The 112,903-nt window shown below is 67.4% G+C and carries 106 protein-coding genes and 1 pseudogene (2 of these 107 running past the window's edge); 46 read left to right on the top strand and 61 right to left on the bottom strand.

Annotated features, from left to right (window positions below; genetic code table 11):
- A protein-coding gene (locus KR541_RS20895) for an IclR family transcriptional regulator (RefSeq protein WP_050013340.1) crosses the window boundary here: on the bottom strand, positions 1–383 show its 5' portion. It extends 382 nt beyond the left edge of the window; the window shows 383 of its 765 coding nt (coding positions 1–383); its start codon is at positions 381–383; the stop codon falls past the left edge of the window.
- Between the two features lie 134 nt (positions 384–517).
- On the opposite strand from KR541_RS20895, the gene KR541_RS20890 reads away from it, so the two are divergent.
- The 7 genes from KR541_RS20890 (at position 518) to KR541_RS20860 (ending at position 8,031) form a co-directional block, all read left to right on the top strand.
- The gene (locus KR541_RS20890) at positions 518–1,300 is read left to right on the top strand and encodes a crotonase/enoyl-CoA hydratase family protein (protein ID WP_050013341.1); all 783 of its coding nucleotides are present in this window, start codon (positions 518–520) and stop codon (positions 1,298–1,300) included.
- An 80-nt stretch (positions 1,301–1,380) separates the two neighbouring features.
- Positions 1,381–2,601, top strand: coding sequence for a CaiB/BaiF CoA transferase family protein (locus KR541_RS20885; protein ID WP_050013342.1), 1,221 nt, complete (start codon positions 1,381–1,383; stop codon positions 2,599–2,601).
- Complete coding sequence (locus tag KR541_RS20880; RefSeq protein WP_080334222.1) at positions 2,598–3,395, top strand: enoyl-CoA hydratase/isomerase family protein; 798 nt, start codon at positions 2,598–2,600, stop codon at positions 3,393–3,395. Before KR541_RS20885 ends, KR541_RS20880 begins: the two co-directional genes overlap by 4 nt.
- An 81-nt stretch (positions 3,396–3,476) precedes the next feature.
- Positions 3,477–4,529, top strand: coding sequence for a porin (locus KR541_RS20875; RefSeq protein WP_050013343.1), 1,053 nt, complete (start codon positions 3,477–3,479; stop codon positions 4,527–4,529).
- Between the two features lie 10 nt (positions 4,530–4,539).
- Complete coding sequence (locus KR541_RS20870; RefSeq protein WP_216089760.1) at positions 4,540–5,862, top strand: MFS transporter; 1,323 nt, start codon at positions 4,540–4,542, stop codon at positions 5,860–5,862.
- A gap of 37 nt (positions 5,863–5,899) precedes the next feature.
- A complete protein-coding gene (locus KR541_RS20865; protein WP_050013345.1) occupies positions 5,900–7,054 on the top strand; it encodes an acyl-CoA dehydrogenase family protein in 1,155 nt (384 codons plus the stop codon).
- Between the two features lie 38 nt (positions 7,055–7,092).
- Complete coding sequence (locus tag KR541_RS20860) at positions 7,093–8,031, top strand: alpha/beta hydrolase (protein WP_209934301.1); 939 nt, start codon at positions 7,093–7,095, stop codon at positions 8,029–8,031.
- 58 nt (positions 8,032–8,089) lie between these two features.
- Here KR541_RS20860 and prpF read toward each other — a convergent pair whose 3' ends face one another.
- The 4 genes from prpF to prpB form a co-directional block, all read right to left on the bottom strand.
- Positions 8,090–9,280 (bottom strand): 2-methylaconitate cis-trans isomerase PrpF, encoded by a 1,191-nt coding sequence (gene prpF, locus KR541_RS20855; protein ID WP_216089759.1) that lies wholly within the window; start codon positions 9,278–9,280, stop codon positions 8,090–8,092.
- Between the two features lie 26 nt (positions 9,281–9,306).
- A complete protein-coding gene (gene acnD / locus KR541_RS20850; protein WP_216089758.1) occupies positions 9,307–11,901 on the bottom strand; it encodes a Fe/S-dependent 2-methylisocitrate dehydratase AcnD in 2,595 nt (864 codons plus the stop codon).
- Positions 11,902–11,982: 81 nt separating this feature from the next.
- Positions 11,983–13,155 carry a bifunctional 2-methylcitrate synthase/citrate synthase gene (prpC, locus tag KR541_RS20845; protein ID WP_006480321.1) on the bottom strand — a complete coding sequence of 391 codons (1,173 nt, stop codon included), beginning with the start codon at positions 13,153–13,155 and terminating at the stop codon, positions 11,983–11,985.
- A gap of 41 nt (positions 13,156–13,196) precedes the next feature.
- Positions 13,197–14,090 carry a methylisocitrate lyase gene (gene prpB, locus KR541_RS20840; protein WP_006480320.1) on the bottom strand — a complete coding sequence of 298 codons (894 nt, stop codon included), beginning with the start codon at positions 14,088–14,090 and terminating at the stop codon, positions 13,197–13,199.
- A gap of 170 nt (positions 14,091–14,260) precedes the next feature.
- On the opposite strand from prpB, the gene prpR reads away from it, so the two are divergent.
- Complete coding sequence (prpR, locus tag KR541_RS20835) at positions 14,261–16,249, top strand: propionate catabolism operon regulatory protein PrpR (RefSeq protein WP_216089757.1); 1,989 nt, start codon at positions 14,261–14,263, stop codon at positions 16,247–16,249.
- Positions 16,250–16,264: 15 nt separating this feature from the next.
- On the opposite strand, the gene KR541_RS20830 is transcribed toward prpR, so the two are convergent.
- A complete protein-coding gene (locus KR541_RS20830) occupies positions 16,265–16,894 on the bottom strand; it encodes a CGNR zinc finger domain-containing protein (protein WP_235356190.1) in 630 nt (209 codons plus the stop codon).
- Between the two features lie 275 nt (positions 16,895–17,169).
- Between KR541_RS20830 and KR541_RS20825 the strand changes: the two genes are divergently transcribed.
- Complete coding sequence (locus tag KR541_RS20825) at positions 17,170–17,553, top strand: VOC family protein (RefSeq protein WP_213346159.1); 384 nt, start codon at positions 17,170–17,172, stop codon at positions 17,551–17,553.
- A 139-nt stretch (positions 17,554–17,692) separates the two neighbouring features.
- On the opposite strand, the gene KR541_RS20820 is transcribed toward KR541_RS20825, so the two are convergent.
- Complete coding sequence (locus KR541_RS20820) at positions 17,693–18,541, bottom strand: ureidoglycolate lyase (protein WP_089489882.1); 849 nt, start codon at positions 18,539–18,541, stop codon at positions 17,693–17,695.
- Between the two features lie 654 nt (positions 18,542–19,195).
- Here KR541_RS20820 and KR541_RS20815 point away from each other — a divergent pair.
- Together KR541_RS20815 and KR541_RS20810 are read left to right on the top strand one after the other, a co-directional pair.
- Positions 19,196–20,017, top strand: coding sequence for an IclR family transcriptional regulator (locus KR541_RS20815; protein WP_050013354.1), 822 nt, complete (start codon positions 19,196–19,198; stop codon positions 20,015–20,017).
- A gap of 205 nt (positions 20,018–20,222) precedes the next feature.
- Positions 20,223–20,774, top strand: coding sequence for a hypothetical protein (locus tag KR541_RS20810; protein WP_050013355.1), 552 nt, complete (start codon positions 20,223–20,225; stop codon positions 20,772–20,774).
- Between the two features lie 652 nt (positions 20,775–21,426).
- On the opposite strand, the gene KR541_RS20805 is transcribed toward KR541_RS20810, so the two are convergent.
- From KR541_RS20805 to KR541_RS20785, 5 genes are all read right to left on the bottom strand, one after another.
- The gene (locus KR541_RS20805; protein WP_050013356.1) at positions 21,427–23,784 is read right to left on the bottom strand and encodes a GNAT family N-acetyltransferase; all 2,358 of its coding nucleotides are present in this window, start codon (positions 23,782–23,784) and stop codon (positions 21,427–21,429) included.
- Positions 23,785–24,365: 581 nt separating this feature from the next.
- Positions 24,366–24,671 carry an H-NS histone family protein gene (locus KR541_RS20800; protein WP_124555229.1) on the bottom strand — a complete coding sequence of 102 codons (306 nt, stop codon included), beginning with the start codon at positions 24,669–24,671 and terminating at the stop codon, positions 24,366–24,368.
- A 102-nt stretch (positions 24,672–24,773) separates the two neighbouring features.
- Positions 24,774–25,046: a hypothetical protein gene (locus KR541_RS20795; protein ID WP_012493616.1), complete on the bottom strand. Its 273-nt coding sequence runs from the start codon at positions 25,044–25,046 to the stop codon at positions 24,774–24,776.
- Positions 25,047–25,107: 61 nt separating this feature from the next.
- On the bottom strand, positions 25,108–25,635 hold the full coding sequence (locus tag KR541_RS20790) for a BON domain-containing protein (protein ID WP_050013358.1): 528 nt from the start codon (positions 25,633–25,635) through the stop codon (positions 25,108–25,110).
- Positions 25,636–25,689: 54 nt separating this feature from the next.
- A complete protein-coding gene (locus tag KR541_RS20785) occupies positions 25,690–27,177 on the bottom strand; it encodes a sigma-54 interaction domain-containing protein (RefSeq protein ID WP_124555228.1) in 1,488 nt (495 codons plus the stop codon).
- A 326-nt stretch (positions 27,178–27,503) separates the two neighbouring features.
- Between KR541_RS20785 and KR541_RS20780 the strand changes: the two genes are divergently transcribed.
- Positions 27,504–28,907: a GntP family permease gene (locus KR541_RS20780; protein WP_050013360.1), complete on the top strand. Its 1,404-nt coding sequence runs from the start codon at positions 27,504–27,506 to the stop codon at positions 28,905–28,907.
- Between the two features lie 117 nt (positions 28,908–29,024).
- On the opposite strand, the gene KR541_RS20775 is transcribed toward KR541_RS20780, so the two are convergent.
- A complete protein-coding gene (locus tag KR541_RS20775) occupies positions 29,025–29,537 on the bottom strand; it encodes a 3D domain-containing protein (RefSeq protein ID WP_060733347.1) in 513 nt (170 codons plus the stop codon).
- Positions 29,538–29,568: 31 nt separating this feature from the next.
- A complete protein-coding gene (locus tag KR541_RS20770) occupies positions 29,569–30,858 on the bottom strand; it encodes a hypothetical protein (protein ID WP_124631352.1) in 1,290 nt (429 codons plus the stop codon).
- Positions 30,859–31,207: 349 nt separating this feature from the next.
- Here KR541_RS20770 and KR541_RS20765 point away from each other — a divergent pair, with 349 nt between their 5' ends.
- A complete protein-coding gene (locus tag KR541_RS20765) occupies positions 31,208–32,518 on the top strand; it encodes an alpha/beta hydrolase (RefSeq protein ID WP_080334224.1) in 1,311 nt (436 codons plus the stop codon).
- 284 nt (positions 32,519–32,802) lie between these two features.
- Complete coding sequence (locus KR541_RS20760; protein ID WP_011694888.1) at positions 32,803–33,054, top strand: DUF4148 domain-containing protein; 252 nt, start codon at positions 32,803–32,805, stop codon at positions 33,052–33,054.
- 39 nt (positions 33,055–33,093) lie between these two features.
- Here the strand turns inward: KR541_RS20760 and KR541_RS20755 are convergent, their stop codons facing one another.
- The 3 genes from KR541_RS20755 to KR541_RS20745 form a co-directional block, all read right to left on the bottom strand.
- Entirely contained in the window at positions 33,094–34,689 is a 1,596-nt protein-coding gene (locus tag KR541_RS20755) for a thioredoxin family protein (RefSeq protein WP_050013364.1), read from the bottom strand.
- 251 nt (positions 34,690–34,940) lie between these two features.
- Entirely contained in the window at positions 34,941–35,441 is a 501-nt protein-coding gene (locus tag KR541_RS20750) for a GNAT family N-acetyltransferase (protein WP_124639682.1), read from the bottom strand.
- 99 nt (positions 35,442–35,540) lie between these two features.
- Positions 35,541–35,687, bottom strand: coding sequence for a hypothetical protein (locus KR541_RS20745; protein WP_235356191.1), 147 nt, complete (start codon positions 35,685–35,687; stop codon positions 35,541–35,543).
- Positions 35,688–36,036: 349 nt separating this feature from the next.
- On the opposite strand from KR541_RS20745, the gene KR541_RS20740 reads away from it, so the two are divergent.
- The 3 genes from KR541_RS20740 to KR541_RS20730 all read left to right on the top strand — a co-directional run bounded on the left by KR541_RS20740 (position 36,037) and on the right by KR541_RS20730 (position 40,057).
- Positions 36,037–38,370, top strand: a complete 2,334-nt coding sequence (locus KR541_RS20740; protein ID WP_050013366.1) for a phosphocholine-specific phospholipase C — start codon at positions 36,037–36,039, stop codon at positions 38,368–38,370.
- A 269-nt stretch (positions 38,371–38,639) separates the two neighbouring features.
- A complete protein-coding gene (locus KR541_RS20735) occupies positions 38,640–38,909 on the top strand; it encodes a hypothetical protein (RefSeq protein WP_050013367.1) in 270 nt (89 codons plus the stop codon).
- A gap of 155 nt (positions 38,910–39,064) precedes the next feature.
- Positions 39,065–40,057, top strand: coding sequence for a DedA family protein/thiosulfate sulfurtransferase GlpE (locus tag KR541_RS20730; RefSeq protein WP_050013368.1), 993 nt, complete (start codon positions 39,065–39,067; stop codon positions 40,055–40,057).
- Between the two features lie 55 nt (positions 40,058–40,112).
- Here KR541_RS20730 and KR541_RS20725 read toward each other — a convergent pair whose 3' ends face one another.
- The 7 genes from KR541_RS20725 to KR541_RS20695 all read right to left on the bottom strand — a co-directional run bounded on the left by KR541_RS20725 (position 40,113) and on the right by KR541_RS20695 (position 47,994).
- Positions 40,113–41,579, bottom strand: coding sequence for an OprD family outer membrane porin (locus KR541_RS20725; RefSeq protein WP_050013492.1), 1,467 nt, complete (start codon positions 41,577–41,579; stop codon positions 40,113–40,115).
- A gap of 168 nt (positions 41,580–41,747) precedes the next feature.
- Positions 41,748–42,767: an ABC transporter ATP-binding protein gene (locus KR541_RS20720; protein ID WP_050013369.1), complete on the bottom strand. Its 1,020-nt coding sequence runs from the start codon at positions 42,765–42,767 to the stop codon at positions 41,748–41,750.
- Positions 42,764–43,756 (bottom strand): ABC transporter ATP-binding protein, encoded by a 993-nt coding sequence (locus KR541_RS20715; protein WP_089489888.1) that lies wholly within the window; start codon positions 43,754–43,756, stop codon positions 42,764–42,766. Before KR541_RS20715 ends, KR541_RS20720 begins: the two co-directional genes overlap by 4 nt.
- A gap of 2 nt (positions 43,757–43,758) precedes the next feature.
- Positions 43,759–44,661 carry an ABC transporter permease gene (locus KR541_RS20710; protein ID WP_050013371.1) on the bottom strand — a complete coding sequence of 301 codons (903 nt, stop codon included), beginning with the start codon at positions 44,659–44,661 and terminating at the stop codon, positions 43,759–43,761.
- Between the two features lie 13 nt (positions 44,662–44,674).
- Positions 44,675–45,613, bottom strand: a complete 939-nt coding sequence (locus tag KR541_RS20705; RefSeq protein WP_050013372.1) for an ABC transporter permease subunit — start codon at positions 45,611–45,613, stop codon at positions 44,675–44,677.
- A 10-nt stretch (positions 45,614–45,623) separates the two neighbouring features.
- Positions 45,624–47,237, bottom strand: a complete 1,614-nt coding sequence (locus tag KR541_RS20700; RefSeq protein WP_050013373.1) for a peptide ABC transporter substrate-binding protein — start codon at positions 47,235–47,237, stop codon at positions 45,624–45,626.
- Between the two features lie 178 nt (positions 47,238–47,415).
- Positions 47,416–47,994, bottom strand: a complete 579-nt coding sequence (locus KR541_RS20695; RefSeq protein ID WP_011548888.1) for a cupin domain-containing protein — start codon at positions 47,992–47,994, stop codon at positions 47,416–47,418.
- A 496-nt stretch (positions 47,995–48,490) separates the two neighbouring features.
- Between KR541_RS20695 and KR541_RS20690 the strand changes: the two genes are divergently transcribed.
- Complete coding sequence (locus tag KR541_RS20690; protein ID WP_124653313.1) at positions 48,491–50,008, top strand: peptide MFS transporter; 1,518 nt, start codon at positions 48,491–48,493, stop codon at positions 50,006–50,008.
- A 120-nt stretch (positions 50,009–50,128) separates the two neighbouring features.
- Entirely contained in the window at positions 50,129–50,335 is a 207-nt protein-coding gene (locus KR541_RS20685) for a hypothetical protein (protein WP_050013375.1), read from the top strand.
- Positions 50,336–50,375: 40 nt separating this feature from the next.
- Here the strand turns inward: KR541_RS20685 and KR541_RS20680 are convergent, their stop codons facing one another.
- The 3 genes from KR541_RS20680 to KR541_RS20670 all read right to left on the bottom strand — a co-directional run bounded on the left by KR541_RS20680 (position 50,376) and on the right by KR541_RS20670 (position 53,142).
- Positions 50,376–51,500 carry an OpgC domain-containing protein gene (locus tag KR541_RS20680; protein ID WP_050013376.1) on the bottom strand — a complete coding sequence of 375 codons (1,125 nt, stop codon included), beginning with the start codon at positions 51,498–51,500 and terminating at the stop codon, positions 50,376–50,378.
- A gap of 418 nt (positions 51,501–51,918) precedes the next feature.
- A complete protein-coding gene (rarD, locus tag KR541_RS20675) occupies positions 51,919–52,818 on the bottom strand; it encodes an EamA family transporter RarD (RefSeq protein WP_050013377.1) in 900 nt (299 codons plus the stop codon).
- A gap of 27 nt (positions 52,819–52,845) precedes the next feature.
- Positions 52,846–53,142 carry an acylphosphatase gene (locus KR541_RS20670; RefSeq protein ID WP_050013378.1) on the bottom strand — a complete coding sequence of 99 codons (297 nt, stop codon included), beginning with the start codon at positions 53,140–53,142 and terminating at the stop codon, positions 52,846–52,848.
- Positions 53,143–53,294: 152 nt separating this feature from the next.
- On the opposite strand from KR541_RS20670, the gene hpnA reads away from it, so the two are divergent.
- Both hpnA and KR541_RS20660 read left to right on the top strand, forming a co-directional pair.
- The gene (gene hpnA / locus KR541_RS20665) at positions 53,295–54,302 is read left to right on the top strand and encodes a hopanoid-associated sugar epimerase (RefSeq protein ID WP_011353724.1); all 1,008 of its coding nucleotides are present in this window, start codon (positions 53,295–53,297) and stop codon (positions 54,300–54,302) included.
- 108 nt (positions 54,303–54,410) lie between these two features.
- Complete coding sequence (locus KR541_RS20660) at positions 54,411–55,808, top strand: phage tail protein (RefSeq protein WP_089489890.1); 1,398 nt, start codon at positions 54,411–54,413, stop codon at positions 55,806–55,808.
- Positions 55,809–55,928: 120 nt separating this feature from the next.
- On the opposite strand, the gene KR541_RS20655 is transcribed toward KR541_RS20660, so the two are convergent.
- Positions 55,929–57,116, bottom strand: coding sequence for a glycosyltransferase (locus KR541_RS20655; protein WP_050013380.1), 1,188 nt, complete (start codon positions 57,114–57,116; stop codon positions 55,929–55,931).
- A gap of 403 nt (positions 57,117–57,519) precedes the next feature.
- Between KR541_RS20655 and ispH the strand changes: the two genes are divergently transcribed.
- Together ispH and hpnH are read left to right on the top strand one after the other, a co-directional pair.
- Positions 57,520–58,461 (top strand): 4-hydroxy-3-methylbut-2-enyl diphosphate reductase, encoded by a 942-nt coding sequence (gene ispH, locus KR541_RS20650; RefSeq protein ID WP_050013381.1) that lies wholly within the window; start codon positions 57,520–57,522, stop codon positions 58,459–58,461.
- 12 nt (positions 58,462–58,473) lie between these two features.
- Complete coding sequence (gene hpnH, locus KR541_RS20645) at positions 58,474–59,634, top strand: adenosyl-hopene transferase HpnH (protein WP_012339213.1); 1,161 nt, start codon at positions 58,474–58,476, stop codon at positions 59,632–59,634.
- Between the two features lie 154 nt (positions 59,635–59,788).
- Here hpnH and KR541_RS20640 read toward each other — a convergent pair whose 3' ends face one another.
- The 3 genes from KR541_RS20640 to KR541_RS20630 form a co-directional block, all read right to left on the bottom strand.
- Entirely contained in the window at positions 59,789–60,049 is a 261-nt protein-coding gene (locus KR541_RS20640) for a hypothetical protein (protein ID WP_050013382.1), read from the bottom strand.
- Between the two features lie 169 nt (positions 60,050–60,218).
- Complete coding sequence (locus KR541_RS20635; protein ID WP_050013383.1) at positions 60,219–60,698, bottom strand: hypothetical protein; 480 nt, start codon at positions 60,696–60,698, stop codon at positions 60,219–60,221.
- Positions 60,699–60,921: 223 nt separating this feature from the next.
- Positions 60,922–61,299 carry a hypothetical protein gene (locus KR541_RS20630; protein WP_216089756.1) on the bottom strand — a complete coding sequence of 126 codons (378 nt, stop codon included), beginning with the start codon at positions 61,297–61,299 and terminating at the stop codon, positions 60,922–60,924.
- A 489-nt stretch (positions 61,300–61,788) separates the two neighbouring features.
- Between KR541_RS20630 and KR541_RS20625 the strand changes: the two genes are divergently transcribed.
- Both KR541_RS20625 and KR541_RS20620 read left to right on the top strand, forming a co-directional pair.
- A complete protein-coding gene (locus KR541_RS20625) occupies positions 61,789–62,142 on the top strand; it encodes a DOPA 4,5-dioxygenase family protein (protein WP_050013385.1) in 354 nt (117 codons plus the stop codon).
- 118 nt (positions 62,143–62,260) lie between these two features.
- On the top strand, positions 62,261–62,686 hold the full coding sequence (locus tag KR541_RS20620) for a nuclear transport factor 2 family protein (protein ID WP_050013386.1): 426 nt from the start codon (positions 62,261–62,263) through the stop codon (positions 62,684–62,686).
- 59 nt (positions 62,687–62,745) lie between these two features.
- Here the strand turns inward: KR541_RS20620 and trhA are convergent, their stop codons facing one another.
- The 3 genes from trhA to KR541_RS20605 form a co-directional block, all read right to left on the bottom strand.
- Positions 62,746–63,366: a PAQR family membrane homeostasis protein TrhA gene (gene trhA / locus KR541_RS20615; protein WP_050013387.1), complete on the bottom strand. Its 621-nt coding sequence runs from the start codon at positions 63,364–63,366 to the stop codon at positions 62,746–62,748.
- Between the two features lie 208 nt (positions 63,367–63,574).
- On the bottom strand, positions 63,575–63,781 hold the full coding sequence (locus tag KR541_RS20610; protein WP_050013388.1) for a YbdD/YjiX family protein: 207 nt from the start codon (positions 63,779–63,781) through the stop codon (positions 63,575–63,577).
- Positions 63,782–63,793: 12 nt separating this feature from the next.
- Entirely contained in the window at positions 63,794–65,872 is a 2,079-nt protein-coding gene (locus tag KR541_RS20605; protein ID WP_050013389.1) for a carbon starvation CstA family protein, read from the bottom strand.
- 269 nt (positions 65,873–66,141) lie between these two features.
- Here KR541_RS20605 and dapF point away from each other — a divergent pair, with 269 nt between their 5' ends.
- The 8 genes from dapF to KR541_RS20565 all read left to right on the top strand — a co-directional run bounded on the left by dapF (position 66,142) and on the right by KR541_RS20565 (position 72,411).
- Positions 66,142–66,954, top strand: a complete 813-nt coding sequence (dapF, locus tag KR541_RS20600; RefSeq protein ID WP_050013390.1) for a diaminopimelate epimerase — start codon at positions 66,142–66,144, stop codon at positions 66,952–66,954.
- Positions 66,951–67,835, top strand: coding sequence for an RNA polymerase sigma-70 factor (locus tag KR541_RS20595; RefSeq protein WP_050013391.1), 885 nt, complete (start codon positions 66,951–66,953; stop codon positions 67,833–67,835). Before dapF ends, KR541_RS20595 begins: the two co-directional genes overlap by 4 nt.
- 209 nt (positions 67,836–68,044) lie before the next feature.
- Positions 68,045–68,524: a carboxymuconolactone decarboxylase family protein gene (locus tag KR541_RS20590; RefSeq protein ID WP_050013392.1), complete on the top strand. Its 480-nt coding sequence runs from the start codon at positions 68,045–68,047 to the stop codon at positions 68,522–68,524.
- Positions 68,525–68,599: 75 nt separating this feature from the next.
- Positions 68,600–69,001, top strand: coding sequence for a cupin domain-containing protein (locus KR541_RS20585; protein ID WP_050013393.1), 402 nt, complete (start codon positions 68,600–68,602; stop codon positions 68,999–69,001).
- Positions 69,002–69,111: 110 nt separating this feature from the next.
- A complete protein-coding gene (locus KR541_RS20580) occupies positions 69,112–70,116 on the top strand; it encodes a LysR family transcriptional regulator (RefSeq protein WP_050013394.1) in 1,005 nt (334 codons plus the stop codon).
- A 205-nt stretch (positions 70,117–70,321) separates the two neighbouring features.
- Positions 70,322–71,077: an SDR family oxidoreductase gene (locus KR541_RS20575; protein WP_050013395.1), complete on the top strand. Its 756-nt coding sequence runs from the start codon at positions 70,322–70,324 to the stop codon at positions 71,075–71,077.
- Positions 71,078–71,102: 25 nt separating this feature from the next.
- Positions 71,103–71,618, top strand: a complete 516-nt coding sequence (locus KR541_RS20570; protein WP_050013396.1) for an Ohr family peroxiredoxin — start codon at positions 71,103–71,105, stop codon at positions 71,616–71,618.
- Between the two features lie 40 nt (positions 71,619–71,658).
- Positions 71,659–72,411, top strand: coding sequence for an SDR family NAD(P)-dependent oxidoreductase (locus tag KR541_RS20565; RefSeq protein WP_204383941.1), 753 nt, complete (start codon positions 71,659–71,661; stop codon positions 72,409–72,411).
- Positions 72,412–72,467: 56 nt separating this feature from the next.
- On the opposite strand, the gene KR541_RS20560 is transcribed toward KR541_RS20565, so the two are convergent.
- Positions 72,468–72,896: a PRC-barrel domain-containing protein gene (locus KR541_RS20560; protein WP_050013398.1), complete on the bottom strand. Its 429-nt coding sequence runs from the start codon at positions 72,894–72,896 to the stop codon at positions 72,468–72,470.
- 423 nt (positions 72,897–73,319) lie between these two features.
- The gene (locus tag KR541_RS20555) at positions 73,320–74,450 is read right to left on the bottom strand and encodes a 3-deoxy-7-phosphoheptulonate synthase (RefSeq protein WP_252996671.1); all 1,131 of its coding nucleotides are present in this window, start codon (positions 74,448–74,450) and stop codon (positions 73,320–73,322) included.
- Between the two features lie 283 nt (positions 74,451–74,733).
- On the opposite strand from KR541_RS20555, the gene KR541_RS20550 reads away from it, so the two are divergent.
- Positions 74,734–75,288: a hypothetical protein gene (locus tag KR541_RS20550; RefSeq protein WP_124594819.1), complete on the top strand. Its 555-nt coding sequence runs from the start codon at positions 74,734–74,736 to the stop codon at positions 75,286–75,288.
- A 28-nt stretch (positions 75,289–75,316) separates the two neighbouring features.
- Positions 75,317–75,739 carry a hypothetical protein gene (locus KR541_RS20545; protein ID WP_050013401.1) on the top strand — a complete coding sequence of 141 codons (423 nt, stop codon included), beginning with the start codon at positions 75,317–75,319 and terminating at the stop codon, positions 75,737–75,739.
- 99 nt (positions 75,740–75,838) lie between these two features.
- Here the strand turns inward: KR541_RS20545 and KR541_RS20540 are convergent, their stop codons facing one another.
- On the bottom strand, positions 75,839–76,549 hold the full coding sequence (locus KR541_RS20540) for a YceH family protein (RefSeq protein ID WP_216089755.1): 711 nt from the start codon (positions 76,547–76,549) through the stop codon (positions 75,839–75,841).
- Positions 76,550–76,957: 408 nt separating this feature from the next.
- Between KR541_RS20540 and KR541_RS20535 the strand changes: the two genes are divergently transcribed.
- Positions 76,958–77,719: an SDR family oxidoreductase gene (locus tag KR541_RS20535; RefSeq protein WP_124556552.1), complete on the top strand. Its 762-nt coding sequence runs from the start codon at positions 76,958–76,960 to the stop codon at positions 77,717–77,719.
- Between the two features lie 17 nt (positions 77,720–77,736).
- Here the strand turns inward: KR541_RS20535 and KR541_RS20530 are convergent, their stop codons facing one another.
- The 3 genes from KR541_RS20530 to KR541_RS20520 are packed head-to-tail and all read right to left on the bottom strand — an operon-like array spanning position 77,737 to position 80,167.
- Positions 77,737–78,441, bottom strand: a complete 705-nt coding sequence (locus tag KR541_RS20530; protein WP_176016307.1) for an MOSC domain-containing protein — start codon at positions 78,439–78,441, stop codon at positions 77,737–77,739.
- Positions 78,438–79,334, bottom strand: coding sequence for a dihydrodipicolinate synthase family protein (locus KR541_RS20525; RefSeq protein WP_204383943.1), 897 nt, complete (start codon positions 79,332–79,334; stop codon positions 78,438–78,440). Before KR541_RS20525 ends, KR541_RS20530 begins: the two co-directional genes overlap by 4 nt.
- A 50-nt stretch (positions 79,335–79,384) precedes the next feature.
- Positions 79,385–80,167 (bottom strand): aldolase, encoded by a 783-nt coding sequence (locus KR541_RS20520; RefSeq protein ID WP_050013405.1) that lies wholly within the window; start codon positions 80,165–80,167, stop codon positions 79,385–79,387.
- Positions 80,168–80,302: 135 nt separating this feature from the next.
- Between KR541_RS20520 and KR541_RS20515 the strand changes: the two genes are divergently transcribed.
- Both KR541_RS20515 and hutC read left to right on the top strand, forming a co-directional pair.
- A complete protein-coding gene (locus KR541_RS20515) occupies positions 80,303–80,845 on the top strand; it encodes a helix-turn-helix domain-containing protein (RefSeq protein WP_050013406.1) in 543 nt (180 codons plus the stop codon).
- Positions 80,846–80,876: 31 nt separating this feature from the next.
- Entirely contained in the window at positions 80,877–81,614 is a 738-nt protein-coding gene (gene hutC, locus KR541_RS20510; RefSeq protein WP_050013407.1) for a histidine utilization transcriptional repressor HutC, read from the top strand.
- Between the two features lie 82 nt (positions 81,615–81,696).
- Here the strand turns inward: hutC and KR541_RS20505 are convergent, their stop codons facing one another.
- Both KR541_RS20505 and KR541_RS20500 read right to left on the bottom strand, forming a co-directional pair.
- On the bottom strand, positions 81,697–82,545 hold the full coding sequence (locus tag KR541_RS20505) for a phytanoyl-CoA dioxygenase family protein (RefSeq protein ID WP_050013408.1): 849 nt from the start codon (positions 82,543–82,545) through the stop codon (positions 81,697–81,699).
- A 31-nt stretch (positions 82,546–82,576) separates the two neighbouring features.
- On the bottom strand, positions 82,577–83,380 hold the full coding sequence (locus KR541_RS20500) for an ABC transporter substrate-binding protein (RefSeq protein ID WP_089489903.1): 804 nt from the start codon (positions 83,378–83,380) through the stop codon (positions 82,577–82,579).
- A 520-nt stretch (positions 83,381–83,900) separates the two neighbouring features.
- Between KR541_RS20500 and KR541_RS20495 the strand changes: the two genes are divergently transcribed.
- Positions 83,901–84,236, top strand: coding sequence for a nucleotidyl transferase AbiEii/AbiGii toxin family protein (locus tag KR541_RS20495; RefSeq protein ID WP_235356192.1), 336 nt, complete (start codon positions 83,901–83,903; stop codon positions 84,234–84,236).
- Positions 84,237–84,406: 170 nt separating this feature from the next.
- Entirely contained in the window at positions 84,407–85,270 is an 864-nt protein-coding gene (locus KR541_RS20490; RefSeq protein ID WP_089489904.1) for a LysR family transcriptional regulator, read from the top strand.
- A 56-nt stretch (positions 85,271–85,326) separates the two neighbouring features.
- Here the strand turns inward: KR541_RS20490 and KR541_RS20485 are convergent, their stop codons facing one another.
- From KR541_RS20485 to KR541_RS20475, 3 genes are read right to left on the bottom strand one after another with little or no spacing between them, the layout of a single operon-like run.
- Positions 85,327–85,803 carry a nuclear transport factor 2 family protein gene (locus KR541_RS20485; protein ID WP_050013411.1) on the bottom strand — a complete coding sequence of 159 codons (477 nt, stop codon included), beginning with the start codon at positions 85,801–85,803 and terminating at the stop codon, positions 85,327–85,329.
- Positions 85,804–85,857: 54 nt separating this feature from the next.
- Positions 85,858–87,042: an amidohydrolase family protein gene (locus KR541_RS20480; protein ID WP_050013412.1), complete on the bottom strand. Its 1,185-nt coding sequence runs from the start codon at positions 87,040–87,042 to the stop codon at positions 85,858–85,860.
- A 49-nt stretch (positions 87,043–87,091) separates the two neighbouring features.
- Positions 87,092–88,291, bottom strand: a complete 1,200-nt coding sequence (locus tag KR541_RS20475; protein WP_089489906.1) for an amidohydrolase family protein — start codon at positions 88,289–88,291, stop codon at positions 87,092–87,094.
- Between the two features lie 459 nt (positions 88,292–88,750).
- Here KR541_RS20475 and KR541_RS20470 point away from each other — a divergent pair, with 459 nt between their 5' ends.
- Entirely contained in the window at positions 88,751–89,413 is a 663-nt protein-coding gene (locus KR541_RS20470; protein WP_124556560.1) for an outer membrane lipoprotein, read from the top strand.
- A 287-nt stretch (positions 89,414–89,700) separates the two neighbouring features.
- Entirely contained in the window at positions 89,701–90,210 is a 510-nt protein-coding gene (locus KR541_RS20465) for a GNAT family N-acetyltransferase (protein ID WP_050013494.1), read from the top strand.
- Positions 90,211–90,281: 71 nt separating this feature from the next.
- On the opposite strand, the pseudogene KR541_RS37055 reads toward KR541_RS20465, so the two are convergent.
- Positions 90,282–90,392, bottom strand: a pseudogene (locus tag KR541_RS37055) (glycoside hydrolase family 28); the annotation flags it as partial.
- 509 nt (positions 90,393–90,901) lie between these two features.
- Here KR541_RS37055 and KR541_RS20455 point away from each other — a divergent pair.
- Positions 90,902–92,263, top strand: a complete 1,362-nt coding sequence (locus tag KR541_RS20455; RefSeq protein ID WP_124631362.1) for an aspartate aminotransferase family protein — start codon at positions 90,902–90,904, stop codon at positions 92,261–92,263.
- Between the two features lie 123 nt (positions 92,264–92,386).
- Here the strand turns inward: KR541_RS20455 and KR541_RS20450 are convergent, their stop codons facing one another.
- Positions 92,387–93,571 carry a M20 aminoacylase family protein gene (locus KR541_RS20450; protein WP_124631363.1) on the bottom strand — a complete coding sequence of 395 codons (1,185 nt, stop codon included), beginning with the start codon at positions 93,569–93,571 and terminating at the stop codon, positions 92,387–92,389.
- A 29-nt stretch (positions 93,572–93,600) separates the two neighbouring features.
- Complete coding sequence (locus KR541_RS20445) at positions 93,601–94,833, bottom strand: diaminopropionate ammonia-lyase (RefSeq protein ID WP_089489909.1); 1,233 nt, start codon at positions 94,831–94,833, stop codon at positions 93,601–93,603.
- A 176-nt stretch (positions 94,834–95,009) separates the two neighbouring features.
- Between KR541_RS20445 and KR541_RS20440 the strand changes: the two genes are divergently transcribed.
- Positions 95,010–95,486, top strand: a complete 477-nt coding sequence (locus KR541_RS20440; protein WP_089489910.1) for an Lrp/AsnC family transcriptional regulator — start codon at positions 95,010–95,012, stop codon at positions 95,484–95,486.
- 63 nt (positions 95,487–95,549) lie between these two features.
- Here the strand turns inward: KR541_RS20440 and KR541_RS20435 are convergent, their stop codons facing one another.
- The 7 genes from KR541_RS20435 to KR541_RS20405 all read right to left on the bottom strand — a co-directional run bounded on the left by KR541_RS20435 (position 95,550) and on the right by KR541_RS20405 (position 104,932).
- Positions 95,550–97,274: a tannase/feruloyl esterase family alpha/beta hydrolase gene (locus tag KR541_RS20435; protein WP_089489911.1), complete on the bottom strand. Its 1,725-nt coding sequence runs from the start codon at positions 97,272–97,274 to the stop codon at positions 95,550–95,552.
- Between the two features lie 33 nt (positions 97,275–97,307).
- Complete coding sequence (locus tag KR541_RS20430; protein WP_050013420.1) at positions 97,308–98,456, bottom strand: porin; 1,149 nt, start codon at positions 98,454–98,456, stop codon at positions 97,308–97,310.
- Positions 98,457–98,522: 66 nt separating this feature from the next.
- Positions 98,523–99,728, bottom strand: coding sequence for a 3-(3-hydroxy-phenyl)propionate transporter MhpT (gene mhpT / locus KR541_RS20425; RefSeq protein ID WP_050013421.1), 1,206 nt, complete (start codon positions 99,726–99,728; stop codon positions 98,523–98,525).
- A 211-nt stretch (positions 99,729–99,939) separates the two neighbouring features.
- A complete protein-coding gene (locus KR541_RS20420) occupies positions 99,940–101,847 on the bottom strand; it encodes a feruloyl-CoA synthase (protein WP_425542627.1) in 1,908 nt (635 codons plus the stop codon).
- Positions 101,844–103,292 (bottom strand): aldehyde dehydrogenase, encoded by a 1,449-nt coding sequence (locus tag KR541_RS20415; RefSeq protein ID WP_050013423.1) that lies wholly within the window; start codon positions 103,290–103,292, stop codon positions 101,844–101,846. Before KR541_RS20415 ends, KR541_RS20420 begins: the two co-directional genes overlap by 4 nt.
- A gap of 71 nt (positions 103,293–103,363) precedes the next feature.
- Positions 103,364–104,194: a p-hydroxycinnamoyl CoA hydratase/lyase gene (locus KR541_RS20410; protein ID WP_050013424.1), complete on the bottom strand. Its 831-nt coding sequence runs from the start codon at positions 104,192–104,194 to the stop codon at positions 103,364–103,366.
- Between the two features lie 234 nt (positions 104,195–104,428).
- Complete coding sequence (locus KR541_RS20405) at positions 104,429–104,932, bottom strand: MarR family winged helix-turn-helix transcriptional regulator (protein ID WP_050013425.1); 504 nt, start codon at positions 104,930–104,932, stop codon at positions 104,429–104,431.
- Positions 104,933–105,215: 283 nt separating this feature from the next.
- On the opposite strand from KR541_RS20405, the gene KR541_RS20400 reads away from it, so the two are divergent.
- Positions 105,216–106,436, top strand: a complete 1,221-nt coding sequence (locus tag KR541_RS20400) for a DUF6402 family protein (RefSeq protein ID WP_179233185.1) — start codon at positions 105,216–105,218, stop codon at positions 106,434–106,436.
- 113 nt (positions 106,437–106,549) lie between these two features.
- Positions 106,550–106,807 (top strand): hypothetical protein, encoded by a 258-nt coding sequence (locus tag KR541_RS20395; protein ID WP_143328922.1) that lies wholly within the window; start codon positions 106,550–106,552, stop codon positions 106,805–106,807.
- A gap of 115 nt (positions 106,808–106,922) precedes the next feature.
- On the opposite strand, the gene KR541_RS20390 is transcribed toward KR541_RS20395, so the two are convergent.
- From KR541_RS20390 to KR541_RS20365, 6 genes are all read right to left on the bottom strand, one after another.
- On the bottom strand, positions 106,923–107,825 hold the full coding sequence (locus KR541_RS20390) for an SMP-30/gluconolactonase/LRE family protein (RefSeq protein WP_216089753.1): 903 nt from the start codon (positions 107,823–107,825) through the stop codon (positions 106,923–106,925).
- A 50-nt stretch (positions 107,826–107,875) separates the two neighbouring features.
- Entirely contained in the window at positions 107,876–108,895 is a 1,020-nt protein-coding gene (gene araH, locus KR541_RS20385; RefSeq protein ID WP_050013427.1) for an L-arabinose ABC transporter permease AraH, read from the bottom strand.
- Between the two features lie 31 nt (positions 108,896–108,926).
- Positions 108,927–110,474 carry an L-arabinose ABC transporter ATP-binding protein AraG gene (araG, locus tag KR541_RS20380; protein WP_089489916.1) on the bottom strand — a complete coding sequence of 516 codons (1,548 nt, stop codon included), beginning with the start codon at positions 110,472–110,474 and terminating at the stop codon, positions 108,927–108,929.
- 21 nt (positions 110,475–110,495) lie between these two features.
- Positions 110,496–111,509, bottom strand: coding sequence for an arabinose ABC transporter substrate-binding protein (locus tag KR541_RS20375; RefSeq protein ID WP_050013429.1), 1,014 nt, complete (start codon positions 111,507–111,509; stop codon positions 110,496–110,498).
- A gap of 96 nt (positions 111,510–111,605) precedes the next feature.
- Entirely contained in the window at positions 111,606–112,535 is a 930-nt protein-coding gene (locus tag KR541_RS20370) for a Gfo/Idh/MocA family protein (protein ID WP_050013430.1), read from the bottom strand.
- 25 nt (positions 112,536–112,560) lie between these two features.
- Positions 112,561–112,903, bottom strand: partial view of a dihydrodipicolinate synthase family protein gene (locus tag KR541_RS20365; protein WP_050013431.1) — the final stretch only. It continues 587 nt past the right edge of the window; only the last 343 of its 930 coding nucleotides appear in the window; its start codon lies off the right edge, out of view; its stop codon occupies positions 112,561–112,563.

The raw sequence follows: 112,903 nt of genomic DNA, 5'->3' as shown, positions 1-112,903 counted from the left end.
TGCACCGGAATCGAATGCGAGCCTTCGACCGCATCGATGTACTGCACGTACAGGTCGCTCTGCACCGCGACCACGACCGCCTCGTGCGTGCGCGCCGCCAGCCGCTTCGCGACGGCATGCCAGTGCCGACGGCTGCCGGCCGCCGAATCGACCAGCGCTTCGCCGAGATTGACGAGCCGCGCGGTGGGCGCATACGCGTGGGTCGAGTCGTCGTATGCGAGGTAGCCGAGCGTCTTCATGCTGGTCAGCAGCGCCGCCGCGCTCGATCCCGGATACCCGCACCGCGTGGCGATCTCGCGCACGCTCAGCGGCCGCTGCAAGGTGCTGAAGAGTTCCAGCACCTCGAACACGCGCGCTGCGCTCTTGACCACGTTTCCGCTCATCCCGCCTTCTCCGCAGAGACCGGCACGGGCCTTCCACGTATGTGGAACGGAATTTCCCGCCGCCGACCGTCGTGACGATACTAGGCTTCGGGCCGCGGCGTGAAGTCCCGCGGCACCGAATACACGGAGACACCATGGCAGCTTTTTTGAACCGTGAACGGCAGGGCGCGATCCTGACCGTCACGATGAACCGTCCCGACACCCGCAACGCCATTTCGGACACCGATGCGATCGACGCGCTGACCGAATGCTGCGACGAAGCGAACCGCGACGAATCGATCCGCGTGCTGGTCCTGACCGGCGCCGGCACGACGTTCTCGTCGGGCGGCAACGTGAAGACGATGCGCACGTTCATGGAATCGGGCCCGCACGACCCTGCCGCGATCCGGACCGGCTATCGGCGCGGCATCCAGCGGCTCGCGCACGCGTTCCTGCATCTCGAAGTGCCGGCCATCGCGGCAGTCAACGGCCCTGCCATCGGCGCCGGCACCGACCTCGCGTGCATGTGCGACATCCGCATCGCCGCCGACAGCGCGCGCTTCGCGGAGAGTTTCATCGCGCTCGGCCTCGTGCCGGGCGACGGCGGCGCGTGGTTCCTGCCGCAGATCGTCGGCGCCGCGGTCGCCGCGGAAATGTCGTTCACCGGCGATGCGCTGGACGCGCAGGCCGCGCTGCGCTGCGGGCTCGTGTCGCGCGTCGTGCCCGACGGTGACCTCCTCGCGCATGCGCAGGAACTGGCCGGCCGCATCGCCCGTCATTCGGGCACCGCGTTGCGCCTGACCAAGCGGCTGCTGCGCGAAGGCCGCCACGCGAGCCTCGACACGCTGCTCGACCTGTCGGCGTCGTACCAGGCGTTCGCGCACGCCAGCCCCGAGCATCGCGCGGCGGTCACCGCGCTGTTCGCCTCGCGCGGCTGAACCCGCGACGCATCGCGGCCGTGCAGCCGACGCATGCCGGCCTGCCGGCCCGTCGAATCCACATCGAAGGAGACATCGTCATGACCAGCAGCAACGAAGGCGCACTTGCAGGCGTGCGCGTGGTGGACCTGAGCCGCGTCTACGCGGGGCCGTTCTGCGCGCAGACGCTCGCCGACCATGGCGCGGACGTCATCAAGATCGAACCGCCGCAGGGCGACGAAACGCGCGACTGGGGGCCCGCGATGCCGAACGGCATCTCCAGCTACTACTGGGGGCTCAACCGCAACAAGCGCAATCTCGCGCTCGACCTGTCGCATCCCGACGGACGCGACGTGCTGTTGCGCGTGCTCGAAACGGCCGACGTGTTGATCGACAACTTCAAGCAGGGCACGCTCGAACGCTGGGGCATCGACTACGAACACTGCCTGCGCGCACGCTTTCCGCGCCTCGTCCACTGCTCGATTTCCGGCTACGGCACCGACGGCCCGCTCGCGCGGTTTCCGGGCTACGACGCGGTCGCGCAGGGCCTCGCCGGCTTCATGTCGATCAACGGCGAGCCGGGCGGCATGCCGCTCAAGGTGCCGTTTCCGGTCGTCGATCATGCGGCCGGCCTGAGCGCCGTCTCCACCATCCTGGTCGCGCTGGTCGAGCGGACGCGCTCCGGCCTCGGACAGCACGTCGACATCGACCTGTTCAGCACCGCGCTGTCGATGCTGCATCCGGTCAGCACGAGCTGGATGGCGACCGGCGACGTGCCCGTCGCGACCGGCAACGTGTACGGCGCGATCGCGCCGTACGGCGTCTATCCGTGCAAGGACAAGCCGGTCGCGACCGGCGCCGGCAACAACCGCACGTTCGCGCGGCTCGTCGAGGCGCTCGGCGTGCCCGAACTGGCGCGCGATCCGCGCTTCGCGACCAATGCGCAGCGCGTCGCGCATCGCGAAGCGCTCGACACGCTGCTCGGCCAGCTGACCGCCGAACTGCAGGCGGACGAGGTCGTCGAGCGGCTGATGCACGCCGGCGTCGCGACGGGGCCGGTGAACACTGTGGCCGATGCGTTCGGCCATCCGCAGGCGGCGCGCAACGCGATGTTCGTCGATACCGATACGTACACCGGCGCGGGCATTCCCGCCAAACTGTCCCGCACGCCCGGCTCGATACGCCGGCCGCCCCAACCGTTTGCCGCCGACACCGACGCCGTGCTCGACGCGTTCGGGATCGACGCGGCGCGCCGCGACGCGCTGCGGCAGGCCGGCGTGCTGCACGACACGCGGGCGGACGTGGCCGGGAGCGCGTCATGACCACCCAGCGCTTTTCTTCACCGGCGGGCGACGATGCCCCGTCTATCCTGCGCGACGACGCCGACGGCATCGCGTGGCTGACGATCCATCGCCCACACGTCGCCAATGCGCTGTCCGCCGACGCGATCCGCCGCCTGTGCGACGCGCTCGTCACGCTCGACGACAACCCGTCGATTCGCGTCGTCGTGATCCGCGGCGCGGGCGAACGCGCATTCAGCGCGGGCGTCGATCTCGGCGACCCCGAGATCCGCGGAATGCAGCCGATGCGTGGGCTCGCACGCAACGTGCACGAGCTGATCCTGGAGCTGCGCAAGCCGACCATCGCGGCCATCAACGGCTACGCGATCGGCGGCGGCTGCGAAATCGCGCTCGCGTGCGACCTGCGGATCGCCGCCGCTCACGCGACCTTCGCGCTGCCCGAAGCGCGGGTCGGCATGGGCGCGAACTTCGCGAGCGTGCTGCTGCCGCGCATGTTGCCGCGCGCGATCGCGATGGAGCTGCTGTTCACGGGCCGCCGCTTCGACGCAGACGAAGCGCAACGCGCCGGCCTGCTGAACCGCGTCGTGCCCGGCGCCGCACTCGACGACACCGTGCGCGAGCTGGCACAGACGATCGCCGCGAACGCACCGCTCACGATCCGCCGCATCAAGGAAACCGCGACGCGCAGCCAGGGGCTGCCGGTGGCCGCCGCGCTGCGGCTGGACGTCGGCCCCGACGTCTACGCGAGCGAGGACCGGATCGAGGGCGCCCGCGCGTTTCTCGAGAAGCGCAAGCCGGTGTTCAAGGGCCGCTGAGCCCGGCGCCGCACCGCAGCATCCGCGCGCACCGCTCCCAGAACGCGGGCGCGCCCAAAAAACATGGACGGAGACACCTTCATGCAACGGAAAGCATTCCTGGTCGGCGCGTGCGTGCTGTGCGCCACGCCGGCGCACGCGTCGTCGGTCACGCTGTACGGGATCGTCGACAGCTACGTCGAATTCGATCGCATCGGCAGTCTGTCGACCCTGCGGCAAAGCGGCGGCGGCGCGTCGACGAGCCGCTTCGGCCTGACGGGCGTCGAGGATCTCGGCGGCGGCACATCGACGAAATTCGTGCTGGAAAGCGGTTTCTCGCCAGCCGACGGATCGTTCCAGGGCGGCACGCTGTTCTACCGACAGGCCTATGTATCGCTGCAGAACACGCGCTACGGCGACCTGCGGCTCGGCCGGCAATACACGCCCGCGTTCTACGTCGTGTACGACGGCGATCCGTTCGGACTCAACGAGCGGATGTCGCCGCTCGCGCTGCTCGCAACGTCGACCGACACGATCACGAGCAACACGACCCCGCCGATTCCGCGCTTCAACCAGGCGGCGTCGTATCTGAGTCCCGACTGGAACGGCCTGCGCGTGATGGCCACGTACGGCTTTCCGACGCCGAACGCACTCTCGACTCAAGCCGGACGCAACTACGGCGCCGGGCTTCAGTACCGGATCGGCGGGCTCTACGTCGGCGCCGGCTTCCAGGGCGATACGTCGGCCGGCAACCTGGCGCCCGTCGTTTCCCCGTCGACGACCCGCCACTACGTGTTCGCGGCCAACTACGCGTTCGCGCGCGTCAAGCTGTACGCCGCGTTCCTGTATGGCGTCGGCACGGCGGCGCGCCTGCCCGCGTTCTCGACCGCCAGCGTCGGTGCGTCGATCAACGTCGGCGCGCTCGATCGCGTGCTCGTGTCGGTGGTGCGCCGCGACGTGAAGGGTTCGGCGAACGATGCGACCGCGCTCGGCGTCGGCTACGACCATCCGCTGTCGAAGCGGACATCGCTCTACGCACGCTATCTCTGCATGAAGAACGGCGGCGACGCCCGCAATACCGTCGTCGCCGGTCTGCCACCGCAACCGGGCGGCACCGAGCAGGTGTTTGCGCTCGGCGTCACTCACCGCTTCTGACGGAGTGCCCATGACCCCGACCCTTTCGATCCACCCGGCCGCCGTCGACGATGGCTCGACACAGGCACTCTACCGCCGAATCTCGCGCCGGCTGCTGCCGTTCCTGATCCTCTGCTACACGCTGTCGTTCATCGACCGGATCAACATCGGCTTCGCGCACGCACAGATGGCCGCCGAACTGCACTTCTCCGACGCCGTCTACGGGCTCGGCGCGGGCATTTTCTTCATCGGCTACATGGCGTTCGAGATTCCGAGCAACGCGTGGCTCGCGCGGATCGGCGCGCGCCGGACGATCGCCCGGATCATGGTGCTGTGGGGCCTCGGCTCGGCCGCGACGATGTTCGTCGCGACGCCCGCGCAGTTCTACGCGTGCCGCTTTCTGCTCGGCGTGTTCGAGGCCGGCTTCTTCCCCGGCATCCTGTTCTATCTCGGCGCGTGGTATCCGCCGCGGCAGCGCGCCAAGGCGTTCGCGCTGTTCATGACCGCGCTGTACCTCGCGGGGCTGATCGCCGGCCCCGTGTCGGGCGCGATCCTGTCGTACTTCGACGGCGTGGCCGGCCTGAGCGGCTGGCAATGGCTGTTCGTCGTCGAAGGGCTGCCGAGCAGCGCGCTCGGCCTCGTCGCGCTGCGCTTTCTCGACGACCGGCCGGACGACGCACGCTGGCTGTCTGACGCCGACAAGGCCGCGCTGCGCGCCGCGCACGCGCAGGCCGAAGCCGGTACGCCGGCCGCGAACGCAGCGCGACCGCTACTCGCACATCGCGATTTCTGGCTGCTGTGCGCGGCCAATTTCGCAATCGCGGCCGCCGGCTACGCGCTCGTGTTCTGGATGCCCGTGATCCTGCATCGCGGCGGCCTGCATGGCGCGATGCAGATCGGGCTGCTGTCCGCGCTGCCGTACCTGTGCGGCATCGTCGGCATGCTCGCGATGGGCTGGCGCACCGAGCGCCGGCGCGAATGGCGCAAGCACGGCGCCGTCGCGATGCTCGCGTGCGCGGCGGCCCTCGCCGGCCTCGCGAGCAGCGCCGGCACGTCGCACCTGATGATCGCGCTGTGCATCGCGGTCGCCACGCACGCCGCGGCGCTGCCCGCGTTCTGGGTGCTGCCGGGGCTCGCGCTGCCGAAGCGCTCGATGGCGGTCGCGATCGCGGCGATCACGATGACCGGCGCGATCGGCGGATTCGCGAGCCCGTTCCTGATGGGCGTGCTCAACACGGCCACCGGGTCGATGCGCGGCGGCCTCTATTTCAATGCCGCGCTGCTGGCGGCCGGCGCGTTCGCGTTGCTCGGCACGCTGCGCGCCCGCGCGGCGGCGCGCGCGAACGTCGGCTGACGGCACGCCTTCTTCCCCCCTGTACGGACCCACCCTCATGAATTTCGACCTCGAACTCGAACACCGGATGATCCGGGACCTCGTCGCACGTTTCGTGAAGGACGAACTGATTCCGCTCGAAGCGGCGGTGATGGCGCGCGAGGCCGACGGCCAGCGTTTCGGGCTGCTCGCCGACGAGCGCGCGCACCTCGACGAGCGCTCGCGGCAACTCGGCCTGTGGGGACTCGACGCGCCGCTCGACGTGGGCGGCTCGGACCTGCCGGCCGTCGCGATGGTCGGCGTGAACGAAGCGATCGGCACGACCGTGACCCCGTACATCCTGCCGCCCGACTCGCCGAACCTGCGGATGCTGTGCGATGCGGCCGATGCGGCGCAACGTGCGCGCTATCTCGACCCGTACGCACGCGGCGCCACGCGCGCGGCAATGGCGATCTCCGAGCCGGGCGCCGGCTCCGATCCGGGTGCGCTGTCGACGATGGCCGTGCGCGATGGCGACACCTGGGTGCTGAACGGCCGGAAGATCTGGATCAGCCACGCGGCCGAAGCCGACTGGACGATCGTGATGGCGCTGACCGATCGCAGCAAGGGCAAGCGCGGCGGCATGTCGGCGTTCATCGTCGAGCGCGACACGCCGGGCTTCGTCATCGAGCGCCGGATCCCGATGATCGGCGGCCTGTCGACCTACGAAATCGTGCTGGAAGACTGCCGCATTCCCGCCGCGCAATTGCTGGGCCGGGAAGGCGCCGGCTTCGCGCCGATGCAGGCCCGGCTCGCGAACCGGCGGCTGGAGATGGCCGCATGGTGCATCGGCCGCGCCGAGCGCGCGGTCGCGCTGCTGTGCGACCATGCGAAACAGCGCACGACCTTCGGCGTGCCGCTCGCGGAGCGCCAGGCGGTCCAGTGGTGGGTCGCCGACGCGCTCACGCAGATCCATGCGTGCCGCCTGATGACCTACGAAGCGGCCGCGCGCGTGGATGCCGGGCAGGATGCACGCACGCAGATCTCGATGGTCAAGGTGTTCGCGACCGAAATGGCGTCGACCGTCATCGATCATGCGATGCAGACGCTCGGCGCGATGGGCATGACGAAGGAAATGCCGTTGCAGCAGATGGCCAGCGAAGCGCGGCTGATGCGCATCTTCGAAGGCCCGACCGAGGTGCACCGTTGGGTCGTCGCGCGCAGCGTGCTCTGACCGCGGCGCACCGCCCACTTCCACGATGGAGCCCTGCGTTGAACACCCTGCCTCTCGTCGATCCCGAAATCCGCCCGCTGCTCGAGACCTGGCCGACCGTCACGCTCAGCGCCGACAACCTCGCACAGTCGCGCCAGCGCGTGCTGCCGCTGCCGCCGCCCGACCCGGCCGGCAGCACGCTCGAACGCCGCACGGTACCCGGTCCTGCCGGCGCGCCGGACGTCCCGGTCCTCGTCTATTTGCCCGACGGCCATGCGCGCCCGCTGCCGGCGGTCGTCCACCTGCACGGCGGCGGCTACGTGCGCGGCGCGGCGAAGGAGCTCGAAGCGGTGCACCGGTCGCTCGTGACGCAGCTCGGCTGCGCGCTGATCTCGGTCGACTACCGTCTCGCGCCGGAAACCGTGTTTCCCGGTGCGATCGAGGACTGCTACGCGGCGCTCGGCTGGGTGTTCCGTCACGCCGACACGCTCGGCATCGACGCCGCGCGGATCGGCGCGGCGGGCGAAAGCGCGGGCGGCGGGCTCGCCGCCGCGCTGGCGCTGCTGGCCCGCGACCGCGGCGAATTCCCGCTCGCGTTCCAGCACCTGATCTATCCGATGCTCGACGATCGCACCTGCACGCGCACGCCGCATCCGCATGCCGGCGAATTTATCTGGCATGCGGCCAACAACCGGTTCGGCTGGACCGCGTTGCTCGGTCACGCGCCGGGCATCGACGGCGTGTCGCCGTACGCGGCCGCCGCGCGCGCCACGCGGCTCGACGGCCTGCCGCCCACGTTCCTGTCGGTCGGCTCGCTCGACCTGTTCCTCGACGAAAATCTCGACTACGCGCAGCGCCTGCTGCGCGCGGGCGTGCCGACCGAGCTGCACGTGCTGCCCGGCGGCGTACACGGATTCGACCTCGTACCCGGCGCGCGGGTCTCGGAAACGGCGCGCCGCCTGAGCCACGACGCGCTGCGCCGTTTCCTGCACGGCTGACCAAAACGACGCGGGCGGCCGAAGCCGCCCGCATCCGCGTCGATCCCGACGACGACGCTCAGAACGCGTCGCCCGGCACCCGCACCCAGCCTTCCATCAGCACGCGCGCGCTGCGGCTCATGATCGCCTTCGTGACGGCCCATTCGCCGTTTTCGCGCCGCGCTTGCGCGCCGACGCGCAGCGTGCCCGACGGATGCCCGAAGCGCACCGCATTGCGTTCGCCGCCGCCCGCCGCGAGATTGACGAGCGTGCCCGGGATCGCCGCGGCCGTGCCGATCGCGACCGCCGCCGTGCCCATCATCGCGTGGTGCAGCTTGCCCATCGACATCGCGCGCACCAGCAGGTCGACGTCGCCCGCGTTCACGCGCTTGCCGCTCGACGCGACGTAGTCGGCCGGCTTCGCGACGAACGCGATCTTCGGCGTGTGCTGCCGCGTCGCGATTTCGTCGAGCGTGTCGATCAGGCCCATCCGCAACGCGCCGTGCGCGCGGATCGTCTCGAATTTCTCGAGCGCCTTCGCATCGCCGTTGATCGCGTCCTGCAGCTCGGTGCCCGTATAGCCGATCGCTTCCGCGTCGACGAAGATGGTCGGGATGCCCGCGTTGATCATCGTCGCCTTCAGCGTGCCGATGCCCGGCACCGCAAGATCATCGACGAGGTTGCCGGTCGGGAACATCGAGCCGCCCGCGCCTTCTTCCTCGGCGGCCGGGTCCATGAATTCGAGCTGCACTTCGGCGGCCGGGAACGTGACGCCGTCCAGTTCGAAGTCGCCCGTCTCCTGCACCGCGCCGTTCACGATCGGCACGTGCGCGACGATCGTCTTGCCGATGTTCGCCTGCCAGATCCGCACGGTCGCGACGCCGTCGCGCGGCACGCGCGCCGGATCGACGAGCCCGCCGCCGATCGCGAACGGGCCAACCGCCGCCGACAGGTTGCCGCAGTTGCCCGTCCAGTCGACGAACGCCTTGTCGATCGCGACCTGGCCGAACAGGTAGTCGACGTCATGACCGGGCCGCGTGCTCTTCGACACGATCACCGTCTTGCTGGTGGACGACGTCGCGCCGCCCATCCCGTCGATCTGCTTGCCGTACGGATCGGGGCTGCCGATCACGCGCAGCAGCAGCGCGTCGCGCGCGGCGCCCGGCGTCTGCGCGGCATCCGGCAGGTCCTGCAGCCGGAAGAACACGCCCTTGCTGGTGCCGCCGCGCAGGTAGGTCGCGGGAATCCTGATTTGAGGAGTGTGAGCCATGTGTGCGTTATCCCTGTGTGACGCGATCAAGCCGCCTGCGACGATTCGAGGAAGTCCTGCGCGAAGCGCTGCAGCACGCCGCCCGCTTCGTAGATCGACACTTCCTCGGCCGTATCGAGCCGGCACGTCATCGGCACCTCGACGCGCTCGCCGTTCCTGCGGTGAATCACGAGCGTCAGGTCGGCGCGCGGGTTGCGCTCGCCGATCACGTCGAAGGTCTCGGTGCCGTCGATGCCGAGCGTCGTCCGGTTCGTGCCCGGCTTGAACTCGAGCGGCAGCACGCCCATCCCGATCAGGTTCGTGCGGTGAATCCGCTCGAAACCTTCGGCGGCGATCGCCTCGACGCCCGCGAGCCGCACGCCCTTCGCGGCCCAGTCGCGCGACGAACCCTGGCCGTAGTCGGCGCCGGCCACGACGATCAGCGGCTGCTTGCGATTCATGTACGTCTCGATCGCTTCCCACATCCGCATGACCTCGCCTTCCGGCTCGACGCGCGCGAGCGAACCTTTCTTCACCGCGCCATCGACGACCGCCATCTCGTTGACGAGCGTCGGGTTCGCGAAGGTCGCGCGCTGCGCGGTCAGGTGGTCGCCGCGGTGCGTCGCGTACGAGTTGAAGTCTTCTTCCAGCAGGCCCATCTTCGCGAGGTATTCGCCGGCCGCGCTGTTCGGCAGAATCGCGTTCGACGGCGACAGGTGGTCGGTCGTGATGTTGTCGCCGAGCACCGCGAGCGGACGCATGCCCTTCAACGTGCGCTCGCCGGCCAGCGCGCCTTCCCAGTACGGCGGGCGGCGGATATACGTGCTCTGCGCACGCCAGTCGTACAGCGGCGCCGCGCGCTCGCCTGCGTCGGCGCTGCGCGCGAACATCGGCTCGTAGACCTTGCGGAACTGCTCGGGCTTCACGCTCGACGCGACGATCGCATCGATCTCCTCGTCGGTCGGCCAGATGTCCTTCAGCGTGACGGGCTTGCCGTCCTGATCGTGACCGAGCACGTCCTTCTCGATGTCGAAGCGGATCGTGCCGGCGATCGCGTAGGCGACCACGAGCGGCGGCGACGCGAGGAACGCCTGCTTCGCATACGGGTGAATGCGGCCGTCGAAGTTGCGGTTGCCGGACAGCACGGCGGTCGCGTACAGGTCACGCTCGACGATCTCCCGCTGGATCTTCGGATCGAGCGCGCCCGACATCCCGTTGCAGGTCGTGCATGCGAACGCGACGATGCCGAAGCCGAGCCTCTCGAGTTCAGGCAGCAGGTTCGCTTCTTCCAGATACAGCTCGACCGCCTTCGAGCCCGGCGCGAGCGAACTCTTGACCCATGGCTTGCGCGTCAGGCCCTTCGCGTTCGCGTTGCGGGCGAGCAAGGCGGCGGCAATCACGTTGCGCGGGTTGCTGGTGTTCGTGCAGCTCGTGATCGCGGCGATGATCACCGCGCCGTCGGGCATCTCGCCCGGCTTCTCTTCCCACTGACCGGCAATCCCGCGCGCGGCGAGATCGGACGTCGGCAGCCGCTTGTGCGGGTTCGACGGGCCGGCCATGTTGCGCACGACGCTCGACAGGTCGAACGTCAGCGTGCGCTCGTATTGCGCATTGGCGAGCGTATCGGCCCACAGGCCCGCCGCCTTCGCGTAGGTCTCGACCAGCTTCACCTGCTCGTCGCTGCGGCCGGTGAGGCGCAGATAGTCGGTCGTCTGGCCGTCGATGAAGAACATCGCGGCCGTCGCGCCGTATTCGGGCGCCATGTTCGAGATCGTCGCGCGATCGCCGAGCGTGAGGCTCGCCGCGCCAACGCCCCGGAACTCCAGGTACGCGCCGACCACCTTCTCCTTGCGCAGGAACTCGGTCAATGCGAGCACCACGTCGGTCGCGGTGATGCCGGGCTGGCGCTTGCCGGTCAACTCGACGCCGACGATGTCGGGCAGGCGCATCCACGACGCGCGGCCGAGCATCACGTTCTCGGCTTCGAGCCCGCCGACGCCGATCGCGATCACGCCGAGCGCATCGACGTGCGGCGTGTGGCTGTCGGTGCCGACGCAGGTGTCCGGGAACGCTACGCCATCCTGCACCTGGATCACCGGCGACATCTTCTCGAGGTTGATCTGGTGCATGATGCCGTTGCCCGGCGGGATCACGTCGACGTTCTCGAACGCCTTCTTCGTCCACTCGATGAAGTGGAAGCGATCCTCGTTGCGGCGATCCTCGATCGCGCGGTTCTTCGCGAATGCGTCCGGATCGAAGCCGCCGCATTCGACGGCGAGCGAGTGGTCGACGATCAGCTGGACGGGCACGACCGGGTTCACCTTCGCCGGGTCGCCGCCGCCGTCCGCGATCGCGTCGCGCAGGCCCGCGAGATCGACAAGCGCCGTCTGTCCGAGGATGTCGTGGCACACCACGCGCGCCGGGAACCACGGGAAATCGCGTTCGCGCTTGCGCTCGATGATCTGCTTCAGCGAATCGGCGAGGATCGCCGGATCGCAGCGGCGCACGAGGTTTTCGGCGAGCACGCGCGACGTGTACGGCAGCGTGTCGTACGCGCCGGGCGCGATCGCGTCGACCGCGGCACGCGCGTCGAAATAGTCCAGCGACGTGCCGGGCAGGGGTTTGCGGTTGGCGGTATTCATGATGTGGGGCGGAATTCGGGGTAAGACGTGCCGCGTGCGCCGGCCGCCCGCATCACGGGCGCCGGCGCATGCGGCGGACGATCAGCGCTTCTCGATCGGCACGAACTGCAGGTCTTCCGGACCGGTGTAGTTCGCGCTCGGGCGGATGATCTTGTTGTCGATGCGCTGCTCGATGATGTGCGCGCTCCAGCCCGACGTGCGCGAGATCACGAACAGCGGCGTGAACATCGCGGTCGGTACGCCCATCATGTGATACGACACCGCGCTGAACCAGTCGAGGTTCGGGAACATCTTCTTCGCGTCCCACATCACCGATTCCAGGCGCTCGGCGATGCTGTACAGCTTGGTGTCGCCCGCTTCCTTCGACAGCTTGTGCGCGACGCCCTTGATCACCTTGTTGCGCGGATCGGAGATCGTGTAGACCGGATGGCCGAAGCCGATCACGACTTCCTTGTTCTCGACGCGGCGGCGGATGTCGGCTTCGGCGTCGTCCGGCGAGCTGTAGCGGCTCTGGATCTCGTACGCGACTTCGTTCGCGCCGCCGTGCTTCGGCCCGCGCAGCGCGCCGATCGCGCCGGTGATCGCCGAGTAGATGTCCGAGCCCGTGCCCGCGATCACGCGACCGGTGAACGTCGACGCGTTGAATTCGTGCTCCGCGTACAGGATCAGCGACGTGTGCATCGCCTCGACCCACGACTTCGACGGCGTCTTGCCGTGCAACAGGTGCAGGAAGTGGCCGCCGATCGAGTCGTCGTCGGTTTCCGTCTCGATGCGCTTGCCGTTGTGCGAGAAGTGATACCAGTACAGCAGCATCGAACCGAGCGACGCCATCAGGCGGTCGGCGATGTCGCGCGCGCCCGGCAGGTTGTGGTCGTCCTTCTCCGGCAGCACGGTGCCGAGCACCGACACGCCGGTACGCATCACGTCCATCGGGTGAGCCGACGCCGGGATCTGTTCGAGCGCGGCCTTCAGCGCGCTCGGCAAGCCGCGCAGCGCGCGCAGCTTGGTCTTGTACGCGGCCAGTTCGGTCAGGTTCGGCAGCGTGCCGTGCACGAGCAGATGCGCGATTTCCTCGAATTCGCACGATTCGGCGACGTCGAGAATGTCGTAGCCGCGATAGTGGAGGTCGTTGCCGGTCTTGCCGACCGTGCACAGCGCCGTGTTGCCGGCCGTCACGCCCGACAGCGCCACCGACTTCTTCGGCTTGAATGCGCCTGCGGCGGCCGGTGCTGCTGCGTCTTTCGTCTCGCTCATGTTTTCCTTCTCCAATGGGTATCGGGGGGGTGCGGGCCGCGTTACTTCTTGCCCTGCGCGAACAGTTCGTCGAGCTTGCGCTCGTATTCGTGATAGCCGAGGAAGTCGTACAGCTCGGCGCGCGTCTGCATCGTCGGCACGGCCGCCTTCTGCGTGCCGTCGCGGCGCAGCGTCTCGTAGAAATTCAGCGCGGCCTTGTTCATCGCGCGATACGCGCCGCAGCAGTACAGCGCGATGTCGACGTTCGCCTCGCGCAGCTCGTCGACCGTGAACAGCGGCGTCGAGCCGAACTCGGTCAGGTTCGCGAGGATCGGCACCTTCACGGCGGCCTTGAAGCGGCGGTAGTCGTCGAGCGTCTTCATCGCTTCCGGGAAGATCATGTCCGCGCCGGCTTCGACGTACGCGACCGCGCGCTCGATCGCCGAATCGATCCCTTCCGCGGCGGCCGCGTCGGTGCGCGCCATGATCACGAACTGGTCGTCGGTGCGCGCGTCGACCGCGGCCTTCACGCGATCGACCATTTCGTCGATCGGCACGACTTCCTTGCCCGGACGGTGGCCGCAGCGCTTCTGGCCGACCTGGTCCTCGAGGTGCACGGCCGCGACGCCGGCGTTGATGAACGAGCGGACCGTGCGCGCGATGTTGAACGCGCCGCCCCAGCCCGTGTCGATGTCGACCAGCAGCGGCAGGTCGGTCGCGTTGGTGATCCGGGTCGCGTCGATCAGCACGTCCTCCATCGTGCTGATGCCGAGGTCGGGAATGCCGAGCGAGTTCGCGGCGACGCCGCCACCCGACAGGTACACGGCCTTGAAGCCGACGGCCTGCGCCATCTTGGCCGCGTACGCGGTGATCGCGCCGACCACCTGCAGCGGCTGCTCGGCCGCGACTGCCGCGCGGAACTTCGCGCCGGCGCTCTGAAGATGCGTATTGCTCATGAACGGCCTCCTGATGGAATGCCCGATAACAGCAAGGACCGGGCCAGCTTGCGGAACGTCGCTAACTCACTGATTCTTAAGCGACCGCCGTGGGTGCGGTACCGCCCGGCGATTTCAATTTAGCGATTTCGTGTTTCAAAAATGAAATCGCGCGCGCATAATCGGCCGTCATGGACCTCTCCTCGACCAAGCCCGTCGGCCCCGCCGACCGCACGGTGCGCCCGCGCATCTGGGCGATGGGCATCAGCCGGCTGCGCGAGCTGTTTCGCGAGATCGCCGGCGAATTCGACGAACGCGCGGACGTGCGCATCGTCACGCGCGCCTATGAAGATGCGCTGAGCGCGATCGCCGAGGCCGGCGCCGCGCGGCCCGACGTGATCGTCGCGGCCGGCTCGAACGGCGGCTTCCTGAAAACGCGCGCGCAGGTGCCGGTGGTGGTCGTGTCGCCGACCGGCTTCGACGTGATGCAGGCGCTCGCGCGCGCGCGGCGCGATGCGACGCGGATCGCGCTCGTCAGCGCCGGCGAGACGCCGCCCGAAGTGCGCCGCTTCGTCGCCGCGTACGGCCTCGACGTGCAGTTTGCGTCATATCAGTCCGCCCAGGAAGCGGAGGCCTGCGTGCACGACCTGCGCGATCGCGGCATCGAGACGATCGTCGGCCCGGGCCTCGTCACCGATCTCGCCGCCAGCGTCGGCATGGGCGCGGTGTTCCTGTATTCGCATGCGTCGGTGCGCAAGGCCGTCGAGACGGCGCTCGAAGTCGCGTATGCGACGCACGCCGAGGCATTCCGCCGCCAGCGGCTCGACACGCTGCTGCAGCACCTGCGCGACGGCGTGGTCGCGCTCGACGCGCACGGCCGCGTCGAAGCGATCAACGAACGGCTCGCATCGGCGTTCGGGGTCGAACCCGCGGCGGCCGTCGGTCGCGCGCTCGTCGACTTGCGGCCCGAGTTGCGCACGCTGCGCGGCGAGGACGGCGACGCGCTCGCGACCGTGCGCGGCGTGCGCTACGTCGTGCATCGCGGGCCGCTGGTCGATCGCGGCGTCACGTCGGGCAGCGTGCTGACGTTCCAGGAATCGCGCGCGGTAGAACGGCTCGATCGCGCGCTGCGTTCGCAGCCGACCACGCAGCAGTTCGCCGCCCGCTACGCGCTCGACGACGTGGTCGGCGCGTCGGCGCCGATGACGCGCGTGCGCGACCTCGTGCGCCGCTACGCGAAATCCGACGCGACCGTGCTCGTGCTCGGCGAAAGCGGCACCGGCAAGGAGATGATCGCGCAGAGCCTGCATGCGCTGTCCGCGCGGCGCAGCTATCCGTTCGTCGCGGTCAACTGCGGCGCGTTTCCGGAAGCGCTGCTCGAGAGCGAGCTGTTCGGTTATGAAGAAGGCGCGTTCACCGGCGCGCGGCGCGGCGGCAAGACCGGCCTGTTCGAGGCCGCGCACCGCGGCACGCTGTTTCTCGACGAAATCGGCGAGATGCCGCCGTCGCTGCAAAGCCGGCTGCTGCGTGTGCTGCAGGAGCGCGAGGTGATCCGCCTCGGCTCGACCGAGCCGATCCGCATCGACGTGCGCGTGATCGCCGCGACGCACCGGCCGCTGCTCGCGGCCGTCGAGGCCGGTACGTTCCGCGCGGATCTCTATTACCGGCTCAACATCCTGAACATCGGCCTGCCGCCGCTGCGCGAGCGCGCGGCCGACATCCCCGCGCTCGCGGCGACGCTGCTCGTGCAGGCCGCGCGGCGCGAGCCGCGTCTCGCCGACCGCGTGCGCGACGCCGACGACGCGCTGCGCGTGCTCGCCGCGACGCAAGCGACGCTCGCGCGCTACCGCTGGCCCGGCAACGTGCGCGAACTGCAGAACGTGGTCGAGCGGATCGCGGTGGAGCTGGCCGAGGAAGTCGACGAAAACGATCCGGCCGCCGCGTGCGCGGCGCTCGCCCCTGGCGCGCTGCGAGTGATCGCGCCCGAGCTGTTCGCCGCGCCGCCCGATGCGGCCGGCGCCGGCGGCGACGAGGCACGGACGCTCCACGCGCGGCGCCGTCGCGCGGAAGCCGACGAGATCCGCGCGGTGCTCGACGCGTGCGGCGGCGACCGCGATCGCGCGTGCGCGATGCTCGGCATCAGCAAGACGACGCTGTGGCGGAAGTTGTCGGCGAAATAGGTTCCGTCCGCGCCGTCATTCGGCCTTGTGATAGTGGCGATACGCCTTCGCGCGATTGCCGCACGACGACATCGAGCACCAGCGTCGGCTGCCGTTCTTGCTGTCGTCGATGAACAGCCACTGGCATGCGTCGTTCGCACAGCGCTTGACCTTCGCGAGCCGCGCGCCGCCGAGCAGGTCGATCGCCGACCAGAGCACCGGGCTCAATAGGCGCGCGAGCGTCGCGCCCGACGCGTCGATCCTCCACGCATAGCGGCCGTCGACGCGCACCAGCGCAACGCGCGGCGATGCTTCCACCAGGAAGCCGCCGAGCAGCGCGAGATCCTCGGCCTGCGGCTCGCGCTGCTCCGCCTGCGCGTGAAAGAGCCGGTATAGCGCCTCGCGCAACGCGAGCGCCTGCGCGAGCATCGCGGGTTCGTCATTCTTCTTCAGGTTCAGGTATTGCTCACGACACGCGTCGGCCAGCCCGGCCGGTACGCCCGCCTGCTCGCGGCACCACGCGAACAGGTCGTCCATCGTGCCGAAGGTTTCCGTCGGTGGGTCGCTGCCGCGCCAATACAGCGTGTTCGCGAAATCGAGGCTCAACGTTTCGGGCGGCGCCGGGATCAGGCAGTCCGTTGTGACGGAAGGTTGCGTTTTGCTCATGACGCGATCGTATCTAACCACCATGCCGGTTGACAAGCGTCCGAGCGATTTCTAACATAACCGGCATGGTGGTTAAAAACTGGTTGGCCGCACCGATGCCGGTTCAATCCAAGGAGACACAGATGATCGATCGCTTTTCGTTCAGCGTTATCCACACCTCCACTGGCCGCAGGTACGACGACAGCACGCTCGGCGCGCTGCGCTACAAGCGGCTGGCATGGTGCCTGTAAGCAGGTTTGCCGCACTGACGTCCCCCTCAGTTCAAGGAGCCACAGATGATCGACCACCTTTCGTTCGGCGTTGCCCACATCGATCGCAGCCGCACCTTCTACGACAGCGCGCTCGGCGCACTCGGCTACAAGCGCCTGTATAGCGACGACGGCGCGCTCGGCTACGGCACGACCGAGCCCGAGCTGTGGTTGCAGCACGCGGCCCGGCCTGTCGTCGCCGATCCCGATTCCGGGCTGCACCTGTCGTTCAAGGCCGCGTCGCCGGTCGAGGTCGACGCGTTCTACCGCGCCGCGCTCGAGCACGGCGGCAAGGACAACGGCGGGCCCGGCAAGCGCGAGCACTACGGCCCCGGCTATTACGCGGCGTTCGTCGTCGACCCCGACGGCTATCGGCTCGAAGCGCACTGCGCACTCGACAACGTCGTGTGATCCGCTTCGTCCGGACGCGCACGAGCGACAAGGGCCCGATTCCGCCTCGCGCGGAATCGGGCCCCTGGTTTTTGGCTACGTCGCCGTTCGCTGCGCGCGGGTAGCTGCATCCTCCGGCCGGTCCGCGCCGCGCACGCGCTTATTGTGCGTGGCGTGTGCTCTGCAACTGCTCGCCGAGTCCTTCGATCCCGAGGCGCACCGTTTGGCCGGCCTTCAGGTATATCGGCGATGGCTTGCTCCCCATCCCGACGCCCGGCGGCGTACCGGTCGTGATCACGTCGCCCGGCTGCAGCGTCATGCAGGTCGACAGATACGCGATCAGCTGCGCGACGGTGAACACCATCGTGCGCGTATTGCCGTTCTGATAACGATGGCCGTCGACGTCGAGCCACAGGTCGAGACGCTGCGGATCGGGCACTTCGTCGCGCGTGACGAGCCACGGGCCGATCGGGCCGAACGTGTCGAAGCCCTTGCCCTTGTCCCACTGGCCGCCGCGCTCGATCTGCCATTCGCGCTCGGATACGTCGTTGACGACGCAGTAGCCCGCGACGTAATCGAGCGCGCGCGCTTCGTCGACGTCCTTGCACTTCGCGCCGATCACGACACCCAGTTCCACTTCCCAGTCGGTCTTGACCGAACCCTTCGGGATGTCGATGCCGTCGTTCGGGCCGCAGATCGAACTCGTCCACTTGCCGAACACGACCGGCTCCTTCGGCACCGGCATGCCGGCTTCGGCCGCGTGATCGGCATAGTTCAGGCCGATGCCGATGAACTTGCCGACCTGGCCGACGCATGCACCGATGCGCGGCTCGCCGGACACGAGCGGCAGCGTGGCCGGATCGATCGCGCGCAGCCGCGCGAGACCCGCGTCGGACAGCACATCGCCGGCAAGATCCGGCACCTGCGCGGACAGGTCGCGAATGCGGCCGGCCGCGTCGAGGATGCCGGGCTTTTCCTGGCCGGACGGGCCGTAGCGAAGCAGTTTCATCGTGCTTAACCTCTGTTGTCGAGTGGGACAGGATACCGGCCGACGCGGCCTTTCGCAGCCACGCGCCGGACTGGTCGTCGATCGTCGATCGTCAATTGCACGCGTCGGCGCCGCGTGCGGCATGCCGTCGACGCGCGAGCGTCGCGCGGGCGCAGCGATCGTGGCGCCGTACTGCAGTACGGCACGCATCGAACGGGCGGCCGCCGGTCTGCGCATCGGCGACGACGGCCCGGCATCCGCGACGCGTGCCGGCCCATGCCGGCCGGCTGCACGCGCGGCCGCGCCGTCGCTGGCCCGCAAGCCTTTGTACCACCGGTCGCGCGCCGTGAAATGACACGCGACGGATACCGACTATTGGTGCGACTGCCGAAGCTGCTTCGCAACACGCGCCGCGCCCACGTCGATCGACCGGCCGTCATGCGCAGGCGCGCCTGCCATCGAGGCATGAATACTGGCTATTCGGGGTGCCCCTGTCATCGAAAACGTTTGCCCATCCGTTCTTGTCGGGTAATGATCGGTAAAAAGACGCTGCATTGCACACTGTATGTTTATTGCTAAGCTCGTACGGACGGCTTTCATTGCCATACGCGGAGCAGAACCGGCCAGCGTGCGTCGCCCACCGATCGACGGTAATCCCCCAACTTCACATCGACAATGCAGACAACCAACGACCCGCTTCCCGGCTGCGACGCACGGGAATCGATGGCCGCTCTTGATCGCTATCGCGCACCCGCGCTCGACAAGGGCCTCGACATTCTCGAACTCCTGTCCGAGCAGAAGGAAGGACTCACCCGCACCGAAATCACGAAGGAACTCGGCCGCAATGCGAGCGAAATCTACCGGATGCTCGAACGCCTCGTCGCGCGCCGCTACGTGATGCGTTCGACCGGCGGCGATCGCTACACGCTCAGCCTCAAGCTGTTCGCGCTTGCGCACCGGCATCCGCCGATGAACCGGCTGATCGCCGAGGCGCTGCCGCCGATGCAGCGCTTCGCCGATGCCGCCGAGCAGTCGTGCCACCTGTCCGTCTACGATCGCGGCAACCTGCTCGTGATCGCGCAAGTGGACGGGCCCGGCCCGTGGGGCGTGTCGGTCCGGCTCGGCTCGCGCGTCGGCCTCGCCGACACGGCGTCGGGGCGCATGATGCTGGCGTTCCAGAGCGCCGAGCAACGCGCGCACATGCTGGCCGAGCATCGCAAGGTGAAGGGCGAAGCGCCGCTGAACGAGCAGGAACTCGCGAACGCGTGCCAGTCGATCCGGCAGTCCGGCTATCTGCGCCAGGACAGCCGCCAGGCGTACGGCGTGACCGACCTGACCGTGCCGATCCTCGGGCCGGCCGGCCATGCGATCGCGGTGCTGACGTGCCCGTACATGCGCCGGATCGATGCGCACCTCGCGCCGTCCGTCGACGTGGTCGTCGACGCACTGCGCGGCACGGCCGCCCGTCTGTCGATGTGCCGCACGGAGACCTGCTGACACGCGCGGGTTCCAGGCAACGCGCACAGGCCGCGGCGCAGCGGCGCCGGTCCCGGCCCCGGCCCCGGCCCCGGCCCCGGCCCCGCATCCACGATGCCCGTGCGACGCCCGATGCGCGATGCCGCATCGGGCGCCCGCGGCGCTACGCTAGAATAGCGGCCCTCTCAAAAACTACGGCGGCCGGTTGTCGCGGCCGTCGTGTCCGATGGATGTCATGGCCAAACTTCTGAACGATCAAGAATTCCAGCGTTTCTCCGAACTTCAGCAGAAGCAGGCAAGCTTCACGATCACGCCCGAGGAAGCGGACGAGCTGCGCGATATCGTCGCGCGCGCGCAGAAGAAGCGCGACGATCGTGCCGCCGCGATGCAGGCGATCGAGAACTACATCGAGCAGTTCGGCATCACGCCTGACGAACTCTTCTCGCCCGAGCAGATCGGCGACGCGGCGCGCACCTACGGGCTCATCACGGCGACCAAGAAGGAACGCACGCTGCCGCCGTCGATCACGTTCAACGGCAAGCCGTACCAGTGGACCAAGACGCTTCCGGACGACGTGCGCGGCGCACTGTTCGACGCGTTCACGGCCGGCGAGTCGGTCAAGCGCTTCATCGCGATGCCGAAAGACACCGCGCGCTGTGCGCTGACGATCGCCCGCCTCGAGCGCGAAACCGGCGCGGTCTACGCCGATCCGCACCTCGAGGAACTCGCGATTTCGCGCGACCAGGTGAACGACGCGGCGTCGAAACTCGCTGCGTGAACGTGACCGCGGGCACGGTTCCTGCGTGCCCGCACCCGCGTGTCGCGCCGGCATGGGCCGGCGCCACGCCCACGGGAGCCGTGCGTTCGCATGCTCCCGTAAAAGCTCACCTCGGCATCCCGCAAGCACTCACCGCGGCCTCCCGAAAAGTCTCACCCAAGGCCCCCTGAGACGCTCGCTGACGTCTCCCGAACGCCCTCACCGATCGCTCCCGCAAGGGCTCACCGACATATCCCGAAAAGGCTCACCGGCCTCTCCCGCAGGTGCTCACCGGCCGTTCCCGGGAAGGCTCACCGAACGCTCCCGTATCGGCTCACCACGCTGTCCCGGAAAAGCTCACTCGCTGCTCCCGAAAAGTCTCACCTTGCTGATGGCCTTGAATTGGCGAGGCCGGAATACGGCCACGAACATGTACATGCACATCGCTCGAAACGGCTGCGGAAGGTGGCCATCGCAGCCCACTGCATGCGTCTCCGGACACCCTGCGTGCGGCGCGATATCGCCGCGATCGACAGATCCGACATGTTGGCAGACGTTTCACCGCAGAGATTGATTTGGAGTTATTTGCATTCCTGATTGAATTCGCAGCATGGCGGCACATTTCAGCATCGGCGCCATGCGCTGCCCTCGGCGTCGAACCACGGACCGACGCCTACGGCTGTAACTTCATCCTGAAACCCACGACGCCGGGCTCCTCGGTCGTCGACACCGCAAACCCGCACGCTTTCGCGAGCGAGATCATCGCCGAATTCTCGCGCAGCGCCTCGCCGACCATCCACGCGGTGCCGCGCGAGCGTGCGTAATCGATGATGCGAGTCATCAACAACCGGCCGAGCCCCTTGCCCTTTTGATCGGGTCGCACCGCGATCGCGAACTCCGCCGTCTCGTTGTCCGGATCGGCGACCGCACGCACCACCGCGAGCGTGTGGTCGCGCCCGGACACATCGGTGAACGACACGATGAACGCCATTTCGCGGTCGTAGTCGATCTGCGTCATGCGCGCCACCTGCGAATGATCGAAGCTGCGCACCGCGCCGAAGAAACGCATCCGCAGATCTTCCGGCGTCATCGCACCGAGCAGTTCGTTGTGGGCGGCCTCGTCCTCCGGACGGATCGGACGGATCGTCACCGTCTCGCCACGCCACTCGAGCGTCTGCTCGAGGTGTCGCGGATACGGCATGATCGCGAGCCGGCTGCGCCCCGAGGCAAGCGTGATGCGCGGCGCGATCACCCAGGCGCGGTCGGACAGCACGCGCAGCGTGACCGACATCGCGACGACTTCGCGCACGTCGCAGACGACCTGCGACAGGGCCGTCAGCGCGTCGAGCGTCGGCTCGACACGCGTGCTGCGCGCATACGGCGAGCGCTCCATCACCGCGCGGGCGAGCACCGTGTTCAGCGGCGGCAGGCCGTAGACGACAAACGGTGCCGATACGCCATCGGCCGGTGGCACGGCATAGCGAAACACCGGACCGAAGTTCGAATCGTCGTACATGTCGACCGCGATATCGACGACCTTCTTGCCGGCCGGTTCGTCGGGCTGCTCGCCCTGCAGACCGAAACGGGACAGCCAATGCAGCGCGCCCTCGCCGGCCAGTTCATGCTGACCGGCTTCGACCAGCCGGCGCGCATCGGCCTGGGCGGACGCCACGCACTCGGCCGGCTGCAGCGGCGTGCCCTCCGGCGTCTGCATCAGCAACTGGCGCCCGAGGTTGTAGTCGACGAGACGCGCATACGCGCGTGCGAGCCGCTGCGGCGTCGTGTGCACCGGAATGCCGTTCGCGTGCAGCGCATCGCGCGTCGCCGCGTCGACCGCGCCGAAGAAACACGCGAGGATGCCGCGATGCGCGTACTGCCGCGAATCGATCAGCGTGCGCGCGACCGACTCGGCCGGCGCGCTGTGCGAAGTGGAATGAACGACGAACAGCGTGCCCGTCTGCGGAAACGGGGCGAGCGCCTTGATCGCCGCGGCAAAGTGCTCGGGGCGCGCATCGTCGCCCAGCGCGAGCGGATTGCCGGGCGCCGCGAGATGCGGCAGCGCGGCCGCGACGGCCGACGTTGCCGCGGGCGACCAGTCGGTCAGCACGTCGCGCACGTCGGCCACCGCATCGACCGCCAGTTTCGCCACGCCCGCATCGCTCGTCACGAGCGTCGCCGCGCCCCGCGCGGTGACGCGGCCGACGCCGAGCGTCTCGATTTCGTCGAGCAGATCGTCGAGCGCATCGACGCGCACCATGCCCGCGCGCTGGAATGCCGCCGTGTACAGCGCGTCGCCGGGATCGGCACGGCCGGTGCGCAACGCGAGTACCGGCTTGTTGCGTGCGGCCGCCCGCGCCGCCGACATGAACTTGCGCGCCGCGCGCACGGTATCGAGTTCGAGCAGGATCGCGCGCGTGCCGGGATCGCTTGCCAGATAGTCGAGGACGTCGCCCGCATCGACATCGGCTTCACTACCGAGCGCGACGACGTGCGAAAAGCCGAGGCCGCGCGCATCGGCCCAGCCGAGCACCGCGTTCGTCAGCGCGTTCGATTGCGACACCCACGCGACGCCGCCCGATCGCGCCGTATAGGCAGGCGCGCCGAAATGCGCATGCCGCGCAGGCGACAACACGCCGAGGCTGCCGGGCCCGACGATACGGAGCACGAACGGCTTCGCCGCCTTCAGCGTGCGATCGACCGCGACGCGATCGGCATCGGTGCGCGCGTCGCCGACGATCACCGCGACGCGCGTGCCGAGTTCGCCGAGCTTGCGCACGATGCCGGCCCAGGTCGCGGGCGGCGTGCAGATCACGGCAACCGACGGCGGCGTGGGCAGCCGGTCGACATCGGAGACGACCGCATGCCCGTCGAGCTCGCGATATTTCGGATTGACCGGCCACACAGGCCCCTGGAACGCGCCGTCGAGCACACGCGACCACACCATCGCGCCGATACTGCCGGCGCGTGACGACGCGCCGACGACCGCAACGGACTTGGGCTGGAACAACGCATCGAGATGGCGAACGGTCACATCGGCTCCCTGCGGTGACGAAAGACGACACGATCGGCATGCGGCCGGGCAGGCCGTGCGCCGATCGACGCGAACCCCAAGCATAGGCGAACCGCTTGCGACTGCCTATATGCCGAACGGCCGACTATTCGACGGGTGTCAACGCCCGCACCATGGACCTGCAACACATACGGCCCGGCATCGTAGCGCCGCATGCACGAGGCACGCCACGCGGCACGACGCTGCAGCCGTTTTCTCAAAGGTGAGGATTTACAGGAGCCATGGTGAGTATCTTCGGGAATCGCACGACACACCGCATCCGCATGCGAAAGGTGATGAAAATCCGCGTGATGCATGCACCGCGAAAATCGCACATGCCAATGCGCATACATTGCGCCATTACGCGGTTGTTTACGGGAATTACCGGCAACATGCAGCCGGATCGCGGCGAATTCGCATAACGGGATCTGTTAATTGCGCGGCATTGCACTTCAATTCGTCGGGGAAAATCGCGTGACGATTGCGCGAAAACAAAACGGTGCGAAGGCCGCATGGCCGTTCGCACCGTCAGTCGGCACACGAAAGGTGAGGATTTCCGGGAGTCAGTCCTTGATCAGGAAACGTCCGCGGTTCTTGCCGAGCCATGCCGGCGCCCGCCCGCGGCCACTCCACGTTTCGCCCGTCTTCGGGTTCAGGTACTTCGGCGGCAAGGTGCGCTTGGGCTTCGCGGCGGCATTGGCGGCGGCCGATCCTGCCGGGCGAAAACCGAGCTCTTCGGGCGTAATGTCGTATTCGTCGATTTTCGCGCGGATATGCGCAATCGCGTCGGCAATCGCCTTTTCACGTTCCTTGTCGATCTTTTGCTGAAGCCGCTCGAGCTGCGCGCTCAGTTGCCTGTAGGTCGCCATATGGATGGGACTCCATGAGTGTTATTCGTGAAAAACAAGTGACTCAAAGCAAACGGAAAAGCGCTTTGCCCGATCGTGTATCCTCAGCCGGTCATTTCGGGATCAATAACCGCTTTTCTTCTTGCATGCGAAGAGAAGGTTTCGCACGGCGTCATCCGTGGATTGCTGGATCACGTCGAAATCCCCGTTGCACATGGCCCGGGCATTGTCCGTGCAATTGCTCCAGTCGCTGCCGGTGCATTGCACCTGAGTGGTCGGGCGCCCATCCGACGTGAACAGCGGAGCACCGCCGCCGCACCCGCCGAGCCCTGCAACCAGAGCCAACATCACGGCCGCCCGAGGCCACCGACAGACCGACGCAAGCATGTGTTTCATTATTCTTCCCGTCAACCTTTTTTTGAATGTCGCGAGTATGCCATGGGCTGCCCTTCGGCCGTCAGTCCGGCGCGCGGTCGGGTTGGCCGCGCGCCTTGTACGGCAAGCGCTTGCGCGGATCATCGGTGATGCGAACGAAAACCTGCTCGACGTCCGGAAGCGCCTCGAATTCGCGTTGCAGCGCGTGGCGATCGAGCGTCGTATCCGCGCATCCTTCGACGTAGATGAAACGTCGCTGCACGGTGATCCACAGGCTCGTGCCGCGCAGGCGATCGGAGCCGGCGAAGTGCGCCTTCGCCGCATCGGCGATCGACGCGTCATACATATACGAGTTCGGCTTCGTGCAGCGATGGGCGAGCCAGCAGGTCGTGCCGCGCTCGGCGCGGTAGTGCGCATCGTCCGTCATCTCGGCGCGCGTCATCCACGGGCCGAGCGGCAACGGGCATTCGGCGACGTCCTGCGACAGCGCGACGAACGGATCGTTGTACCAGTTGCGCCGCGCGTCGGGCGCGTCGGCATCGCCCGACTGCGCGAGCGCGGCACTCGCCAGCAACAGGGTCAACCACCCTGCGAAGCCGATCCGCTTCATCGTGACCTCCTATTCGATGCGTTACATCGGGCCGCATCGGCGTCGCCGAACGGCCTAACGGCCAATACCGAGCGCGGCCAGTTTCTTGTACAGCGTCGCGCGGCCGATGCCGATGCGCGCGGCCGCTTCAATGACCTTGCCGTCACAAGCCGCCAGCGCATCGCTCAGGAACTGGCGCTCCCACGCCGCCAGTGCATCGGCATACGAAGCGGCCGGCGCCCCGGAGGCCGTCGACGCATCGCCCGCACGCTGCTCGGCCGGCACCGCGGCAACCCGCTGCGCCGGCGCCGCGCCGTCCGCCGAGATGCGCACCGGCCCGAGAAACGGCGCGAGCGCGCGCGCATCGATCACCGAACGGTCGGACAGCATCAGCGCGCGCTCGAGCGTATTGCGCAACTCGCGCACGTTGCCGGGCCACGGATACGCGCACAGCATCCGCAGCGCATCGTCGGTCAGCTCGCAGTGGGCGGCGCGCCCGTGCTGCGCGGCCAGTTCCTCGAGCGTCGCGTAGACGAGCGCCGCGATGTCGGATGCGCGTTCGCGCAGCGGCGGCGCATGGATCGTCAGCACGTTCAGCCGGTAATAGAGATCCGCGCGAAAACGTCCGGCCGCCACCAGCGCCGGCAGGTCGGCCGACGTGGCGGCGATGATGCGCACGTCCGCGCGCACGATCCGGTTCGAGCCGACCGGCTCGAACTCCTTGTCCTGCAGCACGCGCAGCAGCTTGCCCTGCAACGGCAGCGGCATGTCGCCGATCTCGTCGAGAAACAGCGTGCCGCGATCGGCCAGCTCGAACTTGCCGACGCGGCCCTTGCGATCGGCGCCGGTGTACGCGCCGGGCGCCGCGCCGAAGAATTCGGTTTCGAGCAGCGTGTCGGGGATCGCGGCGACGTTGACGGTCACGAGCGGCTGGAGCGCACGTGCCGACGCCGCGTGAATCGCGTGGGCGAGCAGTTCCTTGCCGGTGCCCGTCTCGCCAAGCAGCAGCACCGGCGAATCGACCTGCGCCGCGCGGCGCGCCTGGCGCTTGGTCTCGAGGCTCGCGGCACTCGTGCCGACGAAGCTCGCGAACGTGTATTTCGCGCGGCGCGCCTGCGCGAGCGAGCGCTGCGTCGCGATCAGTTGCTGCTGAAGCTGCGCATAGCGGGAAAAAATCGGCGTGAGCGTCTTCAACTGATCGAACAGCGCGAAGCCGATCGCGCCGACCGTCTCGCCGGCCTCGTTCTTCAACGGCAGGCGCGTGACGACGAGCGGCTCGCGGCCCGTCTCCATGATGTCGAGCAGGATCGGCTGGCCGGTCGATACGACCTCGCGCATCAGGCTGTTCGGGATCACGGCCTCGCAGTCGAGGCCGACGGCCTGCTGCGGATCGGCGAAACCGAAGCGCGCCGCGTAACGCTCGTTCATCCACACGACACGCGCGTCGCGATCGACGACCACCGTGCCCGCACTCGAATCCTCGAAGGTCCGGAACAGCGACTCGGCGGCGCGCCGCAGCACGTCGCCGTAGTTGACGGGCAGGCGGGCCCAGTCGTTCATCATCGTGTCGTCGTCTCCGTATATCGTCGGCCGGATGTCTCCGGAACGGGACGGATTATCTCACTCCGGAGACACACCGCAACGCATTGTCCGGGAAAGCCCTGCACGATGTCGAGGGTTGGCCGGATGGCCGAAACGTCTCCAGATGGAGACGTTTTATGTAGAATCGTCAGACTTGGACCGGCGCGGGCCCGCCGGCCGCCGGCGGACCCATGTCCGGCGGCGCAATCCGGCCGATGGCACGAAACCTGCACGAACCTGAGTTGGTCCGCGGCGCATCGCGCGATCGAACAACAACCAAAGCCATTCCAAGCTTTTAGGAGACTCCCTTGTCTTTCGTGATCGTCCTCGCCGCGCTGGCGTTCCTGATGTTCGCCGCGTATCGCGGCTACAGCGTGATCCTGTTCGCGCCGATCGCCGCGCTCGGCGCGGTGCTCCTGACCGAACCCGCCGCCGTCGCACCGGTCTTCTCCGGCATCTTCATGGAGAAGATGGTCGGCTTCGTCAAACTGTATTTCCCTGTCTTCATGCTCGGCGCCGTGTTCGGCAAGGTGATCGAACTGTCCGGGTTCTCCGAGTCGATCGTCCACGCGGCGATCCGCTACATCGGCCGCTCGCGCGCGAATGCGGTGATCGTCGCGGTGTGCGCGCTGCTCACCTATGGCGGCGTCTCGCTGTTCGTCGTGGTGTTCGCGGTCTATCCGTTCGCGGCCGAACTCTATCGCCAGAGCAACATCCCGAAACGGCTGATGCCCGGCGCGATCGCGCTCGGCGCGTTCTCGTTCACGATGGATTCGCTGCCCGGCACGCCGCAGATCCAGAACATCATCCCGACCACGTTCTTCAAGACGACCGCGTGGGCCGCGCCCGCGCTGGGCACGATCGGCTCGCTGTTCATCATCGTCGTCGGTCTCACCTATCTCGAATGGCGCCGCCGTTCGGCGATGGCAAAGGGCGAAGGCTACGGCACGTCGCTCGTCAACGAGCCTGAGCGCGTCGAGGCGAAGGCGCTGCCGCATCCCGCGCTGGCGATCCTGCCGCTGATCCTCGTCGGCGTGTCGAACTTCGCGTTCACGAAGCTGATCCCGCAGTGGTACGGCGCCGCGTCGTACACGGTCGCGCCGGAAGTGCTGCCGGGCGTGCACGCGCCGGTCACCACGTCGATCAAGACGGTCGTCGCGATCTGGTCGGTCGAGGCCGCGCTGCTGCTCGGTATCGTGCTGGTCGTGCTGACCGCGTTCAAGCGCGTCAGCGGCCGTTTCGCGGCCGGCTCGAAGGCCGCCGTCGCCGGCGCGCTGCTCGCCGCAATGAACACCGCGTCGGAATACGGCTTCGGCGGCGTGATCGCCGCGCTGCCGGGCTTCCTCGTCGTCAGCGACGCGCTGAAGAGCATCCCGAACCCGCTCGTCAACGCAGCCGTGTCGGTCAGCTCGCTCGCGGGTATCACGGGCTCGGCATCGGGCGGCATGAGCATCGCGCTCGCCGCGATGTCGGACCTGTTCATCAAGGGCGCGCAGGCGGCCAACATCCCGATGGACGTGCTGCACCGGGTCGTCGCGATGGCGAGCGGCGGCATGGACACGCTGCCGCACAACGGCGCGGTCATCACGCTGCTCGCGGTCACGGGCCTCACGCACCGCGAGTCGTATCGCGACATTTTCGCGGTCACTATCATCAAGACGCTCGCGGTGTTCTTCGTGATCGCCGTGTACTACGCGACGGGGCTCGTGTAACACGGGGAGCCGACCGCCGACACAAACGCCCACACGCGTCGGCCTCAAGCTCGGCCCTGCCCGGCCCGCTCGTGCCGTCGCACCACGGGGCCGGCATCATCGACGCCCTTCTGCCTGCTACAACGCGGTATTGGCCGACACGCAAACGGTGCCGTTCCCGGCTGTCACATGGTAGGTTTCCTGCCTCGCTGCATTGCCGAACCCGCAGAAGATGTCGATGTGTTTGCCCTTGATGCCGCCGCCCGTATCGGCGGCAGTCAAAATCCGGTCGCACCACGGAGCGGGCGCGGTCGGAATGCGGAGCACCGTGCCCAACGGAATCGCGTGAACGTCGACCGCTACGCAGCCGATTTCCAGACGCCCGTCGCGTGCATCCTTCGGAAAATCCGATTTCACCCAGTGGCCGCCCGACCAACCGAGAAACCAGCCGTATCGCGTTTCGCCCCATCCTTCCATCCTGCAGGCGTCGAGGAATTTGGCGGGAAACACATCCTCGCCCCATTCCGTCACCGAAGCAGGAACGGCAGGATCCTGGAAATCCGTTTCCGCCGGCAGGTAATAACCCGTGATGCGCCACCCCGTCGTGCAGGGAAAGCCGGGCAGGTCAACAATGTCGTTCGCCATCTCCATTCCCTTGTCTTGTCTCGTCTCGAACCGGAATCTATTCCAAAAAATCCAGATAGCCATTCGGCCCCGCGGGGTCCAGTGCTTCGGGTGCGCCGGTCACGAAGTTCTGGGTGGCAGCAATGGACGGATTGCTTGCGGAATATTGTTCGAGTGCGAGATACGCCGACGCGAAGGCAATTCGCATCGCCGCACGCGAACTGATGACCTTGATGGCCGTCCCGAGGGTCTGGTTGTCACCGACCGAAATCTTGCCGAAGATGCCGAGCGATACGCCGAAACCGCCGGCGCTCTGTGCGATCAACCCGTTCTCGAGCTGCGCGACATCGCCCGCGCCCTTTGCCACATATCCGAGAACCTTCGCATTCTTCGCGGTCACGCCGCAGCCGGCGGATATGTCCTTGTAGGAGGCGGCCTTCGACGTCAGCGCCGTCGGTTCAGCGTCGCTCCCCCCCGGGTAGTAAGTTACGGTGTTAGCGCCTTTCGCCGTCGACGTCACGCCGAACACCGGCGTCGTATCGACGAGATCGGCCAGATATTCGACGAGTACTGTGAGCGCACCCGAGATGTCCGCATCGGAAACGGTAATCGACAGATCGATACCCTTCGCGCTACCGAGGTCGGGCAATTTCAATGCGGGCTTCGATATCTTCTGCCCGAAGCGATCGATAAACTTCCCGTCGTAATACGCCGAGAAATAGGCAGCAAACAGGTTGTCGTGTTTCGCATCCGCACTGTCCACGGGTGCGCGAAGTACCGGCCGCAATTGGGCACGGCTGATCTTGGCGGAAAAATCCTTAAACTCCCGGAGGGTCACCGTCAGATTCGGCGAATAGGCCTGCACCTCCGCCGCTTGCTTGTCGGCACCGGGGATGCCGGCCGCAAACCCTAGCGAAGTCTGTGCCGTCGCTACCGATTTGATCATTGCCGACCGAAATGCGATGTAAACCGGATCGCCACGGATCACCGCCGGAACCCGTGCATCGGCTCCCGCTTCGATCGACTTCCTGAACGCATCGAAGCGCTTCACCGATTCGCGCGGCAGGCTACGCGAAAGTCCACCGTCCGGCGCTGCCGCCTGCAATTGCTGAACCGTTCGCCCCATCGTCTCTGCAACGGCCGCCTGCGGCAATACATAGGCGAATTCGGCATCCCGGCGCAGCACTTCAACGAAAGTGGACTTGCATGTCTGCAAAGACTGTCGCGGCGGCGCATCCGTCGCGGGCACAACCGGCAGCAACATCCCGCCAAAATCGAGCGACACGCATCCCGCGCAAACAACCGTACCGGCAATACATGACCACGACCAGATTGCTTTCTTGTTCACGATGGATCCCCGTTGTGTTTCTTTTGAACGTGAACAGCAATTTCAGATTGCTTGAGCATAGGAGGTTGCCGATAAAAGTCAATTGCCATCACAAGGGAATGCAGGTGGCGTTTCCACTTATCGATTACTTCACGCAAACGCGTGCGACAGTCCCCGAGCGCTTAGTTACACGCGTCGGCGCTATTCATGAAAAACCTAGTCATCTGACGCGCGAAATACCCTCGGGTATTCCTTGTGGCGTTTTCGTCGCCGCTCTTTTATATTGGCGCGATACGAAGAAGCGTCATGCCGCACGCGATGAAAAATCAGGTCGATCGGGCTGTCGAACAATAAGAAACCGGGGCATATCATGTACAAGAACAAAACCGGCCAGCGCGCCGGGAACAAGCGTTCTACGTGCAACATCCGTCGTATCGGCACGCATGACCGGACACGCTGGCCGGCGGCTTTCGGTACATGGACAGCGCTTCTTCGGCGGATTCGTGGCATGGTCGCGTGCTTCGCCGCACTGGCACTGGCGGGATGCACCAACCTGTCCTCGCCGCCATCGGGTAGCAGCCTTGCGGGTTACTACGGTCCGGGCACGCCGGAGTTGACGATTGATCATCAATCTAGCGACCAACCGGTGCTTTATCCGGTCCTTTACGGAACCAATCGAAAACCGGTTTACGGGCCGTCGAACAAAGTACCGGCCACATACGCCGGAGAGCGCGATCGGAAACTGCATTACGGCCGCGTATTCGTTTCCATTCCAAAGCATCATCGCATCGGCTCGCAAGGCTCGTGGTGGGGAACCATGACCGGTACCGATCCGTTTCTCCGAATTGAGAGAATCGATGAAATGGCGGACCGCGACGCATTCCTTGCGCTGGCCCGCCGGGCGCTGGGCTCGGTCACCGGACCGCAGGACGGATATGTCGTCGTCTACGTCCACGGATACAACAACTCATTCGACGACGCGGCGATACGCGCGGCCCAGTTGGGTGCGGATCTCGACATCCCGCCCAATCACATGATGCTGTTCTCTTGGCCGGCACTGCACGACGTGTTGAAATACACGATCGATGAAGCAACGATCGACGCAAGTGAGATATTTCTCAGACAATTCCTGATTGACGTCGCCGCTCACGTCGCGCAAGGCCGCAAGATTCACCTGATCGCCCATAGCATGGGCAATCGCGCCCTTCTCCGCGTCGTCGACGCGCTCGCGACGGATCCCGCTACCTCGTCCATCAAGTTTGGCCAAATCATTCTGGCCGCTGCCGACGTCGACCGGGAATTGTTCGGCACCCTCGGCGGCAGCTACGTCAAGTCATCGGACCGGACGACGGTCTATCTATCCCCGTACGATTTCGCCGTCGGCCTCTCGTCCAACGTCGTTCACGACTATCCTCGCGTCGGCTGCGGCGATAAACCCCAGGTCGATGTCCCGGGGATTGCCAACGTGGTGTCCACGCTCCCGGACGATTTCCCGTCGCATGGCTATTTCGGAGATACGTCCCTCATCCTGGCAGACGTCAAGAACCTGCTCCTCAGAAACACGCCCGCACGTTCAAGCGCCGGCTGGGCCCGCTTCCCGACCTACTGGCAGGTCGGTAACGCACCTGTCGCGTCACGTGTCGTCTGCACCACGCGCAATACCTTGACTATCTCACCATGAGCCGCCGCTGACCGCACGAATGCGCGGCCGCATCGTGTTGGGTTTTGTTCGACCCCGGCGTGATCGACCCGAGCACCCCGTTTCCCGCGACCGGTACGGTTTCATCGCGCACACCGTCTCGCGGTCGGTCCGCCCCAGCGGCCCATTGTTACCCGCAGCAAAACACTGCGTTGGGCGCGATCGCATTTTTCGCGCGCCGGCCGCGGCCTACACTGGTTTCAACGTCGCACGGCGCTTCGACGAACGAAGCGCCGCGATTCACCGGAATCGAGGAGGTCCCGATCATGAAGCGCCTGATCCAAGCCGTTGCCATCGCCCTGGCCGTCTCGGCCCCGTTCGCCGCACAAGCGCAGTCGAACCAGCCGCTCACGCGCGCGCAGGTCCACGCCGAAGTCAAGGCGCTCAAGCAGGCCGGCTTCCAGTCGAGCGACTGGTTCTATCCGGCCAGCATCGTATCGGCCGAAGCGAAGATCGCCCGCGAGCACGACGCCGGATACGGCAGCGATCGCGGCGCGTCGTCGGAATCGGGCCGGTAACGAATCCCCCGGCCCGCTCGACGATCCCCCCGCGCGTCGTTACGCCTTCACGGGCTGGATCAGCTTCGCGCACGCCGCCGCCTGCGGATCGCCGGCAGGCAGCTTCCCGCATACGCCGTCGAACTGCTTGACGACCGTCCTGACCGACGCATCGTGCGCGCCGCTACCGCGCCAGCGATTCAACTGCGTGACGACCTTGGTCAACGCACGCAGGTTCGCGCCGTAGAACGCATCCCGGGTCTTGTCGGCCTGCGCAAGCACACTGGCCGCGATCCCTTCGATGCGCGCGGAATCGTTCGGCGCCAGCTCAACCGCGTTCGCAAAGTAAGTCGCGCCCCAGCGCAGCTTCGTCGCCGGCCCGCTCGCCGCGTCGTACGCCTTGCGATACCAGTCGAGCGCGGCCGCCTTGTCGCCGCGCGCCTTCGCGTTCGCGGCGAGTCCCGACATGAAGTAGTACGGCGTGGACGAACGCGACAGCTCGGCCTTCAACAACACATCCGATTCGTCGTACAGCCCCGCGTCGGTCAGCGTGTCCGCGCCTTCGCTGACGAGCGCCTGCCGCTCGTACGCGTTCGCCGCGCCCTGCACCGACGCGGCGATCTGCTTGCGCGCGGTGTCGGCCAGCGCCGGCGCAGCGAGCGGTGCGCCGTTGCGCGCGTCGCCGCGCGCGAGCAGCACGCGGCCGTGCAGCGCCATCAGCCGGTCGATCGACGACAGCGTGGTGTCGGTCGACAGGCGCGCGAGCGCCGTGTCGTACGCGCCGCGCAACTTCGTGCGCTGCGCGTCGTCGCGGCCGAGATACGCGACCACGCGCGCGGGCGCCGCGACCAGCACGTCCGAATCGGCCCGCGACAGCGCGGGATCGTGCAGCACCGTGCGCAGCGAATCGGCGAGCGCGGCCTTGTCGAGCGCGCCGGCCTGCGTCGGGTCGTCCGACGCGGCGACCACCGCCGACTTCAGCGCGAAGCGCGCCGATTCGGCTTTCGCACCCGCCGCCCGCGCGCGTTGCGCGAGCGACTGCAGCGTCTGCGCGACACGATCGGCCGGCACCGGCAGCGCGCCGTCCGTATCCCATGAATAGTCGGCCAGCAGGCGCCATTCGTCCGGCGTCAGCGCCGCGCCGTTCTTCAGCGCGGTCGCGAGCGTCTGCCGCACCGGATGTGCGGCCGTCATCCCGAGCGACAGCGCCTGCATGTAGCGGTCGAGATCGGCTTCGCCGGGCAGCCGCGTTACTTCGGTGCCGTCGGGACGGAACAGGATCATCGTCGGATAGCCGTGCACCTTGAAACGCTCGCCGAGCTTCTGCGCGCTTTCGGTATCGCCGTCGAGGTACACGGGCACGAAGAACGACGAACGCGTCTTGAATGCCTGCTGGCTGAAGATCGTCGACTTCACCTGGTTGCACGACGGGCACCACACCGCGCCCCAGTACAGCAGCAGCGGCTTGCCCTCGCGCTTCGCGAGCGCGAACGCGGCATCGACGTCGCCGTGTTGCCACGCGATGCCGGGCGGCAGATGCGCACCGTCGGACGATGCGCTCGCCGCCGGGGCGCCGACGGGCGTGGCGGCGGCAAGCGCCGCGCTGGCGGCAGCGAACAGGCACGCGGCGGTGAGACTGCGGAGAACGGTTTTCATCGAAGCGGGTTCCGTTGAAAAAGACGGTTTCAGGGAGATGCCGCGCACGCAACGAGGGCCGTGAAGCGATGACGATGAGGCCGGCCGACGCGCAGCGCCGCGCATGCATCGATACGGAAAAGCGAAGCCAGCCGCAGAGACCGGCAAATCGTTCGACGATACGACGGGTACAGCCGAAGGAAAACGAACGAATTCTCGATTGGATATGACGCGCGGCGGCGTGTGCCGTCACGTCCGCGACGGCCGGCCTTTCATTGCCGCGCCTTGATCCGCGCCATGTGATACACGGACGCATGCACGCCGTCGCGCAACGCGTAATCCGGCGATTCGCCTTCGATGCGGAAACCGTGTTTCTCGTAGAGCGCTATCGCCGCGCGGTTGTCGGTGAACACGGTCAACTCGAGACGCGTGACGTTCAGCCAGTTCTCCGCGAGATCGATCGCGGCCGCGAGCAGCCGGCCGCCGATGCCGCGCCCGTGACGGGCCGCGTCGACCATCATGCCGAGCGCCGCCGCGTGGCGCCGGCGCGGATTCGGCTCGGGATGCAGGCCGAGATGGCCAACCACCGTACGGTCGATTTCGGCAACGAGGCTCACGCCGTGCTCGCGTAGGTTGTCGAGCCGCTTCTGCCATTTTTCGAGCGACGGAAACGGCTGCTGCAACGTATTCATGTACACCGCGGGATGCGCGGCGATCTGCCGGATCGCGTCGACGTCGTGCGTCTCGCAGTGCCGGATTCTGATATCGGTCATGGGTGGGCCGGTTCCGAAAAGTCGCGCCAAGGCGCAGGCTGCACAACCGCGCAGCAACGCAACGAGCTTAGCCGATTTCATGCATTTGAAACACGGAGGTCACGCGGCGCCCATCACGTTGCATCCACAACGAAACGCGCGCGCCATCGTCGCGAAATCCGGAAAATTCTGACCGGTCACACCGGCGGCGATCGGTAATTTCTTACCTTCTTCAGCCTCGCATCGCGCTTGAACGAATCGTTGCATGCACAACGTCACGTGCGCGACATGCGATGTCATTTCTTCATCACGTCGACGTCATGTCGCCTCCCTAGACTGGGCGCCGCCCGAGCCCGGCATGCGCCGGGCCGGTGCGTGCCGACACCTGCCCCGCGCATCACGAGCGCGCGGCGCACGGGACCGCGACGACGAGGCCGCCGCATCGGCGCGACGTCGGATGCCGGGCGTCGCGTGTCGGGCGCAACGCGCGCACCACCGCGACGCGCGGCCGACGCACCGAACGCGCACGCATCGGCGATCGTCCCGGGGCGGGACGACGCCCGGGCACGACAAGACGCACTCACGAACGCTCCCACCTTCACAGGATCCGAACGCCATGACGTCACGCCGCAAATTCCTTCAGCAGACCGCCGGCTCCGGCCTCGCCGCCGCCGCGCTGTCCGCATTTCCGCCGAGCATCCGCCGCGCGCTCGCCATTCCCGCCTTCCACGAAACGGGGACCATCCAGGACGTCAAGCACGTCGTGCTGCTGATGATGGAGAACCGCGCGTTCGACAGCTACTTCGGCACGTTCAAGGGCGTGCGCGGCTATGGCGACCGCTTCGCGGTGCCGTCGCCGAACGGCCGCGACGTGTTCTATCAGGCGTACGCGAAGGGGACGCCCGCCGCGACCGTGACGCCGTATCACCTCGACGCGCGCCAGGGCAACGCGCAGCGCGCGGGCGGCACGCCGCACACGTGGGCCGATTCGCAGGCCGCGTGGGATCACGGCCGGATGAACCGCTGGCCCGACGCGAAGACGCCGCTGTCGATGGGCTATTACGACGCGGCCGAAGTGCCGTTCCAGCGCGCGCTCGCCGATGCGTTCACGCTGTGCGACCACTACCACTGCGGGATGCACACGGGCACGATCGCGAACCGCCTGTTCTACTGGAGCGGCACCAACGGCCCGAACGGCATCAGCCCGGCCGACGGCAATCGCGTGAAGATCGCCGCGCTGAACAACCAGTTCAACGGCGGCAACGACATCGGCCCGTCGAGCCAGGGCTGGACCTGGACGACCTATGCCGACCGGCTGCAACAGGCCGGCGTGAACTGGAAGGTCTACCAGAGCCTGATCGACAACTTCGGCTGCAACGAAATGATGAGCTTCCGCCACTGGCGCGCGGCGATCGAGCAGATGCCGGCCGCGCGCCGGCCCGCGTATGTCGCGTCGACCGACATCACGCAGCCGGTGACGGCGGCCGGCGCGTTCTACGACCCGACGATCGACGATCCGCTGAGCCCGCTCGCGAAGGGCTTCGGCAACACGATGCCGTACGGCTTTCTCGAAACGTTTCGCGACGACATCCGCAACGGCAAGCTGCCGGAAGTGTCGTGGATCATCCCGCCGTCCGCGTACAGCGAACACCCGGGGCCGTCGAGCCCCGCGCAGGGCGGCTGGTACGTGCAGGCCGTGCTCGACGCGCTGACGGCGAACCCGGAGGTCTGGAGCAAGACCGTGCTGCTGGTCAATTACGACGAGAACGACGGCTTCTTCGACCACATGCCGTCGCCGGCCGTGCCGTCGCGCAACGCCGACGGCACGCTCGCGGGCGGCCATACGCTGTCGGCCGCCGACGTCGCGGTCGAGTACCACGACTTCGCGCCGGCCACGGCGAGCCAGCCGGCGGCCGACGGCCGTCCGTACGGCCCGGGCCCGCGCGTGCCGATGTGGATCGTGTCGCCGTGGAGCCGCGGCGGCTGGGTCAATTCGCAGGTGTTCGACCATACGTCGACGCTGCGCTTCCTCGAGGCGCGCTTCGGCGTCGCGGAGCCGCAGATCAGCGCATACCGCCGCGCGGTGTGCGGCGACCTGACGAGCGCGTTCAACTTCCGCACGCCGAACGACGAGCCGCTGCCGACGCTCGCGGGCCGCACGACGAAAAGCCAGGTCGACGCGCTGAGCGCCGCGCAGCAAGCCGCGCCGAAGATCGTGCCGCCCGCCACGCCCGCGCTGCCCGCGCAGGCCACCGGCGTGCGCCCGTCGCGCGCGCTGCCGTACGAGCTGCATGCGAGCGCGCACACTGATGCCGGCGCCGGCACGGTCACGCTCAAGTTCGCGAACACCGGCCGCGCCGCCGCCGTGTTTCACGTCTATGACAAGCTGCACCTCGACCGGCTGCCGCGGCGCTACGTCGTCGAGCCGGGCAAAAAGCTGCACGGCGACTGGGCCGCGCGCGCCGACGATGGCGGTAAATATGACCTGTGGGTGCTCGGCCCGAACGGCTTTCACCGGCGCTTCACCGGCGACCTGAGCCGCGTGGCCGGCGCTCGCGCGCCGCAGCCGGAAGTGCGCGTCGGCTACGCGGGCGCGAGCGGCAACCTCCACCTGCGGCTACGCAACGACGGCGGCGGCACGGTGCGCTTCACGGTCAAGTCGAACCAGGTCTATGGGCCGCTGTCCGGGCGCGGCGCAAACGCCGACCACGGTCATGGCCACGGCAACGAAAACGGCAACGGCCATGGCGCCGGCACCGTGTGGACGGTCACGGTGCACGCCGGCGACCAGTCCGAACTGCACTGGAAGCTCGACTCGACCGGCCATTGGTACGACTTCATCGTCACCGCCGACAGCGACGCGAGCTTTTCGCGCCGCGTGGCCGGCCGCGTGGAAACCGGCCGCCACTCGGTCAGCGATCCGGCGATGGGACTCGCCGACCGCTTCTGACACCGCCGCGGCGACACGCGGCGCAGCGCGTGTCGCCGCCCGCGCCGGCATGGCCGCGAACGCCGTTCGGGTACCGGTTCCGGCCGGGCCCGATGCGGCGCAGACGCCCGCCCGGCGCGGCTCAAACATCAGAAGGATCGGTGGTGTAACCCTCTTTTCGTCCCCACGAAAATGCTCCGTGTCGCGGCCCGTTCGCGTTAAACTGCGTCAAGCTGTATTCAACAAAGACATCTTTGCCGCTACGGCACCACGACACGAGGATAGGTTCGATGCGCACTACCGGCTCATCCGGGGCAATGACCCTGCTCACCGAACACGACGCGGCCGACGGCCGCGAACTGCGCTCGCTCCGGCTCGAGGCAACGGCCGACGGCAAGAGCGTGCTGCTGATCGAGGTCGACGAACGCAAGCCGGGCATCCACCGCGAGGTCCGCTACGAGATCACCCCGGCCGAACTGATCGCGGCGATCCGCTCGCACGGCGCCGAGTTGCCCGGCGAAAACCACGGCGCCGCATCGCTCGCCCGCACGCCTTCCTGATTCCGAACGGTGAGCCGCGTGCAACGCGTCGGCTCACCCACATCCCCCTGCCGCCGTCAGGCGCTTTTGCGTCATTCCCGCCGCTGTGTTGAAAAAGGCCGATAATCGGTCCATCTGCGTTTCCCGCCCACGCGTTTCCTTTTCGGCCAGCCGTCATGCTCCGTGACCTCGTCGCCCAGTACGGGCCGCTTCTCGTGTTCGCCAACGTGCTCGCGGCGGCCATCGGCCTGCCGGTGCCGGCAATGCCGACGCTCGTGCTGTTCGGCGCGATGTCCGCGATGCATCCGGCGATGATCGGCTCGCAGCTCGTGACGGTCGTGGTGATGTCCGTGCTCGGCGCGCTGATCGGCGACACGGTCTGGTACGTGGCCGGGCGGCGTTACGGCGGCACGACGCTGAAGACGATCTGCCGGCTGTCGCTGTCGCGCGATACCTGCGTGAAAAAGACCGAACGCTTCTTCGGCCGCTACGGCGTGCGCGTGCTCGCGGTCGCGCGCTTCATTCCGGGCTTGTCGCTGGTGTCGGTGCCGATGGCCGGTGCGCTCGGCACGCGCTATCGCACGTTCGCCGGCTACGACGCGCTCGGCGCCGCGCTGTGGACGATCGTCGGGCTGGGCGCCGGCCTCGTGTTCTATCGGCAGATTGACTGGCTGTTCGCCGGCGCGAGCCGCCTCGGCCGCGCGGTGCTGCTGGTCATCGTCGCGCTGCTCGCGATCTATGCGGCCGTGCGGTGGATGCGCCGCCGTGCGCTGATCCGCCAGCTCGCGAACGCGCGGATCGGCGTCGACGAGCTCGACGTGCTGCTGCGCGACGCCACCGCCCCGGTAGTGCTCGACGTCCGCTCGCCCGAGCATCGCAAGCTCGACCCGTTCACGATTCCCGGTGCGCAGTTCGCCGACGAACGCCAGATCGGCGACATCGTCGCGCGCTATCCGCTCACGCAGAAATTCGTCGTGTATTGCTCGTGCCCGAACGAAGTGACGGCCGCGCTGATGGCGAAGCGCCTGCTCGATGCAGGCTTCACCGATGCGCTCGCGCTGCGCGGCGGCCTCGATGCATGGCGCGATACGGGCCGCCAGCTCACGTCGCTCGTGGAAGAGATGCCCGCCGCGAACGATTCCGTGGCGGGCTGGCACAAGCCGGCGTGATCGCACCGATCGCAGGCCGGCCCGTACGACACCGGGGACGTGCGTCCCCGTTCGATCAGAACGCGTGCAGCGGCAGGTTCACGACAAGACGGTACTCGGTGTTCGTCGCGTCCGAGTAGTGTGCCGAGCCGTTGTGCCACATCGCGATGAACGTGACCTTCGTGTTCTTCAGCTTGCCGCTCTGGAACGTGTACGACGGGATGAAGCCGAACTCGTGGTGACGGCCCTGCACCGGCGCGCCGTTGCTCCAGTAGATGCTCGACTTGCTCGGGTCGTTGGCCGCGCCCGCGCTGCCGTCCGCGCCCCAGCCCGTCACGCCCCACACCATCGCCTTGAAGCCCGGCAGGCCCGCTTCCTTCCCGTAGAACGTGTAACGCAGCTGCAGCGATTTTTCGTGCGGCGCGTTGTAGTCGACGTCCATCGAGTTGGTCAGGAAGATGCCGTTCGTTTCGTTCAGGTAGTCGAAGAACTGATCGCCGAGCACGTGCTGGAAGCCGAGCAGCAGTTCATGCGGGCCGTGCTGCGCGGCGAGCGACAGGCTGTACGCGTTGTTGTTGATCTTGCCCTGCAGCGCATCGCCCGTGTCGTGCGTCGAATAGACGTTGCCGAAGCCGGTCCACTTGATCGTCTGCGGGCTGCCGATGCTGTGCTTCACCGACGCGTAGTACTGGTGCCACACGTCGTCGGCCTGGTTCGCGTACAGCGCGACTTCGCCGTTCGGCGAGTAGTCCCACGTGCCGCCGACGTACGACAGGCGATTGATGCGCGTGCCGCCGTACTGCGTCGTCAGATTCGTGAGCGTGGTATGGCCGCGCGCGTCGGTCTTCGTGAAGCTGCCGGCCTCGAGCATCACGTTCTTGAATTCATTGCTGACGAGCGTCGCGCCGAGGAACGTCGGCGGCAGCGCGCGGTTGTCGTGCTGCTCCATGAACGGGTTGTCGACGGCCTGCAGACCGTACTTGACCACCGTGTTCGAGATGCGCGCCTTGATGTCGTAGATGCCCGGGTACGCCCACGCGAGCTGGTTGCCGCCACCGCCGCCCTTCGCGATGTGCACCATGCTGCCGGCGCCCTGGCCGCCGTCGAGCTTCAGCGCCGCATACAACGACGCGTCGAAGCCGATCCCGATCAGGCCGGTCGTGTAGCCCGATTCGAAGTTCGCCATCGCGCCCTGGACCCACGCATGACGATGCGGCCCGCCCTTGTTGTCGAGCACGTCCGCATAGTTGCGGAACAGGAAGTCGAGATGGCTGTCGGCGATGAAGCCGTTCGATTTCGACTGCGCCGACGGCTCGTCGGGCGGCGTGACGGCCTGGGTCGCCTCGGCGTTGATCACGGCGTTCGGGGTCGTTGCCTGCGCAACCGACGTGCCCGACGCGGCGACCGGTGCGGCCTGCGCGACCGTCAGCGGCGCCGCGTCGTCGGCGTGCGCGACACCCGTCAGCGAGACGCCGGCGAGCGCCGGCAGCCCCCATGCAAGCAGCATCTTCGATGCCGTCCCGATCCTCTTCTGCTTTTTCATCGTAATCATTCTCGTCTTGTGTTGATATCGTCCACGCCGGTTGCGATCCGCTTCCAGCCCCCCGGCGAGCCCGGCTAAGGACGCGCCTGTACCCGCGGCGCGAAGATCGTTCGCGCCGCACCTACCCCTGTTGACCTGCCTTGGTTTTGTTTGCTGCGTTACTTCACATCACGCCGCGCCCGCGCGGATGCACGCGACGCGCGCCGCCGACCCCTGCCGCACTTCCGGCAGCGGCACGTCCTGCGCGCACGCGTCGATCGCGACCGGACAGCGCGTGCGGAACGCGCAGCCGGACGGCGGGTTGAGCGGCGAGGGCATCTCGCCCGCCAGCAGCATCGGACGGCGAGCACGCTCGCGCGCCGGCTCCGGCGTCGGCGCCGCATCGAGCAGCGCCTTCGTGTACGGGTGTTGCGGCACGCCGTACACGTCATGCCGCGTGCCGAACTCCATCACGCGGCCGAGATACATCACGAGCACGCGCTGGCTGATGGCCTTCACCACCGCCAGGTCGTGCGCGACGAACAGATAGGACAACGACAGTTCGCGTTGCAGATCGCGCAGCAGGTTCACGATCTGCGCCTGGATCGACACGTCGAGCGCCGATACGGGCTCGTCGCAGATCACGAGCTTCGGCTCGCCGATCAGCGCGCGCGCGATGCCGACGCGCTGGCACTGCCCGCCGGAAAATTCATGCGGATAACGCAGCAGGTGATGCGCGTTCAGGCCGACGCGTTCGAGCATCGAGATCACGCGGCGGCGCACTTCGGTCCGGCCGAGGCCCGGCTGGTGCGTGACGAGCGGCTCGGCGACGACCTGCTCGATCGTCATGCGCGGATCGAGCGATGCGAGCGGATCCTGGAAGATCATCTGCACTTCGCGCCGCATCGCGGTGCCGCGCAGGTGATCGGGCGCCACGGCCTGGCCGCGCCATTTCACGGTGCCGGCCGTCATCGGCACGAGGCCGATCAATGCGCGCGCGAGCGTCGATTTCCCGCAGCCCGATTCGCCGACGAGCCCGACCGTCTCGCCGCGCTTGACGTCGAACGACACGCCGTCGACCGCGCGCAGCGTGCCCTTCGGCGACCACGGATAGCCGCCGAGCGGCACGCGGAAATGCACTTTCAGATTGTCGACGGACAGCAGCGTGTCGTCCGTCGCGCCGGCTTGGCGGCGTTCATCGACGCTCATCGCAGACCTCCCGTCAGATCGGCCAGGGGCCGGTGGCACGCGCGCACCGCGCCCGCGGCGCCATAGGTTTCGAGCGCCGGGCGCTCGGCGCCACAGCGTTCTTCCGCATACGTGCAGCGCTTCGCGAACGCGCAGCCGGCCGGCGCGGTGCCGGGCATCGGCGGGTTGCCGGGAATCGCGACGAGCGGCGCATCGTCCGCGTCGGTCAGGCGCGGCAGCGCGTTGAGCAGCCCGATCGTGTACGGATGCGACGGCGCCGCGAAGATCGATTCGGCCGGCGCATATTCGACGGTGCGGCCCGCGTACATGACCATCACGTCGTCGGCGAGGCCGGCGACCACGCCCATGTCGTGCGTGATCAGCACGATCGCGGTGCCGCGCTCGCGGTTCAGCTCGCGCAGCAGGTCGATGATCTGCGCCTGCACGGTCACGTCGAGCGCGGTGGTCGGCTCGTCGGCGATCAGGATTTCCGGCTCGGACAACAGCGCCATCGCGATCATCACGCGCTGGCGCATGCCGCCCGAGAACTCGTGCGGATACATGCGGATGCGGCGCGCCGCATCGGGAATGCGCACCGATTCGAGCGCCTCGATCGCGCGCTTGATCGCTTCCTTGCGCGACAGCCTGCGATGCAGCTGCAGCGTCTCGGTCATCTGCCGTTCGATCGTCAGGAACGGATTGAGCGACGTCATCGGGTCCTGGAAGATCATCGCGATGCGATCGCCCCGCACCGCGTTCAGCGCGCGCGTATCCATGTCGAGCAGGTTGTCGCCGCGGTAGCGCGCGGCGCCGGTCGTCGTGCCGTTGCCGGCCAGCAGGCCGAGCAGCGCCATCACGGTCTGGCTCTTGCCCGAGCCCGATTCGCCGACGATGCCGAGCGTCTTGCCGGCTTCGAGCGAGAACGACACGCCGTTGACGGCGTCGATCGGCGGCGCATCCTTGCGCGTGAAGCGCACGCCGAGGTTTTCAACTTCCAGTAGAGCAACCATCTTCAGCGATCCTTCGGGTCGAGCGCGTCACGCAGGCCGTCGCCGACGAAGTTCACGCAGTAAAGCGTCACGCACAGCATGACGGCCGGGGCGAGCAGCAGCCACGGCATCGATTCCAGTTTCTGCGCGCCGTCCTGGATCAGCACGCCCCAGCTCGTCATCGGCTCCTGCACGCCGAGGCCGAGGAACGACAGCACCGATTCGGTCAGCACGATGTTCGGCACCGAGACCGTCGCGTACACGACGACCACGCCGAGCAGGTTCGGCACGACGTGACGCAGCACGATCGATGCCGGCGACACGCCGATCGCGCGCGCCGCATCGACGAACTCGCGATTGCGCAGCGACAGCGTCTGGCCGCGCACGACGCGCGCCATGTCGATCCACGAGAACGCGCTGATGGTCAGCACGACCAGCATGAACGAGCGGCCGAACAGGGTCATCATCAGGATCGCGATCAGCAGGTACGGGATCGCGTACATCATGTCGACGACGCGCATCATCACGGAATCGACGCGGCCGCCCGCGAAGCCCGCGGTCGCGCCCCACGCGACGCCGAACAGGCCCGACACGAGCGTGCCGAGCAGGCCGACCTCGATCGATACGCGGCCGCCGATCAGCGTGCGCACGAGCAGGTCGCGGCCGAGCTCGTCGGTGCCGAACCAGTGCTGGTTCGCCCAGGTCGGCGGCAGGCTGATCGACGCCCAGTCGCTCGCGGCGGGATCGGCCGCGAGCAGCCACGGGCCGACGAAGCAGGCGAGCGTGATCAGCACGAGCAGCGCGAGGCTGAACAGCGCCGCGCGGTTGTGAAGGAAGCGCGCGAACGCGAGCTCGAGCGGCGAGCGCGAATGCGGCGGCGAATCGGTCTGCACGGGCAGGCCGACGACGGGAGTGGTCGGAGTCATCGCTGTGCCTCGCTCAATAACGGATACGCGGATCGAGCCACGCGTACGCGAGGTCGACCAGCAGGTTGAACAGCACCGCGAAGACGGTCGTCATCACGACGAGGCCAAGCACCAGCGTGTAGTCGCGGTTGATCGCGCCGTTCACGACGAGCTGCCCGACGCCCGGCAGCGCGAACACCGATTCGGTGACGACGGCCGCGGTGATCGACGTGATGCAGACCGTGCCGAACAGCGACACGACCGGCATCAGCGCGGGCTTGAGCGCGTGGCGCAGCACGATCGTCGAGCCCGGCAGGCCCTTCGCGCGCGCGGTGCGGATGTAGTTGCTCGACAGCGTCTCGATCATCGAGCCGCGCATCACGCGCGCGAGCAGCGACACGTTGATGAGGGTCAGCAGCGCGATCGGCAGCAGCCGGTACTGCCAGCCGCCGTCGCCCCAGCCGCCGGCCGGCAGCCAGCCGTTGCCGGCCGACGTCTTCAGCAGGATCGCGAAGATCCACACCATGACGGGGCCGAGCACGAACGGCGGCACGACGTTGCCGAAGTTGCCGATCAGCATCACGAAGCGGTCGATCACGCTGTCGCGGCGCACGGCCGCGACGGTGCCGAGCAGCACGCCGAGCACGATCGAGATCGGGATCGACACGCCGCCCACGCCGAGGCTCACGGGCAGCGCCTTCTTCACGAGATCGTTCACCGACCAGTCGACGTAGCGGAACGACGGGCCGAGATCGCCGTGCAGCAGCGAGCCGAGATACAGCAGGTACTGCTTCCACAGCGGCTCGTCGAGGTGGTACTTCGCGTTCAGGTTCGCGAGCGTCGCGGCGGACAGCTGCTTCTCCGTATCGAACGGGCCGCCGGGCGTGAAATGCAGCAGCAGGTAGCAGACGGTGATGACCGCGAGGATCGTCGGCACCGCCCACAACGTGCGCCTCAATGCGTAGGCCAGCATGATCGCTCCGTCAGTGCTTGATCAGGTACATGTCCTGCGAAGCACGCATGTCGATCACGTTCTTCAGCGAATAGCCGCCCACGTACGACTTCACGAGACGGTCGGCCGAGTACTGGAACAGCGGCACCATCGGCGTGTCCTTCATCGCCATGTCGTGCGCCTGCGTGAGCAGCGCGGTGCGCGCGTTGTCGTCGAGCTTCTGGTTGCCTTCCTCGACGAGCGCGTCGACCTGCTTGTTGCAGTAGCCGACGGTGTTCTGCGAGCTGCCGCAGCGGATCAGGTCGAAGAACGTCATCGCGTCGTTGTAGTCGGCGAACCAGCCGTCGCGCGCGATCTGCACCTTGCCGTCATGCCGCTGCTTCATCAGCACCTTGAACTCGACGTTCTCGAGCTTCGTGGTAATGCCGAGCTTCGTGCGCCATTCCGATGCGGTGAACAGCGCGACCTTCTTGTGCAGGTCGTTGGTGTTGTACGTGAGCGTGAACGACAGCGGCTTCGCGTCCGAATAGCCGGCCTGCTTCAGCAGGTCCTTCGCGGTCGCGATGCGCTTGGCCATCGGCCACGACGCCCATTCCGGCGTGAACGGCTGCACGCCCTTCGTGCCGTTCGGCATCAGCCCGTACATCGGCTTCTCGCCGGCCTGCGTGAGCTTCGACGTCAGCACGTCGCGATCGATCACCATCGACAGCGCCTGGCGCACGCGCTTGTCCTTCAGCGCCGCGTCGCTGTTGTTCAGGAAGTAGTAGTAAGTCGCGAGCTGCAGGCCCGGGCGCAACTCGGCGCCGAACTGCTTGCTGACCTGCTGGAAGATGCCCGACGGAATCGAGTAGCTGTAGTCGATCTGCCCGGCCTGGTACATGCGCATCGCGGTTTCGTCGCTTTCGATCGGCAGGTACGTGACCTTGTTGATCACGACCTTCGGCGCGTTCCAGTACTTCGCGTCCTTCGCGATCACGATGCGGTTGTTCGGCTGCCAGTCGACGAGCTGGTATGCACCGTTGCTGACGAGGTTGCCCGGGCGCGTCCATGCGTCGCCGAACTTCGCGACCACGTCCTTGTTCACCGGCACGAGCGGCGCCATCGCGGTCAGTTCGGGGAAGAACGCGACCGGCACGTCGGTCGTCACTTCCAGCGTGTACGGATCGACGGCACGCACGCCGAGCGTCGACGGCGCGGCCTTGCCCGCGATGATGTCCTTCGAATTCTTGATGAACTCGACGAGGATCGTGTACTTCGAGCCAGTCTTCGGATCGACGAGGCGCTGCCACGAATAGACGAAATCGGCGGCCGTCACCGGCTGGCCGTTGCTCCACTTCGCGTCGTGGCGAAGCTTGAAGATCCATGTCTGCGGCGTCTTGCGCTCCCACGACAGCGCGACGCCCGGCACGACCTGGCCGGCCGCATCGATGCGCGCGAGCCCTTCGAACAGGTCGAGGCCGATCGTGTTGCCGGTCCACGATTCGATGTGCGCCGGGTCGAGCGACTCGACTTCGGCCGGCACCTGTCGCGTCAGGTCCTGTTGCGGAGCGAGCGCGACGTTCGACGGAACGGTTACGGCGTGGGCGACGGGCGTCGTCAGGGCGAGCGCGGCCAGCACGGCCGACATGGCATGCAAGGATTTCATCGTGGCAGTCTTGAGAAGGTGGTTCGGTGGGCGTCGCGCGGCGGATGCCGCGGCTTACGCGTGAGACGCTGACGGGGGCAGCGATTGAGGAGGCCCGTGATTCTCGTATTGCATGTTAGTATTCCTTACATTTCTTTCGACAGGTATCCCGTCGAAGAAACGAAGGAATACCCGTGCGTTAGAACAGTCGCGGCGTACCGACCCAGACCACCACCGACTCGATCTTCGCGGTGTTGACCCAGCTGTGCGGGACCGTCGACTGATAGTGCGAACTGTCGCCGGCCTGCAGGACGAACGTCTTGCCTTCCAGCGTCAGCGACACTTCCCCTTCAATCACGTACAGGAACTCCTCTCCTGCATGTGTCGTCACCTCGGACCGTTTCTGCCCCGGCGGCATCCTCACGAGGATCGCCTCCAGCTGGCGCCCTTCGGACACGTTCGTCAGTCGCGCGAACAGGTTCGCCGAATCGGCAAACCCGAAGAAGCGCAGCTGATCGCCTCGGCACACCGAGCGTTCCTCGCTCGGCGTATCCACGAAGTACTGCACCGTCACGCCGAGCGCGTGGGCGATACCGGCCAGCGACGTCAGTGACGGCGACGCGAGCCCGCGCTCGACTTGAGACAGAAACGGCTTCGAAATCCCCGCGGCGGTAGCGGTGTCGTCGAGCGTGCGCTTCAGACGTTGGCGCAACGCGCGAATCTTGCTGCCCAGTGCGACAGCGTCTGCCGATCGCGAGTTTTCAGTGGGGGGAACCATAGCAGGCCGAAAAGTGGTCGTCAAAAAATGTTTGATGGAAAGTAACTAAGTTAATTCGAGATAGCTTAATCTTCGGGTTCGCCCCCGTCTTCGGCGTTGAGCCCGGTGCACTAAACAGGGCCCGAAGCGAGCGAAACGACGCGCTATCTTGCCAGACTCGCAGCCTTCACAGGCAAGCTGCAAGCGGCTCTCCGGGAATTTGCGGAGAACCGGCGTCAAGCTTACAAGTAGATGATGAGACAAATGTTCCTGAAAGCTGCTGCCATATCGGGAGTTTCCCTAAGTGGCGCGGACCCGACGCACCGGACCGGCAAACGTTACCATTCGCGCGCCGGTCGGGGCCGCGCTCCGCCTTCTCAGGTGGAATCCGTCCCCGGCCCGAGCTAACCGCTCGACTGCTCCATCGCCGATGCCAGCCTACCCGGCCACAGTGCTCCGGCGCCAGTTCGACCTTAAGGCGACGCGCGATCCGCGCCGTCCGTTTCAAACGAGATTGATGATGCACGCACCTGTTTCACAGACCCGATCGTTTACGACGGTCTTCCTCATCGAAATGTGGGAGCGCTTCGGCTACTACGGCATGGCCGCGCTCCTGGTCCTCTTCATGGTCGACCGGCTCGGCTTCACCGACAGCCACGCGAACCTGACCTGGGGGGCCTTCACCGCACTCGTCTACGCCGCGCCGTCGATCGGCGGCTGGATCGGCGACAAGGTGCTCGGCGCCCGCCGCACGATGATCATCGGCGCGGCCGTGCTGTGCGCCGGCTACCTGATGCTCGCGGTGCCGAACGATCAGCTGACGTACATGTACGCGTCGCTCGGCGTGATCGTCGTCGGCAACGGCCTGTTCAAGGCCAACGCGGCGAACCTCGTGCGCCGCATCTACGAAGGCGACGACGCGCGCATCGACAGCGCGTTCACGATCTATTACATGGCGGTCAACATCGGCTCGACGGTGTCGATGCTCGCGACGCCGTGGATCAAGGATCACTGGGGCTGGCACACCGCGTTCGCGGTCTGCTGCGGCGGCATGCTGCTCGCGATCCTGAACTTCATGCTGATGCACCGCACGCTCGCGCACGTCGGCTCGCAGCCGGACGACCAGCCGATCCGCTGGAAGCGCCTCGGCGCGGTCGCGGCCGGCGGCGTCGCGCTCGCGCTGGTCACGCTGTACGTGCTGCAGCACAAGCAACTCGCGGTCGCCAGCGTGTGGACGGCGGCATTCGCGATTCTCGCGATCTTCGCGTACATGATCGCGAAGTCGGAGCGCTCGGAGCGCGCGGGCCTGATCGCGGCGCTCGTGCTGATCGGCCAGGTGATCCTGTTCTTCATCTTCTACGTGCAGATGTCGACGTCGCTGACGCTGTTCGCGCTGCGCAACGTCGACCCGCGCTTCATGCTGTTCGGCACGACGCTGTTCACGTGGAGCGCCGCGCAGTTCCAGGCGCTGAACCCGATCTGGATCATGCTGCTGAGCCCGGTGCTGGTGTGGGTCTACAACGCCGTCGCGAAGGGCGGCCGCGACCTGCCGGTCGCCGCGAAGTATGCGCTCGGTTTCGGCGCGGTCGCCGCCGGCTACCTGGTGTTCACGATCAGCGGCCGCTACGCGGTCGACGGCCGCGTGTCGTCGTGGTTCATGGTGTGGGGTTACGGGCTGTACTCGCTCGGCGAGCTGCTGGTGAGCGGCCTCGGCCTCGCGATGATCGCCCGCTACGTGCCGGCGCGCATGAGCGGCTTCATGATGGGTGCGTATTTCGTCGCGACGGGCGTGTCGCAGTATCTGGGCAGCGTCGTCGCGAACTTCGCGCAGATGCCGTCGCACGAGCTGCCGGCCACCGAATCGCTGCCGCTCTATCTGTCGCTGTTCGAGAAGCTCGGCTGGCTCGCCGCGATCGGCATGCTGCTCGCGCTGCTGCTGCTGCCGCTGATGAACCGCCTGTCGCGCCAGCATCAGCGCTGCACGGACGAGCGCCGCGAAGAAGCGCTGCAGGCGCAGGCCGCCGCCGCGCAGTAAGTACTATCCCTCGGCGTGCGGCGTGCACGCCACATTCTCCCGCCGGAAACGCGAACGCGTCCTACACTGGTTGCAGGCAACGCATCCGCTTCCCGAGATGCGCACTGGCGGGAGAACCCGATGAAAAGCAAGACGACGCGGCTGTTGAGGATCCTGTCGGACATCCGGCACGCGCAGCGCTGCACCGCGATGCGCGCCGCCCGGGCCGCGGCCGAAGCCGACGCGGTGCTCGCGGAGCGCGACGACCCGGCGCCGGACGAACGCGACGACGCCGAAGCCGACGACGCCACCGCCACGCCCCGCTCCCGTATCGGCTCACCTCACTGACGCCGCGCGGCGCCTGCCGCGCCGCCCTTCTTGCGCGCGCCTACGCCGCCGCGCCGCGCCATCGCGCGATCCACGTCCCCGAACCGGCCACCGCCATCATCAGCCCGACCGCGCACGCGTCGGCCACGAGGCCCACGCCGACATGCCGCAGATCGGCGCTGCCCGCGACCGGATGCAGCAGCGAATCGATCACGAGCGAGATCGCCGCACCCGCGACGAAGCAGATCAGCCCGCGCTGGCCAACCGCCACGACGGGCCGCACGCCCTGCGCGATCCGCGCGATCCAGCCGAAGCGCACGCAATCGGCCATCAGCCACGCGATGGCCGCGAAGCTCACGACGCGCGGCAGCGCGAGATCGCGCTTGAGCACGCCTTCGGGCGCCGGCAGCCCCGAGAACAGCTTGTAGCTCGCGCAACCGAGCACGATCGCGCACGCGAGCCCGGTCGCCGCCGCGCCCCAGCGGCCGAGCGCGACGCGCCGGTAGAACGGCTGGCAGCGCGCGAGCACGCCAGCGACGAACATCAGTTGCCACGCGAACGGGTTGAAGCTCCAGCGGAAGCCGTCGGTGTCCAGCAGCTCCGGGCCGAGCCAGCCCGCCGCGAGCCACGACGCGACGCTCAGCGCGACGAGCAGCCACGGATGGCGCCGCGCGAACGGCACCAGCACCGGCGACGCGAGCGCGAACAGCACGTACATCGGCAGCACCGACGCGAGATACGGCTGGCGCTGGAACGTCAGCAGCTCGGCCGCCCCCGTCAGCGGCGACGCGAGCATCACGCTGACGTCGTCGAGCGCGAGGTTCGGCGCATCGATCCCGTAGTGATCGAGCACCGCCGACACGACGAGCATCAGCGTCGACGTCGCGAGAAACGCGCGGTAGATCTGCATCGCGCGCCGCACGAACCGCTGCTGCGCGGCGCGCGCGCCGTGCCGCTCGGCGATCGCGCCGTACGCGCTCGCGGTCGCGAAGCCACCGAGGAACACGAACACCTCGGCCGCATCGCACAGCGCGAATGCGTGCAGCGTCACGCGCGACAGCACGCTCGCGCCGATGTGATCGACGACGATCATCAACAGCACGAGCCCGCGGAAGAAGTCGATTTCGATCAGGCGGCCGCTGCGCGACGGCTGCGCCGTGGCGGCATGCAGCGGGCTCAACGACATGAGCGCACCTGCACGGCGGCGGTGCGACGTGCACCGGGGAAGGGAGCGGGAGAAAGACGGCGAGCGCGATCGGCGACGATACGCGTATGCCCGTATCGTGCCAACCCGGCCGACTTGGCAGGGAGGTGACCGTTCAATGAAAAGCCGGATACGAAGGGAAGTCGATCAGATCAGTCTAATGGCCGATCAGGGGCGACCCTAAGTAACAAAATGCAACTGAATCTTCTCTTCGATTACAAGCGTGAGCGTGGCGCGGCGAAGCAGGCAGCGTCGCCAGATTCGCGTCAGCGCGGCGTCAGTCGGCGGTCAGTATCGACGGATTCGAGAGGACGTGGCAGCGGAACGAACGCGGTTCGACGGCCGGACGATGCGCGATGCGCGGCACGTTCCGCACGGCCCGCGCATCGCGACGATGCGCTTAACCGCGCGCGGGCAAGCGCCGCATCAGCATCGCGCTGTGCCATGCGGTGAGCGCGACGGCGACCCAGATCGGCCCGTACGTCGCGAGCTGCGAGACGCTCAGCGTCTCGCCGAGCAGCAGCAGCGACACCACGACGAGCAGCACCGGCTCGACGTAGCCGAGAATCCCGAACAGCGCCATCGGCAGCATCCGGCTCGCCTTCAGGTAGCTCGCGAGCGCGAGCGTGCTGAGGAGGCCGAGCCCCGGCAGCAGCGCGGCCCACAGCAGCGGATGGCCGGCGACGCGCGTCGCGCTCGTCGCGACCATCGCGAACGCGATCGGGCACAGCAGCACGATCTCGATCGCGAAGGCGGCGAGCGAATCGGCGTTGATCCGCCGGCGCAGCACGAAATACGGCGGATAGCCGAGCGCGACGACGAGCGTCGGCCATGCGAACGCGCGCGTCGCCCACACTTCGTGCGCGACGCCGAGCGCCGCGCACGCGACCGCCGCCCATTGCAGCGGGTCGAGCCTTTCGTGATAGTAGAAGCGGCCGACGAGCACCATCGTCAGCGGCAGCAGGAAATAGCCGAGCGACACTTCGAGCATGCGGCCATGCAGCGGCGCCCACAGGAACAGCCACAGCTGCACGCCGAGCAACGCCGCGCTCACCGGCAGCGCGACCAGCAGGCGCCAGTCGCGCGCACTGCGCCGCGCGAGCTCCACGAGCGCCGGCCAGCGACCGCGCAGCGCGATCAGCGCGAGCGCGCCCGGCGCGGTCCACACGATGCGCCACGCGAAGATGTCGAGCCCCGTGAGCGGCGCGAGCAGTTTCGCGTAAGCCGACATCAGCGCGAACAGCGTCGACGCCATCACCGACAGCAAGAGGCCGCGCCCGGCTTCCGGATACCCCGTCATATTGTTGTGTGTCCCTTCGCGTGCCGCTTACTGCTGCTGGAAACGCTCGAAGCGCTTCTCGGTCGGCCGTTCCTCGAACGTCACCTCGGTCACGCGCGCGGCAGGCGGCCCGTGACGCAGCCACGCGAGCATCCGGTCGATCTGCGCGCCGGGGCCCTGGATCATCGCCTCGACGGTGCCGTCCTCGAGATTCGCGACCCAGCCGCGCAGCTTCAGCGCATGCGCTTCGCGCACCGTCGCATGACGAAAGCCGACGCCCTGCACGACGCCGCGCACCCGCACGTAGTAGGTCTCGATCCGTTCGTCCAGTTCATTGCGGCTCATCGCGTCGCCCTCCCGTTGCATTCAAGCCCGGCATTGTAGTCGCGTCGGCCGCTTCGCACACGCGCCGGCCGGGCGTCGCCGCGCGCGCCGACCACGTACAATCTCGCCGATGCTCAACCGCCGCGCCGCCCGCGCGGCCCCGAAGGAAACGCATGACTGATACTTCCCGCGATCTCGTTCTCGTCACCGGCGCGTCCGGTTTCGTCGGCTCGGCCGTCGCGCGCATCGCGCAGCAGAAAGGCTATGCGGTGCGCGTGCTGGTGCGCCCCACCAGCCCGCGCACGAACGTCGCGGATCTCGACGCCGAGATCGTCACCGGCGACATGCGCGACGAGGCGTCGATGCGCGCCGCGCTGCGCGGCGTGCGCTACCTGCTGCACGTCGCGGCCGACTACCGGCTGTGGGCGCCCGATCCCGACGAGATCGAGCGCGCGAACCTCGAAGGCGCGGTCGCGACGATGCGCGCGGCCCGCGCGGAAGGCGTCGAGCGGATCGTCTATACGAGCAGCGTCGCGACGCTGAAGGTGACGAGCGCCGGCGATCCGTCCGACGAGAATCGGCCGCTCACGGCCGAGCAGGCGATCGGCGTCTACAAGCGCAGCAAGGTGCTCGCGGAGCGCGCGGTCGAACGGATGATCGCCGACGAAGGGCTGCCGGCCGTGATCGTCAACCCGTCGACGCCGATCGGCCCGCGCGACGTGAAGCCGACGCCGACCGGCCGCATCATCGTCGAGGCCGCGCTCGGCAAGATTCCCGCGTTCGTCGACACGGGGCTGAACCTCGTGCACGTCGACGACGTCGCGCACGGCCACTTCCTCGCGCTCGAGCGCGGCCGGATCGGCGAGCGCTACATCCTCGGCGGCGAGAACCTGCCGCTGCAGCAGATGCTCGCGGACATCGCGCAGATGACGGGCCGCAAGGCGCCGACGATCGCACTGCCGCGCTGGCCGCTGTACCCGCTCGCGGTCGGCGCCGAAGCGGTCGCGAAGTTCACGAAGAAGGAGCCGTTCGTCACCGTCGACGGGCTGCGGATGTCGAAGAACAAGATGTATTTCACGTCCGCGAAGGCCGAGCGCGAGCTCGGCTACCGTGCGCGCCCGTATCGCGAAGGGTTGCGCGATGCGCTCGACTGGTTCGGCTCGGCGGGCTACCTGAAGTAACACAAAGCGGCGCACGTCGCGCCGCTTTGCGCACTTTGTTACACGTCGCGCACGGACCGGCATCGGCGCTGCGGTTAAAATCGCGGGTCTTACGCAGAGAAGACACGCATGAACCTGAACGATCAGATCGCTTCGCTCGCCACGGGCGTCGATCAGCTCCTCCACGATCACCACGCCGCCCAGCAGGCGGCACGCAGCGCGGAAGCCTTCGCGCGCGCCGCGGCAGCGGAAGCCCGGGCCGCGGCCGAGCGTCACGCGGCGGCGGAAACCGAAGCGCAGGCGGCCGCGCAGCGCCACACGGCCGCAGCCGCCGACGCCGAAGCCGCGCAGCGGCGTCATGCCGACGCCACCGCCGCCGCCGAAGCGGCCGCCCAACGTCATACGGATGCCGCCACGCAAGCCGAAGCCGCTTCGCAGCGCCATGCGGAAGCCACCGCGCTGACCGAAGCGCTCGCGCAACGTCACGCGGATGCCGAAGCCGCGTCGCAGCGCCACGCGGCGGCGATCGCCGAAGCCGAGGCCGCCGCGCAGCGTCATCACGCCGCGGCGACCGAAGCCGAAGCGGCCGCGCAACGTCATGCCGCGGCGACTGCCGAAGCGGAAACCGCCGCGAAGCGCCACGCGGAAGCGACCGCCGAAGCCGAAGCCGCCGCGCAGCGCCACATGGCCGCGATCGCCGAGGCCGAGGCGCTCGCCCAGCGTCATACGCAAGCGCTCGCCGACACGCAGGCCGCCGCCCAGCGTCACGCCGACGCAACCGCCGAGGCCGAAGCCATCACACGGCGTCACGCCGAAGCGATCGCCCAGGCCGAAGCCGCCGCGCAACGCCACGCGGAAGCGACCGCCGCAGCCGAAGCGATCACGCAGCGCCATACCGAAGCGATCGCGCAGGCCGAAGCGGCCGCGCAGCACCACGCGAAGGCGATCGCCGACGCCGAAGCGCTGGTCGAGGCCGTCGTCAAGGAAGCCGCGACGAGCGCGGTTGCCGTGACGGCCGATGTCGTCGAGCCGTCCGTGGCGGCGCAAGCGTCGGTGAACACGACCGCGCTGGCGGCGGAAACGGTGGAAACGATCGATGTGGTCGAAGTCGCCGACGCCCCGGCCAATGCCGAGACCGCGCCGATTCCGACGACGCAAGCCGAAACCGCGGTTGAAGCCGACACCGCTGCCGCGCCGGCCGACAAGGCGACGCTGCACGTCGCGCGCCCGTCCCAGAACGAACTCACGCTGACCATCAACGGCCAGTCGATCACGCTGCATCCGGAGCAACTGGGCCAGCTGATCGAGGAACTCGCGCACGCCCGCGCGTCGATGCAGCCGGAGCCGCCGCCCGGCATTCCGGCCGGCTGGCGTTTCGTGACGACGAAGAATCCGATGATGGCCGTGCAGAAGCAGGCGAACGGCGACCGTCTGCTGGTCGCCCGCCACACGGGCTACGGCTGGGTGCCGTTCACGTTCTCGCCGGACGTCGTGATCCAGATGTACATGATGCTGACGCAGCGGTAAGCACGCGCATCGGCCGGAAACCGGCCAAAAAGCAAACAGCCCGGATCGGCTAGCGTCGATCCGGGCTGTGTGTTTTCAGCGTTCCGGTTGATCGGGACGGCCGGCCTCCGCCGGCGTGGGTCAACGCTCCACCGGCGCCTGCACGCGCGCCTTCCACTGGCCGCCCTTGCCGCGCCAGTAACGCCACGCGGACGCGAACGTCGCGCCCACATAGAACAGCGCGACGAGCGGCAGGGCAGGCGCCCACAGCGGCGAGCGCCGGTAGTAGCGCAGCATCGGCGCATACGCGGCGCACATCGACGCCCACGCGAGCCATGCCGGCCACGCGCGCGCACCGTACGCGAGCGCGGCGACGGGCGGCACCAGATAGATGATCGTCATCCCGAGCAGCGTGCCGGCCAGCAGCAGCGGCGAATAGTGCAGCTGCGTGAACGCGGTGCGCGCGATCATGTTCCAGATGTCGCGCCAGCTGTCGTATGGGCGCAGCGACACGCTGCGATCGGCGAGATCGAGCCGGATCGGATGGCGGCCGCTGCCGCGATGCTTGATCTGCGCGGCGAGGCTGCAGTCGTCGATCAGCGCGCCGCGAATCGATTCGATGCCGCCCGCTTCCTCGAGCGCCGTGCGCTTCACGAGCATGCAGCCGCCGGCGGCGCCGGCCGTCCGGTTGCGCGGGTTGTTGATCCACGAGAACGGGTACAGCTTCGCGAAGAAGAACACGAACGCCGGGATCAGCGCCTTTTCCCAGAACGAGTCGCAGCGCAGCCGCACCATCAGCGACACGAGATCGCGCTGCTCGGCCTGCGCGCGCGTGACGAGTTGCGCGACGGCGTCGGACGGATGGCCGATGTCGGCATCCGTCAGCAGCAGGTAGTCGGCCGGCAGGCCGAGCGTCTGCACCGCCGCGATTCCCTGCGACTGCGCCCACACCTTGCCCGACCAGCCGGCCGGCAGCGGCTTCGCGCTCAGCACCGTCAGCCGGTCGGCGCGGTTGATCGCGAGCGCGGCCGCGCGGGCCGCGTCGGCGGTGCCGTCGTCGCTGTGGTCGTCGACGATGATCAGGTGGAAGTCGCCCGGATAGTCCTGCTCGAGCAGCGAAGTCGCGGCCCGGGCGATCACGTCGGCTTCGTTGCGCGCCGGCACGACCGCCACGACGGCCGGCCAGCCGGCCTCGGCCGCCGCGCCGCGCGCGTCGGGCGGCAGCGGCCGTGCGGGCTGCGCGCGCCAGAAGCCGCCGCGCGCGACGAGCAGCACGATCCAGATCACCAGCGACAGGCCGGACACCAGGAAAGCGATCGCGAGCATCATCGGCCTGCCTCCTGCCGCCCGTCGGCTCGTTCGGTAGAAATAAGGGTCTGGAACAAAACGCCCGACGCCGCACGGGCGGACGGGCAATACGCGTGAGAATCGACGGTCATCGAATGGCCTTGAAATGAGCGCGATGGCGGGCAGCCGGAGCGGCCGCCCGCGAAACCGCGCAGTTTACCGGGTTCCGCGCGCGCCAGCGCCGACGCGGCTCTCCCGCAATTGCAACGGTGTCGACACGGCACCGAAGCACGGACGGCCCGATAGGGTTAAAATGCGCGATTAATTCGGGGTTCCGGGGCCTGGCCGGCCGGTTCGTTCCTGCCTTCATAACATCAAGCCGGGGCGAGCAAGCGCGTGCCAAGCGCCTCGAACCCCGGCGTCTGTCGTCGGAGTTCGCTCACTTATGCGAGTCATCCTTGCCCAGCCCCGCGGCTTCTGTGCGGGGGTTGTCCGTGCGATCGAGATCGTCGATCGCGCGCTGCAACAGCACGGTGCGCCGGTCTATGTGCGTCATGAGATCGTGCACAACCGGCATGTCGTCGAAAATCTGCGTAATAAAGGGGCACGATTCGTTGAGGAACTCGACGAGGTGCCGCACGGCGCTGTCGCGATCTTCAGCGCGCACGGTGTCGCCCAGACGGTCGAGCGCGACGCGCAAACGCGCGGGCTCGACGTGCTCGACGCGACCTGCCCGCTCGTCACGAAAGTGCACGTACAGGGCCGCCAGTACGTCGCGGCGGGCCGCCGGCTGATCCTGATCGGCCACGCGGGCCACCCGGAAGTCGAAGGCACGATCGGCCAGATTCCGGCCGAGGTGATCCTCGTGCAGAGCGAAGCCGAAGTCGATACGCTGACGCTGCCCGTCGATACGCCGGTCGCGTACATCACGCAGACCACGCTGTCGGTCGACGACACGCGCGGCATCATCGAAGCGCTGCAGCGCCGGTTCACCGACCTCGTCGGCCCGGACACGCGCGACATCTGCTATGCGACGCAGAATCGCCAGGCCGCCGTGCGCGAGCTGAGCGAACAGGTTGACGTGCTGCTCGTCGTCGGTGCGACGAACAGCTCGAACTCGAACCGCCTGCGCGAGATCGGCACCGAAAGCGGTGTACCGAGCTATCTCGTCGCCGACGGCTCGGAAGTGAAGGCCGAATGGTTCGCGGGCGTGCAGACGGTCGGCCTGACCGCCGGCGCGTCGGCGCCCGAGGAAATGGTCGAGGATGTAATCGGCGCGCTGCGCGCGCTGGGGCCCGTCGATGTCGCGACGATGGCGGGCCGTGAAGAAAAAGTCGAATTCAAGTTGCCGGCGAAGCTCACGCAAGCTGTCGCCCGCGAAGTTTAAGGAGGACATCCCTTGTCTATTCCGCTGCTCCAGCAAGTCCGTGTCGGCGCCTACATCGTGCGCCAGCACCTGTCCGGCAACAAACGCTATCCGCTCGCGCTGATGCTCGAGCCGCTGTTCCGCTGCAACCTCGCGTGCAACGGCTGCGGCAAGATCGATTATCCGGATCCGATCCTGAACCAGCGCCTGTCCGTCGAGGAATGCCTGCAGGCCGTCGACGAGTGCGGCGCACCCGTCGTGTCGATCGCCGGCGGCGAGCCGCTGCTCCACAAGGAGATGCCGGAAATCGTCAAGGGCATCATGAAGCGCAAGAAGTTCGTGTACCTGTGCACGAATGCGCTGCTGATGGAAAAGAAGATGGACGACTACCAGCCGAGCCCGTATTTCGTCTGGTCGGTCCACCTCGACGGCGACAAGGAAGCGCACGATCACTCGGTGTCGCAGGAAGGCGTGTACGACAAGGCCGTCGCGGCGATCAAGGAAGCGAAGCGCCGCGGCTTCCGCGTGAACATCAACTGCACGCTGTTCAACGATGCGGTGCCGGAACGCGTCGCGAAGTTCTTCGACACGCTGGGCCCGATCGGCGTCGACGGCATCACCGTGTCGCCGGGCTATGCATACGAGCGCGCGCCGGATCAGCAGCACTTCCTGAACCGCGACAAGACGAAGAACCTGTTCCGCGAAATCCTGAAGCGCGGCGAAGGCGGCAAGCGCTGGTCGTTCAGCCAGTCGTCGCTGTTCCTCGACTTCCTGGCCGGCAACCAGACGTACAAGTGCACGCCGTGGGGCAACCCGGCGCGTACGGTGTTCGGCTGGCAGAAGCCGTGCTACCTGGTCGGCGAAGGTTACGTGAAGACCTTCAAGGAACTGATGGAAACGACGGAGTGGGACAACTACGGCGTCGGCAACTACGAGAAGTGCGCGGACTGCATGGTCCACTGCGGCTTCGAGGCCACGGCCGTGATGGACACGATCTCGAACCCGCTGAAGGCGCTGCGCGTGAGCCGCAAGGGCATCAAGACCGACGGCCCGTTCGCACCGGATATCTCGATCGCGAAGCAGCGTCCGGCCGAGTACGTGTTCTCGCGCCACGTCGAGATCAAGCTCGAGGAAATCCAGCGCGCCGGCAAGGGCAAGCTGCAGAAGCCGGCGAAGTCGGCGACGGCCGCTTAAGCAGCGCGGTGAGCCGCGCGGAGGGTCGCGCCTTCGCAGCGGCCTGGGATCGAAGAAGCGCCACGGAGTTCGCTCCGCGGCGCTTTTTGTTTTGGCGGACGCCGCGTGCCGCATTGCGCTCACGCGCGTGCGTGCGGCGGCGAACGTCGGTTGCCTAGCTGCGCGACTCCGCCGCGGCGATCAGTTGCCACGCGGTCGGCCCCGGATCGAGCAGCGGGTCGGACGGCGGATCGAGATCGTGCGGATGCGCGTCCTCGGACGGCAGCATCTGCCATTTCGCAATGCCGATTTCGTCGCCGCACACGGTGCATCGATAGATGCCCGCCACCGTCACCTTGCTGCCCGGCGGCAGATTCTCGCTGAATGCGCGGCCACTTCCGCACGTGAAGTAGCCGCCGCTCCTGTATAGCGCCATCGCTCCTCCTGACCGAAACGAATGCGTTCGCGTCGACACGCACGATCGCCGCAAACGCGAGGATGGATCCTCGTCGCCCGGCCACGCCGGGTTCCAGTCGTGTCATTAGACGGCGCGCGGCCGCGCGATGGAATCGGACGGGTATGAAACGCGGCCCGCGGCCAGCGATTCAATGCAGAACGGCCGGCGCCCGCATCTTCGCCGCTGCCTGCGCGACGATCCCCGGCTGTTCGGCGGAAGCGAACGTGCAGACGTGACGCCACAGCTCGGCCAGCCGATGCCGCGTGAGCGTCGCGACGCATGCGTCGTTCGCGGCGAGCACGCGTTCGAGCACCGCGCATTCGTCGTCGTGCAGCGTCCATGCACCGCTTCGCGCGGCGCGCGCCATGCTCGCGTCCAGCACGCGCTCCGCATCGACGCACAGGTCGATGGTCGCGTCGGGAGAGACCGCATCGTCGAGCGCGAGGAACACCAGATACACGCTCGTGCGCAGCCTCATCAGCAGCGTTTCGCTACCGTGCTCGCCGCGCAGCGCGACCAGCGCCATGTGGCATTTCAGCGAGATGTCGCGTGCATGCGCGGGCGGCAGCGGCAGCAGCCATTCGCGCGTCAACGGCGGATGGCGACGGCCTTTCCGGGCAGCCTTCATGATCCGCCCTCGCTCGCGCTCGCGTCGTCCGCCGTCGCCCCGGACCGCGCGTCGCCGCATGCAACCGCGCACCCGCCCGCGTCGCGCAGGTCGTCCGCCCGGCGTCGCATGCCGTACACATCGGCGCGCCGCCGTGCCGCGCACGCGTGCGGCGGCCTGCGTATCGCCGACGCACGCCACCCGCCGAGCAATCGGTCAGCGCATGCCATGTTCGTCTCCTGTGTCAAAACGTGTTGTCGCCCTTCAGGTAGTACGCGGTTTTCACGAAGAACGCCTTCACCGGATGGCCGCTCTGCACGTCGCGGGCCGCCCGCGCTTGCATCGCGGCTTTTTCGTCGGGCCACCGGTTGGGCACCGGGTTGTACACGCGCTCGAGCGCATGTTGCATCGCGAGCGGATAGTTCTGGTTGCCGGCCGTCGTCGCGCGATAGCCGGCACGCGTCATCTGCATCAGCTGCACATCGGTTTCGGCACGCGCCGCCGACCAGGTCAACGGCGCGGCATGCGAAGTGTCGGCGACGCCGATCGTCTGCGCGAAGCTGACGGCCGGCAGCGCAGCGAGTGCGCAGGAAAGAACGGCAACGGGAACGAGGGATCGCATAATGGCCTCCAGATGGTTGTCCCCGCATCGATCCAGCATCGATGCGTTGAAATCATCGTATGTCGGGCCGCATCCCGCTTGAATAGCCGAATCCGCAATTGTTATTTTCAGCCGCGCATTCGGCGTGCGAACTGCGTCATTCGCGTATCCCTTCGAAATGGAATTTCTTTATTTCATTCAACGATCTGATCGGACTTTGACCGGCGATCCGGTGGGGCACTCACCGCGCTCTTTCAATTTCCGAAATGACGTGTTGCCGACGGAAATCCGGCCGGCGCGCCTGCGCACAAGGCTTCCGGCGTGTTATCGCGCACACGGATACCATCGAAGCGATCGAGTCGGATCAGCCGAGTCTTCTGATGCAGGACAAATCACTCGCATCGGCCTGCCGGATTGAGACGCGACGCAATCTGCCAGGACGCGCGATAATCACGCATCGACCGTTTCGCACGGCATCCCAGGCATTTTCATTTTTAATCGAGTCTTCCCATGGCTGCTCTCGACACTACCGCCATCGACAGCTGGCACGCGCACGTCTATTTCGATGCGGCAAGCCGCGACGCGGCCTGGGCATTTCGCCAGGTCGTCGACGCGCGGTTCGGCGCGGTCATCGAACTCGGCCGCTTTCACGAACGCCTCGTCGGCCCGCATCCGGCGTGGTCGTACCAGATCGCGTTCGATGCCGCGCGATTCGACGACATCGTGCCGTGGCTCGTGCTGAACCACGGCGCGCTCGACATCTTCCTGCATCCGAATACGCACGACGAACTGCGCGACCACCGCGATTGCGCGGTGTGGATCGGCAAGTCGCATGCGCTGAATCTCGACGCGCTGGCCGGCTAGGGGCCACCCGCAGAGCGCCCGCGGCGCGGCCCGGCATCCACGTTTCGGGTCGACGTGAAACGTCTCGCGGCGGCGCACCCCTACAGTGGTTTCCGTGATCGACTTCCGGAAACCCGCCATGACACCCGCAGACACCGATGCCGATGCCCGGCGCATCCATGACGACTGGCACGCGGCCGTCGTCGCCCGCGACCTCGACGCGCTGATGTCGCTGTATGCCGACGACGCGGTGCTCGAAACGCCGCTCGTCGTCGCCACGCTGCCCGAACACGGCTCGGGCGTGCTGCACGGCAAGGCCGCGATCGGCGCGTTCTTCGCGGCCGGCCTGCGCAATCCGGACAACCCGCTCGGACGCTGGTACCGGACCGGGCTGTTCTTCTCGAACGGCCGCCAGCTCGTCTGGGAATACCCGCGCGCCACGCCGGACGGCGATCAGGTCGATCTCGTCGAGGTGATGGATCTGCGCGACGGGTTGATCGCGCATCATCGCGTGTACTGGGGATGGGTGGGCTTCGGCGCGCTGCGGGACGCGCCGCGCCGGTAGCGCATGCTGCGGCCGGCTCGCGACGCGCGAAGCATCACGCGCTCAACGCGCCATGCCCCTCACGCGACGTACATCGCGACACTGACGAACTGGCACAGGCTGCCGGCCAGCACGAACAGGTGCCAGATACCGTGTCCGTGGCGGATGCGTTCGTCGTTGATGAAGAAGTAGATCCCCGCGCTGTAGATCACGCCGCCGGCCACGAGCCATGCGGTGCCGACCGGCGGCAGCGCGTGGATCAGCGGCCGCACGGCGACGAGCGCGAGCCAGCCCATCAGCACGTACAGGATCATCGACAGCAGGCGCGTGCGGCGCCCGAGCGTCAGCTCCTGCACGATGCCGAACACGGCGAGCCCCCAGCTCACGCCGAACAGCGACCAGCCCCACGGGCCGCGCAGCGTGACGAGCGTAAACGGCGTATAGCTCCCTGCGATCAGCAGATAGATCGCCGCATGGTCGCATTTCTGCAGGATCGCCTTCAGGCGCGGGTTGCGCACGCTGTGATAGGCCGTCGAGATCGCGTAGAGCAGGATCAGCATCGCGCCGTACACGCTGAAGCTCACCACCTTGTACGGGTCGCCTTCGAGCGCGCCCATCGTCACGAGCGCGACGAGGCCGGCCACCGACAGCACCGCGCCGACGAGATGGGAAATGCTGTTGAAACGCTCACCGACATGCACGACGTGTTCTCCTGCGGTCCATCGGGAAAAGAAAGTGCCCTAATGATACCGGCGGCCGGATGCCGCCGCGCTGCGCGCGGGCAAACGGCACGCAAGCGCCCTGCGGTGCGCGTCGTCGGCCCACCAAAGAAAAAAGCGCCGCGACAGCCATCGCGGCGCTTCCGTTTCGATACCGAACCGATTCGTCAGGCGATTGCAACGGCCCGGTTCAGCAACACTTCCCCGCCCCCGACCCGTACCGCGCATTCTGACGCTCACGGAAGAATTCCTCGTACGTCATCGGCTCGCGGTCCGGATGGGTGTCGCGCATGTGCGCGACGTAGGTATCGTAGTCGGGCAGGCCGACCATCAGCCGCAACGCCTGCCCAAGGTAACGCCCCGCGCTGCGCAGGTCGCCGCCAAGATCGCTGAACATCGCGGCCTCCCCTTAACGTCCGCTGCCGAGCGCCTGCGCGGCCGGCATCGCTTCGTACGGCGTCTCGCGCACGGTCGGCTTCGACTCGCGGCGCGCGCGCAGCACGGCGAGCAGGCCGTACACCGCGATCGCCACGACGACGAAGATGAACAGCCCGGCCAGCGCCGCATCGATGTAGTCGTTGAAGATGATCCGTTTCATCTGCGCGATCGACTTCGCCGGCGCGAGCACCTTGCCCTCGTCCACCGCGGCCTGCAGCTTCGCGGCGTGCGCGAGGAAGCTGACCTTCGGGTTCGCGTCGAAAATCTTCTGCCAGCCGGCCGTCAGCGTGCAGATCAGCAGCCACGCGGTCGGCACGATCGTCACCCAGGCGTAGCGCTCGCGCTTCATCTTGAACAGCACGACGGTGCCGAGCACCAGCGCGATCGCGGCGAGCATCTGGTTCGAGATGCCGAACAGCGGCCACAGCGTGTTGATGCCGCCGAGCGGATCGACCACGCCCTGGTACAGGAAGTAGCCCCACGCGGCCACGCACAGCGCGGTGGCGACGAGGTTGGCGGGCAGCGACTCGGTGCGCTTGAGCGCCGGGTGGAACGTGCCGAGCAGATCCTGCAGCATGAAGCGGCCCGCACGCGTGCCGGCGTCGACGGCCGTCAGGATGAACAGCGCCTCGAACAGGATCGCGAAGTGATACCAGAACGCCATCATCGCTTCGCCGCCGATCACCTGGTGCAGGATGTGCGCCATGCCGACGGCCAGCGTCGGCGCGCCGCCCGCACGCGCGATGATCGTGGTTTCGCCGACGGCCTTCGCGGTTTGCGTGAGCATGTCGGGCGTCAGCACGAAGCCCCATTGCGTGACGGTGTTCGCGACCGCTTCCGGCGTCGAGCCGAGCACGGCGGCCGGCGCGTTCATCGCGAAGTAGATGCCCGGTTCGATCACGCACGCGGCGACCAGCGCCATGATCGCGACGAACGATTCCATCAGCATCGCGCCGTAACCGATGAAGCGCGCGTTGGTTTCGTTGTCGATCAGCTTCGGCGTCGTGCCCGACGAGATCAGCGCGTGGAAGCCCGACACCGCGCCGCACGCGATCGTGATGAACAGGAACGGGAACAGGTTGCCCGCCCACACCGGGCCCGTGCCGTCGACGAACTTCGTCAGCGCGGGCATCTTGAGTTCCGGTGCGACGACCAGGATGCCGATCGCGAGGCCGAGGATCGTGCCGATCTTCAGGAACGTCGACAGGTAGTCGCGCGGCGCGAGCAAGAGCCACACCGGCAGCACCGACGCGACGAAGCCATAGCCGATCAGGATCCACGTGAGCTGCGTGCCGCTGAACGTGAACCACGCGGCGATCGCCGGCGAGGCGGCCACGTTCTGACCGAACGCGATCGCGGCCATCAGCCCGATGAAGCCGATGATCGACACTTCGCCGATGCGGCCCGGGCGGATGTAGCGCGTATAGACGCCCATGAACAGCGCGATCGGAATCGTCGCGGCGACGGTGAACGTGCCCCACGGTGAATTGGTCAGCGCCTTCACGACGATCAGCGCGAGCACCGCGAGGATGATCACCATGATCAGGAACGCGCCGAACAGTGCGATCACGCCGGGCACCGTGCCGAGCTCCATCTTGACGAGGTCGCCCAGCGAGCGGCCGTCGCGGCGCGTCGAGATGAACAGCACGATGAAGTCCTGCACCGCGCCGGCGAACACGACGCCGGCCAGGATCCACAGCATGCCGGGCGTATAGCCCATCTGCGCGGCGAGCACGGGTCCGACCAGCGGCCCGGCGCCGGCGATCGCGGCGAAGTGATGGCCGAACAGCACGTACTTGTTGGTCGGCACGTAGTCGAGGCCGTCGTTGTACTTGACCGCCGGCGTCATCCGCAGCCCGTCGAGCTGCATGACCTTGCTGGCGATGAAACGGCTGTAGAAGCGATACGCGATCAGATACACGCAGACTGCGGCGATCACGATCCAGAGGGCACTGACGCGTTCGCCGTGCGCGAGTGCGATCGTGCCGAATGCGAACGCGCCGAGCAGCGCGACCGCGATCCATAGCAGGGTACTGGAAGCCCGATTCATGGCGTCTCCTGGTCTCCAATGTGTTTTTGAGTGGATGCGGCGAGGCGCCGAACCCGCGTGACGTCGATGCGTCGTGCCACAGCCTCGCAGAGGCCGCGGCGATGGGCCGTAGTATTCCGCGCGATGGGGGAGGCTTACAAGCGGATAACTACGTATGCGGGGCTACGTAGAATTACGTAGCCCCCTGTCGCATGCGCCTCGTCGGGCAACGATTGCCCGCGACCGCCGAGCCACGTACAGTGTTCGCCTACCCCCACTCCGGAACCGCCATGCCGATCGCATTTCAGAAGATGAACGCGAATGGCGATGACTTCGTCATCGTCGACCTGCGCGATCAGGGACACGAGCAAGCGCACCGCGTCGATCGCGATCTCGTGCGGCGCATGGGCGACCGGCATCGCGGCATCGGCTTCAATCAGCTCGCATTGATCTCGGACTGCGACGACGCCACCGCGTACGTCGCCTTCCGGAATCCCGACGGCTCGACGCTCGATACCTGCGGCAGCGCGACGCGCGGCGCCGCATGGAAGCTGATGCGGGAAACCGGCGCGGCGTCGGTCGTGCTGCGCACGAATCGCGGCCGCTTGCACTGTTCGCAGGATGCGCACGGACTGATCAAGGTCGAGATGGGCGCGCCGCGGTTCGGCTGGCAGGACATACCCTTTGCCGAAGCCGCCGACACGCTCGCGCTGCCGCTGCCCGGCACACCGGCCGCCTGCAGCATGGGCAATCCGCACTGCACGTTCTTCTTCGACGATGTCGCTGCACTCGACCTCGCAACGCTCGGCCCGGCGATCGAAACGCATCCGCTGTTTCCGCGGAAAACCAACGTGCATTTCGTTCAGGTCATCGATCGCACGCACATTCGCCTGCGCATCTGGGAGCGCGGCGGCGGCGTGCCGCTCGGCTCCGGCTCGTGTTCGTGCGGCGCGGTGGTCAACGGTATCCGGCGCGGCCTGCTGGACGAGACCGTGAACGTCGAATGCGACGGCGGCAACGTGACGGTGCATTGGGATGGCACCGGCAATGTGTTCCTGAGCGGGCCGGTTGCATTCGGGTTCAGCGGGGTGTGGCTGTCATGAGCGACGACGCACAGATCTTCCACACGCTGCGTCCGCGCCTGCAAAAGATCGCGTACCGGATGCTCGGCTCCATCGCGGACGCCGAAGACATCGTGCAGGACGTGTGGCTGCGCTGGCACGACGCGGCGCGCGACGGTATCGAGAATGCCGAGGCATGGCTCGTCGCGGTCACGACCCGGACGTCGATCGACCGGCTGCGCGCGGCGAAGATCCGGCGCGAGCACTACACGGGTATCTGGCTGCCCGAGCCGGAACTCGGCGAATCGCCTGCGACGCCCGAGGAAGTGACGGAGCGCGCGAACGACGTGTCGGTCGCCTATTTGCTGCTGCTCGAGCGGTTGACGCCGGAAGCGCGCGCAGCCTTTCTGCTGCGCGAAGTGTTCGATGCCGACTACGACGAGATTGCCGACGCGATCGGCAAATCCGAAGCCGCGTGCCGGCAGCTCGTCAGCCGGGCGAAGGCCCAGTTGCGCGACGACGACAGGCCGCGCCACATCGTGCCGCGCGAAACGCACCGGCAATTGCTGCAGACCTTTTCGCATGCCCTCGCGCAGGGCGATTTTCCGTCGATCCAGGCGCTCCTCGCCGAAGATGCGATGCTGATCGGCGACGGCGGCGGCAAGGTCCAGAGTTTCCCGAAACCGATGGTCGGCGGTCGCCGCATCGCACAACTGTTCTACGCGACGTGGTTGCGCTGCGGCAGCGGCGTCGAAATGCGTCCGGTCGTGCTGAACGGCGAATGGGCGATGCTGCGCATCATCGCCGGCCAGCTCGAATCCGCGATGGCGTTCGAGACGGACGGCACGCGCATCGTCCGGATTCTCGTGCAGCGCAACCCCGACAAGCTCGCGCGCATCGCAGCCGCGTGCAGTGCTGGCTAGGGCGTGTTCACGCCCTAGCGATGGGTTGAACCCCGAAGCGCGCGTCGTGCACCGCTCGATGCGGCATTGGTGCAGCCCGCGCAACACGATGCGTCCCTGTGCGTGGCTACCGCGCGCCGGCCCACACTCCTAAGATGATTTCGCGCGGCGCCCTGCCGCCCCCGACGCCCGCGCAACGCGGGCCAGCCTCTTCGTCGCCAGGAGAAATCATGACGCAGCGTCTCAACTACATGCATCAATCGCCGGAACTGTTCCGGCAATTCCTCGAACTCAGCAACCTGCTGCGCGGCAGCGCGATCGAGGAATCGATCCGTGACCTCGTGTCCGCGCGTGCGTCGCAACTCAACGGCTGCGCATTCTGCCTCGACATGCACGTGAAGGAGGCTCGCCTGCACGGCGAGCGCGAGTTGCGCCTTCACCATCTCGCGACGTGGCGCGAATCGACGCTGTTCTCGCCGCGCGAGCGGGCTGCGCTGGCCTGGACCGAAGTACTGACGAAACTCCCCGAGCACGGCGTGCCCGACGACGTCTACGATCGCGTGCGCGGCCAGTTCTCCGAGAAGGAATTGTCGGACCTGACGTTCGAGGTGATGGCGATCAACGGCTGGAACCGCGCGAACGTGGCGTTCCGCACCGCTCCGGGCTCGGCCGACAAGGCTTACGGCCTCGACAAGGCCAATCTCGCCTGACGCCCGCGCCCGGCTACGGGCCGCTCCCTGCTTCGCCGCCGGCTGCCGGCCGGCGGCTTCACTGGAATCCATCCGATGATTCGCCTGAAACATGCCATCGCGGCCGCGCTCGTCGCCGCCTCGACCACCGGCGCTGTCCACGCGGCGCCTTCGGCCATCGTCACCCCGTTGATGACGAAGCCGCTCGACGCGTATCCGGGCAAGGAAGCCCTGATGATCTCGGTCGAATATCCGCCCGGCGCGGTCGACCCGGTCCACCGTCACCACGCCGAGGCCTTCGTCTATGTCGTCGAGGGCTCGATCGTGATGCAGGTGAAGGGCGGCGAGCCCGTCACGCTGAAGCCGGGCCAGACCTTCTACGAGGGCCCGAACGATCTGCACACGGTCGGACGCAATGCGAGCCGGACGCGGCCCGCGAAGTTCATCGTGCTGCTGTTGAAGGACAAGGGTGCACCCGTGCTCGTGCCGGAGAAATAGCCGGCCCGCACGCCGCCGCGCCCTTTTTTGAAAAAATGCGGCGGGCGGTGTCACAGGCGGCAGCGCTGAACCGTCTAGTCGCATACGGACACCACGATTCCAGCGCCTCCATGCCCGACACCTCCATCCGCCGCCCCGACGCCGACGACCCTTTCGCACGCAGCTTCTCGACCTGCTACGCCGGCGTCGTCACCTTCCTGGCCGTTGTCACGGAAGGCAGCTTCGCACGCGCCGCCGATCGCCTCGGCGTCGGCCGCTCGTCGGTCAGCCGCCACGTGCAACGGCTCGAGGATCGGCTCGACGCCCGCCTGTTCCAGCGCACGACCCGCAGCATGTCGCTGACGCGCGAAGGCGAACTCTTCTACGAAAACTGCCGGCCCGGCATCGAGCATCTGGCGCAGGCGCTCGAGGACATGCGCGAGCTGCGCAGCGGGCCGCCGAGCGGACACCTGCGCATCGGCGCGACGCCGGGCTTCGGCCGCAAGGTCATCGCGCCGCTGCTGCGCGACTTCCATGCGCGGTATCCGGACATCACGCTCGAACTGCTGTTGAACGACAGGCCCGTCGATTTCTCCGCCGACCGCATCGACGTCGCGTTTCGCGACGGCCGCATGGAGGACAGCGCGATCGTCGCGCGCCGGCTGATTCCGATGCAGATGATCGTCTGCGCGTCGCCGTCGTACGCGCACCGGCACGGCTTGCCGCGCCACGTCGACGATCTCGAGCGGCATCGCTGCATCAACCTGCGCACCGCATCGGGCCGCGTGACGGAATGGGAATTCAGGATCGACGGGGCGACGCAGCAGCGCCAGATCGCCGCGCATCACACGTTCAACGACATCGATCTCGTCGTGCACGCGGCGCTCGACGGGCTCGGCATCGCGCAACTGCCCGCGTACCAGGTGTGCGACCTGCTCGCCGACGGCCGGCTGCTGAGCTGTCTCGGCCAGCACGCGCCGGACGACGGCGGCCACTATCTCTGCTACCTGAGCCGCAAGCATCTGCCCACGCGCATCCGCGTGTTCATCGACTACATGATCGAACAGACGCGGGCGCGCGATCTGCAGTGCCTGACCACGATGACGACGCTGGCGCCGCTGGAGACGGTCGATTGATGCATTCCCGGCAACATGGTGAGGGCTTGCCGGCCTCTACCGGATCGCGCGGCGCATGCCTACGATGCGGGCTGTTCGACAGGCACGCGAATACGGCGCTGCGCCGTTCGGCAACGTACCGGCCCGATCGCGCGAACGCGATGGGCGCCGGTTTCGGCAGATTCAAGCGGCGCGCATGTCGCGCGCCCGTTCAAGGAGAGCAATCGTGAAAATCGTCGTGATTGGTGGTACCGGCCTGATCGGCAGCAAGGTCGTCAGGAACCTGATCGCACGCGGCCACGACGCGGTGGCGGCCGCGCCGTCGACGGGCGTCGATACGATCACGGGCGCGGGGCTGGACGCCGCGCTGGCCGGCGCGGAGGTCGTCGTCGATCTCGCGAATTCGCCGTCGTTCGAGGAAGCGGCCGTGAAGGCGTTCTTCGAGGCGTCGGGGCGCAACCTGTTCGCCGCGGAGCGCGCGGCCGGCGTACGCCATCACGTCGCGCTGTCGGTGGTTGGCACCGACCGGCTGCAGCAGAGCGCGTATTTCCGCGGCAAGATCATCCAGGAGAACCTGATCCGCGAAGCCGGCGTGCCGTACACGATCGTGCGCTCGACGCAGTTCTTCGAATTCGTCGGCGCGATCGCGCAGGCCGGCGCGCAGGGCGACACGGTCCGCTTGACCACCGCGCACTTCCAGCCGATCGCATCGGACGACGTCGCGGCCGCCGTGACCGACTTCGCGCTCGACGCGCCGCGCAACGGCATCGCCGAAATCGGCGGCCCCGAGCGCGTGCGGATCGCCGATCTGGTCGAGCGTTTCCTGTCGGCGACGCACGACGCGCGCACGGTGACGCGCGACGCCAGCGCCGACTACTTCGGCGCCGTGCTGCAGGACGATACGCTCGTGCCGACAGCCGGTGCGCGCCTCGGCGCGACGACCTTCGACGCGTGGTTCCGGCAGAACCAGCCCGCGCGCTGAGCGCCTCGGCCGGATCACGCACATCATGACGCCGCTGCGCCCGCCGCCGCTATCGCTGCTCGACCGGTATCGCGGACGAGAACCGCAGACGCTGTACTCGACGACGGTGACCGTTACCGGCGGCGCGGCGGAGCACGGCCGCGCATCGGGCGTCGCGCGTTCCGACGACGGGCGGCTCGATGTCGAGCTGCGCCTGCCGTCCGCGCTCGGCGGACCCGGCGACGGCCCGAACCCGGAGCAACTGTTCGCCGCGAGCTATGCGGCGTGTTTTCACGGCGCGCTGAGCCTGCTGGCTGCACGGGCGGGGGTGTCGATCGCCGGTGCATCGGTGTCCGCGTCGATCGACTTCTGCCGCGATCCGATGGACGGGCTGTTCATGCTGAACGCGAACATTCGCGTGCGGCTGCCGGGCGTCGAACGCGTCGTGGCGGAAGAGCTCGTCCGCAATACGGAGCGTTTCAGTCCTTACACGAAGATGGCGCATGAGGGAATCAGCCACGTGGTGGCGCTGGCGCCGGCGGACGATGCGCACGAACGCTAAACGGCACGCACGTTCAACCCATCATCTTCACGAGAAAGTCATGCAGTCATTCGACAACAAGGTGGTCCTCATTACCGGCGGCGGCGCCGGCATCGGGCGGGCGGCGGCCGTCGCGTTCGCACGCGAAGGGGCGCGCGTCGTCATCACGGGCCGCCGCGAAGAGGCGCTTTCCGCCGCCGCGCGCAGCGCGCCGGGCATCGACTACGTGGTCGCGGATGCCGGCGATCCGGCCGACGCCACGCGCACGATCGACGAAACGGTCGCACTGGCGGGGCGGCTCGACGTGCTGGTCAACAATGCGGGCGCGGGGGCGATCCTGCCGCTCGAGTCGGCGACCTTCGACGCGATCAGCGCGATCTTCCGCGTCAATACGCTCGGACCGTCGATGCTCGCGACCGCCGCGCTGCCGCATCTGAAAGCAGCCCGCGGCAGCATTGTCAACGTGTCGAGCACGTTCGGACACAAGGCCGCGGCGCTGTTGTCGCACTATGCAGCGAGCAAGGCCGCGCTCGAGCATCTGACGCGCTGCTGGGCGCTCGAGCTCGCATCGGCGGGCGTACGCGTGAACGCCGTCGCGGCAGGCCCGACGGAAACGGACTTCCTGTCCGAACGGATGAAGCTGTCGGCACCCGACATCGAAGCAATCAAGGCGCAGGAGCGCACGCGCATTCCGCTTGGCCGGCGCGGCGAGCCCGCGGACGTCGCGAACTGGATCGTGTCGCTCGCGTCGCCGCAGGCGGCATGGATGACAGGTCAGGTGGTCACGGTCGACGGCGGACTCGACGCAACCTGACCGTCGCAAGGACGCGCGGCACGCGACGTACGACGCGTGCCGCGCGATACGGCAAATCAGTGCTTTTCGTCGACCTTCTTCGGCTTCGGCGCCGACGGCACCTTCGCGTACTGGAACGCCGGCGTGGCCTTCAGCGCTTCCTTGGTCGCACCCGGCAGGTAGATGTTGCCGTTGCGCACGTCGAGCGACGCGATCGGCACCGCGACGTCGTGCGCGGCCACGCCGAGGAAGCCGCCTGCCGACACGATCGCGGCCGACACCGAGCCGTCCGGCGCGACGATCAGGTCGCGCACCTTGCCGACTTTCTGGTTCTCGTCGTTGTACACGGTCTTGCCGAGCACGCTTTTCTTCACGCTCCAGCCTTCGAGCAGCGCCTGCGATTGCTCGACGGTCACGCTGATCGGCTGCGCGCCCGCGATCTGCGCATGCGCGCTGATGCTCGACGCGAGGACGGTTGCTGCGAGGAGGGTCTTGTAGAACTTCATGTGTGATGCACTCCGGTTCGGTTGTTGTGGATTCCGGGAACGAAGCGACGCGGGCGCAATGGCTGATCGGTGAGCGCCCGAGGATGGCCGCCCCGCGGACGGCCGCCCCGCGGATGGCCGCCCCGCGCTTCGTCGGTCGCGTGACGGCCGGCCGCACCGCCACTGCGTGTGTGCGTGGCCGGACTGCAGCGAGCAACACGTCTTTCATGGTAGCGGGATTCGCCGGATCGTGCGTTGAGCGTGCAACGTGGCAAGCGGGGCGGAACGGATCAGGATCAAGATTCGTGCAAACAGACGGCGCGCGCGGCGCGGAAAATCGCGCCGTGACCCGTCGATTAGCGCAATCTCACGGACGAGCGCCCGATCTTCGCGGCGTATCGAACACATCGAATCACGCGGCGGGCGCCGCGCGGCCGCGCAGCATCACGCATTCCGCGCATACACCCGGCGATGCCGCACCGCCTCCGCCAGCACGTCGAGCACCGGCTCCGTCTGCGTCCAGCTCAGGCACGCATCGGTGATCGACACGCCGTATTGCAGCGGCACGCCCGGCTTCAGGTCCTGCCTGCCCGCCTCGAGATGGCTCTCCACCATCACGCCGACGATCCGGTGCTCGCCCTGCCCCAACTGCCGCGCGAGATCCTGCGCGACCTCGATCTGCCGCTCGTGCGACTTGTTCGAGTTCGCATGCGAGCAGTCGACCATCACCTGCTCGCGCAAGCCGGCCTTGCGCAGCACCGCGCAGCTCGCTTCGACGTGCTCCGCATCGTAATTCGGGCCGTTCTTGCCGCCGCGCAGGATCACGTGCGCGTCGTCGTTGCCGCGCGTCTCGAAGATCGCGGCCATCCCCATCTTCGTCATCCCCATGAACGCATGGCTCGCGGCCGCGGCGACGATCGCGTCCGACGCGACCTGCACGCCGCCGTCGGTGCCGTTCTTGAAGCCGATCGGGCAGCTCAGCCCCGACGCGAGCTGACGATGGCTCTGGCTCTCGGTCGTGCGCGCGCCGATCGCGCCCCACGCGATCAGGTCGGCGATGTACTGCGGGCTCAGGAGGTCGAGGAATTCGGTCGACGCCGGCAGGCCCAGCGCGTTGATGTCGAGCAGCAGTTGCCGCGCGGCGCGCAGCCCTTCGTTGATGCGGAAGCTGCCGTCGAGGCGCGGATCGTTGATGTACCCCTTCCAGCCGACCGTCGTGCGCGGCTTCTCGAAGTACACGCGCATCGTGATCAGCAGGTCGTCCTTCAGCACGTCGGCGGCGGCCTTCAGGCGGCGCGCATAATCGAGCGCCTGGTCGTGATCGTGGATCGAGCACGGGCCGACGACGAGCAGCAGCCGGTCGTCGCGGCCGTGCAGGATGTCGCCGATCGCGCGGCGCGTATCCTCGACGAGCGTCTGCGTCGCGGCCGGCACCGGCAGCTCGTCGAGCAGCAGCGCGGGCGAAATCAGCGGACGCACCGCGCCGATGCGGACGTCGTCGATGCGGGTGGTGTCCTGCGTCGCGTCGGCGCTGCCTACCTCGCGATCGTGGGAAGGATTGTCGAGGTTCTGCATGGTGATTCTCCGGGGGACATCTGTCTGGAATGATGGGCAGGCTCGATTATGGCACCCGTGCGGGACGATAGCGGGTTGCGGGGAAGTCGACCGAAATCGACACGACGGGTCGCGACGTGACGGCGATCGCGGTCCGCCGGCCATTCGGCCGAGTGGTCGCGTGTCACCGCGGTGCCGTACGATCGTGGCTGTCCGCTGCCGATGCGGCCCCTCGCTCGACACCGGCGGCACCATGCGCCGCCTGCCTGCGACCGATCGTTCACCCCTTGCCCGACACGCCACGATGACCGTATCCGACCTCCTCAGCGCCATCCGCCAACCCTACGCCGACCTGCTCGCGCAAGCGGCCACGCAACCGGCCGCCGTCGTCGAGCCGGCCTACCGGAAAGCCGACGGCACGCTCGCCACCGAAGGCCCGCTCGCGCTGCCATGCCGGGCCGACACCATTCACGGCGAAGGCGAATCGGCTGGCCAGCCGGCGATGGTCGATTCGACCACGCAACTCGATTTCGAGCCGTTCGCGTTCGAGCTCGAAACGGTAGCCGTATCGATCCATCCGTTCGTGTGGGACTGGGCGACGATCGAAGCCGACGGTCTCGACGAAGCCGCGGCCACCGAGGTGTTCAAGACCTGGTTCTTCGCGTGGTTCGACGCCGACGACGAAAGCATGCCGGCCGAAGACGGCCTGCACGGCATCGTTCACTATCTGTCGGAACCGGCGAACACCGAGCACGGATGGCGCGTCAACGCGGATCTCGGCTCGGCGCCGGGCGCGGCGGTCGAGGACCTGCTGTTCCGGCTCGTCGATGCGGGCGCCACGCGAATCAGTGTCGGTTGAAGCGCTTTTCCATGACGGACAGACGAACATGAAAAAAACATTCGCGGCGTTGCTGCTGTGCATCGCATTGCCCGCGTCGGCGGAAGTCAGTACCGAAGTGCTGTGTTTTCAGACGAGCGGAGACAAACCCGTGCGCTTCGAATTGCGCACGTACCACGACGACGTGGCCAAGTGGCAAGGCGGTGTCGTCCGGTATGCGAAGTCGAAGACGGCGATCCCGCTGCTGTTCAAGCACGAGGATCACGAAGAACTGGCGGAGGGCCGGCCGTACCAGTTCACGACCACGTGGTGGGAAATGGTCGACGGCAAGATCAACGGCGAGTATGAGATGACGAGCCAGGGCGCGATCGTCTATTCGATGACGTACCGCAACGCACGCACCGGCAAGCAAACGGATTTCGCGTGGGCGCAGGACGTCGATGCGTCCGCGAAGGCGGGGTGCCGCTGGTAATGCGGCTTCGGGCAGGGTTGCGGAGCGCGTTCGTCACCCGGCGCGCGCGTGAGCGCGTGTGCGCCGGTGTCACTCCGTTTCAGGTGCCTTGGGCGTCTGTCAGCCCGCGTCGCCCGGCGCGTCGACGTCGATACCGAGTTCGCTCGCCATCCGCTGAACCAGCGCATTGAGTCGCGCCACTTCGTCCGCGAGGCGCTTCTGCTCGGCCTTCAGTGCCTCGAATTCGGAAGGCGGCACCGAATCCGCGCCACCGCCGGCATCCGCGCTCGCGAAGTCGGCCATGTTCACTTCGCCGCACATCAGGTGCATCCAGCGGTTCTCGCGCGCACCCGGTGCACGCGGCAGCCGGACGACGAGCGGCTGCGTGCGCGCCGCGAGTTCGTCGAGGAACGCCTCGACCGACGAGATATCCGCGAAGCCGTGCAGGCGCGCGCTGTTCAGGCGCAGCTCGGCGGCCGTCTGCGGGCCGCGCAGCAACAGGATCGTCAGCAGCGCGATCGCCTGGCTCGGGATGCCGAGCACGCGGTTCATGTTGTGCTCGAAACGCGGCACGCGGCTGCTGCTGCCTTCCATCACGAGGCTCAGGTGCTTCAGCCCGTCGAGCGCGGTCGTGACTTCGTCCTCGCTGACGCTCATCACCGGCGCGCGCGCGGTTTTCTGGTTGCAGCCCGCGGTCAGCGCGTTCAGCGACAGCGGGTAGGTATCCGGCACCGTGTGCTGTTTCTCGACGAGCACGCCGAGAATGCGGGCCTCGAGGGGCGTGAGTTCGCGAAGGGCGCGGGGCGTGGGCGTATCCGGCGTGGTGTTCATGAGTAGCGTCGCGGCGTGCAGCAGGTGAAGGGAAACGATCGCGGCCCGCGCGGCATCGCGCACGGGCGAGCCATATGATAGCTCGCGGCGAGCGGCCCGGCGCCGCTCATCGCACCAGCGCGCGCACGTGCCGCGGCATGCTTTCGTCCGACGTAGCGGCGCGGCCGATCGCGCGCGGTGCAATGCGACGATGCGTGGGCCGCAGCGCCGCAGATTCGGCCTTCGCGCACGCCCCCGCGTTTGCGCGATGCCCATGCCGGCGCTACGATAGGCGCTCATCCCGATATCGAGCGCGCCGCGCGCGACCGTCTTCGCTCGTCGATACCACGCATCACTCGCCCCGAATTCACTGCCGCCGTGCGTGCGCGCCGCTCGCCACTACCGTTCACCCCTCACCGGTTCACCACCATGACTGCATCTTCTCCCGCACCCGTGCGCGCCATCGTCACCGGACACACGCGCGGCGTCGGCGCGGCGCTCGCCGAACAACTGCTGCAGGAAGGCATCGCCGTGCTCGGCGTGTCGCGCAGCCGCCATCCGTCGCTCGCGTCGCAGGCCGGCGAGCGCTTCGCCGAAGTCGAACTCGACCTGTCGGATTCCACGGCCGTCGCGGCCTGGCTGGCCGGCGACACGCTGTGCCGCTTCGTGGACGGCGCGTCGCTCGTGCTGCTGTTCAACAACGCGGGCATCGTCGATCCGATCGGCCCGCTCGCCGTGCAGGACCCGACGATCGTCGCCCGCGCGGTCGGCCTGAACGTCGCCGCGCCGCTGATGCTGTCGGCCGCGCTCGTGCAAGCCGCGTCGGCCGCGACCGAATGCCGGATCGCGCACCTGTCGAGCGGCGCGGCGCGCAACGCGTATGCGGGCTGGAGCATCTACTGCGCGACCAAGGCCGCGCTCGATCACCATGCGCGCGCCGTCGCGCTCGACGCGAACGGCGCACTACGGATCTGCAGCGTCGCGCCGGGTGTCGTCGATACGGGCATGCAGGCCACGATCCGCGCGACCGACCAAAACAATTTCCCGATGCGCGAGAAATTCGACGAGTTGAAGGCGAGCGGCGCGCTCGCCACGCCCGAGGCCACCGCCCGACAGCTGATCGGCTATGTGCTGAGCGACGCATTCGGTAACGAGCCGACGGCCGACGTGCGCAACCTGCCGACGAAGTAAGCATCGGACGCGGCCCGTCATCCTTCGAGCCGCTTCGTCCAGTCCTCGACCTGCCGCTCCGTGCGGCGCTTCTCGAGCATCTTGCGCCAGCCGGGCGGCAGCAGCGGCACGTCGCACAGCGCGTCGAGCGCGGCCATGTCGAGCGTGCGTCGATACAGCACGTCGAGCACCGCCGACAACGGCCATTGCGGGTAGCGGCGCGCATGCAGCGCCAGCACGTCGCCCGCCGCCACCCAGCCTTCCTGCAGCACGCGGTAGTACCAGCCGGTCCGGCCGCTTTGCTGCACGAGCGCCGCCATCCTCGGATGATCGAAACGTGCGTTGAGCTTCGAGCACGGCTGCCGCGACTGCGACACCTGGAGCACCGCGCCACCCAGCGTGAACACGTCGCCGAGACACACGTCGCGCTCGGTGATGCCGCTCGTCGACAGGTTCTCGCCGAACGCGCCCGGCCGGGCGAGCACGTCGCGCGCGCCGATCTGCCCGGCCCACCACGCATAGTGATCGTGCGCATAGTGATGAACGGCCTTGTCGGGGCCGCCGTGATGCCGCGCATCGGCCTGCTCGTCGCCGGCAAAGCCGAGCGCACCCAGCCACCGGCGCGCATCGACCGGCTGCTTGTCGATCGCGCTCGCGTGCGGCGTGCCGGCGAGCGGCCGGCTCGCGCCGATCCGCACCGCGTCGATGACGGCCGCGATCGCCGGCCGCGCGTCGTCGCTCATGCCGCGGCAACCTCCGGCAGCGCCGCCAGCAGGCGCTCGAGTTCGCGCGTGCGTGCGTCGCCGAGCGGCAGCAGCGGCCGCCTCGGTTCGCCGGCGTCGAAACCGCGCAGCCTCAGCCCGGCCTTCACCGTCACCGGCAACCCGCCGTTGACGATGAACTGCAGCAACGGCAACTGCGCGTGAAAAACCGATCTGGCGCGCGCGAGATCGCCCGTGCGCATCGCGTCGAACAACGCGAGCGGCAACGCGGCATTCAGGTTCGGCGCGGCCGTGCACCATCCGGACGCGCCCGCGGCCAGCGCGGCGAGCGCCATCGGATTGCTGCCGTTGTAGAACGGAATCGTCCCGTCGCTCAACTGCGCGAGCCGGTGCATCCGGCCGATGTCGCCGGTGCTTTCCTTGACCATCGTCACGTTGTCGACGGCCCGGCAGATCGTCGCGATCAGGTCGGGCGACATGTCGACGCCGCTCGTCGCCGGGTTGTTGTACAGCATGATCGGGATGCCGATCGCGTCGCCGATCGCGCGATAGTGCGCGACGATCTCGTCGTTGCCGAGCTTCCAGTACGACACCGGCAGCACCATCACCGCATCGGCGCCGGCCTGTTCGGCGTAGCGGGCACGGCGCACCGCGCCCGCCGTGGTGAGATCGGATATCCCGACGACGGTCGGCACGCGCCGGCGCACCGCGCGAATCGACGCGGTGGCGGCGGCCTCCCATTCGGCATCGGACAGGTATGCGCTTTCGCCGGTACTGCCCAGCGGCGCGATCGCGTGAACACTGTCGGCGATCAGGCGTTCGATCAGCGCATCGAGCGCTTTCAGATCGACGTCGCCGGCGGCGGAGAACGGCGTGACCGGGTAGGCAATGATGCCTTTCAGCAGGATGGACACGATGGGTATTCCTCAATGATTGTGTGAAGAGATCGAAACGGCGCACGCGCTCAAGCGACGCAATCCCGATGCGTACGCAACGCACGGCGTGCGTAGTAGTCGAACGTCACCGCATCGCGCTTCGGCTTCGAGATCCAGTCGTGCGCTTCGCGCGCCAGCGCCGGCGGCACCGGTTTGATCTCGCCGGCCGACATCGCGAGCAGTTGCAGCTTCGCCGCGCGTTCGATCAGCAGCGCGAGGATGCACGCCTCCTCGATCGTCTTGCCGACCACCAGCTGGCCGTGATGCGACAGCAGGATCGCGCGCTTGCTGCCCAGCGCCCTCGAGATGATCTCGCCCTCCTCGTTGCCGACCGGCACGCCCGGCCAGTCCTTCAGGAACGCGCAATCGTCGTACAGCGGGCAGGTGTCCATGTGCGACACGACCAGCGGCTGTTCGAGCATCGACAGCGCCGCGACATGCGCCGGATGCGTATGGATGATGCAGTTCACGTCCGGGCGCTCGCGATAGATCCACGTATGGAACCGATTGGCCGGGTTCGGAATGCCTTCGCCATCGACGACGTCGAGATCCTCGTTGACGCGCAGCAGGTTCGCGGCCGAAATTTCGTCGAAACCGAGCCCGAGCCGCTGCGTGTAGTACGTGCCGGCCGCATCCGCGCGGCAGGTGATCTGCCCGGCCAGGCCCGAATCGTGGCCGGCGTCGAACAGGATCCGGCACGTCAGCGCGAGCTTTTGTCGCGCAGACCAGCCGCTGTCGCCCACTTCGTTTTCAAGCCGCCGCTCCGCCAGTGCGACCAGCGCTTCCTTCGTCAAATTCAGCGTTTCCGCCATGTTCGCCTCCTGAATGAACCGGGTCTGCCGCGCCGTCCGCGGCCGCTTTTTTCCGGCGCGCGTGACACACGATACACCGAATGACACTTTGTGTCATGCGTTACAATCGGTTTTTCGAAGGACACCTGGCGCCCCATGACGATTCGCCTGAAGCTGCTCAGAAAACAGAAGGGCTGGACGCTCGACGTGCTGGCCGACGAGACCGGCCTCACCAAGAGCTACCTGTCGAAGGTCGAGCGCGGCCTGAGCGTGCCGTCGATCGCGGTCGCGCTGAAGCTGTCGAAGGCGCTGAACGTCGACGTCGAGCAGCTGTTCTCGGAAAGCAGCAACCGCGAGCTGATCACGGTCACGCGCGCCGGCGAGCGCACCGCGATGGGCGCGGCAGCCGATAGTCACGCGCACCGCTTCGAGAGCATCGCGGCGGGCGTCGCGCCGAAGAAGATGCTGCCGTTCGTCGTGCATCCGCCCCACGAATTCGTCGCGTCGACGTTCCGCGAACACGAAGGCGAGGAATTCCTGTTCGTGCACAAGGGGCGCGTCGAAATCGAATTTCCGAACGAGACGGTGCAACTCAGGACCGGCGATTCAGTCTATTTCAACGCACTCATCCCGCACCGCACGCGCAGCCTCGGCGCCGCGCAGGCGGAGATCCTGGTCATCGTCAGCCACGACGACTAGCCTCGTCACTTCTTCGCGCAAGGATCTTCCGATGGTCACCAAGGCCACCGCACCGTTCCAGCAGATCAAGACGCTCGTTCGCCAGCACGTCGAGTCCGGCGACTGGCGCCCCGGCGACCGCATCCCGTCCGAGCTCGATCTCGCCGCGCAGTTCGGCGTCGCGCGCATGACGGTCAACCGCGCGCTGCGCGAGCTGACCGAGGAAGGCGTGCTCAAGCGCATCGCGGGCGTCGGCACCTTCGTCGCCGAGGTGAAGCCGCAGTCGAACCTGCTGATGATCGCGCATATCCGCGACGAGATCCGCGCGCGCGGCCACGAGTACCGCTGCCGCGTGCTCAGCCAGTCGCGCGAGCCCGCGTCGTTCGACGTCGCGGCCGCGTTCGGCCTGCCGGTCAACACGCCGGTCTTTCACGTGGTGTGCGTGCACGAGGAGAACGGCCGCCCGATCCAGCTCGAGGATCGCTACGTGAACCCGGCCGCCGCGCCCGGCTTCATCGATCAGGATTTCCAGACCGAGCCGCCGTCCGAGTACCTGTACAACAACGTGTCGCACCACGAACTGGAAATCGAGCACGTCGTCGACGCGTCGCTACCGACCGGCGAGCAGGCGCAGCTGCTCGACATGCGCGCCGACGAGCCGTGCCTGACGCTCACGCGCCGCACGTGGACGGATGGGCTGCCCGTCACGTTCGTGCATTTCCTGCATCCGGGCAACCGCTACCGGCTCGGCTCGCGCTTCAAACCGGGCGCGGGACGCCACCCGACCTGATCCTTCGTCGCACGCGCCCAACGCACGACGGCCGTTTCGTCCCTGGAACCGCCGCCGGGTTCGTTACCTCGACGCGCCAGAGTCAGATCGCGCCGACCTGCCCCGCATCGCGCGACCACACGACCGGAAACAGCGGGTGATCGAGCGGCGCACCGTCCGGCAGTTGTTCCGCGAGCCCGGGGAAATGGGGCGACGTTTTCCAGCGGCGCGACGCGTGACGGATATCGTCGCCGACGAAGCGGATCGAAAACGCGCGCCGGCGGTTCTGCGTGCCGCCCGACGCATGCAGCGTCAGCATCCGGAAGCACACCATGTCACCCGGTTCGAGCGCCCAGCGACGGATCGGGAAGGCCGCGCGGTCGGCTTCGATGTCGGGCAGGTCGGCGAGGCTGCCTTCCGGAAACCACTTCGCCTCCTTGTCCATGAACGTGCGCGGCATCAGCCACGGCCCGCGATGCGAACCCGCGACGAATTCGAGCGTCGATTCGAGCGGCACCGGATCGACCGGAATCCACATGCTGACGTTGTCGTCGCCTTCGATGTCGTAGTACGGCTGGTCCTGGTGCCACGGCGTGCGCTGCCGCGTGCCGGGCTCCTTCACGAGCAGGTGGTCGTGATGCAGCCGCACGGTGTCCGTGCCCATCAGCGCGGCGGCGACCGACGGCGCCGGCGAGCGCACGATGAAGTCGCGATACGCGTCGTTGTGCTGCCAGTTGCAGAAATCCTCGAAGAACCAGCCCGGATCGTCGGGCCGGCTCGCGACCTTCGCGCGTTCGCTCGGCTGCGCGAGGTTCGCGTCGATGCCGGCCTGCAGCGCGGCCACTTCGTCCGGCGAAAAGATGCCCTTGATGCAGACCGCGCCTTCGTCGCGGAACGCGGCGATCAGTTCGGGCGTCACGGCTTGCGCGACGCGATCCTGGATACTCGTCATGGTGTGCCTGTCGGTTGGATGAGTCACGGGGTCACGGCGCCGAAGTCAGTTGCTGCTTTGCGCCGTAGATGTCGAAGTCGAAGTATTTCGCGGCGATCTTCTGGTACGTGCCGTTCGCACGGATCGCGACGATCGCGTCGTTCAGCCGCTTCTTCATGTCGCCGTCGCCCTTGCGTATGCCCATCGCCACGCCGTGTCCGGTAATCCGCGCGTCGGTCACGTCCGGGCCCGCGAACGCGTAACCCTTGCCGCGCGACGTCTTCAGGAACGAGTAGCCGGCCTGGGTCTTGTCCTGGAACGTCGCATCGAGCCGGCCGTTGACGAGATCCTGATACACCTGGTCCTGATTCTGGTACGACACGATCGTCACGCCCTTGGTCGCCCATTCGGCCTTCGCGTACGCCTCCTGCGTCGTGCCCTGGTCGATCCCGACGCGCTTGCCGGCGAGCGACGCGGCATTCGGCAGCAGCTTCGAGCCGACCGGCGCGACGAGCGCGCCCGGCGACGCATACAGCTTGTTCGAGAAGTCGATCTGCTTGAGCCGCTCGTCGGTGGCCGTCATCGCGGACATGATCACGTCGAACTTGCGCGCGCGCAGCGCGGGGATCATCCCGTCGAAGCTTTGCTCGACCCACACGCACTTCGCTTGCAGTTGCTCGCAGATCGCATTGCGCAGGTCGATGTCGAAGCCGGCCAGCGAGCCGTCGGGCTGCTTCGCCTCGAACGGCGGATACGTGGGGTCGATGCCCCAGCGGATCGTCGACGCGTCCTGCGCGAACGATACGAGCGGTGCGAACGCCAGCGCGGTGACGAGGAGCTTTGCGGTGCGGTTCATGGCATGTCCTTGAAGGTCTCGACGCGGCGGGCGACGCCGGCGTTCGGTTTGGGGCGATGCGACGGGGTGCCGGCGCGGGGCGCGAAAGACGAGGGACTTCGGTGAAACTGCCATGCAGTCTAGACCGCTTGATTTTTGAGCACAAGCAGGGAAATGCGGGAGGGCGGCGGATTAATAAAAGATCGAAGCCGGGGAGGCGGGTGACGCTCCATTGAGAGATTTTCCGGGAAATTTCGGATGTTTACCCTGCGCGATCCGCACCTGACCCAGAATGCGTTTTCCGGACACCGGCCACCACCGCGACGTGTTTCCCGCGGTTCCGTCGAATCTACTGGCAACGTGCCCTATACTGCGATGGAATTTTTCAACGTGAATCCCCACATCAGCGATGCCGCGTCCGACATCACGCCGAATGATGAGGAACACGCCGGGTTCGTGAAGCTGATGCTGCCCGACGGCGAAATCGACTTCGTGGGTCTCCCGGAATCTGACGTCTCCCGGCTACGACGAACGGACGCTGATGGATCGTGTCGTCAAGGTCGAGACTTCCGCGGAAATCGTCGCCAAGAAAATGCGGCACCGCGGCGATCGTCCGACTGCGCGGGACCTGTTCGATCTGTGCCTGGTCATCGAGCGGGAGCCGGAAAGCTTGATGGAAGCCGGTGCGTTCCTCGTTCGGCATCGCGACACGTTTCTGCGTCTGCTCAACGAGCATCGCGCCTTCGTACAACCGCGGTTCGACGACATCCGGACACTCGGCTACACGCCGTCGTTCGACTATTGCGTTGAACTCGCCGACGCATTCCTGCGAAAACTCCCCGGCGGCACGCCTGAACCCAAATCGCGCCGCCGCTGATCCCTACCGCGCCCGCGAACGTCATCCACAGGAAGTCGTCAAGCACCTCACAACCCCGCAAAACACCCGCCCAACTCGGGCGAAACCGCGATTGCCCGCGCTGCCCTGCCATGTTAAAAGTCGTCGCACGCATTTGAAAATGCAATGCCCGAATCCCTAGAAGTGCATAAATGAATAGACCCCTGTTCGACATCGACCTGCTGCGTGCGCTGGTGATGGTCGCCGACTGCGGCAGTTTCACGACGGCGTCCGCGCGCCTGCATTCGACGCAGTCGACGGTCAGCCAGAAGGTGCGCCGACTCGAGGAAATCGCCGGCCACCGCCTGCTCGACCGCGGCGCGCGCGACGTGCGGGCGACCGATGCGGGCGTGACGGTGCTCAGTTATGCGCGACGCATGCTCGCGCTGAACGACGAGATGCTGGAGGCGCTGTCGGGCGCGACGGTCGCGCTGACGATCCGGCTCGGCGTGCCCGACGATTTCGCGGCGGGCCGCACGACGCACGCGCTCGCGGCGTTCAAGCGCGAGCATCCGCAGGTGAAGCTCGAAGTGACGTGCGGGCTGAGTCGCGACATCAGCGCCGCGTACGATCGCGGCGAACTCGACCTCGTGCTGATCAAGCAGCGGCGCGACAGCCGCGAGGCCGTCGTGCGCTGGCCGGAGAAGCTGCGCTGGATCGACAGCGCGAAGCATCCGTCGATCGATCTCGACCCGGTGCCGATCGTCGTGTTCCCGCCGCGCGGACTCTACCGCGACGACATGATCAAGGCGATCGAGGAGCGCGGCCGCCGCTGGCGGATCAGCTTCACGACGTCGAGCCTGAGCGGCATCCAGGCGGCGGTCGCAGACGGGCTCGGCATCAGCGTACTGCCCGCGCGCGTGGTGACGGACGAGCATGTGGTGCTGACCGCGAAGCAGGGCTTCGCGCCGATCGAGCATATGGACATCGCGATCCTGCATCGGCCGACGGCCGACCCGATGGTCCGCGCGCTGACGAAGACGCTCGCGGCGATGCTGGAACTCGAAGGGCGGTAGGCGAAGCGGATTTCGAACGGGAGCGGCGCGCAGGGGGGCGCCGCGCGCCACACGTGTCAGAACATCGTGTTGCCGTTCGCCGCCTGCTCGGGCACCGGCTGGTTGACGTCCCAGTGTTCGACGATCTTGCCGTGCTCGAGCCGGAAGATATCCATGATCGCGCTGCCGCGCGTGCCCGGTTCGCGCACCGCGTGCACGTGCAGGATCACGTAGTCGCCGTCGACGAACGAACGTTTGATCTCACTGTGCGACTGCGGATATTTGTCGCGCAGGAACGCGACGAACTTGCGGAAACCGTCACGCCCGTCGGCCGCGTTCGGGTTGTGCTGCACGTAGCGATCGCCGACATACGCGAGCGCGGCGTCCGCATCCTTCTCGTTCAAGCCTTTCTCATAGAACGCGAGCACCGTGCGCCGGTTGGCTTCCTGCTGCGCGTCGTCGGCCGAGCCGGTCGCCACCGCATGCGCGGCGCTCACGGCGAACAGGGCCGCCGCCATCCATCGTGCGGCCCGTGCCGCGGTCGTGCGTCGCATCGTCGTCTCCCGACATCCGGTTGAAAACCGGATCATACCGGGGCGACGCGGCGCTCAGACCAGCGCACCATGACGCGCGACGATCTTCCCGGACGATACGACGAGACGCCGCACCGGCCGCGCGACGACGGCCTCCGCGAACGTCAGCGCATCGACGAGCACGACGTCCGCGCGGCTGCCCGGCTGCAGCCCGTAATCCGCGAAACCGCAGCCGCGCGCCGCGCCGTGCGTCACGCAGTCGAGCGCGACTTCGAGCGCATCGTCTCGGCGGAAATCGTTGCGCATGCCGATCAGCATCGCGCGTTCGAGCATGTCGGGCGAACCGTAGGGCGTCCACGTGTCGCGCACGCCGTCGTTGCCGCCGATCACGGTCACGCCCGCCGCGCGGCACGCGGCTACCGGCGGCACCGGCACCGCGGCCGGCGCGGTCGTGACGATTCCAACGCCGAGCTCGGCCATCCGCGCGAGCAGCGCATCGCGCTCGCGTTCGACGAGATCGCCCAGACAGAAACCATGACTGATCGTGACCTTGCCGTGCATGCCGTGCGTCGCGGTGCGCTGCAGGATCAGGTCGAGCGAGTACGCGCCCATCGACCCGCGCTCGTGCAGATGGATGTCGAGTCCGCGGCCGTGGCGTTCGGCGATCGCGAACAGCACGTCCACCGCCTCGACCGGATCGCCTTCGATCGCGCACGGATCGAGCCCGCCGAGCAGGTTGGCGCCCGCGTCGAGCGCGTCGGACAGCAGCGCATCGGTGCCCGGCCGCTTGAGCACGCCCGACTGCGGAAACGCGACGATCTGGATCTCGACCTGCCCGCGCAGCGTTTCTCGCGTCGCGAGGACGCCGTGCAGATGGCGCAGCCCGGCTTCGGTATCGACGTCGACGTGCGTGCGGATGCGCGTCGTGCCGGCCGCGAGGAACGCGCGCGCCAGCGCGAGCGACGCGGCGCCCGCGTCATGCCCGCTCGTCGCGCGATAGCGGCGTTCGTTCTCGATACGGTCGACGAGACGCGGCCCGACCGCGTTGCGATACCACGGCATCCCCCAATGGGTCTTGTCGAGGTGCGTGTGGCCTTCGACGAGGCCGGGCAGCGCCAACGCGAGCGCGCCGTCCTCGATCGCACAGCCGGCGGGCGCGTCGAGCGACGGGCCGACGCGCGCGATGCGATCGCCTTCGATCAGGATATCGAGCGCGGCGTCGGCGTTCGTGCGGACATTGCGGATCAGCAGGTTCGTCATGTCGGTTCCGGTCGGGTCGGTCGGTGCAAGGTGCCGCGGGTCGGGCGGATCAGCGCGTGAAGCGCAGCGACGGCGCGAGCGGTGCGCCCTGATCGCTTTCGCCGCGGCGGAATACCCAGCGTTCGGCCGGCACGCCCGCGACGGCCGCTGCCGCGTTCGGCGCACGCACCGCGACGAAGCTCGCGTCGCAGCCGACCGCGATTCCGTAGTGCTCCTTGCCGATCACGCGCGCGCCGGCGTGCGTCGCCATGTCGAGTGCGATGCCGAGCGCTTCGTCGGTGTAGAAGCCCGACCGGTAGCCGATCATCATCGCGCGCTGCAACATGTCGCCGTTGCCGTACGGCCACCACGCGTCGCGGATGTTGTCGTTGCCCGCGAACACGTGCACGCCCGCGTCGCGCAGCCGTTGCACCGGCGGGAACGCGCAGTCGCCCGGTGCATTCGTCAGGATCGATACGCCGGCGTCGGCCAGCACCGCAGCGGTGCGCTGCACGTCGTCGGCGCTCACCTGGCCGAGCGCGTACGCATGGCTCACGTTCACGCGTCCGCCGAGCCCGGCCGCGCGCGTGCGCGCCGCGATCCGCAGCAATTGCGCGATGCCCGTTTCGCCCGGCTCGTGCAGGTGGATGTCGATTTTCGCGCCGCGCTTCTCGGCGATGCCGAACACGATGTCGAGCTGGCCGTCCGCATCGCCGTCGAGCGTCGTCGGGTCGATTCCGCCGACCACGTCCGCGCCTTCGCGCACCGCCGCATCGAGGATCTCGGCGGTGCCCGGGCACGTGATCACGCCGGCCTGCGGAAACGCGACCAGTTCGATGTCGACGATCCCGCGCCACTGTTCTCGCGCGGCCATCACGGCGTGCAGGTTCGACAGCCCCGTCGTCGCATCGACGTCGACGTGGCTGCGCATCGCGATCGTGCCTAACGCGGCGGCCTGTGCGATCAGCGCGTTCGCGCGCTCGACGATCGGCGGCGCGGCCGCGAGCTGGCGCTTCTCGACCGCGAGCCGCTCGCGCAGCGAGCCGACCGGCTCATGCGGCACCCAGCGATCGCCGACGAAGCTCTTGTCGAGATGGATGTGGCCGTCGACGAAACCGGGCAGCACGACGCGGCCGTCGAGGTCGATCGTCTGCGCGCCGGGCGCGGCGGTGCAATCGGCGCCGATCGCGGCGAAGCGGCCGTCGCGGACGACGAGATTGACGGGTTGGCCGCTGGCGTCGCGGGCGTTGATGAAGAATCGTTCGGTCATGGCTTCGATTGGGGCGGTCGCGGCGCGACACCGACGCGGACAGGGGAGGAAACGCGGCCGGCGCGGCGCGACCGTTGGCAGGGAATCCGGCCACGATATCGGACGCCGCTGCGCGAGGCCAATTAAAAGTCGCGATGCCGCGCATTCGATTTCCCGATGTGCGGCGCGCAGCGCCGGCGGACCGAACGCGGAGACGGGTTTCGTTGGCCGTGGAAGCGGCTGGAATGTCGGCGGCCGCGCGGGGGTGCAGCGCCCGCACGCGTGCGCCGGGGAACCGCGTCGCGCCGTTGCCGGCCGCCCCTTCGACGCCCACCCCACCGGCGATTTACGCGGCAACAGACTTTACACGTTGTTACCCGGCCGCACCGGACGCGCATCCGGCCATTCCTTATACTCACGCCGAGTTCGCCACCCTGACGGGAATCCATCGGCGGACACGTTGCCGATGCAGGAAACATCATGATGCGCATGCCTTCCACGAAGACCGTTCTGTTCGCCTCGCTCGTCGCCGTGGCGGCGCTTCCGCTCACCGCGTGCGTCGCGCCGGGCTACTACGGCGCGCAGCCGGGCTATCCGCAGCAACAGCAATACGCGACGCCCGGCTATGCGCAGCCCACGTATTCGCAGCCGGGCTACGTGCAGCAGCAACCGGCGTATCCGAACCAGGCGCCGCAACCGTACGATCAATACGGCAACCCGTCGCAATACGGCTCGCAGCCGTATGACCAGTACGGCAACCCGCAACAGCAATACGCGACCCCGTACGGCAACGGCTACGGCACGCAGTACGGCACCGTGTCGAACATCCAGCCGGTCAACGGCTCGGTCGCTCCGTCGGGCATCGCCGGCACCGTCGTCGGTGCGCTGGTCGGCGGGCTGGTGGGCAACCAGTTCGGCCGCGGTCACGGCCGCGATGCGGCGACCGTGATCGGCGCGCTCGGCGGCGCGGTGGCCGGCAACCAGATCGGCCAGCAGATGGGCGCCGCGCAAGGCCCAAGCAGCTACCGGATCGACGTGCAGGTCAGCGACGGCTCGATGCGCTCGTTCGACGTGCAGTCGCCGGGCAACCTGCGTCCGGGCGACCGCGTGCAGATCAACGGCAATCAACTGTCGCGCTATTGATTCCCGTGGCGTGCGCGTGAGTTGATCGCGCGCACGTCGCCTGTTCGACGTCGTGCGCCAGACCGGCGCGACCGCGCATGCGCTTGACGCGCACCCTCCTTGATCGCGGTACGACACGCCATCATCACTGTCTTCTCCGTTCACGATCGCGCCCGCCGCCCCTGCGACGCACCGCGCATCGCCACGCGGCATCCGGATTCCTATTAGGATCAGGACGATGCATCCCCGCGACCGCCGCAGCGGCGCGCCGGCATGCACACCCCTCAACCGGAATGCCGCCGATGACGATGACGACAACGATCCGCCTGCTTGACGCCGCCGACGCGGCGCAGTTCCAGACCGTCCGCCTGCGTGCGGTCGACACCGCCCCGACGTCTTTCCTGCCGACGCTCGACGAAGAGTCGCAGGTGCCGGTCGACGAATTCGCGAAACGCCTCACGCCGACGCAGGCACAGGCCGTGTTCGGCGCGTTCGACGGCGGCACGCTCGTCGGCATCACGGGCGTACGCCGCGATGCGCGCACGAAGATCGCGCACAAGGCGACGATCTGGGGCGTGTACGTCGACGCCGCGTATCGCGGGCAACGCGTCGCGCAGGCGCTGCTCGACCGCGCGACCGCGCATGCGGCGAACGCGTGGGGATGCAGCCAGCTGATGCTGTGCGTGAACGAAGTCAACCACGCCGCGGAGCGGCTGTATGCGTCGCAGGGATTCGTGCGGTTCGGCACGGAGCCGCGCTCGATGTGCGTCGATGGCCGCTTCTACGACGAGCACTACATGGTGAAGACGCTGGCGTAGCGTATTCGTGTTCGTGTTCGCGTGCAGGTATCGATCGGCCGCACGCGAACGTCGTGGCGTGTCGCCTCATCTCACCGCTTGTGGGTGATCGTCGTGTTGACGACCTGCCCGGCGATCGTCACGTTCGTCAGCGTCATCGCGCTCACGTTGAACGCATGGATCGGCCCCGGCGACGTGACCGTCACGTTCTGCACGACCGATGCTCGCGTGCACATCGCGTCGCTCATCAGTTGGTCGTCGCAGCCGAGCGTGACGATGAAGGTGCGGCACGTTACCCGCTTCGATGCGGGTGATCGGAGAGAAAGATGAACGACGACGATGGGCGCCATGGGCGCGCCTTCCGGGGAAGGGTATCGATGCGCTGGGCGACAGCTCGCATTTATACGTCGTCATACCATATCGCGCAGTCGACGCACGCTTCGCACGGATCATGCATCCGTCGCTTACCCAGTTTTTACGCGCACAGCCGTATATATGTGTGCACACACTCACATTTCACTGCCTACGCTTAGAGATAAGTTGTCGTATGTTTATGCGCAAAAACTTCAATTAAATCGTCTCGGCCGACCTATCCGCCAAAGCGATTTCCCTGCTCGCCAACCGCCGCCGACCCGCCTCGGTAATTCCGCCTCTGTTCAGCTCCCTGCTGCCCGCGCTATCGTTTCCCCTATCCCCCAGCCAGGAGCTGCCTTTGCCTACCCGCCACGGAGTGGACCTCATCCGCGCCCGCGCGCTGTTCGATCGCGAGCGCCGCGCGTTCACCGAAGCCATGCCGGTCTCCCGCGCACTCTCCGCGGAAGCGTCCGAGCACTTGCTGTTCGGCGTGCCGTTGCACTGGATGCAGGACTGGTCGACCCCGTTCTCGCTATACGTGAAGGAAGCACGCGGCGCGACGTTCATCGACGTCGACGGTCATCGCTACGTCGACTTCTGCCTCGGCGATACGGGCGCGATGTTCGGCCATGCGCCCGAACCGGTCGCCCGCGCGCTCGTCGAGCAGGCCACGCGCGGCTATACGACGATGCTGCCGAGCGAGGACGCCGCCTGGGTGTCGCGCGAACTCGCGCGCCGCTTCCAGCTGCCGGTCTGGCAATTCGCGCTGAGCGCGAGCGACGCGAACCGCTTCGTGCTGCGCTGGGCGCGCGCGGCCACCGGCCGCAACACGATCGTCGTGTTCAACGGCTGCTATCACGGTACCGTCGACGACGTGTTCGTCGATCTCGTCGACGGCCGCCCGGTGCAGCGCGACAGTCTGCTCGGGCAGTCGTACGACCTGCTCGCGAACACGCGCGTCGTCGAATTCAACGATCTGGACGCGCTCGAAGCGGCGCTGAAGGACGGCGACGTCGCGTGCGTGCTCGCCGAGCCCGCGATGACGAACATCGGTATGGTGCTGCCCGACCCCGGCTTCTGGGAGGCCGCGCGCGAACTGACGCGCCGCCACGGCACGTTGCTGGTGATCGACGAGACGCACACGATCAGCAGCGGGCCCGGCGGCTACGCGGTCGCGCACGGCCTCGAACCGGACATGCTGGTGGTCGGCAAGCCGATCGCGGGCGGCGTGCCGTGCGCGGTGTACGGCTTCAGCGCCGAATTCGCGGAACGCGCGAAAGCGGCGAAGCTGAATGCGCCGCCCGGCCATTCGGGGATCGGCACGACGCTCACCGCGAACATGCTCGCGATGCATGCGATGCGCGCGACGCTTGCCGAAGTCGCGACCGACGCCGCGTATGCGTACATGTTCGCACTCGCCGCACGGCTCGCGGCTGGGCTCGACCAGGCGATCGCAAAACGCCGGCTGCCGTGGTGCGTGACGCGCATCGGCGCGCGCACCGAGTTTCAGTTCGCGCCCGTGCCGCCGCGCAACGGCACGCTGGCCGGCGCGCAACTCGACAGCGAACTCGAGCACATCGTGCACCTGTACCTGCTGAATCGCGGCGTGCTGATCACGCCGTTCCACAACATGATGCTCGTGTGCCCGCAAACGACGGCCGACGATGTCGATACGCTCGTCGCACAGTTCGATGCGTGCCTGGGTGAACTGGCCGGTTGATCGAATGCGACGACGGACGATCCTCGACGCGCCGGCAAACCGGTGCGCTCGAGCATCGATGCGTCGTCAATGACGAAGGTACGCCGCACGCGCGGCGAACCGAATACGCAGCGACCGCCTCCGCTACACCGCCTTCAACGCGCGTCGCGCCACTTCCGCGAAATAGCGCGCGCCGGTCGGCAAGATCTCGTCGTTGAAATCGTACGTCGCGTTGTGCAGCGGCACGCCGCCCTGCCCGGCCACTTCGCCGTTGCCGATGAACACGAAATTGCCCGGCACCGCCTGCAGGAACGCGCCGAAATCCTCCGAGATCATCATCGGCTGCACGTCGGCGTTCACCGCATCGGCGCCCGCGACGTGCGCGGCGGCCTGCGCGGCCGTGTCGACCCATTCCGGCGAATTCACCGTCGGCGCGAACTCGTGCGTGTACTCGAACGTGCAGGCCGCACCGTGCGTACGGCAGATCCCTTCGCTGATCTCGCGCATCCGCGCCTCCAGCAGCGCCTGCACGTCGCGCGAATAGCTGCGCGTGTCGCCCTTGATCGTCACCGTCGACGGCAGCACGTTGCGCAGCCCGTCGGTGATGAATTCCGTGCACGAGATCACCGCCTGCTGGCCCGGGTCGAGATTGCGCGACACGATCGTCTGCAGCGCGAGCACGATCTGCGCGCCGATCACGATCGGATCGATGCCCATGTGCGGCCGCGCCGCATGCGTGCCGCGCCCGTCGATCCGGATCACGAAATTGTCTTCGCTCGCCATGATGCCGCCCGCACGCGTCGCGAACGTGCCCGCGCGCATGCCGGGCATGTTGTGCGCACCGAAGATCGCGTCGACCGGAAAGCGCTCGAACAGCCCGTCGGCCATCATCGCCTTCGCGCCGCGGCCGTGCTCTTCCGCCGGCTGGAAAATGAAGCGCACCGTGCCGTCGAAATCCTTGCGCTCGGCCAGCAGTTGCGCGGCGCCGAGCACCATCGACATGTGGCCGTCGTGCCCGCACGCATGCATCTTGCCGGGCGTGCGCGACACGTGTTCGCGGCCCGGCGCGTGCTCGACGATGTTCAGCGCGTCCATGTCCGCGCGAATGCCGATCGTGCGCTGGCCCGTGCCGACCGTCAGGTTCGCGACGAGCCCCGTGCCGCCGATGCCGCGATGCACGTCGAGCCCGAGCGTCGTCAGGATCCGCGCGACGTAGTCCGACGTGTTCACCTCTTCGAATCCGGTTTCCGGGTGCTGGTGCAGATACCTGCGCCAGGTCTTCAGTCGGCCCTGCAGCGTGCTTTCTGCCGTTGCGTCGATTGCATCCATTGCGTTCGCCTCGTCGGTGGTCATGTCGTTCAGGCCGCCACCGCCGCGCGGCTCAGCCAGTCGCGCTGGCGCGCGAGCACCGTATCGGCCGTCTCGCCGACGCAGTTCCGGTACACGGACGGCGCGGTCGCCCCTTCCGTGTTGATCGCCAGCACGCGCGCGTTCGCGTCGAGCCCGACCTGCCGCGCGCGCGCCGGGTCGCGCATCAACACGGCCAGCCCCGCCACACCGGCCGCGCCCGATTCGCCGGCGACGAGCGGCACGTCGCGTTCGCTGCCGGCCGCGAGGCCACGCATCGCCTGCACCGCATCCGCGTCGTCGATCAGCATGAAGTGGTCGATGCACATCTCGAGAAAATCCCATGCGAGCGGCGACGCCTCGCCGCACGCGAGCCCGGCCATCACCGAATCGACGCTGCCGCTCGCCTTCGTCGCGCGGCCGGCCAGCGCGCTCTGGTACAGGCAGTCGGCCTGGCGCGGCTCGACGACGACAAAGCGCGGCCGCTGCACGCCGTCACGCTCCCACAGGTAACTCGCGACGCCCGCGGCGAGGCCGCCCACGCCGCCTTGCAGGAACACGTGCGTGAACGGCCGGCCGTCTTCCTCCGCGGCCTGCGCGGCCGCTTCGGCGGCGATCACGCCGTAGCCCTGCATCACGTCGCGCGGAATCGCTTCGTAGCCGTCGTACGACGTATCCGACACGACGTACCAGCCGTTCGCCTGCGCGAGCTGCGCCGCGCAGACGACCGATTCGTCATAGTTCCCCGCGATGCGCACGATCCGCGCGCCGTACGCGGAGATCGCGCGTTCGCGCTCGGCGTCGACGTGCGCGTGCAGCACGATCACGCAGCCGCAGCCGATCGCACGCGCGGCGGCAGCCAGCGCGCGGCCGTGATTGCCGTCGGTCGCGCTGATCACCGTCAGGTCGGCCAGTGCCGACGCGTAGCGGCCGGTGACGAGCCCTTGCGGATCGAGTGCCTGCGTGCGGCGCAGCCGCTTCACGAGCCGCACCAGCGCGATCGGCGCGCCGAGTGCCTTGAAGCTGCCGAGCGGCGAACGGCACGACTCGTCCTTCACGCTGACGCTCGCGACGCCGAGCCGCGCGGCGAGATCGGGCAGCGCGCGCAGCGGCGTGCGTGCATTGCCGACGAGCGGCCAGTGCGCGAGCCATGCGCCGCTTTCGTCGGCCGACGCGATGTTCATCACGCGGCGCAGCGCGTTCGGGTAGGCGGTGCGCGACGCGCGCGGGTTGGCGATCAGCATGGCGAAAGGCTCCGGAGCGGGACCGCTGGGGGTCCGTCGGGTGAGTCGGATCGGGCAGCGCGGGTTGCGCGCGCCGTCGGTTTGAAAAATAATATTGCGCGGTCGGGTGAATGAAATCGCCAAATCGACCGCCCGGACGCAAAAATTTCTCATTCTTCGAGGTTGCACGCGCCATCATGACGATCCCTCTCGATGCGTTCGATCGCAAGCTGCTGATGGAAGTCCAGCGCGACGCGCAGACGCCGCAGGCCGAGCTCGGCGCGCGCGTCAACCTGTCGACCGCTGCCGTGAACCGACGGCTGCGGCGTCTCGCGGAAGCGGGCGTGATCGAGCGTTATACGGCCATCGTCGCGCCGGACAAGGTCGATCATCCGCTGACGATCGTCGTGAACGTCGAGGTCGAGAGCGAGCAGATCGACCAGCTCGACGCGATGAAACGCGCGTTCGAGCGCTGCCCGCAGATCCAGCAGTGCTACTACGTGACGGGGGAATGGGATTTCGTGCTGATCCTCGCGGTGCGCAACATGGATCAGTACAACGCGCTCACGCGCGAGCTGTTCTTCGCGAACAACAACGTGAAGCGGTTCAAGACGCTGGTCAGCATGAGCCGCGTGAAGGTCGGGCTCGACGTGCCGGTCGACGCCGGCGAGTGAATGCGGCGATGAAGCGGCCGGCGCGTGACAGCGTGCGCCGGCCGCTTCCCATCGACGGCTACGTCAGCGACAACTGAAGCTCGCCGCCGAGTTCAAGTCGCCCGAACCGTTGTAGCGCGCAACCTGCGGATACGGGCACAGCGGCCGCGTACGCCCCGCGCCCCACGACGCGGGCACGTCCGCGTTCGGCACCGCGTTCGTCGTGTCGCGCGCGGCAGCCACGACCGCCGCGGGCGCCTGCCCCTGTTCGACCCACGCGACGAGCGGCGTCAGCATGTCGAACTGGTCGGCGGCCGGCCCGCCGGAGCAGTGGTTCATCCCCGGCACCGGATAGAAGCGTGCGAAGCTCGACGCATCGCCTCCGTTCGCCTGCGCGACCTGCGCGTACCAGTCGCGCGTGTCGTTGAACGAGAACACCGGGTCGCCCGTGCCGTGATAGACGAGCAGCTTCGCGCCGCGCGACTTCAGCGCGGCGAGGTTCGTCTCGTCGGGCGGCGTCATGAACGACCATGACGATTGCGTATAAGTGCCGTTCGTCGCGAAGATTGCCGGCGCATCGTGGTCCATGTCGAAGCCGAGCGCGAAGCCGGCGAGGTTCGCGAGCACCGCGGCGGTTTTCGGCGGCGTCATGAACGTGAACGCCATCGCGGCCGGGTCGAGCATGATCGAGTTCGACTGCTTCCATGCAGCCCAGCCAGGGCCCGACAGGCCCGGATCGTACGGAAAGCTCGCGTACAGCGCCGTGCCCGCGCTGTTGCGCGCCCCGGCGAACACGTTCTCCAGCGCGGTTTTCTGCGCAGGCGTCAGGCACGACCCGGTGCGCGTGCCATTCGCGCAGGTGGGAACATCGGCATCGACGCTGAAGTGCGCCTGGCACGCGGCGACGTCCTGCACCATCCCGTCGGCCGCGCCGTCGAGCGCGTCGCATTTTTCGAGAATCTTCGCGCCGACGAACTGGCGTTCCGCATCGTTGAAACCGCTGCGGATATCCGGCAACCCGTTCGTTCCCGTGGCCGATGCGATCTTCGCGAACTGCTGCGCGCCGTACATCTCGCCGATCGCCGCCTTCGGCAGATGGAAGCCCGGATCGCCCGCGATGATGCCGTCGTAGTCGGCCGGATTGCGCACCGCCGTGACCATCGCGTGACGGCCGCCGTTCGAGCAGCCGCCGAAATAGCTGCGATCGGGCGCCTTGCCGTACGCGAGCCGGATCACCTGCTTCGCCATCGGCGTCAGCGCGTCGACGGCGCCGTAGCCGTAGTCGATCCGCGCCTGCGGATCGAGGCCGAACAGCGGATTCTGCGCGGCGCTGTGCCCGGAATCCGAGCTGATCACCGCGAAACCCTGGTTCAGCGCGTTGGTCAGCGGCCCGCCGCCGCCGATCTCGCCGGTCGCGGTCACGACGTTGCCGTCGAGCCCGCCGTTCGCCTGGTAAAAGAAGCGGCCGTTCCATGCTTTCGGCAAGCGCATCTCGAAGCCGATCGCATAGGTCTTGCCGTCCACTGCGCTCACGCGCTCGTTCATTTTCCCGGCGATCACGCAGTGCTCGGCGACCGGCTTGCCGGCCACCGTCAGCGCGCCGGCCGCCGCGGTCGTCACCGACGTGAACGACGTGTTCGCATACGCGAGCTTCGCGGCGAGCGCGTCGCAGGTCTGCGCCATCGCGGCCGGCGTCGCGGCGCTCAGGTGCGTGGGCGGCGCGCTGATCGAATCGTCGCCGCCGCAACCGGCGAGCAGGGCGGCGGCGGACAGCGGCGCAATACAGAGGAATGCAGATTTCCTGTTCAAGATAACTCCCATTCGGTTCGTCACGCCGCTGAATCAGAACATGTGCCGCACGCCGACCATCGCGCCGAGCTGCCCCATCCCTGCGCCGGGCGTCGTGCCGGGCCCGCCGCCGCTGACCGAGTAGCGCGCGTGCGCGCTGTTCCACAGATACGACGATTGCGCATAGACGGCCGTGCGCTTGGTCAGCAGATAAGTCGCGCGCAGCGTGGCCATCGTCGCGCGCGTGTCGTGCGCGCTGTTGACGATCCGGTAGCCTTCGCCGTCGACGATGAAATCGGGCTTCACCGCATACGACGCGCCGACGAAGAACAGGTCCGAATGCGCGCCGGGCGCGGCCGGCGAACCGGTCGACACGCGCCGCCCGATCCAGCCCGCGCCGATCTTCGCGCCGGCCGCCTGCGCATACGCGCTCACGTGCGTACGCGCATCCTTGCCGCCGCTGCTCGTGAACGGGACGGGCGCCACGCCGTCGAAGAAGTTGGCGGCCGCGCCGGTGCCGCCGCGCTGTTCCTCGTACGATGCCGCCGCACCGAAGTACGCGCTGTCGTACTTGAGCATCACCGACCAGTTGCGGCACTGCACCGCGTCGCCCGGCACCTGCCCCGCGCACGTGCCCTGCCCCGGCGAGTTGCCGGTGCCCGCGCCGTCGCGGCCGAACGAATACGCGGCGCCGAACGTCACGCCGCGATACGCGCCGACGTAGGTCACCGCGTTGTCGGCGCGGCCGTTCGGCACGTACGCGTCGAACGAGCCGAGCCCGTAGATGTCGGGGCCGATGATGTCCGCGCCCTGCAGCGCGAGATAGGTCATCGTGTACTGACGGCCGAACGCGAGCGTACCGAAGCCGCTCTTCAGCCCGACGAAGGCCTGGCGCCCGAACAGCCGGCCGCCCTGGCCGAGATCGCCGCCGCGTACGTTGAAGCCGCTTTCGAGCGTGAACACCGCCTGGTAGCCGCCGCCGAGATCCTCGGTGCCGCGCAGCCCCCAGCGCGACGGCAGCTCGCCCGTCACGCCCGGCATCCGCACGACGTGGTCGCCGGCCGCGTTCGCGTGCGACACGAACTCGACGCCCGTGTCGATGATCCCGTACAGCGTCACGCTCGACTGCGCGTGCGCGCCCGGCGCGGCAAGCGCGCAGCACGCGCCGGCGGCCAGCAGGCCGTTCCTTGTCTTCGTCTTCATTTCGTTGCGTCTCCAGACCGTGTTGAATTGCGCGCTCTGACGGCGCGCCTTGAAAAAAACGAAACGTCAGTCGTCGGCTTGCGGGCGACGAATCAGCACGAATGCAGCGAAGGCCGCGACGAGCGTGACGGGGATGCTCGCGCCGATCACGACCGGCGCGCTGCGGCCCGCGGCCAGCAGCGTCGCGGCCGCGAGCGGCCCGACGACGGAGCCGAGCCGGCCGACGGCCACCGCCGCGCCGACGCCGGTGCCGCGCATCGCGGTCGGGTAGTAGATCGCCGCGAGCGCATACAGCACCGACTGCCCGCCGACGACGAACATCCCCGCCGCGAACGCGGCCGCCGCGAGCGACGCGAAACCGGGCGCGGCCGCGAGCGCGGCGAGCGACAGCACGATCCCGACATACATGCCGCCGACCACGCGCGACGCGCGCATCCGGTCGAGCGCCGCGCCGATGCCGAGCGCGCCGAGCCCCGCGCCGACGTTGAACGCGATCTGCACGAGGCCGACGTGTGCGCGATCGAGCCCGCGCGAAGCCATCAGCGACGGCAGCCAGTTCAGCAGGAAGTAGAGGACGATCAGCGTGCAGAAGTAGCTGACCCACAGCGCGACCGTCGACGTCGTGCGGCCGTCGCCGAACAGCGTCTTCCCGACGCTCGTGCGTGATGCCTGCGTGCCCGCGACGTCGAGATACGCGCGCGATTCCGGCAGGCACCACACGAGCAGCGGCACGAGCAGCAGCGGGCCCACGCCGCCGACGTAGAAAATGTGCCGCCATTCGGTGTCGCCCGCGAGCAGCACGCCGATCACCGACGCGATCACGCCGCCGAACGGGATCCCGCAGTACATCGTCGCGACCGCGCTGCTGCGCGAGCGCGGCTCGACCGCTTCGGACGACAGCGCGATCAGGTTCGGCATCGCGCCGCCGAGGCCGATGCCGGTCAGCACGCGCACGACGACGAGCATCGCGAACGTCGATACCTGCGCCGTCGCGATCGACAGCAGCCCGAACAGCACGACCGATGCGATCAGCACACGCTTGCGGCCGATCCGGTCGGCGAGCCGCCCGCCGAGCATCGCGCCCGGCAGCAGCCCGAAGGTGCCCGCGCTGAACGCGATGCCCATCTGCGACACGGACAGCCCGAATTCGCGCGCCATGCGCGGCGCGGCGACACCGACCGACTGCAGGTCGAGCCCTTCGAGGAGAGCGATCGCGAAACACAGCGCGAGCGTGGTCGCGACCGTGGATTTTTCGGCAACGTAAGTGTTCATGTCTCCATTCCCATGTCTTTGTAGTCGGTCGGCCCTGCAACGGCCGCCGCGCGCCGCCGCCGGCCAGTGGCGGTTCGGCGCGCGAGGTGTCGTATGAACGGCCGCCTTTATCAGGCAACCTGATTCACTGGCCAAAAAAATGCCTGCCGGTGTCGTGGCCGGCCGGTCGTTGTGCGTGCTGCTTACCGCTGCAACTGCCCGTGCGTGCTGCTTACGCGTAAATCACGTCGGGATCGCGTCGCGCCGGGTCGTACAGCGCGTCGATCGTCGCCGCGCGATGCTTCTGCACGGCCGCCTGGTTCAGCGAACCCTTGTCGGTCACCTCGCCGAGATCGAGCGACGGCGGCGTGTCGATCAGCCGGATCCGCGCGACGAACGTCGACCCGCCGCTCGCGTTGCGGTTCAGCGCGGCGAGCCACGCCGCGAACGCCGCGCGCACGGCCGGCGCGCGCAGCACGTCGGTCACGGGCGCATCGGCCGGGAGCCCCGCCAGCGCACGGCAGGCATCGACGCGCGGGAACACCAGCAAGCCGATGTCGTCGCGATTGATCCCGGTGACGACCACGTCCTGCACGTACGGCGCGCCGGTCGACACTGCATTCGCGCGCAACGGCCCGACGCTGACGAACGTGCCGCTGCTCAGCTTGAAGTCCTCGGTGAGCCGCCCGTCGAACAGCAGCCCGAGTTCCGGTCGCTGCGGATCGGCAAAGACGCCCGCGTCGCCGCTGCGGTAGTAGCCTTCTTCGTCGAACACGTCGCGCGGATCGACGTCCGCATGCCAGTAGCCGCGCATCACGTTCGGCCCCTTGAAGCGCAGTTCGTGCTTGCCGCCGCACGGCACGAGCTTCGCGTCGCAGCCGGGCGCGGGCAGCCCGATATAGCCGGCGCGCATCAGCGGTCCCGTCGTGAACAGGCACGAAGGCGACGCCTCCGTCATCCCGAGGCCGGCCATGATCCGGATGCGCTCGCCGCAATGCGCTTCGGTCACGCGGTCGAGCCGGTCCCATGCGGCCTGCGACAGCCCCGCGCCGCCGAAGAAATACAGCTTCACGCGCGAGAAGAACGTGTCGCGCAGCTCGGCATCGCGTTCGAGCGCGGCGGTCAGCTCTTCCCAGCCCTTCGGCACGTTGAAGTAGATCGTCGGCGCGATCTCGCGCAGGTTGCGCACGGTTTCGTCGAAGCGGCCGGGCATCGGGCGGCCGTCGTCGATATACAGCGTGCCGCCGTTGTACAGCGCGATGCCGAGGTTGTGACTGCCGCCGAACGTGTGATTCCACGGCAGCCAGTCGACCAGCACCGGCGGCTCGCGCGTGAGTTCCGGCATCGTCTGCCGCAGCATCTGCTGGTTGCTGCACAGCATCCGGTGCGTGGTCGGCACCGCCTTCGGCTGCTTCGTCGAACCGGACGTGAACAGGATCTTCGCGAGATGGTCGGGGCCGACCGCCGCGTGGATCGCGTCGATCGTGCGCGGAACGGTGGCGAGCAGGCGCGACAGCGGCACTGTGCGGCTCGCGACATCGGTTTGCGCATCGGCGTCGCGGGCCACGATCAGCGTTGCATCGGCCGGCAACGTCGCATCGAGCGCACGCGCGAACAGCGCACGTTCGGCGACGAACACCGCGCCCGGCCGCAGCACGCCGAGCGTGTGACGCAACTTGCCGTAGTCGGTCGACACCAGCGAATACGCGGGCGAGATCGGCGAATACGGCACGCCGGCCAGCATCGCCGCGAACATCATCTGCAAATGCTCGAGATCGTTGCCGGACAGCACCGCGAGCGGACGCTCGGCCGACAGCCCGAGATCGACGAGGCCCTGGCCGAGCACGCGCGCGCGTTCGAGCATCTGCGCGTACGTGATCTCGATCCAGCGGCCATCGGCGCCACGCCGCGCGGCCAGCACGCGGTCGGGATGCGCGTGCGCGCCGCGCACGAGGCAGTCGGTGATGCGCGTCGGGTAATCGCCGAGCGGCTCGCGCGAGCGCAGGTACCAGGTACCGTCGTCGGCGCGGCGAATCTCGGCCGCGCCGACCGCGACGGCGGCCGCGCGATAGCGCACGGCGTCGGCGTGTTGGCCGACCTGAAGCGGCGCCTTCTCTGCATTCATCGTCGGCTCGCTCATATCGGGTAGTGGCGCGGCGCGGTCTGCACGGTGATCCAGCGCAGCTCGGTGAATTCGGCGATCGACGCGCGGCTGCCGAAGCGGCCGTAGCCGCTCGCCTTCGTGCCGCCGAACGGCATCTGCGCTTCGTCGTGCACGGTCGGCCCGTTGACGTGGCAGATCCCCGATTCGATCCGGCGCGCGACCGCCATCGCACGTGCAATATCGCGGCTGAACACGCTCGCCGACAGCCCGAATTCGCTGTCGTTCGCGAGCGCCACCGCTTCGTCGTCGCTGTCCGCACGCAGGATCGCGACGACCGGTGCAAAGGACTCCTCGCGATAGAGCCGCATGTCGCGCGTCACGCCGTCGACGATCGCCGGCTGCATCGTCGCGCCTTCCACACGGCAGCCGAGCGGCAATTGCGCGCCAAGCGCACGCGCATCCTCGACCAGCGACGCCGCGCGCGCGGCAGCCGACGCATCGACCATCGTGCCGAGCGCATGACCGGCCAGCGGATCGCCGGCGACCAGCGCGCGCGCCTTCGCGGCGAGCCGCTCGACGAGCGCGTCGGCGATCGGCCGTGCGGCGATCACGCGCTCGGTCGACATGCAGATCTGCCCCTGGTTGAAGAATGCGCCGAACGCGATCGCGTCGACGGCCGCATCGAGATCGGCATCGTCGAGCACGAGCACCGGCGCCTTGCCGCCGAGTTCGAGCAGCACGGGTTTCAGGTGCGCGGCCGCGTGGCGCGCAATGATGCGGCCGACGTGCGTCGACCCGGTGAAGTTGATCCGCTTCACCTGCGGATGCGCGATCATCCGCTCGACGAGCTCAGGCGCATCGGCCGCCGCGTGCGTGATCACGTTGACCACGCCCGCGCCGAGCCCTGCCTCGTCCAGCACCGCACCGATCAGCGCATGCACGCCGGGGCACGCCTCGGACGCCTTCAGCACGACCGTGTTGCCGCAGGCGAGCGGCATCGCCAGCGCCCGCGTGCCGAGGATCACCGGCGCGTTCCACGGCGCGATGCCGAGCACCACGCCGCACGGCACGCGCATCGCGAGCGCGAGGTTGCCCGGTACGTCGGACGGGATCACGTCGCCGGCGATCTGCGTCGTCATCGACGCGGCCTCGCGCAGCATGTTCGCCGCGAGCGTCGCGTTGAAGCCGAGCCAGCCGGGCGTCGCGCCGGTTTCGGCGACGCCGGTCGCGATGATCTCGTCGATGCGCGCGTCCATCAGGTCGGCCGCCTTCAGCAGCCGGCGGCGCCGTTCGGTCGGCGCGAGTGCCGCCCACGCGGGGAACGCGCGATGCGCGGCGTCGATCGCCGCGTCGGCGTCGGCCACGCCGGCCGCCGGCGCGCGCGATGCGAGCGCGCCCGTCGCGGGGTTGAAGCGGTCGAAGGTGCGGCCGTCGCGGGCGTTGCACCACTCGCCGCCGATCAGCATCCGTCTGTCGGTCATGTCGTCTCCTGCCTTGCCTGTCTCTTGCGATTACGCCGGCGGGGAAGCCGGCGGCTGCGTCCGCGCTTGTCTCAGCGCTTGTATGCCTGCAGGCCCGGCTTGATCGTCTTGTCGTCGAGGAACTGCTTCAGCCCCTGCTCGCGACCACGCTCCGGGTCGCGCAGTTGCGCCTGGTCGAGCTTCGCATACAGGTAATCCTCGCACTGCTCCCACGTGAGTTCGCGCGAACGCTTGAAGCCGTGTTTCGCCGCGCGCAGCACGACCGGGTTCTTGTCCATCAGCCGCGCGGCGAGCGCGATCGTCGCGTCGCGCAGCCCGGCGAGCGGCACGCTGCTGTTCACGAGACCCATCTCGGCCGCTTCCGCGCCCGTGAACGTGTCGCCGGTCATGATGTAGTGCAGCGCGCGGCGATGCCCGACCGTGTCGGCCATCGCCTTGCTGACGAGGTTGCCCGGCGGGATGCCCCAGTTGATCTCCGACAGCCCGAACACCGCTTCATCGGCCGCGATCGCGAGGTCGCACGCGACGAGCGGCGAGAACCCGCCGCCGAAGCACCAGCCGTTCACCATCGCGATCGTCGGCTTGTTGTACATCCGCAGACGGCGCCACTGCCATTCCGACGCGTCGCGGCGCACTTTTTCCTGCAGCGCGTCGGAACCGCCGTCGATCTCGCGGAAATATTCCTTCAGATCCATGCCGGCCGTCCACGCGGCGCCCGCGCCGGTCAGCACCAGCACCTTCGCCTCGTCGTCGAACTCGACCGCGTCGAGGACTTCCAGCATCTCCCTGTTCAGCGTCGGGCTCATTGCGTTGCGCTTCTCGGGGCGATTCAACGTCACCCACGCGATGCCGGCCTCCACTTTCACTTCAACGGTCTGCCAGCGGTTGTCGTACTTGCTCATGTCTGTTCCTGTCGTTCGTTTCCAGTGCGATTCGGTGCGCAGCATCCCTGCTGCGGACGACTTCATTTAATATCAGGCTACCTGATATTGCAAGCGGCACGAGCGCCGGTGTAAACCCGGAGCGGAACGCGGGGAAAGCGACGGGAAATCGGGGAGCGGTCGGGAGGCCGCCGATGGCGCGTACGAAGCGAGCGCGGGCCTGGCAGGCCCGCGTCGTGAAAACCGGGGAAGCGGTCAGCCGCGCAGGTTGCGCGAGAACAGTTCGAGCGCGCGCTGCACGTGCGCGGCGTCGTCGGCCGGGATGTCGCCGAGCATGCGCTTTTCGAGCGGGCGCAGCACGGCTTCGCATTCGCGCAGCATCGCCGCGCCCGCATCGGTCAGCGTCAGCAGGATGATGCGGCCGTGCGACGGGTCGGCTTCGCGCGTGACGAAACCGCGGGCGGCCATCACGCTCATCACCTCGTTCGCCGACTGCGGTGTGATCCACGAGCGCTCGGCCAACTGCGCGTTCGACGATGCGCCGCGCGCCTCGAGCACCGACAGCGCCGTGTACTGCGCGAGCGTGATGCCGAGCGGCGCGAGCGCGTCGGTCATGTGGCGGCGCAGCAGCCGGTCGAGGCCGCCGATCACATAGGTCAGGCGTTGTTGCACGCGCGGCTTCGGCTTGTCGGCCGGCGTGCGGGCGACGTTCTTCGCGGCGGGTTTCGAACGGGCGGGCTTGGTCGGGGTGGAACTCATGGCGCGGGCTGGGTGGAATTGCGGGCCATCTTATCAGCAGGTGGGGGGACGGACGCATAGTCGCGACATCACGCTTAACGTCCCTCCATGTTCTCAGTTGCCTCGTATAAGTACGAAATTACCGGTCCGCACATCCATTAAATTACCAAAAACAATCGATTCTCATCTTGAAAATGGTTCGTCACTTCGTGATGGGGTAAAAGAACAGCTTCATTCCAATCTTCACAAGGCGGAGTGACTGCGATACCGCAACCAACAAAGGTTAATATGAGACGAGAATTTTATGGCTGACGTAAAAAAGATTCCTTACTATAGACCTCAAAAAGGGTTGCTAGGGCCAGAATTGAAGAAGTACGATGGCGCACAAGGATGCATCCCGCTCGAGACTCAAAAAACTGTATCGATCGATAAACTGGCTCCAGGCGAAAAGCCGCCGCCTCCACTGCCACCAAAGCCGGTAGCGAAGCCGCCCAAAACTCGAAAGCAAGCAGAAGCACCGCAGTCGAAGCAACAGCCGAAGACCAAAGAACCACCAAAGCAGGACGAGGCCGAAGTTTGCGAGAATCCCCCGCCCTTTGATTTACAAGATGTAGCTATTGCGATGGATAACTTGGGCTGGAGAGTGTCAGCCAAACTCGCACGCACTTGGTTTGCGAGTGCCGAGCACATTTATAATGACAATGCCAAGTCAATTCAACCAATAAACAACGATAGCGTAACTCTTGACTGGACATTGAAATTTGGAAGTGTTCGGAGGAAATATGAAAAGCTTCTTTCCGAGGATATTTATCGAGACGCCGCCATAGTCGAAGCAAAAACAAAAATTCTTGCAAAAATTAACAAGATGTTTTCAGAAGATCGACAGGCAAACCTCAATATCAATACGACTCAATTTTTGTCTGACATTCGTCATTTTCATATAGATTGGCAATTCCAGCTTGCTTCAATCAGCAATTGGGACACACTCGAAAATCTCGCACCGACGGATCTCACGGGAGCCTTGGCGAATTTTAATATATATGCAGCCATAGGCAATCTTGAGATCACTGGTGAAAAATATTTCAGATATGAGAAAACGAGCAATTTTTATTGCGTAGACGCCATCGGAAAAATTACGCATGTGTACCTTTACGTCAAAGACAACTACTCATTTAATGGAATTCAATATTTGGGGCATTGGAATAAGCGTGGCGTGATCATCGCGCCGGGGCCCGTGATAAGTGAGTCGGCGTCTAGTTCGCCAAAGCGCGATACTGATGTGGATATCTGGGTAAAAAGCATCAACAAGCCCGTGGACACGAGAAAGAGCCTTTTCGGGAAATTCAAAGAGCCCGACGTGTTCTATCCGATCTACAACTCCGACTATAGTCGATGGCGCGCCAAGCATCATAGGGGCGGGGACTTTATGATATATTCAAAACCCGTCTATCTAAAGTTGAAGAAACCTGTCGAAATAAAACTTGGTGAAATATGCAGATTAGCGCCCTCCGAATCACTGGGCTAGCCATTCTTCTGTTTTTTCTGATTGGCTTTTCCATTCATATGAGCAGACCAAATTATGGTCGGTGTGATTTTTTTGAAAATGAACTGAATGGGGGGAAGAAGGAATTTGGAGGCATGGAATATTACGCAAAGTTGTGTGGAGCGAATGTTCGGAATGGGCATGAAGTGAGGCTTCAGCTTTTTGACGGAACCGGAGAATTGCGCGCTCAACGCTATTTTTCATACTATGTAAATTCAGCAACCGAGCGAGAACTGGTAGATGGTGTCGGTGGAATCATATTTTACGATAGCTCGAGCAGTGATGTGATGCAGTTGCTTGCGATTCCGCCTACCAAGTGGGATTGGATTCGTGCCCGACTACCTTTATTTTAATTGTGGTGATTGCGTGTAAAAGAAAAGCCCCCGATCCTTCACAAGCCGGAGGCTTTCGTTGTTCTGCGCCATTTCGGGTTGCCAGCCGATAGCACCTGCCGTCCACATCCGCCATTCATCCAGTACGTGTCCCGGCAAACCGCGCAGTCGGCAGCCCCACATACCGCGTCTGCGCGACGAACACACCGCCCGCGTGCGCGTCGCTCGCCAGCGCATCGTCGCTCAGGTCAACACGCGCACTCGTCACATACAACCGGCCGTCACCGTCAATCGCAACGCAGCTCGGCTGCGCGGTCGGCACCGCCACGCGGTCCGTCTCGACGCCATCGGGCCCGTAGCGCACTACCCGCCGCCCACCCCACTGCGCATTCCACAGCCCGCCGTCGCGATCGACGATCGAGCCGTCCGGATCGCCGTCGGCATCGGTCAGCCGCGCAAATGACCGCACGTTCGCGACATCGCCGCCCGCGCGGTAATCGCACACAAAAATCTCGCGCACCAGCGAATCGCAGAAATACATCTTCGACCCATCCGGCGAGAACCCGATGCTGTTCGCGATCGCGGCCGGCGGCAGCGCAAGCCGCTCGAGCGTGAGGTCCGGATTGAGCCGATAAAACCCGCCGACCGCGCGCGGCGGATCGCCACCTTCGTCCTTCATCCCGAACACGAACGCGCCGGCCCCGTCGCAGCGCCCGTCGTTGAGCCGCGTCGGCAAATCGGGCTCGACGTCGACGATCCGCGTGAACGCACCGCTGCGCAGATTGAAGAAAGCGAGATGCGTAGCGAGCCCGACGAGCAGCACGTCCGGCTCGTCGGTCAGCGCAAAGCACGCGAGCCGCTCGGGCATCGCCCATTGCGCGAGGTCCGAACCGTCCGCGCGGCAGCGCCACAGTTGCGCGCCTTCGATGTCCACCCAGTACAGCGCGTGCGTCCTGTCGCACCACGTCGCGCCTTCGCCGAGCGTGTTGCGGCTGTCGGCCAGCAGCGTCGCCGCCGTGCCCGGATGAGTCTGTTGCATGCCGTCTCCCGATATTCGTCGTATTTGCAGGCGGCCGCGCGTGGTCGAAATCAGATCTTCATCGCGCGCCGCTGGTTGCGACGATACTGGTCGAACAGCACCGCGAGCAACAGAATTCCGCCGCGTATCAGATATTGGTAAAAGGTCGGCACGTTCAGCAGGCTCATCGCGTCCTGCACGGAGCCCATGATCAGCACGCCGACCAGCACGCCGGAGATCGTCGCGACGCCGCCCGTCAGCGACACGCCGCCGAGCACGCACGCGGAAATCACGCCGAGCTCGAGACCGACCGACGTCTTCGGGTCGCCGAGGCTCATCCGCGACGCGAGCATCACGCCGGCGAAGCCGGTCACGAGCCCCTGCAGCACGAACACGGCGATCTTGATGCGCATCACCGGCAGCCCCGCGAGCAGCGCGGCCTCGCCGTTGCCGCCGACGGCCAGCACGTTCTTGCCGAACACCGTCTTGCGCAGCAAAAAGCCGAACACGACGAAGCCGACGATGTTGCTCCAGATCGGAAACGAGATGCCGAGGAACGACCCGCCGCCGAGATCGAAGAAGCGCTCTTCCGAGATCATCACCGCGTCGCCGTTCGACGTGATGAATGCGAGCCCGCGCACGACTTCCATCATCGCGAGCGTGACGATCAGCGAGTTGATCCGGTAGCGCGCAATCAGCACGCCGTTCACGAGCCCCACCGCGCCGCCGGCGAGCACGCCGGCCGCGACGCCGAGCACGATGCTGTGCGTCGCGGTAATCAGCGTCGATGCGACCACACCCGAGAACGCGACGATCGACGCGACCGACAGGTCGACTTCGCCGAGCGCGAGCACGAACATCATCGTCACCGAGATCGAACCGATCAGCGTGACCGATAGCAGCAGGCCCTGGATGTTGCGCGGCGTGAGGAAGTCCGGCACGGTCAGCGACAGCGTCGCGAACAGCACCAGAAACACCATCACGATGCCGGAGCGGTTGATCAACTGCCACACGCCGCCGCGCGCGCGCGCGGGCACGGCGGGCGTATCCGGGGAGGGGGAAGTACGTTGGGGTTGCATTGCCTGGCTCATAACGTTTGCTTTCCAGTTTGACTGCGGGCCGCTAGCGCGGCAGCGCGAGCTTGATCAGCGCATCGGGCGTCGCCTGCGCCTTCGCGACCTCGCCCGCGATCCGTCCTTCCTTCATCACGACGATGCGGTCCGACACGCCGATCACCTCGGCCAGATCGCTCGACACGAGGATCACCGTGCGGCCCGCTTCCGCGAGTTCGTAGAACAGGTTGTAGATTTCGGCGCGCGCGCCGACGTCGATGCCGCGCGTCGGCTCGTCCATCAGGAACACGTCGATGCGCTCGGCCAGCCAGCGCGCGAGCACGACCTTCTGCTGGTTGCCGCCCGACAGCGCGCCGATCGGCGTTTCGCCGTCGCGGGTCTTGATCGCGAGGCGCTCGATGTATTTCTGCGCGAGCTCGCGTTCGCGCCGCCCGTCGAGCAGCACGCGCGCCGGGCTGAAATGACGGCGCGCGCTGATGTTGAGGTTGTCGGCCACCGACGCGATCGCGACGATGCCTTCCTGCTTGCGGTCTTCCGGGCACAGCGCGATGCCGGCACGCACCGCGTCGCGCGGGCTGCCGAACGCCACCCGCTTGCCGTTCAGCTCGACGTGGCCGGCGGTCGGCCGTACCGCGCCGTACAGCAGCTTCATCAACTCCGAGCGGCCCGCGCCGACGAGCCCGAAGAAGCCGACGATCTCGCCGCGCCGCGCGGTGAACGACACGGACTCGGCCAGCCCCGGCCCCGCCAGCCCCTTCGCTTCAATCAGCACGTCGCCGGCCGGGCGCGGCCGGTAGCCGTACACGTCCTCGATCGAGCGGCCGACCATGCAGCCGATCAGCCGGTCGCGGTCGAGATCGGCGACGGAATCGAACGTGTCGATGCGGCGGCCGTCGCGAAACACCGTCACGCGGTCGCACAGTTCGTACACTTCCTCCATCCGGTGCGTGACGTAGATGATCGCGCGGCCTTCCGCGCGCAGCGCACGGATGATCCGGAACAGTTGCGTGGTTTCGCGTGCGGACAGCGAGCTCGTCGGTTCGTCGAACGCGATCACGCGCGCATCGCGCATCAGCGCCTTGCCGATCTCGATCATCTGGCGCTGGCCGATCGACAAATACTTCACCGGGATGCCCGGATCGATGTGCTCGCCGAGCCGCTCCAGCGCATCGAGCGCGCGCGCGGCGAGCGCACGTTCGTCGACCACGCCGAGCCGGCTCGGCAATTGCCCGAGCATCAGGTTTTCCGCGACCGTCAGCTCGGGCACCAGATGCAGCTCCTGGTAGATGATCGCGATGCCGGCCTCGAGTGCCGCGCGCGTCGACGCGAAGCGCTGCGCCGTGCCGTTCAGCGTCAGCGTGCCGGCCTGCGGCTGGTTCACGCCGGACAGCACCTTCAGCAGCGTCGATTTCCCCGCGCCGTTCTCGCCCATCAGCCCGTGCACTTCGCCCGCGCGCACCGACAGCGACACCGCGTCGAGCGCACGCACGCCCGGAAACGTCACGGTGATGCCGTCGAGCGCGAGCAGCGGGCCGTCCGGCGGCGTACCCGCTTCGGCGTCGTGGCCGGACACGGCCGTCATCGTCTGCATCGTCATCGCGTTCTCGCCTCGCCCCGCTCAGATACCGAGTTCGGCGCGCACGGCCTGCCAGTTCGCGCGCGTCATCAGCTTGCCGCTCGTCTGCGTGTCGGCCGGCGGCGTCTTGCCGTTGCGGATCCAGTCGACGAGGTTCTGCGTGCTGTCCTTGCCGTGGTTCGTCGAGCTGACCGCGATCGTCCCGTAGAAGCCGGTCGGCTCCTTCTTCTGGAACTCGGCGAACGCCTCGCCCGCGCCGTTGATGCCGACGCCGATCACGTCGGCCGCCGGGATGTGCAGCTGTTCGGTCGCGCGCACCGCGCCGAGCACGGTTTCCTCGTTCAGCGCGTAGACCACCCATTTCTTCACGTTCGGATGGCGGGCGAGCACGGGCGCCGCCGCGCTGAAGCCGCCTTCGTCGTCGGTCGTCTTCTGCGGCGCGTCGAAGATGTTCTCCTTGCGGAAGCCGTTCGCGAGCAGCGCCTGCGTCGCGCCGTCGGTGCGCAGCTTCGCGGTCGGCAGCTCGTAGTTCGTGATCCGCAGCGCGCCGACTTCTTCCGGCTTCCAGCCGCGCCGCTTCATCTCGTCGGCGATCGCCTGGCCGACCTGGTTGCCGATCTTGGTCGCCGACATCCCGAGGTGCGGCACGTTCGGCAGCGGCTTGCCGCTCGAATCGACGAGCTGGTCGTCGACGGTCACGAACTTCATGTTGTAGCGCTTCGCGCGCGACGCGATCGCCGGCCCGAGGCGCACGTCCGGCGCGCAAATCACGAAGCCCTGCGCGCCTTGCGAGCCGAGGTTGTCGATCGCGGCCAGCACCTTCTCGCCGTCGGGCGTGCCGATCTTCACGACCGAGAAGTTCTCCTTCTGGCCGAGCGCGGATGCCGCATTCTGCTCGTTGATGAACCACGCCTGCTCCGGCATCTTCACGAGGAAGCCGATCTTCAGCGGCGCATCGGCATGCGCGGCGCCCGTCATCCCGAGCGGCGCGATGCAAAGCGCGGCCAGCAGCGCGCGCAGGGTGTGTCGACGGATCGTGTGAGTCGTGCGGTTCATGGTGTCTCCTTGGTATCGGCTGATGCCGTGATGCGTGTCGAAATATCAATCAATCGTCGCGTGCGCTTCATGCTTCATGGCGAAGCGCACGCAGGTTCAGCGGCCGAACGCGTCGGTCTGCACGCGCCGGCCGAACAGGAAGGCATCGGCGACGAGCCGCAGCGGCCGCACGTCGACGTCGCTTTCTCCACGCGCGATCAACGCGTGGAAATGCGCATACAGCGCCGGGTATTCGCGCTCCGGCCCGATCTCGACCGGCTCGCCCGCGATCGACAATTGCGCGCCGCCGCGGCTGATCGCGAGCACGCCGTCGGCCGTGTCGACCGCGATCTCCCATTGCTCGACCGGGCCATGCCGCCAGTCGAATTCCGCGCGCACCGGTACGCCGTCGGTATCCGCGCAATCGAGTTCGGCCGCGATCGGCATCTGCGCGTCGCTCGGTACGATCAGCGTCGCCTCGCGCAGCACCAGCTCGCGCGGCAGGATCCGCGTGACGATCGACAGCGCGTTGATGCCCGGATCGAACACGCCGAGGCCGCCCGGCTCCCAGATCCACTGCTGCCCCGGATGCCAGCGCCGCACGTCTTCCTTCCAGCGCACCTGCACCGCGCGGATCGTGCGTTGCGCGAGCCATGCACGCGCCGGCTCGACCGCGCTCGCGCAGCGCGAATGCCAGGTCGCAAACAGCGTGAGGCCACGCTCGCGGGCCAGCGCGTCCAGCGCCGCCACTTCGCCGAGCGTCGCGCCCGGCGGCTTCTCGAGCATCACGTGCTTGCCGGCTTCGAGCGCCGCGCGCGCCTGCGCGTAGCGCACCTGCGGCGGCGCGCACAGCGACACCGCGTCGAGCTCGGGCTCGGCGGCCAGCAGCGCGTTCAGATCCGGATAATTGCGCACGCCGTTGACTTCTGCGTGACGGCTCGCGCAGGCAGTCAGCGCGAAGCCCGGTTCGGCGGCGATCGCCGGCAAATGCTGGTCGCGGGCGATCTTGCCGATCCCGACGACACCCAGCGAAATTGGATGGCTCATCGTGCGTCTCTCCTTCGCGAATCGCTCAGCGCGCCCAGCGCAGCACGAGCGGATCGAGCCGGCGCGCGATCGCGAGCAATTCCGCGCGCGTGTCCGGGTGCAGTTCCGGCATCGGATGCCGCGGCCGCTCGCACGCGATCACGCCGCCTTCGCGCATCAGCGCCTTCGCGGTGAGGATCCCGGATTGGCGGTTCTCGTGATTGATCAGCGGCAGCCACGTCTGGTAATGCGCGAACGCATCGTCGTGGCGCCCGTCGCGCCATGCTTCGAGGATCGGCCGGATACCGTCCGGGAAGCCGCCGCCCGTCATCGCGCCGGTCGCGCCCGCATGGAGGTCGGCGAGCAGCGTGATCGCCTCCTCGCCGTCC

This window comes from Burkholderia sola, assembly GCF_905400185.1.
Lineage (GTDB): Bacteria > Pseudomonadota > Gammaproteobacteria > Burkholderiales > Burkholderiaceae > Burkholderia > Burkholderia sola.
Note: the sequence above shows the minus strand (reverse complement) of the source record. Positions and strands in the feature narration are given on the sequence as shown.

Bases quoted from the DNA above. Each gene is read 5' to 3' on its own strand.
- KR541_RS20515 (WP_050013406.1), top strand. From the start codon at position 80,303: ATGACGATTCGCCTGAAGCTGCTCAGAAAACAGAAGGGCTGGACGCTC.
- KR541_RS20630 (WP_216089756.1), bottom strand. From the start codon at position 61,299: ATGCGATCCCTCGTTCCCGTTGCCGTTCTTTCCTGCGCACTCGCTGCG.
- prpF (WP_216089759.1), bottom strand. From the start codon at position 9,280: ATGGCTCACACTCCTCAAATCAGGATTCCCGCGACCTACCTGCGCGGC.
- KR541_RS20640 (WP_050013382.1), bottom strand. From the start codon at position 60,049: ATGGCGCTATACAGGAGCGGCGGCTACTTCACGTGCGGAAGTGGCCGC.
- KR541_RS20535 (WP_124556552.1), top strand. From the start codon at position 76,958: ATGACTGCATCTTCTCCCGCACCCGTGCGCGCCATCGTCACCGGACAC.
- prpC (WP_006480321.1), bottom strand. From the start codon at position 13,155: ATGAGCGAGACGAAAGACGCAGCAGCACCGGCCGCCGCAGGCGCATTC.
- KR541_RS20815 (WP_050013354.1), top strand. From the start codon at position 19,196: ATGCAGACAACCAACGACCCGCTTCCCGGCTGCGACGCACGGGAATCG.
- KR541_RS20585 (WP_050013393.1), top strand. From the start codon at position 68,600: ATGATTCGCCTGAAACATGCCATCGCGGCCGCGCTCGTCGCCGCCTCG.
- KR541_RS20880 (WP_080334222.1), top strand. From the start codon at position 2,598: ATGACCACCCAGCGCTTTTCTTCACCGGCGGGCGACGATGCCCCGTCT.
- KR541_RS20625 (WP_050013385.1), top strand. From the start codon at position 61,789: ATGGCTGCTCTCGACACTACCGCCATCGACAGCTGGCACGCGCACGTC.
- KR541_RS20720 (WP_050013369.1), bottom strand. From the start codon at position 42,767: ATGAGCGTCGATGAACGCCGCCAAGCCGGCGCGACGGACGACACGCTG.
- dapF (WP_050013390.1), top strand. From the start codon at position 66,142: ATGCCGATCGCATTTCAGAAGATGAACGCGAATGGCGATGACTTCGTC.
- hpnA (WP_011353724.1), top strand. From the start codon at position 53,295: ATGACTGATACTTCCCGCGATCTCGTTCTCGTCACCGGCGCGTCCGGT.
- KR541_RS20470 (WP_124556560.1), top strand. From the start codon at position 88,751: ATGATGCGCATGCCTTCCACGAAGACCGTTCTGTTCGCCTCGCTCGTC.
- araH (WP_050013427.1), bottom strand. From the start codon at position 108,895: ATGAGCCAGGCAATGCAACCCCAACGTACTTCCCCCTCCCCGGATACG.
- KR541_RS20590 (WP_050013392.1), top strand. From the start codon at position 68,045: ATGACGCAGCGTCTCAACTACATGCATCAATCGCCGGAACTGTTCCGG.
- KR541_RS20400 (WP_179233185.1), top strand. From the start codon at position 105,216: ATGGCTGACGTAAAAAAGATTCCTTACTATAGACCTCAAAAAGGGTTG.
- KR541_RS20735 (WP_050013367.1), top strand. From the start codon at position 38,640: ATGCGCACTACCGGCTCATCCGGGGCAATGACCCTGCTCACCGAACAC.
- KR541_RS20430 (WP_050013420.1), bottom strand. From the start codon at position 98,456: ATGAAGACGAAGACAAGGAACGGCCTGCTGGCCGCCGGCGCGTGCTGC.
- KR541_RS20540 (WP_216089755.1), bottom strand. From the start codon at position 76,549: ATGAACACCACGCCGGATACGCCCACGCCCCGCGCCCTTCGCGAACTC.
- KR541_RS20810 (WP_050013355.1), top strand. From the start codon at position 20,223: ATGGATGTCATGGCCAAACTTCTGAACGATCAAGAATTCCAGCGTTTC.
- KR541_RS20440 (WP_089489910.1), top strand. From the start codon at position 95,010: ATGACGATCCCTCTCGATGCGTTCGATCGCAAGCTGCTGATGGAAGTC.
- KR541_RS20375 (WP_050013429.1), bottom strand. From the start codon at position 111,509: ATGAACCGCACGACTCACACGATCCGTCGACACACCCTGCGCGCGCTG.
- KR541_RS20765 (WP_080334224.1), top strand. From the start codon at position 31,208: ATGTACAAGAACAAAACCGGCCAGCGCGCCGGGAACAAGCGTTCTACG.
- KR541_RS20760 (WP_011694888.1), top strand. From the start codon at position 32,803: ATGAAGCGCCTGATCCAAGCCGTTGCCATCGCCCTGGCCGTCTCGGCC.
- prpR (WP_216089757.1), top strand. From the start codon at position 14,261: ATGGACCTCTCCTCGACCAAGCCCGTCGGCCCCGCCGACCGCACGGTG.
- acnD (WP_216089758.1), bottom strand. From the start codon at position 11,901: ATGAATACCGCCAACCGCAAACCCCTGCCCGGCACGTCGCTGGACTAT.
- KR541_RS20710 (WP_050013371.1), bottom strand. From the start codon at position 44,661: ATGACTCCGACCACTCCCGTCGTCGGCCTGCCCGTGCAGACCGATTCG.
- KR541_RS20750 (WP_124639682.1), bottom strand. From the start codon at position 35,441: ATGACCGATATCAGAATCCGGCACTGCGAGACGCACGACGTCGACGCG.
- KR541_RS20870 (WP_216089760.1), top strand. From the start codon at position 4,540: ATGACCCCGACCCTTTCGATCCACCCGGCCGCCGTCGACGATGGCTCG.
- rarD (WP_050013377.1), bottom strand. From the start codon at position 52,818: ATGACGGGGTATCCGGAAGCCGGGCGCGGCCTCTTGCTGTCGGTGATG.
- KR541_RS20500 (WP_089489903.1), bottom strand. From the start codon at position 83,380: ATGAACCGCACCGCAAAGCTCCTCGTCACCGCGCTGGCGTTCGCACCG.
- KR541_RS20505 (WP_050013408.1), bottom strand. From the start codon at position 82,545: ATGACGAGTATCCAGGATCGCGTCGCGCAAGCCGTGACGCCCGAACTG.
- KR541_RS20565 (WP_204383941.1), top strand. From the start codon at position 71,659: ATGCAGTCATTCGACAACAAGGTGGTCCTCATTACCGGCGGCGGCGCC.
- KR541_RS20725 (WP_050013492.1), bottom strand. From the start codon at position 41,579: ATGAAAAAGCAGAAGAGGATCGGGACGGCATCGAAGATGCTGCTTGCA.
- KR541_RS20745 (WP_235356191.1), bottom strand. From the start codon at position 35,687: ATGCAACGATTCGTTCAAGCGCGATGCGAGGCTGAAGAAGGTAAGAAA.
- KR541_RS20795 (WP_012493616.1), bottom strand. From the start codon at position 25,046: ATGAAACACATGCTTGCGTCGGTCTGTCGGTGGCCTCGGGCGGCCGTG.
- KR541_RS20635 (WP_050013383.1), bottom strand. From the start codon at position 60,698: ATGAAGGCTGCCCGGAAAGGCCGTCGCCATCCGCCGTTGACGCGCGAA.
- KR541_RS20545 (WP_050013401.1), top strand. From the start codon at position 75,317: ATGAAAAAAACATTCGCGGCGTTGCTGCTGTGCATCGCATTGCCCGCG.
- KR541_RS20475 (WP_089489906.1), bottom strand. From the start codon at position 88,291: ATGACCGAACGATTCTTCATCAACGCCCGCGACGCCAGCGGCCAACCC.
- KR541_RS20690 (WP_124653313.1), top strand. From the start codon at position 48,491: ATGATGCACGCACCTGTTTCACAGACCCGATCGTTTACGACGGTCTTC.
- KR541_RS20395 (WP_143328922.1), top strand. From the start codon at position 106,550: ATGGAATATTACGCAAAGTTGTGTGGAGCGAATGTTCGGAATGGGCAT.
- KR541_RS20495 (WP_235356192.1), top strand. From the start codon at position 83,901: ATGGATCGTGTCGTCAAGGTCGAGACTTCCGCGGAAATCGTCGCCAAG.
- KR541_RS20775 (WP_060733347.1), bottom strand. From the start codon at position 29,537: ATGGAGATGGCGAACGACATTGTTGACCTGCCCGGCTTTCCCTGCACG.
- KR541_RS20420 (WP_425542627.1), bottom strand. From the start codon at position 101,847: ATGAGCGAGCCGACGATGAATGCAGAGAAGGCGCCGCTTCAGGTCGGC.
- KR541_RS20715 (WP_089489888.1), bottom strand. From the start codon at position 43,756: ATGGTTGCTCTACTGGAAGTTGAAAACCTCGGCGTGCGCTTCACGCGC.
- KR541_RS20610 (WP_050013388.1), bottom strand. From the start codon at position 63,781: ATGTTCAGCGATCTTGGCGGCGACCTGCGCAGCGCGGGGCGTTACCTT.
- KR541_RS20685 (WP_050013375.1), top strand. From the start codon at position 50,129: ATGAAAAGCAAGACGACGCGGCTGTTGAGGATCCTGTCGGACATCCGG.
- KR541_RS20605 (WP_050013389.1), bottom strand. From the start codon at position 65,872: ATGAATCGGGCTTCCAGTACCCTGCTATGGATCGCGGTCGCGCTGCTC.
- KR541_RS20410 (WP_050013424.1), bottom strand. From the start codon at position 104,194: ATGAGCAAGTACGACAACCGCTGGCAGACCGTTGAAGTGAAAGTGGAG.
- KR541_RS20490 (WP_089489904.1), top strand. From the start codon at position 84,407: ATGAATAGACCCCTGTTCGACATCGACCTGCTGCGTGCGCTGGTGATG.
- KR541_RS20485 (WP_050013411.1), bottom strand. From the start codon at position 85,803: ATGCGACGCACGACCGCGGCACGGGCCGCACGATGGATGGCGGCGGCC.
- KR541_RS20670 (WP_050013378.1), bottom strand. From the start codon at position 53,142: ATGAGCCGCAATGAACTGGACGAACGGATCGAGACCTACTACGTGCGG.
- KR541_RS20655 (WP_050013380.1), bottom strand. From the start codon at position 57,116: ATGATGCTCGCGATCGCTTTCCTGGTGTCCGGCCTGTCGCTGGTGATC.
- KR541_RS20530 (WP_176016307.1), bottom strand. From the start codon at position 78,441: ATGAGCGACGACGCGCGGCCGGCGATCGCGGCCGTCATCGACGCGGTG.
- KR541_RS20885 (WP_050013342.1), top strand. From the start codon at position 1,381: ATGACCAGCAGCAACGAAGGCGCACTTGCAGGCGTGCGCGTGGTGGAC.
- KR541_RS20865 (WP_050013345.1), top strand. From the start codon at position 5,900: ATGAATTTCGACCTCGAACTCGAACACCGGATGATCCGGGACCTCGTC.
- KR541_RS20730 (WP_050013368.1), top strand. From the start codon at position 39,065: ATGCTCCGTGACCTCGTCGCCCAGTACGGGCCGCTTCTCGTGTTCGCC.
- hutC (WP_050013407.1), top strand. From the start codon at position 80,877: ATGGTCACCAAGGCCACCGCACCGTTCCAGCAGATCAAGACGCTCGTT.
- KR541_RS20580 (WP_050013394.1), top strand. From the start codon at position 69,112: ATGCCCGACACCTCCATCCGCCGCCCCGACGCCGACGACCCTTTCGCA.
- KR541_RS20555 (WP_252996671.1), bottom strand. From the start codon at position 74,450: ATGCAGAACCTCGACAATCCTTCCCACGATCGCGAGGTAGGCAGCGCC.
- KR541_RS20875 (WP_050013343.1), top strand. From the start codon at position 3,477: ATGCAACGGAAAGCATTCCTGGTCGGCGCGTGCGTGCTGTGCGCCACG.
- KR541_RS20755 (WP_050013364.1), bottom strand. From the start codon at position 34,689: ATGAAAACCGTTCTCCGCAGTCTCACCGCCGCGTGCCTGTTCGCTGCC.
- araG (WP_089489916.1), bottom strand. From the start codon at position 110,474: ATGACGATGCAGACGATGACGGCCGTGTCCGGCCACGACGCCGAAGCG.
- KR541_RS20695 (WP_011548888.1), bottom strand. From the start codon at position 47,994: ATGGTTCCCCCCACTGAAAACTCGCGATCGGCAGACGCTGTCGCACTG.
- KR541_RS20820 (WP_089489882.1), bottom strand. From the start codon at position 18,541: ATGAAACTGCTTCGCTACGGCCCGTCCGGCCAGGAAAAGCCCGGCATC.
- KR541_RS20890 (WP_050013341.1), top strand. From the start codon at position 518: ATGGCAGCTTTTTTGAACCGTGAACGGCAGGGCGCGATCCTGACCGTC.
- KR541_RS20445 (WP_089489909.1), bottom strand. From the start codon at position 94,833: ATGCTGATCGCCAACCCGCGCGCGTCGCGCACCGCCTACCCGAACGCG.
- KR541_RS20740 (WP_050013366.1), top strand. From the start codon at position 36,037: ATGACGTCACGCCGCAAATTCCTTCAGCAGACCGCCGGCTCCGGCCTC.
- KR541_RS20570 (WP_050013396.1), top strand. From the start codon at position 71,103: ATGACGCCGCTGCGCCCGCCGCCGCTATCGCTGCTCGACCGGTATCGC.
- KR541_RS20825 (WP_213346159.1), top strand. From the start codon at position 17,170: ATGATCGACCACCTTTCGTTCGGCGTTGCCCACATCGATCGCAGCCGC.
- KR541_RS20620 (WP_050013386.1), top strand. From the start codon at position 62,261: ATGACACCCGCAGACACCGATGCCGATGCCCGGCGCATCCATGACGAC.
- KR541_RS20450 (WP_124631363.1), bottom strand. From the start codon at position 93,571: ATGGATGCAATCGACGCAACGGCAGAAAGCACGCTGCAGGGCCGACTG.
- KR541_RS20465 (WP_050013494.1), top strand. From the start codon at position 89,701: ATGACGACAACGATCCGCCTGCTTGACGCCGCCGACGCGGCGCAGTTC.
- mhpT (WP_050013421.1), bottom strand. From the start codon at position 99,728: ATGAACACTTACGTTGCCGAAAAATCCACGGTCGCGACCACGCTCGCG.
- KR541_RS20390 (WP_216089753.1), bottom strand. From the start codon at position 107,825: ATGCAACAGACTCATCCGGGCACGGCGGCGACGCTGCTGGCCGACAGC.
- KR541_RS20520 (WP_050013405.1), bottom strand. From the start codon at position 80,167: ATGGCGGAAACGCTGAATTTGACGAAGGAAGCGCTGGTCGCACTGGCG.
- KR541_RS20700 (WP_050013373.1), bottom strand. From the start codon at position 47,237: ATGAAATCCTTGCATGCCATGTCGGCCGTGCTGGCCGCGCTCGCCCTG.
- KR541_RS20800 (WP_124555229.1), bottom strand. From the start codon at position 24,671: ATGGCGACCTACAGGCAACTGAGCGCGCAGCTCGAGCGGCTTCAGCAA.
- KR541_RS20705 (WP_050013372.1), bottom strand. From the start codon at position 45,613: ATGCTGGCCTACGCATTGAGGCGCACGTTGTGGGCGGTGCCGACGATC.
- ispH (WP_050013381.1), top strand. From the start codon at position 57,520: ATGCGAGTCATCCTTGCCCAGCCCCGCGGCTTCTGTGCGGGGGTTGTC.
- KR541_RS20595 (WP_050013391.1), top strand. From the start codon at position 66,951: ATGAGCGACGACGCACAGATCTTCCACACGCTGCGTCCGCGCCTGCAA.
- KR541_RS20660 (WP_089489890.1), top strand. From the start codon at position 54,411: ATGAACCTGAACGATCAGATCGCTTCGCTCGCCACGGGCGTCGATCAG.
- KR541_RS20830 (WP_235356190.1), bottom strand. From the start codon at position 16,894: ATGAGCAAAACGCAACCTTCCGTCACAACGGACTGCCTGATCCCGGCG.
- KR541_RS20680 (WP_050013376.1), bottom strand. From the start codon at position 51,500: ATGTCGTTGAGCCCGCTGCATGCCGCCACGGCGCAGCCGTCGCGCAGC.
- KR541_RS20560 (WP_050013398.1), bottom strand. From the start codon at position 72,896: ATGAAGTTCTACAAGACCCTCCTCGCAGCAACCGTCCTCGCGTCGAGC.
- KR541_RS20790 (WP_050013358.1), bottom strand. From the start codon at position 25,635: ATGAAGCGGATCGGCTTCGCAGGGTGGTTGACCCTGTTGCTGGCGAGT.
- KR541_RS20785 (WP_124555228.1), bottom strand. From the start codon at position 27,177: ATGATGAACGACTGGGCCCGCCTGCCCGTCAACTACGGCGACGTGCTG.
- KR541_RS20550 (WP_124594819.1), top strand. From the start codon at position 74,734: ATGACCGTATCCGACCTCCTCAGCGCCATCCGCCAACCCTACGCCGAC.
- KR541_RS20480 (WP_050013412.1), bottom strand. From the start codon at position 87,042: ATGACGAACCTGCTGATCCGCAATGTCCGCACGAACGCCGACGCCGCG.
- KR541_RS20405 (WP_050013425.1), bottom strand. From the start codon at position 104,932: ATGAGTTCCACCCCGACCAAGCCCGCCCGTTCGAAACCCGCCGCGAAG.
- KR541_RS20370 (WP_050013430.1), bottom strand. From the start codon at position 112,535: ATGAGCCATCCAATTTCGCTGGGTGTCGTCGGGATCGGCAAGATCGCC.
- prpB (WP_006480320.1), bottom strand. From the start codon at position 14,090: ATGAGCAATACGCATCTTCAGAGCGCCGGCGCGAAGTTCCGCGCGGCA.
- KR541_RS20415 (WP_050013423.1), bottom strand. From the start codon at position 103,292: ATGACCGACAGACGGATGCTGATCGGCGGCGAGTGGTGCAACGCCCGC.